Genomic DNA, 115,343 nt, shown 5'->3' on the forward strand with positions numbered 1-115,343 from the left:
TAGTTTATCAAAAGTGGGCGCTAGATGGGATGTTCATTGGCGATTTCAAAATTTAGAGCATTAACGCGTTTGGTGCTGTATTAGCGTTTGTTGAAGTGACTCTAGAATTCTGGTGAAAAGAGCATCGTGCTACTGATATTATTGGCAGCAAAGTCTGATATTTGTTTAGTATATCGTTATTAAGAGCTTACAATTGCCAGCGTAAATTCGTCAGCGCAATTCATGTTGAACTGGCTCTGGAGTATCAGCAGTAAATGAAATTAAAACATAAGTCTGTATTTGTGTTGGTTGTGATGACACTGATTGTCGTACAGCTTTACCACGCCTATGGCGACGCCAAAACTAAGGTGATATTGCCAACTCAATACAGCTTTTTGGCAACTAATGATCAGGTGAGTAAGGGCAACTCAACCTCTGAGCTTTACCAAAGAAGCGGTAAGGCTGTGATGGTTTGCGATTTAAAACACAGTGATGATTACCCTTGGCCATACTGTGGTGTCTCCATTCACATCAACCCAAATCCAGAAGTCGGCTTGGATTTGTCTCAATATCATACTGTTCGCCTAGATATAGACTTTAAAGCTCTGGATGACGGCGATGATCCACGTATGCGCTTTTACCTGCGCAACTACAACCCTGAATACTCGACACCGGATAACGAATATACCCATAAATACAATGGCATCGAATACTTGCCACAAGATGGTAAAGGTACGGTCGAAATCCCACTTGCGAGCCTACAGGTGATGACATGGTGGTTAGCGGATAACGATATAGGCATTAAACACTCGGCTCCAGAGTTTAGCAATATCAATAAGATTGAATTCGCGACAGGTTCAGCAACAGAAGTCGGGCGCTATCAGATGTCGATTAATCGTATTGAGTTTATCGGCGACTATATCAAAGGCGAAGACCTCTTTATGGGGCTTTTGTTCATTTGGGTGACGATTGGCAGCCTTTTGACCTTTGGTGAAATTCGACGTAATCGAAGAATGATTCACCAAGCGAACTTAAGGCAAGCCCACTTAAAGAATATTAACCGCTCATTGCGCGCGCAGAACTTCGAGTTTGCCGAGCTCGCTAGTCGAGATGCACTAACGGGGGCGATGAACCGCCATGCAGCCCGTGAGTGGATAAAAAATTATGGGACAAGAAATGTCCCAAGTCATCGTCAATTGTCAGTTCTGTACCTAGACATTGATTACTTCAAAAACATCAACGACAAATTTGGTCACGCGTTAGGTGATGACATTTTGCGTGAGTTCGTGATGGTGATCCTAAGTGTAGTGAGAAAACAGGACAGGTTAGTTCGTTGGGGGGGAGAAGAGTTTATCGTTTTCTGCCCTGATACTGGATTAGAAGAAGCCGCTAAATTGGCGGAGCGTATCCGAACCTACGTCGAAAATCATATCTGGGTTCATGGTGAGGTGCTCACCTGTAGTATTGGTGTTGCTGAGCTTGGGGCAGGGAAGGCAACAGAGGCAATCGCGAGAGCGGATGAAGCGCTCTATATCGCCAAGCACAACGGTCGAAACCAAGTTCACGTCAGTGAGTAGCTGCGGTAATTCGCACTGCTCACTTTTCGGTTTCAGCGTCACTTGCACTTGAAGTGCTGACATTCTGGTCGATACCTTCAAGGTTCAAAGTCGTTTCAGCATGTGATATGGAAAAATCGGGCTCGGTTAAGTTCGATTTGGCGATAGGTTCTTTGGGACCTAAAAATCGTGGCTGCGTATTGATGATGAACAAGTCTAAAAACGCTTTGCTTCGAGCAAACACTTCTCGCAATCGTATTTTCAATCCTGAATGATTGATAGGTCCGGGCACGGCTAAGCACTGAGCGTTGATGTCGTGGTACTTGGCGATAAATAAGGCACGTTCACAATGAAAGCGTTGTGTAATGATAAGGAAGTCATCAGTGTCGAAAATTTCTTTCGCTCGTACGACGGAATCGAGGGTTCGGAACCCCGCGTAATCTAGGTAGATATTTTGTTCGGGGATATCGGCTTTGAGTAAGTCGCGTTTCATCGTCCAAGGCTCATTGTACGAGCGGTGAGCGTTGTCGCCACTAAGCAGTAGATTATTGACTTTACCTTGATGAAATAACTCAATGGCCGCGTCCATTCGATGTGAATAGTATTCGTTAAGAACTCGACCTAGATACTTGCTCGTTCCTAGTACCACCGCCACATCGTAATTATCTATCTCGCTGGTGTTAGTCGTGATGGAGTCAGAAGTCCCCCAACTTACCCAACGGTCAATGAGCACTACGAAGACCGCCATCAACAGCAATGCTGCTAAGCAAATTTTGAGTCCTTTCTTGAGTGCAGTAAAAGAGACGAGTTGAGTGACTCGAATTGCAACTCGCTGTATTAGATTTGTCTGTTCTTCTGAGCCCATATTCCAATAACAATGAAGCTACTTATAATAATGCTAAACATGATGCCCCGCTCCAAATCGAGCAGTGTCCGAGCAAGGTAAGGTGTTGCTTTTACAATGATTAAGCCGTAACCAAATGCGTTTATCAAGATAAATACAGAAGTGCGGATCAGAAAATGCTGCATGCGAAGAGCATTTCTTAGCATTCGATTAATTTCGCCGCCAAACATGACCAATGCACATGCAATCAAAGCGGTTGATATTTCTGAAAGGTACGGGACGAAATAGCCACCTAGAGTATTTAAGAAATTTGGCATGTCATCAGAAGTGTCATTCAAAGAGAGCTAAGAGATTATCACGAAGCCTGCTGGCCATAAAAGATGCCGAATAAGAAAAAACCTCGCACTAGGCGAGGTTTTTGTATCAACTTCAAAGATTAGAACGCAGTACGCTTATAACGGCGGTAAACTGGTTGCCAGAAGTGTTGATCGATAGCAGATTCTAGCGCTTCGTCAGTGATCTCTAATGCCACACCTTGCTCAATCGCTTTCTTCGCTACGGCAAATGCGATCTTCTTTGATACCGAGTGAATTGCTTCTAGTGGCGGTAGCAGTGCACCTTGACCGTTGATGGCTAGTGGTGAACAAGTTGCAAGTGCGCGGCTAGACTCCATTAACATTTCGTCTGTGACACGTTTTGCGTTCACTGCTAATACACCTAGGCCAATGCCAGGGAAGATGTAGCTGTTGTTACACTGTGCGATTGGGTACGTTTTACCATCATGAACCACAGGCTCAAATGGGCTTCCTGTTGCAACGAGTGCCTCGCCGTTAGTCCAACGGATAATATCGTTAGGTGTTGCCTCTACGCGGCTCGTTGGGTTAGAAAGAGGGAATACAATTGGGCGTTCACAGTGTTTATGCATCTCTTGGATGATTTCTTTGCTAAATAGACCCGGAGCACCCGAAACACCAATAAGTACAGTTGGTTTTGCATTGTGCATAACATCAAACAAAGAGAAACCATTGGCTTCACATTCCCAATCTTTAGTGTCTGCGGTTTTCTGTACCAAACGCTGCTGGAAGTCGAGTAAGTTCGGCATACCTTCTTGCAGCAAGCCCCAACGGTCAACCATGTAAACTTGAGAACGTGCTTGCGCATCGCTGATCCCTTCAGACACCATTTGCGCAATGATCGCTTCCGCAATACCACAACCAGCAGAGCCAGCACCTAAGAAGGTGATGCGTTGCTCTGATAGCTTGCTGCCAGCAGCCTGACAAGCGGCAAGTAGTGAGCCAACTGTAACTGCAGCAGTACCTTGGATGTCATCGTTAAAACAGCAGATGCGATCTTTGTAGCGCTCTAGAAGTGGCATCGCGTTTTTCTGCGCAAAATCTTCAAACTGAATGAGTGCATCAGGCCAGCGGCGTTGAACAGCTTGGATGAACTCTTCAACAAAGGCATCGTAATCAGCGCCTGTGATACGAGGATGACGCCAGCCCATGTACATTGGGTCAGCAAGACGTTGAGGGTTGTTTGTACCGACATCAAGCACGATTGGCAGTGTATACGCTGGACTGATACCGCCACACGCTGTGTATAGAGCCAGCTTACCAATTGGAATCCCCATTCCGCCGATACCTTGGTCACCAAGACCTAAGATACGCTCACCATCGGTAACAACGATGACCTTAACATTGTGGCTCGATGCGTTGTTTAAGATGTCATCGATACGGTCGCGGTTAGCGTATGACACGAATAAGCCACGTCCACGACGGTAAATATTAGAAAAGTTCTCACACGCTGCACCCACAGTTGGCGTGTAAATGATAGGCATCATCTCAGAAATATGATTCTGAACTAAGCGATAGAACAACGTTTCGTTGGTATCTTGAATATTACGTAGGTAGATGTGCTTATCCATATCGCTTTCGAAGTTACGATATTGTTGATATGCACGTTCAACTTGCTCTTGAATGGTCTCTGTGGTTTCTGGAAGAAGCCCTTCAAGGTTGAAAGAACTGCGTTCTTCGGCAGAGAATGCACTGCCTTTGTTCAGAAGAGGGGTGCTCAATAGCGCAGGTCCAGCGTACTGGATATATAGAGGGCGTTTATCGTTGTTCATTGTTGGCCTATTGTAGGGTGGAAGGGAACCCGAAAATGATAGGGATTCGTCACCGTATTGTAAACAGAAATGAGGTTTTTGTGGATTGATATCTTTCGCTCAAACAAGCGGATAAGAGTATAATAGTCACAATTTACAAAATTGTTAAAAAAAGCCATGTCCCGCCTTCCTATCGACACCCTCAAAGAATCGTTTTTGCAGCGATTACCGCAGACTCATTTAATTGTAGAAGCCGAAACAGGATCGGGGAAATCAACTCGATTACCAATGTGGGCCAGTGAGCAAGGAAGAGTGCTGGTTATTGAGCCACGAAGAATAGCTTGTACGTCTCTTGCCCAGTTTCTTAGCCAAGAGCGCGGCGAAAAACTCGGCGAGTCAGTAGGCTATGCGATCAAGTTAGAGAATGTGTACTCTGAACAGAGCCAAGTGGTGTTTGTGACTCCAGGTGTGGCACTGAAATGGTTTGCTGAGAACAAACTAAAAGCATTCGATATCGTCTTGGTTGATGAGTTTCATGAACGGCGTTGGGATACTGACCTGCTGGTAGCGATGCTCAAAGCGAGCAAATCACATCGTCTAGTGATTACTTCTGCTACGATCGAAGGTGAAAAACTTGCTCGTTATGTGGGCGCAGATAGGCTGCAAGCGTCAGGGCGGAACTTCGATGTTACGGTTGAACATCGAGCGGTCGACTCCCACCATTTGCCTCAACTCAAAAATATTGAGCAACGCGTTCATCAAGAAGTCGCAAGCCAACTGCTCACTGATGGGGCTGATATACTGGTCTTCCTGCCTGGAAGAAAAGAAATCGCCCAGTGTGCAGCTACACTCAAGTCGTTCCCACAATTACTGATTGTGCCTCTACATGCGTCCGTGTCTGATGAACAGCGACTCCTTGCTCTAACTAAGCAGCCCCAACGTAAGGTTGTGCTCGCGACCAATGTGGCGGAAACCTCTCTCACTATACCGAATATTTCGACCGTGATAGATAGTGGCTTAGAAAGGCGCACCGTCCAACGTAACGGCCGGTCTACCTTAATGTTGTCGCATATCTCCAAGGCCGGTGCTAAACAAAGAATGGGCCGCGCGGGCCGTGTTATGCAGGGAGAGTGTATCCGATTGTATGGAAAGCATGCAGCCCTTGAAGCCGTAACACCTCCGGAGTTTCAGCGAGAGGGGCTAACAGAACCAATGCTAGCAGCCGCGACATGCGGTTATAAACTTCAAGATTTGGATTGGTTAGACACGATTCCTGAAAAGTCTCTTGAAGCGGCATGCTTGGTGTTAAGAGATATGGGGGCGATTGACGAAGATGGCACAGTTACAGAGCATGGTACAAAACTCTACCCATTGCCTATCGATGCACTGTATGCCGATCTGGTTACTCGCTCAGAGCCAAAAGCGGTGAAAGAGGCAATGGTAGATTTGGCAGCAGCTCTGGCAGTACCAGCCTCTCTTTATACTCTGAGCAGTAATGCCGATAGTGTAGAGGCATTACTTCGTGAAGAACCGTTTGGTTGCGATGCAAGTTTACTTATTCGACTAGTGCGCGGAGACGATCTTCCTGGTGTTAGTGTTGATCAAGAAGCAGTAAAAGAAGCCCGAGGTTTGGCTGCACAAATGCGTGAGTTGTTTGAACTACCAAGCTTGTGTGTCGCTTCGCGATTCGAAAGGCATACCTTAGCGGAAGAGATTGCACGACTACATCCAGAACTATTGTTTGTGCGCAGGGTGAAACGTCGAGAGGCATTCGGTAATGGTGTCATGGAAGTGTTACCAGCAAGAAATAGCCGTGTGACAGACGAGCACGAAGCGATGTTGGTGTTGGACACTCATAGTTTACCAGGCCGAGGTGTAAAGCAGACCCTAAATTTGGCGACTGTTGCGATGCCCGTACCCCTGAGCCTATTCGCGGCATTGGAGATAGGAGAGTGGATTCAGGGTGAAAGTACTGTCGAGAATGGAACTGCTTACAGTGCACTAGAGCTGGTTTATGCTGGCCGCTCAGTGATGAGTAAGCGAGTAGAGGCTCAGGGTGAACTGGCCCTAAAACCTATCCTAGATTCGGTACTCAGCGGGGAAATATTCCCAGGCTTTGCCGAAAAATTGCAGCAACAAATACAGCACTGGCGGCTTTATGTAGAGCTAGGGCTCGCCGACGTTGAGTGTCATCAAGATTCGGATTTTGAACGTTGGTTTTGCGAACAGCTTACTATGCTTGAGCTAGAATCGATCGACGACCTTGCGCTGTTCAGTGAAGAAGATTTTCAGTTTGAAGGCATTCCATACTGGGAGTATCAAGAGTTCGCTGAAAAATACCCTCTACGTTTGGCATTGGGGGATCTCAACGTCAGTGTGGAGTATATGCCGAAACGCAAACTCGTTTATGTGGTATACGAAAGTGGCCTGCGCAAGAAAGACCCAAAACGTTGGGAGCTACCAGTGTGGAAAGGTTGGAGAATTCAGTATAAGAAAGCCAGTCGAATCGTAGACATTAAGTAGAAAATCTTGCTAAGTAGGGTTATTTGTTTGTTCTTCGAAATATTAATCTTTCCGACAAAGATTTAGAAAACGTGTACACACTTTGTTACTAAACTGGTTTTTATATACCATTTCATCCTTTATTTTAGTCATAAAAGACTAATGTTTTATATCCTATTGCTATAACAACTTGGTTGGATGATATTAAGTACATTGTATTGCTAGTTATCGAGGGTAACGATATGGAACATCAGGAAGCACAATGTGTAGAGTTTGATTACACATCATTTCTTGGCGCCTCGTGTAGTAAGAAATGGACGTTTTTAGAGGCAATGAGTACGTTTGCGCCAATCTTTAGTTTGATGTGGCGAGACAATATAAAAGAACTAAGCACGCCCCAAGACCGATTGTGGGAAGCGGCTTTGAAGTCTTTATCGGCAAGCCGTAGCGACGAGTCAAACTTAGTGACACTGTGCGAACTTGCTAAGTACGAAGGGATCAGCCAGTTAAAATTGGTGATGCCTTATACACTGGATTCAGACCAAATCGAAATGATTAAATCGAAAAGCAGTGTTCAAATTTCCCCAACTTCCCACGAAGAGTTCCTGATCGAACTCAATCTTCACTAACTGATATTACTGGCAGGCTACCTATTGGTGGGCTGCCGCTAATCTATTCATTTTTCGCACTTTTTGTGCTCAAAATCTCATCAGAAAATACGAGTTAGTCTATTATAAATAAAGGCTAGTTACGGCAGCGTTTGTCTATTTGTTCCCCCGTTAATGTATAGAAAGAGTTTCTATTCTCTGGTTAAACGGAGTAGCCCGCTTGGGTTTCTCAGGAGCAATGCTGCTAAAGGGCGATCAAATCGGAAGAGGTGAGTAATGGAATGGAGTCTAGTCGGTCGCAAGCGACGTATGTGTTCGTGTCTAATCTCAGTAGCAGGCATACTGCTTTCAACGACAAGTGCTGCAATGGTTCAGACCGCAGTCAATGCCGGAAAATACGACTATGTGTACGTTGATCTAAGCTCCGGCTCTTATGATAAGAGTTTAGGGGGAAACAACAATGTTACCGCGATGGGGATTGGTGCAAGCAGCTTATACGATGACCAGTGGCTGTTAGTACTTGACTATTCCGCACGCTTTTTCCACCCAGATAACATCACAGAAGAAACTTACACATTGCGCGCAGGGGCGGGTTATCGATATGCAATTAACGAGCAATGGGATATTTCCACTCGAGCGAAAGTGGGTTCGCTATGGAATAAAGTCACACAGGATAACCCAGAGGTGAAACTCTTTAGTGACAGTAAGTTTGTATACAGCATAGATGCCAGCGTGAATTACTTTGTGACTAAACAGTTGGAGTTAGCTGCTATTGGCGAGTTGAGCCGTTCAAACCTAGTTGATGAAGATAAACTGCAACTTAGAGCCGACTATCATTTTGAAGATAATTTCGCGATTGGTGTGCTCTATACTCATCGAGACTTTGGAGAGGATACCACCAATGAAGGTGGTTTATCTTTACGCTACAGATTTTAAAACTAAAAAGAGCCAGCATTGTGCTGGCTCTTCTATTTTTATGGTTGTGTTCGGCCGTTATAGAACTGCAGCGATGCCTTTACATAGTGGGCCCATGTTTGATTTAGTCATACCAGCAACACTGATACGGCCAGAACCAACGATGTAGATACCAAACTCTTCTTTCAAACGAGTTACTTGCTCTTTGCTTAGACCTGAGAAAGAGAACATGCCGTTTTGACGTTCGATGAAGCTGAAGTCTGCAGAAACACCTTCTTGTTTCAGTGTAGAAACGAACAGTTCACGCATTTCTTGAATACGGTCACGCATTTCTGCCACTTCAGATTCCCACTCTGCACGTAGGTCGGCGTTGTTTAGGATATGAGTAACAACTGCACTACCGTGAGCCGGTGGGTTAGAGTAGATTGAACGGATAATACCTTTCACTTGCGAGAACGCGGTTGTAGCAACTTCTGTGTTATCCGCTACCAGTGTAAATGCACCAACGCGCTCATTGTATAGACCGAAGTTTTTAGAGAAAGAGCTCGCAACTAAAATTTCTTTGTTGTACTTCGCAAACGTGCGCAGGCCTGCGGCGTCGTCTTCAACACCTTTAGCAAAACCTTGGTAAGCAAAGTCGAATAGTGGAAGTAGACCTTTTTCTGCAACGAGTTTAGCCAGAGTTTCCCACTCTTCTGCCGTTGGATCGATTCCCGTCGGGTTGTGACAGCAGCCGTGAAGCAGCACGATGTCGCCTGCGTTTGCTTTTTCAAGGTCTGCAACCATACCTGCGAAATCTTTGTCTTTTGTTTCCGCGTTGTAGTAGCTGTATTGTGCTGTTTCGATGCCAGCTGCAGAGAAAACGCCGTTGTGGTTTGCCCATGTTGGGTTGCTGATCCAGATCTTCACATCACCTAGTTGGCGTTTAATAAATTCGCCAGCGACACGAAGTGCACCTGTACCACCTGGTGCTTGAGCTGTTTTTGCACGTTTTTGGCTAACAACTTCTGAATCTGCGCCAAACAACAGTTTTTGTACAGCTAATGCGTACTCAGCTGTCCCTTCAATCGTTAGGTAAGATTTAGTTTTCTCGTTTTCTAGCAGCGCTGCTTCTGCCTTTTTAACAGTTTTAAGAACAGGTGTTTCACCGTCTTCGTTTTTGTAGATACCAACACCTAGGTTGATTTTTTCAGCGCGAGTATCTTTTTTAAACTCTTCAGTTAAACCAAGGATAGGGTCAGCTGGAGCCGCAACAACTTTTTCAAACATAATCTTCATCCGTGTGAATTGAAAGGAGGATATAACCTATTAGGGTATTTATACCTTTCTGTGATCTAAGTGACAACAGCTAACAGACAGAAAACGCAATTCTTATGAAAAAGAGGTCTCTGAAGCCGAATTTTTAGCGAGTATGCGGAAATGTATAACTCCCCAAGTGATTTTAGCGTCATTGAGAGCGGGTTTAGTGTGCTAGATAGGAAAGGATGTCTGGCAATGAATAAATAGTGCTATTACACTAATGGCTATTGTGGCAATAGTTAAAAATCGAGGCTGATTCCTTATTCGATATTTTTAACCAAAAATTGACTTAAATTGTTATTCATTGGTTTAAATTCCGCCGCTCAGAGCAGCGTACGGTTATCAAGCTGCTAACAAGTCGGTCAACATTACGCTTATCTTTCTATGCTAATCAATCACAACAACATTGCACTAACCTCAGAGAACCTGGGGAGTACCACGGTTAGTCGGCAAGACTACGATGTGCTTGCTGCAAGTTATCATGCGCTATTAAAGTTAAATCAACTCTCACACGATTGCGATAATCTCGAGTTCTTCTTTCGCCGTGTTCATGAGGTGATAGCGGGCTTGATGGATGCGAAAAATCACTTCGTCATTCTATTTGATGGTCAGAAGCAAGAGCTAGAGGTGATTTATCATGTGGATGAGTTAGACCAACAGCTAGAAGGTAAGATTCCTTACAAGGATTTTGAAGGTACGCTCAGTCATATCGTTATCGAGTCGAAAAAACCGCTTCTGCTTTCCCCACGCGATTTAGAGCAATTGTCTCCGACCAACGAACTCTCTAAAAACACCGGTGTGTATTGGATGGGGTGTCCATTATTGCGTAATGGTGAAGTCATAGGTGTGGTGACCGTTCAAAGTTACACCCTTGAAACGCAATACACTAAAGATGATCTAGAGCTACTGACCTTTGCTAGTGACCATATCGTTACAGCGCTTTATCGCTTTAAAGAGATGGATGAACTGCAAAAGAAGTTTAGTGAAAAAAGCCAGCAGTTTGCCCTGCAGCTCGAAAAGCTAAACAGTGCGAAAAAACTGCAGGAAAGTTTGTTCAAGATTTCTCAATTGTTTAGTGATTCTGGCTCTTGTCAAAAGAGTGTCTATGCCCAAGTTCATGAGATTATCTCCCAACTGATCAGCGCTAATAATTTCTATATCGCATTGAAAAGCCCTAAGGTTGAAGCAAATGGGGCACTCGAGTTCGTCTATATGTCTGATGAGTATTTGGGTGTTCGCACCAGTATCCGACAGATTGAGTCTAATCGAGAGCCTGGTTTTACCGAACTTGTCATGAAGTTGGGTAAGCCTCTGCTGTTATCCAAAGCAGAGCTCGACAGGTACCATCAAGAGGGATTAGCAAGTAAACCTGACGACACTACTTATTCTTGGTTAGGTGTACCGCTTATCGTTGAAAGCGAAGTTCGTGGGGTCATGACGGTACAAAGCTACCAGCCAAATCCCGTTGATTATCAACAAAAAGACGTCGATCTACTGACTTTTGTCGCTCAGCACGTGGCCAATGCGGTCGTACGCCACGAAATGGCGGAGTTTATGCGCGATTCTAACAGCCGATTGGAAGAGCAGGTTGCACATCGAACCGCGGCGTTAAGAGCCCAAATCAACGAAACACGAGAAGTGCAGAAAAAACTCAAGATAACCGCTTCTCATGATGCGTTAACTGGCTTAATCAACCGTGGTGAGTTCATCTATCGGCTCAATCAGCTCATCACTAAAGCTGACACTGAGGTCTCTAGTAAATTTGCGGTTCTGTTTGTTGATATAGACCGATTCAAGATGGTGAACGATAGTTTAGGTCATGCTGCAGGCGATACCTTGCTGTGTACTATCGCGGATGAACTAAAGGGTCTGCTAAGAACTCAAGACACAGTTGCACGTTTGGGTGGCGATGAATTTGTCATATTGATTGAAGAGATCGAAGTCGAGCAGCATGCCTACGATATTGCACAACGTATCAATGACACATTGAAAAAGCCGTTTATTATCGAAAATCAGCCCGTGTTCATTGGTGGTAGTGTTGGAGTATTGTTTAGTGATCCTGCATACGGCGATGCTGATGAAATGCTGTGCGATGCCGATGCTGCTATGTACCACGCGAAACGCAGTGGTCCTGGTCGCTATGCGGTTTTTGATAAGAGTATGCAAAGTGACAAGCAAGACGCAATCAGTTTGGAGGCCGATCTACGTTATGGCATCGAAAATGGTGAGATTCATGCCTACTGGCATCCAATTTTAGATCTCAAAACAGGTCAAATCGTTGGATTTGAGTCGTTAGCTCGCTGGCAATCTCCCGCTAGAGGAATCGTACCGCCGTTGGACTTTATTCCGTTTGCGGAATCGGCTGGGTTGGTTAAGGACATCGATCTTCTGGTGTTAGAAGAGTCATGTCGAAACCTGAAGCAAATCCAAACTCTTTTCCCTGAACAAAAGCTTTACGTCAGCAGTAATTTGTACTGCGAGCATTTTTTCCAAGATGATTTAGTCGACACGATCGCTAACATTCTAGACAAAACGGGTTTAGCCCCTGAATGCCTATGTATTAAGTTAACGGAGCGTGCATTGTTGGAATACACCGAACAAGTGCTGCTCAATATGGAAAAACTGAAAAAGCTCGGCGTGAGCTTGGCGCTAGATGACTTTGGGATCGGTTATTCGAGTTTGAGTTACTTGTACCAGTTTCCGATTGATACGCTAAAAATCGACAAAAGCTTCGTAGAGAACTTAAATCAAAAAGCCAGCAATAACACGATTCTTAAAGCTGTTATTGACCTGGCACATAACCTGGATATGACGGCAGTTTGTGAAGGCATTGAAACTCAAGCTGACATGAATCAGGTATTAGCGATGGGGTGCAACTTTGGTCAAGGTTACTTATTTGCCAAGCCGCTGCCATTTGAAGATATCAAACAACAATACCAAGACAACCGCAGTTTTTGCTCTATCAACTGCCATTGTCGAAACGAAACCCAGCTAGAGCTGTGTGTCTAATGCCAACAGCTTGTTAGCTGTTGGCGACATGCTTCTGAGGAGGAGTGTGAAGAGGGGAGTTAGACTCTTCACTTAGTTGCTCAGCATCCTTATACCGCGCCGCTATAGTCACGAACTTTTCCTCAATTGCTAAGAAAGCATCAACAACTGTTGGGTCGAAGTGACTGCCAACGCCTTCTAAAATAATCGCCTTGGCTTTGTCGTGGCTAAAGGCTGGCTTGTAGACGCGCTTGGATATCAGAGCATCATAAACATCCGCTAGTGCCATCAATCGTCCTGACAGTGGAATAGCATCCCCGGACAGTTGATTCGGATAACCGCTTCCGTCCCATTTCTCATGGTGTGTTAAGGCAATCTCTTTTGCCACACTCAAAAACGAGCTACTACCCAACTGTTTCTCGGCAATTGAAAGGGCTTCAGCTCCGATTTGCGGGTGAGTTTTCATTATCTCGAATTCTTCGTTGGTCAGTTTATCTGGTTTGAGTAGCACGTTATCTGGAATACCCACTTTACCCACGTCATGCAAAGGAGCCGATTTATAGAGTAGCTCGATGTATTGTGGTGTCAGCAGAGATTGATACTGCTCAAGATGGCTTAATTCCTCGGCGAGAGCTTTGACGTACTCTTGAGTCCGCAATATGTGCGCGCCAGTCTCATTGTCACGGGACTCTGCTAATGCCGACAAGCTGACAATCGCTACGTCGCGAGTGGTCTTGACTTCATCTTGAGTAGACTGGAGGCTATCTAGCATTGTATTGGTTAATGAGGCCATTGAACCCAACTCGTTGTGTTCGAATACTGGTAGGCGTCTGTCAACGTGGCCTTGAGCGACTTCTATCAAGGTACACTCTTGGCTTAGCAATACTTTCTTCATTAACTTGGACCAAAGAATGAGTATGGTGAGGGCATACCCTCCAAGTACTAATGAAATATAGATAAATTCTTTAATAACGCTCACGGTTCCAGTGCCATCTAACACTCGCTCTGGATTGTGCTCTAGCCAGAAGATATCTTTCACCGCGACCATGGCCAACATGGTGGTCAGTGTGGCCAGCAGCAGCACCACCATCCAAATCATTTGTTTAACAATGGATTGGCGTTCGCCCGAAAGGTCGAATTGAGGGGAAGTATTGATGTGGTGTTCGAATCGTTCCAGTTTTGACGTTAGCTGTAATAGGCTTCCAGTGAAAAAGCCAAACAGCGTCATACCAAACAGCACTTTCAAATTGCTGTCGAGGGGGAAGCTATAAAATACGTTGTAGTATAAGGCGAGTGGAACGCTTGCCATGAAAAATAGAGTGCTATCCAACTGTGCCATTTTTTGTTCCTGCATCAGCGAGTGGTTGTGCAAGACGAAATGGCGTAGAACGAACATCACCACAAACGTAATCGAAACATGAGTCATGATCTCACTGGCGCTGAGTGTTTCGAGCATAGGGCAGACACGGCCACCGTAAGTACCGAACAAGAGTGCCGCTAAAGCATAGAGTTTGAATGTTAGCCTTGCGTTGTAATGAGAATTAGTCATAGCTAAAACCTTATTATATTGCTTGTGTATCCATACAACTTTAGTTTAGCGTTCGACATAGAGAACACGAATTTATCCCCCCCAGCGTCGCCAATTCATAAAGACCGTGCCGCAAGCTCATTCCTTTCAAACATTATGAAACTATGCCCAAATGACTCCAAGTTGACAGGTTGAGAGCAATGTCACCGGTTCAACTGCGTGCGTAACGATCTAATTGAACAATAAGCGCTTTCCAAGTTGTTTAACGTTAGGACTATGGGTTCATAAATAAGAATATAAAAACTCCCTCACTAGAAAGTAAGGGAGTGACAAGAAAACAGATTGAAGGTGCTATTTTTTAGCTTCATTTCAGATTCAATAGCGTCTGTTTCGATATCCGGGTTTGAAGCAAATTTTTCTTTTGCCCACGTGTTTACGTGTTTCAATATTGCAGTAATAGCATGTTTTTGGGTCGCGGCTTCACCGTCGGCCATTTCTAATGGTTGTTTAGGGTGAGAGCCTGTCGCATCTTCTGCGATGTGTAGCCAGTCTGGGTGCCAGTAATAAGGTTGCCCATGTGGTGCAATCCAGCTATGAACGCCGTTACTTTCGCCTTTATATTCAATATTTGTTTCGTCGTATTTTTTCATCGTTATTCTCACTCTGTATAGAACCTAGATCTGGCTCTCTTATTACGTTATCAATTTAACAAAGGTTTAAAGAATAAAAGTGACATCTATCACGATGTTAGACATGGGGACGCTGAGTTTCAATGAAAACTGACAAAAATGAGAAGTATGAATTCAATAAAGATGGTCAATTTATTTGGGTGCTGAATTCTGCCGTTAAGTTACTGATTTAACAGAATATCGTCGGGAAAGATAAAACCAAACATTTGTGGTATGGTTCAGGTGGAACGTGAAAGCGAGGGAAGTATGAGCCGCTACCAACAGGTTGCTGAGCAGATCAAGCAACAAATCATTGCACAGACATGGCGTGCTGGGGAGAAAATCCCTTCAGTCAGAGTCAACAGTCGTAACTTTTCGGTCGCACCAAGCACGATACTACAGGCATACCAGTTACTAGAGTCGGAAGGTTGGGTTATTGCTAAGCCCCAAGCGGGCTATTTTGTGGCGCCTCAGCTAGGTCGAGAACAGTTAGCGTCGAAACCAGCTGAAAGTAAGCTAATTAAAATCAATGACGAGCTGTTTGAGTTTCTGAAAAGTGGTTCAAATAAAGATGTTGTCCCGTTAGGCTCTGCGTTCCCCGATCCTTCTCTATTTCCGATCCAGACACTGAACCGAAACTTGGCCAGTGCAGGCAGAAAAATGTCTGCTAATGATTTAGTGTCAGTGATGCCGCCCGGTGACGACTCGCTTCGTCGGTGTATCGCTCAGAGGTATCAACAGCAGGGTATCTCAGTATCTCCTCAAGATATTGTAGTGACTTCTGGCGCTCTAGAAGCGCTCAATATTAGCCTACAATCGGTTACCAAACCTGGTGATACAGTGGTGATTGAGTCCCCCGCGTTTTACGGAGCACTGCAGGCCATCGAGCGGCTAAATCTAAGAGCGATAGAAGTACCTGTCTCGCCACAAAGTGGTCTGTGCTTAGAGACGTTAGAGCATGTGCTATCAACCGAAGCAGTAGCAGCTTGCTGGTTTATGGCCAACTTCCATAACCCCACCACGTATACGCAAACAGATACGCAGAAAACCAAAATCACCGCGTTAGCTGAACAATATCAAGTCCCCATTATTGAGGACGACGTATATGGTGAGTTGTATTTTGAAACCAGCAAACCAAAACCGTTAAAAGCATTCGATGATGTGGGTAATGTGCTGCTGTGCGGTTCGTTTTCTAAAAGCCTTTGTCCGGGGTATCGTGTGGGTTGGGTAGTCAGTGATAAGTACAATGAGCACATCCAGCGCTTGCAACTGATGTCGACTTTATCGGGAAGTGCGCCGATTCAAAATGGCATCGCACACTTTCTGCAACATGACAGCTTCGATAGTCATTTGCGTAAGCTAAGAAAAACGTTGCAAGAGCGGCGAGACAACATGTTAACGCTGATTCACAGCTGCTTTCCTGCTGAGACCAAAGTGAGTTGTCCTACAGGAGGTTATTTCTTGTGGCTTGAGCTCTCTGAACACATCAATGCCCGGCATGTGTATGAATGTGCAGTAGAGCAGGGGGCCACTGTTGCCTATGGCAAGTTATTTTCTACGTCTGAACATCATCAGTCATGTTTACGTCTTAACTACTCTTATCCGTTAGACAATAGAGCCAAGCAGGTCATTGAAAAAATGGCTGATTTAGTCCGTAAATATAACTGATTGTCTGTTTTTCGATAGAACTGTATTGCGTGTAACTATACTGCCTGTGATGAAATAGCCTGTAGTGTTAGTAGCCATTGCGGGAGCGGAAAATGGAGAAACAGGAATCTAAACATGAAGTTCGTCTGATTGTTGTCGCGATCAGTATCGCTTTTTTATTGGTCTTTGCTCATCTCATCTTAGCCAAATCATTTGCTGAACTGGCGTGGACGGAATACACCGCTGCGGCCATTCCCTTTGTTATGTTGTGTCTGTGTTGGTTTGGTATTCGATATGCGGAAAAAGCAGGATAGGGGTTCCAAGCGTTTAGCCCAAAAAAAGCCTCCGATTATCGGAGGCTTTTTCGTCAATGCTTAGTATCTAAACTAATTTAGATTAGAAGTTTGCTGAACGTGGGGTACGTGGGAATGGGATTACGTCACGAACGTTACCCATGCCTGTTACGTAAGACACTAGACGTTCGAAACCTAGGCCAAAGCCAGCGTGAGGTACTGTGCCGTAACGGCGTAGGTCGCGATACCAGCTCATGTGCTCTGGATCGATACCCATCTCAACCATACGTGCATCTAGGATATCTAGGCGCTCTTCACGTTGAGAACCACCGATGATCTCACCGATACCTGGTGCTAGAACATCCATTGCTGCAACCGTTTTGCCATCATCGTTTAGACGCATGTAGAAAGCTTTGATGTCTTTCGGGTAGTTCTTAACGATTACTGGTGCTTTAAAGTGTTCTTCTGCTAGGAAACGCTCGTGCTCAGAAGACATGTCGATACCCCATTCAACTGGGAATTCGAATTCTTTACCAGAATCCAACAGGATTTGGATAGCATCGGTGTAATCTACCTGAGCGAAGTCAGAATCAACGAACTGCTCTAGACGAGAGATCGCTTGCTTGTCGATGCGTTGCGCGAAGAATTCTAAGTCGTCACGACGCTCTTCAAGAACAGCTTTGAACACATACTTAAGCATGTCTTCAGCAAGTTTCGCGACATCATCAAGTTCTGCAAAAGCAACTTCTGGTTCAACCATCCAGAACTCAGCCAAGTGGCGGCTTGTATTTGAGTTCTCTGCACGGAAAGTCGGGCCAAAGGTGTAAACTTTGCTCAGTGCACAAGCGTATGCTTCTGCGTTTAGCTGGCCAGATACAGTAAGGAAAGTTTCTTTGCCGAAGAAGTCTTCGTTGTAGTCCACTTCACCTTTATCTGTCAGTGGCAAGTTCGCGTGGTCCAGTGTCGAAACACGGAACATCTCACCCGCACCTTCTGCATCTGAAGCCGTAATTAGTGGCGCAGACATCCAGAAGTAACCTTGTTCGTGGTAGAAACGGTGAATTGCTTGAGATAAACAGTTACGTACACGAGCTACTGCACCGATCACGTTAGTACGTGGACGAAGGTGCGCAACTTCACGAAGGTACTCGATTGAGTGACGAGTTTTCGCCATTGGGTATGTGTCTGCATCTTCAACTAGGCCTACCACTTTTACGTTAGTAGCGGCTAGTTCAAAATCTTGCCCTTTAGCAGGAGACTCAACAATCTTACCTGTTACTTCAACAGAGCAGCCAGTTGTTAGCTTTAGCACTTCGTCTTCGTAATTATTAAGATTATTAGGGACCACGGCCTGAATCGGGTCGAAACAAGAGCCGTCGTAAATGGCAAGGAAAGAGATTCCAGCTTTGGAATCACGACGTGAACGGATCCAGCCGCGAACAGTTACTTCACTGTCTACCGCTAGCTTACCGCTAAGTACGTCTGTTACAGGCGCGTAAGTCATGTTGGTTTCATTCTCCATTGAGGGACAAATTCAACCCAACAATATCGGTGATAAGAAGGCTAAAATGCGCAAAAAATCATCGAATTGTTGGGTTGTATAAATTTTTTAAGTCAATGGAACATATTACCTGGCAAATCGTGAGCTTCAACCTTTTATTGCGCACGAAGCAGGGAATTTTACTTGTTTCAACTCGATTTCCGATGAGATAGCTTAAATTGGTTCAATAGCGACTCTAATCGTTCCGACAACTGCTCCAAATCTAGGCTGATATCACGAGTTTGAGAGGCGGAGTTTGAGGTTTCGTCTGCATGCCCAGTAATGATGCCCATTTTAGCTTGAACGGTGTGGCTCACCTCAGTTGAAGTCTGCGTCTGTTGCTGAATGTTCTGCGCGTGGCTGAGGGCTTCTTGCATCTCTGTTACTACTTCAGACATTGCCGCTGAAAGCTGTTCGATGTCGGCAGAGCGCTGGTGTGCCTGCTCGCAGACCTTATCCACGGAATCGACCGAGCTTTCACTGTCTTGTTTAAACTGAGCGATGATGTCTTCAATGCTGGTCGTCGCTTCTGCTGTGCGACTGGCGAGCTGCCTGACTTCATCGGCAACGACTGCAAATCCGCGACCTTGTTCACCCGCACGTGCTGCCTCAATGGCTGCGTTTAACGCCAAAAGGTTAGTTTGCTCAGCGACGCCACGAATGACACCTAAAATAGACGTTACTTCTGCAGTTTGGCCATTCAGCTCTTCAATATTGGTTTTAACGGATTCAATGTCTCCGACTAAACCTTTAATGTCTTCACTGGCTAAGTGGGCTTGTTCTGCACTGCGCTGAATATTGCTGGTGGTATGGTTTATCAGGTTAGAAGCCTCGATAGTTGCTTGCTCAACATTAAGTTGTTGGGACTGCATCTGCTCAATGTTAGCCCGAACATCAGCGGTTTCTTGTTGCTGTTGGCTGACGGCATCATCGGTTATTTGCGCAACACTTGTCAGCTGAGACGATGAGTGAGCGAGTGTGTGGGAGGTCTGCTGAACTTTTTCTAAGCTGTCGCTAACGGTACCCACGAAGGAGTTGATGGCAACGGAAAGCTGACCGACTTCATCTTTATTCATCTTGGTAAGACGCATAGATAAATCTTTGGTCTGACTTACTTCCTGCATGAAACGGGATGTTCTCTGGATAGGCTTAATGATGATCTTTTTGATGAGCCCCAATGTCAGTAAGAAGCCGACAAAGGCGATGCTTCCCATGATAGCAATGGCAATCATGGTGCGTTTGCTGATCATCTGATTGACATGGTTCATGTTGTACTCGAGGCGAATTGCGCCTAGCACTTCGCCTTCTGGTGCCATATGGCAAGCAACACAGTTGGTGCCACGATAGTTTTCACTGGACTTCATCGGCAGAGCGACCACCAGTCCTTTGCCCCAATCTGCGCTGATTGGTTCAATCACCAGTTCTCCATTAAGAGCGCGTTGATCGATACTGTCGGTGGGTTGTTGGTTTTCTTGGCCTGGGCCATAAATTTTACTGACAGCATCAGCTCGAAGCACCTTTACTTGTTCAATGCCTTCTTGAGCTAAAGCCTTTTGTCTAAGGGTTTCTTTCTGACTCATTGTGCCGGTTAGCATCATCATGTTTAGGCTATCGAAATAGTTGCTGGCCTTGTCATGTAACTGTTCACTGAGTACAGAATTGAGTAGATCACGTTGTTGTAAATATTGGTATGCGGTCGATACTGTCACGACTAAGGCAAACACAAACACCAGAGTCAGCAGCAGCTTTTTGGTTATAGTTAGATTCATGTTGAGCGATTATAATATTTGGAATAAACCTCTCGATTGTACAAGTTTGGCTTGCTTACCAATAAAGTAGTAGTTCGTTAGTGTGACCACAAACATAGTGGGGTTTTGTAAATGTGATGTAAATTGCATGTAATCAATATTTTGACGCATAGACATTTTTACAGCGCATATGACACTCGATTGTTAAACAGCAAGTCTAGATGATAGAGATAAGCACTTTTCCCTTGCTGTAGCAGGTTTGATAGCTTGTCAGTTGTAGCTAATTTCCTTAGTATTGCGTCTCTTTTGAAATGCCCGAGATTTAAGATGAAAACAGAATTGTACAAAGAGTTTATGTTCGAAGCCGCACACCATCTGCCGAATGTGCCAGAAGGTCATAAATGTGGTCGTTTACATGGGCACTCTTTTCTTGTTCGTCTTTATGTTGAAGGTGAAGTTGACCCGCATACAGGTTGGGTGGTGGACTTTGCAGAAATCAAAGCGGCCTTTAAGCCAATTTATGATCGTTTAGACCACTACTACCTAAACGATATTGAAGGGTTAGAGAATCCAACCAGTGAAGTGCTAGCTCGATGGATTTGGCGTGAGCTGAAACCTGAATTGCCTTTATTGAGCAAAATCGAGATAAAAGAGACCTGTACCGCAGGCTGCATTTACAAAGGCGAATAGAACCCCAATGAAAGCGAAGTTTTACTTCGCTTTTTTATTAGGTCGGTTAGGATATCAATAGGCCAGAACTTCAAGGAGTAGATAATGGCGTCCAAAATCTCTTCTGCGATCCAATTGCTTTTAGCCCTCTCTATCTTTTATCTCGGTTACACGATCCATGGCATGACCAGTAAAGTAGGGGAGGTGATCGATACATACCCAAAGATCCTCGAGGACGTGAGCACGTTGTCAAAGCATCTTCAGATTGAAGAGTGGCTTGAGGTTGCTGACACGCTAGAAGATTTACTTCCAGACATCATTCGTAGTGTAGAGGGAGTAACGGTTGCAGTATCAGACACCAACAAAACTGCTGCTTCTATCGACGCAAAAATACCTATGATAGTTGGCGAAGTCACACAGTATCGAGAAGTGTTGGTGCCAGCGGTGTTGGCGGAAGCGCAGCAGTATCGTGTAGATGTGATACCACCTGTGCTGGTAGAGAGCAAAGGTTACCGTAATGAAACCATTCCTTTAGTGGTGAAAGAGTCCGAAGCGCTGCGGCAAGACATCCCGCCAATTTTGCTCAAGGCGGATGAAGTGGCACTGAAAGCCGATCAAATCGTTGAAAAAAGCCAAGACATTGCTCAGCAAGCGACGCAAGGGGCAGTGAAAGGCGTGATTCTGTCACCACTCGATCTGATTCGAGATGCGGGCAATGAACTGAAAGGGCGTGTGACTCCAACAGAGGGTACAGAACCGTAAGTCACTCTTTTGCATCAAAGCTTCCCGCAGTCGTCGGTATAATAAGCCGCGTGATTGCGGGATATTTGAGCACTTGGTTGAATGACCATTGAAATCATAAGCTGAACGGATAAGATGGATGAACCTCAACATCGAGGTTCGTAGTGAAGGAGTCACTGCTTTTTACTAAAAGGACTGTCTTACTATTGGACACCTAAATGATTTTCAAAATTACTTCCCCAATTCTTGAGCCCACTGAAGGGTCGCCACACCAGGTTACTTCCCATAACACCCTGTCACGTACTCTCTTTACCCCCTTCTTTACCCATCGAAGTAACGCCACGTTACGCCCTAATTCATTTTCTTATTTTAGCTTTTCGTATTGATCCTAATCTGACACGAAGCTTATTTGGCGCCTCTGTGCGCGCATGATTTACACACATTAAAAACGGTTTTTAGAAAATGAATTCAAAATTACTTGGTAGTTCCCTCATCATTGCAGGGACAGCTCTTGGCGCCGGCATGTTGGCGATTCCGATGGTTCTTGCGCAGTTCGGCCTGTTTTACGGCACGTTACTGATGGTATTGATTTGGTTTGGTACTACTCACTCTGCACTGCTTTTGCTCGAGGCCACTATCAAATCTGAAGGTGGTCTGGGCCTTAACTCGATTGCAAGCAAAACACTTGGCAAAGGTGGTCAGCTGATCACTAACGGCTTGTTGTACGCGCTCTTGATCTGCTTACTTATGGCGTACATTCTCGGCGCGGCGGATTTATTGGTGAAAGCAATGGCCTCAATTGGAGTAGAGCTCAGCTTCGTTAAAGCCCAAGTCATCTTTACTTTACTGGCTGGTGCCATCGTTACGTGCGGTACAGGGGTGATCGATAAACTCAATCGTCTACTGTTTTTCGTAATGATCGCCAGTTTGCTACTTACGTTGACCGTACTACTGCCAACGTTTTCTGCAGAAAACTTGGGCCAAGTGACTAACCACAGCCATGTTGAGCTGATCACCACCAGTGCGGTGCTGTTTACGAGTTTCGGTTTTATGGTAGTGATCCCAAGCTTAGTGTCTTACAACCAAGAAGCAACAGATAAACAGCTACGCAATATGGTGATTGTAGGCTCGTTGATCCCACTGTTTTGCTACCTTTGTTGGTTGTTTGCCGTCGTCGGGAATTTACCAGCTGAACAGCTTAAACAGTTCTCGAGTGTTTCACAATTAATGGAAGGGTTTGAGCACGATAAGCCCTGGATTGGCGCTGTGTTGTCGCTGTTTACTGGCTTGGCTTTGTTGACTTCTTTCTTCGGTGTTGCGATGTCGTTGTTTCACCAGAACCGAGACACTTTCAAGCAGAATAAAATCATTACTTATGTACTGACGTTTGTATTGCCCTTGATTGGCGCGATTGTCGCAGCGGACCAGTTCTTATCGGTACTCAGTTACGCAGGCATTATTTTGGTGTTCTTAGCGGTTTTTGTGCCGATGGCCATGGTGTACAAACTTAGGAAGTCAGCTACCTTAGCAGAGCGATACGCAGCTGAAGGCGGCACTGCGATGCTGATATTTGGTGGTGCATTTGGTGGCTTTCTACTGCTGTCACAATTGATTTAATCAGTATGAGAAAGGCGGGATTCCCCGCCTTTTTTACACCTTAACACTCCCACTGTTACGTGAGCGCGTAGTAAAAACCTTGATGAATGCTGGCACCCAATGTGGTGAGTAGGTGAGCACTGTCTGCAGTTTCAACCCCTTCCACAATGATTGTACAGTGATAGGCTTTGCCCATAGCGATGAGCTGCCTGAGCGTTTCTGCTTTCTTATCGTCTTGACGAAGCCCTGTGACAAAGGCTCGGTCGATTTTTAAATAATCTGGGTGAATTTTTCCAATCAGTTCTACGTTGTTATTTCCTGTTCCAAAGTCATCAATACTGATCTTGCAGCCCAGAGATTTAATCTTGTCGATATTGGCGTAGATTTCCTCGGTGTAATACATGGAGGCGTTTTCAGTAATCTCGACCGTGAGGTAACTGCAATCCTTCTTTGATAATGCTTCATACAGCTGAGAAAAGTTTTTTCCTTGCAGCAGAGAAGGGCACACGTTGATACTCAACGGCGCGATCAATGACTTAGAATTACCAAAAATCGTACGAATGACCAACAAGGTGTGGGTGAGCAACAAGTCATTGGCAATTAATGTCTCGATGAATCTTTGGGTGTTTTTTGTTTGGAATCGTGACAATGCTTCGTAGTGAATGTTTTGGTTCGAACTGGTATCAAAAATTGGCTCGAGCTTCATCTTGAAGCGTCGTATAGCCCAAAAATATTGCAGCAAGGCGCAAATGCGCTTAAAGCGGTAAAGTACGATCATCAAAGCCGCAACAAACAACGTATTGCGAATCAGCGGTGCTGGATAGAACGATTTCTGGTATCCATCTGCAGTGGTTTTGGTCAATATTGAACGACCATCGGTTTCCCCGACATCGATTGATGTCCCCGTGTTCGTGCAAACCTTAATCCCTGCGAGAAAGTAGTTCGATACGTAGTTATTCATATTGTGTGCGAGGTTGACGCTTTTAACTCGAACCACCAAAGACACGTCTTCTTTGTCGAATGATTGAGTGGTGTAGCTGTCATTATTAAGCCAAGTTTTCATTTCTTTCTTGTTCATTGGCGTGACAGCTTCAGGTGTGATTAAGCAGCGCGTTTTGAAACGATCAACCATGACGATCGATTCAATTAACTCAACGTCATCAATCTTGGACTGAAGCTCGGCTGAGTCGGAATAGCATGAGTACTGATTGAAGGCATCTGTAAAATCGCCCACTTTATGGAAGTAGCTCTGTTTTAACGCGCCATCGATGGCGTAATAGGTCACCGAAAAAAACACTACGCTAGATACTACGATCGCGATGCTGATATCGAGATACAAACGTTTGTCAGCCAGGCACGACGACAGCGCGTTTTTAATCGCATCTTTTGCATCGTGGTTAATGCGCTTTTGTTGCGCCATTCCGTTCGCCTGGTTGTTAAAGCTTTTAAACGGAACGAAGTAACCCACCCGATGAATGTTCTCAATGACACTTTTTTTGGAAGTAATGTGGTGTTTTGTAAGCTTTTTAAACTTTTTTCTGATGGATGCGATTATATTTTTAAATCCGTTCTCCGGCAGAGCAATATTGTATTTTTGAGCGATTTTACTTTCTATGCTTCTTTGGCTGATTGGAACATTCAAAGAGCCGTAACAAGAAATCACACTTAAGATCAGATATTCGTTTTGAGTAATAGGCAGCGTAGCGTGTGGAAGATTGTTTAATTCTAGTGAAAGGGTGCTTTCCGACATGCAAATGCAAACTTGGTCTCCGAGTTCAAACCTAATCATTCGTTTAGGAGCTCCTAGGGTTAAATGTAAAGGGAAGTTATCAATAATGGTGGCAGTTAGATGTGATGAGTTTCCAGCATATCCAAGGTGTATGGATATAGTGTCACCTTTAGTTTTTTTTATAAATTAAAAAATCTTGTAGTAACAGGCTGTTACGGTGAGGTTTTAACACGTTGTTGGTGCAGAAACAAAAAGCCCGGGCAATTACTTGCCCGGGCTTTTTAGATTAATAAGGGAGGGATTAACAGATAACTTTAACAGCAAGACCGCCTTGAGAAGTCTCACGGTATTTCGCGTTCATATCTTTACCCGTTTCTAGCATGGTTTCGATAACCTTATCTAGAGAAACTGTTGGAGCTGATGAACGACGCAGTGCCATACGAGTCGAGTTGATCGCTTTTACTGCCGCGATACCGTTACGTTCAATACATGGAACTTGTACCTGGCCTGCAACTGGGTCACAGGTTAGACCTAGGTTGTGCTCCATAGCAATTTCAGCAGCCATACATACTTGCTCTGGGCTACCACCCATAAGCTCAGCAAGACCTGCCGCAGCCATTGAACATGCCACGCCAACTTCACCCTGACAGCCAACCTCTGCACCAGAGATAGACGCGTTACGTTTGTATAGACCACCGATTGCGCCAGAAGCTGCAAAGTAACGGATGTAGTCTTTTTCAGTAACGGTTTGGATGAATTTATCGTAGTAAGCCAGTACCGCAGGAATGATGCCACACGCACCATTTGTCGGTGCTGTTACAACACGACCACCCGCAGCGTTCTCTTCGTTTACTGCGAAAGCGAACATGTTTACCCAGTCAACAACCGACATTGGATCGTTGGTTGTTTTCTCTGAGGTAAGCAGTTGCTGGCGCAGTGCAGCAGCACGGCGAGGTACACGCAGTGGACCAGGAAGAATACCCTCTGTATTCATACCGCGATCCATACACTCACGCATGGTTTTCCAAATGTTAGCGAAGTAAGTACGAGACTCTTCATCTGAATGAAGTGCCGCCTGGTTTTTCATTACCAGAGTACTGATAGAAAGACCGCTTTCCTTACATTGGTTCACGAGTTCTTCCGCTGTGGTGAACTCGTAAGGCGCTTTAACTGGGTTTTCTTCTTCTTTACCGAAGTTCTCTTCGTCAACGATAAAACCGCCGCCGATAGAGTAGTAAGTCTTTGAGTACACTTTTTCGTCATTGATCCAAGCGTGGATCTGCATGCCGTTCTCGTGAAGCTCAAGGTTGGTCGTATGGAAGTTCATACCACCGTCTTTCGGGAACGATACTGTATGACAGTGCATGCCAACAGGAAGGCGCTCAGTTTCTTCTACGCGAGCGATGAAGCCCGGGATAGAGTCGATATCTACTTTCTCAGGAGTATTGCCAGCAAGACCCATGATAATAGCGATATCTGTGTGGTGACCTTTCCCTGTCAGTGATAGTGATCCATAGACGTCAACGGTGATTTTAGTGATGTCGCGCAATTTTCCCATTGAGCGTAAATCATCAATAAACTCTTTACCCGCTTTCATTGGACCAACAGTGTGTGAGCTTGAAGGACCAACGCCGATCTTATAGATGTCAAAAACACTAATCATATCGATTACCTCAGAAGTAAGCCTCCCAACGAGGAGTAGGGAGGCTTTTTATTATCGTTATATTCTTTTGTTCAATTCCAGCCTAATAGGGGAGGAATTAAAGAGCGCCGTAGATTACAGAACTAATCGCTGCAAGACCACAGATTGCTGTGAAGATTTGCACAGGTGCTGAAGTTTTGTACTTCGCCATTGCTGGTACTTTGTGCATAGCGAATACAGGCATTAGGAATAGGATAGCTGCAATCATTGGAGCACCCATTGTTTCAATCATGCCTAGGATGCTTGGGTTTACTACCGCAACAATCCAAGTAGTGATAACGATGAACGCTAGAGAGATTTTCTCGATCTTGCTCTTAGGAGACTCTGAGCGAGATTTGATTAGGCCAACTAGACCTTCGTGAGCACCTAGGAAGTGACCAAAGTAGCTAGAAGTAATTGCCGCGAATGCAACCAGTGGACCCATGTAAGAAATCAGTGGTGATTCGTGAACGTTCGCTAGGTAAGAAAGAACAGAGATGTTTTGCTCTTGTGCAGACGCTAGTTGCTCTGGAGATAGTGAAAGTACTACAGAGAATACGAAGAACATAACGAAGCCCATTAGCATCATTGCTGCGCCACCAGTGGTAGCGTCAGTTTTCTTCACTGCGTTGTCACCGTGTACACGACGTTGCTCTTTAGAGAACTGTGAAATGATTGGGCTGTGGTTGAAAGAGAAAACAATGATTGGGATTGCTAGCCATACGATAGAAGGCATTGCTGACCACTCTGGAGAAACTTCCATCATAGAAGTGTTCCAGTCTGGGATTAGGTAGAACGACAATGCTAGTAGGATGAATACCAGTGGGTAAACCATCGCTGACGTTGCTTTTAGCATTAGCTCTTTACCAAATACTACACCGGCAGTCATCGCTGCGATAAGTGCACCAGAAAGTAACCAGCGAGGGATGGATTCCATACCCATTTGGTTAACTAGGAAAGAGTCAACTGTGTTTGTGATACCAACACCGTAAATCAGAACGATTGGGTAGATAGCGAAGAAGTAAGCGAAAGTAATAAGGTTTGCGCCAGTCTTACCGAAGTGCTCTTCTACAGTGTCAGTGATGTCTGCTTCAGGGTTCTTAGCAGAAAGAACGAAACGTGCTAGAGATTTGTGTGCGAACCAAGTCATTGGTGCTGCAATTAGCGCAAGTATAACTAATGGCCAAAAGCCGCCAGCACCCGCTTTGATTGGTAGGAAAAGTACGCCAGCACCAACCGCTGTACCAAATAGTGATAGACACCAAGTGAAATCTTTATAAGTCCACTTGCTAGACGATTGTGCGGTATTAGCCGCAGAAGTTGTTGTGTTCATTTTGGGTTACTCATTTTTGGGAACAGGAAATAAGTCGAGAGCAATTTTGCATTGTTTTCTTGCCCAAAAAATAGATCTAAATCATGTATTGTTTGAGCTTATTGAATGATATGTCAAAAACCTGTTTTTAATCACGAAAATCACGTGCTACGCGTGATTATTGTTAATGTATCGGATTAGTTTAACTAATGTTAGTGGGGGCGTGCGGAACGCGCTACGCAAGTAAACGATTGCGCTATGAGGGGTGAATTAAATTAATGTAAAACGGAGTGGAAGAATTGTTAACGGCAATCAATTAGTTTTCATGATGTGTTGCTGCATGGCTTGGATTATTTGTGCTGTCATCCCCCAAATGAAGTGACGCTTGTAAGGGATGCCAAATACACGATGATTAGCATTATTGATGGTAAACGTGTGGCTAAATAACTTACTAGAGTCAAGTAGGTGGTCGACGGGTACTTCGAATGCTTCATCGACTTCGTTCTCATCGATCACCATATTGAAATTAGCATCGATAAACGCAATTACGGGCGTAACCGAAAAGTGGCTGACCGTGATGAGTTCAGGCATTTGGCCAATAATGTGGATGTGCTTGGGATCGATGCCGATTTCTTCATTTGCTTCTCGAATCGCTGTATCCAGCAGTGAAGCATCACTTTCTTCGTATTTACCGCCTGGGAAACTGATTTGGCCTGGGTGGTGCTTTAAGTGAGATGCTCGGCGGGTAAGTACCACGCTTAACTCTCCCTTCCGCTCCACAAAACCGATCAGCACTGAGGCTTTTCGCAGAGGCTTATTGGCTAGGTGGGAAACTCGTCGTGTCGATTCTTGGTGATACTCGACAGGTTGATGAAACTGAAATTTTTGAATCAAGTCTGATTTACTTAGCTCAAACAACACGTTACTCCTAGCTAGTATTTGAAATACATCCACTTATGGATCATGCTTTAACTTTACTCACTTCTATATTAAGGGTAGCTCATAAAGATGAAAGGGATTATTTTTACTGAGTTTATGGAGCTAGTTGAACAAGAGTTCGGCCTAGAAGTTTTAGAGAACATGCTCGATGAATCAGGGAGTGAAGGTATATTCACTGCGGTTGGCAGTTATGACCACAAAGAGTTGGTCAAAATGATCGTCAGTCTGAGCAAGCTCACCGATGTACCTATCGAGGCTCTTCAGGAAGTGTTTGGTAAAAGTGTATTTAATAACTTGCTGAATACTTTGCCCAATTCTGCAGGTTTGAAGAAGTGTGCGAATACGTTCCAGTTTATTCGTCACGTTGAAGAATACATCCATTTGGAAGTGAAGAAGCTTTATCCAGATGCTAAACCACCAAGTTTTGTGTTCATTTCTGAAACTCAAACGGAAATGGTGTTTGACTATCACAGCGCTCGCTGTTTATCTCATGTCTGCTTAGGATTGATCCAAGGTTGTGCTCAGCACTTCAATGAAGCGGTTGATGTAGAGATGGCGCCAAACGATGGTGATCTCAGCGATGTACGGTTTCACTTGGCGCTAGGGTAAGTTGAATGGCAGAGAAATCTCCGTTAGAGAGAAAAGTGCAGCGAGAAATCGCCGCGAGAAAAGAAGCAGAGCGTCTGTTGGAACAAAAAGCCTTGGAACTGTATGAAGCCAACCAACAATTACAGGTAGCGTTGCGTCAGCTTGAAAAACAATCTCAGCACGATTTGAGAAAGTTCGAATTTGAAGAGCAGGTCGACTCGACCATGATTCAATTCGGCCGCGCGTTTTTAACCAACAGTGTTGATGATGCGATCCTCTCAAACTTTCTTGATCAACTGACCAACAGCGATGTTATTGAAACCGCATTTTTAAACTTAACACCTAACCTAATTAAAACTCTCAATCGTACGCAATTTGGTCATGAAGAACATGCCCGCTCTCAGCAAACCACGACTTACATTCAGTGGGTCGACAGCAAGCTGCATATGCCGGTGGAGATAAGCCGTGAACGGGTCGGAGAGCTGATTTTTTCTGTGCGAGTAGGTGATGTAGACAAAGACTTCATCGTGAATCAAATGACCTTAGTGTTGGAGCTCCTTTGTAGCGCGCTTAGCCGCCAAATAATTCTTGATTCGGCATTAGATGCTCGACTACGAGCCGAGGAGTCAGAGCGCTCGACCAAGGAGTTCGTGGCAATGATCAATCATGAACTCCGAACGCCACTTAATGGACTGCTCGGTAGTGCGGAACTGCTATCGGATACGTCGCTGGACGATAATCAGCAGATATACCTTAATAACTTGACCCATTCGGGCGATTTACTTCGAACCATCATTAATGACCTGTTGGACTTCAGTAAGATAAGCGCGGGAATGATGGAACTCATTCCTACTCGCTTTGTTTGGTCGGAAATTGAGAACACCTTAGTTGGTATTTTCGACTCCAAAGCAAAAGAAAAGTGCATCACATTTGAAGTGGACACTCAGCAAGGCTTTCCTAAGTGTTTCATTGGCGACGCCGAACGCGTCAGCCAAGTGTTGGTAAATTTGGTTGGTAACGCGATCAAGTTTACCGCCGAAGGGGAGGTGATATTAAGGTGTCAGCAATCAACGGATGGAATTCAGTTTGATGTTATCGACACAGGGCGAGGAATCGCGGAGTCGGCGCAGCAATCTTTGTTCGATCCTTTTGTTCAAGCCGACGCCATTTTGAAGGCACAGGGCTAGGTCTGGCGATATGTAAAAAACTGGTTGAGTTAATGAATGGAGAGATCAGCTTTACGAGTGAAGTTGGCAAGGGGACTCACTTTACCCTTGTGCTGCCTCTGAAAGCAGCGAAAGAGGTTGAACTCAATGAGCGAGATAGTGCGGATAAAGTCGATAGGAAGTCGATACAAGAGCTTTCGATTTTAGTCGTGGATGACATTCGGATGAATCTTATGATCATCAATCAAATGCTGAAGAAACTTAAGGTGACACCTGATACTCAGGGCAACGGAGTCGAAGCGCTGAAAGCAGCAGAGGCAAAGCAGTATGACTTGATTTTTATGGACTGTCGGATGCCAGAAATGGATGGTTTTGAGGCGACTCAGAGGTTAAGAGAGCAAGGTTGGAAAATACCGATAATCGCTTTGACAGCGGGAACGACCCTTGAAGAGCGTGAGAAGTGTATTGAGTGTGGCATGGACGATATTCTCACCAAACCTTACACTGCTGCCGACTTAGAAGCCATGATCACAAAATGGACGTAAACGCATTCTGCAAGCTTCAATATCGAGTTGCCGAATGCGCTTATTTGCGTTTCTCGTCGATGTTTCTAAAGTCGATGTTTCTAAAAAAGACCCGTTAGTGTTCTTGTAATACAGGCAGGATTTTACTGAGTTTATCGAGGGTCTCTTGGTATTCAGAATCACATTGGCTATCAGCAACAACACCACCACCTGCCCAAGCGTAGATTCTGTTTTGCTCGGCCACTAGCGTGCGTATAGTAATACTGGTATCCATGCGGCCATGACGGCTGATGTAGCCAATGCTGCCGCAATAAGCACTTCGGCGATGAGGCTCTAACTCTTCGATAATTTCCATCGCTCTTACTTTCGGCGCGCCAGTAATTGAGCCGCCAGGGAAGCTTGCCCTTAGTAAATCCGCGGGTGAATACTGAACATCAAGTTCTGCTCGAATGGTACTCACAAGGTGATGTACTGCGGGAAAGCTTTCAATATCGAACAACTTAGGCACATGGACGCTGCCTGGTTTTGCCACTCTGCCAACGTCATTGCGTAGCAGGTCGACAATCATTAAGTTCTCAGCTTGGTCTTTTTCTGCGTGTGCTAAATCATTGGCATACCGAGCATCGATGGTTGGATCGTCTGAGCGAGGTCGAGTTCCCTTAATAGGTTTAGTCTCAATCTTATTGTCGTGTACCTGCAAAAAGCGTTCTGGCGATACGCTTAAAATCGCTGCGTTTTCTGTGCGGATGAATGCCGAGAATGGGGCTAGGTTGACCTGTTCTAACTTCTTATATGCGTCCCATTCACTACCTTGGTAATCAGCACTAAAGCGCTGCGCAAGGTTGATCTGGTAGCAATCGCCAGATAACAAATATTCTTGTACCTGCGCAAACTTTTCTGCATAACTTTGCTGGCTCATATTGGATCGCCAGTTGCCTTGGAGCTGGAACGATTGGCTTTTAGAGGAAAGCGTCTTTTCTAGATGTGTGCTTAGCCATTGCCAACGAGCCTCTAACTCTACTCCAACGAGCCATGCGGCTTTGTTGTGATGATCGGCAATGACTGCCCAGTCATAAATACCCACCGCCATATCTGGTGCGTTGATGTCGGACTCAGCAACGCTAGGTAGAGTCTCAACATGTCTGCCTAAATCGTAAGCAAAATAACCGACCGCTCCGCCAATAAACGGTAAGTCTTGCTGAAATTCCACGTCCGGTAAGAGTTGTTGCTGCAACTGAGTGATGAGTTCAAATGGATCTTGGTTGCTCTGGTAGGTTCTGTCACCAACAACCACATCTGTGATGGCGTCGTGAGTTGTTAAATGTGCGATCGGCTCAGCGACCAAAATATCGAATCTGCTATCAACATGGTCTTGAGAAGCGGAGCGAAGTAGCATCGCCCACGGTTGATTTTCGATATGGGAAAACAGGTGCTTAGTGATTTCTGGATAGTAATCGAGCGGTCTTACCTGAATGGGTTGTAGGTCGTTGTTATTCATTTGTTTAATTTGTGACAAAGAGATCGATCGCTGCATGGCGTGTTGAGGAAAGCAAGAGTATCATAAAACGCAAATTAAAAGCTGCTACTTGACGTTAAAACCAATAATCGCCGAAAGCCACATGTTTTGAACGGAATGGTTTTGAAAGCACATGTTGTGAAATCAATAGTTTGAAAGCATACGTCTTCAAAAGCAATTGCCTCCGGAGCTAAGTCTTCGGTGCTAAGGCCTTCGGTACACTGCACTATAATTTACATAAAGTGCACTATGCTCAACAGGTCGACAAAAAGTAGTAGCGCAAAGGAAGCATAACAATAACGAGGCATGCAATGACGGTAATTCGCAAGCAGGACGTGATCAGCAGTGTTGCTGACGCACTTCAATATATTTCTTACTACCACCCATTAGACTTTGTTCAAGCCCTAGATAAAGCCTATCAAAAAGAAGAAAGCCAGGCGGCAAAAGACGCAATGGCGCAGATTCTAATTAACTCGCGCATGTCTGCAGAAGGTCATCGCCCGATCTGTCAAGATACTGGTATCGTCACTTGTTTTGTTAACATCGGTATGGGTGTGAAATGGGACTCGACTGACATGACGGTTCAGCAGATGGTTGATGAGGGTGTTCGTCAAGCGTACAACAACCCAGATAACCCACTGCGTGCATCTGTCCTGATGGATCCTGCTGGTAAGCGTATTAACACTAAAGACAATACGCCAGCAGTTGTACACATCAATATGGTACCAGGTGATACTGTTGAAATTCAGATCGCTGCAAAAGGCGGCGGTTCAGAGAACAAAACTAAGATGGTGATGCTCAACCCTTCTGATGATATTGCAGAGTGGGTAGAGAAGACGCTACCAACAATGGGTGCAGGTTGGTGTCCGCCGGGTATGCTAGGCATAGGTATCGGTGGTACGGCTGAAAAAGCAGCGGTACTAGCGAAAGAATCTTTGATGGAACACATCGATATCCAAGAGCTTATCGAAAAAGGTCCTGAGAATGCAGAAGAAGAGCTACGTCTAGACATCTTCAACCGTGTAAACAAACTAGGTATTGGTGCACAAGGTCTTGGTGGTCTAACTACCGTTGTTGATGTGAAGATCAAAACTGCACCAACACACGCAGCGTCTAAGCCTGTGTGTTTAATCCCTAACTGTGCGGCAACGCGTCACGTGCACTTCACACTTGATGGCAGTGGCCCTGCAGAGCTAACGCCACCTAAGCTAGAAGAGTGGCCAGACATCACTTGGGAAGCGGGCGCAAATACACGCCGTGTTAACCTTGATGAAGTGACTAAGGAAGACGTTCAAGAATGGAAGACTGGTGAAACGGTTCTTCTATCAGGCAAAATCCTAACGGGCCGTGATGCAGCGCATAAGCGTATTCAAGGTATGCTTGAAAGCGGTGAAGGCCTGCCTAAAGGTGTCGACTTTAAAGGCAAGTTTATCTATTACGTAGGTCCTGTGGATGCAGTAGGCGATGAAGCGGTAGGTCCTGCGGGTCCAACAACGTCAACGCGTATGGATAAGTTCACCGACATGATGCTAAACGAAACTGGCATCATGGGTATGATCGGTAAAGCGGAACGTGGTCCTGCTACGGTTGAATCAATCAAAGAGCACAAAGCGGTTTACCTGATGGCTGTAGGTGGCGCAGCTTACCTAGTAGCAAAAGCAATCAAGAAAGCACGTGTTGTTGCGTTTGAAGATCTTGGTATGGAAGCAATTTACGAGTTTGAAGTTGAAGACATGCCAGTAACGGTTGCGGTTGATTCAACGGGTGCAAACGCACACCAAATCGGCCCTGACACGTGGAAAGTGAAAATTGCCGAAGCAGAGCAGTAATTACTTCTGAGCCTCTATGTAAAGACTGTGAGAAAAGCCTGATTTTATTATCTAATCATTGACATAAGTGCAGCGAAAGCTGCACTTTGTATACTGGACTAATAATTACAACGCTAGGAGCTAAAATGCCAAGGTTTATTCAAATCTTACAGATCATCATTGCAGTGGTGATTGGTGCTTTTGTTGGCTATGACTTGATTCTTCATGGTATCAGTATCTTTAATGAAAAGTATGTCACCATCACTTGTGCACTATTCGTTTTAATCGAGATTGCTCTATTTGTTATCTACAAGTTGATTGAAGACGATTAAAGTGAGCCTACCGCTCAATCGTAGAAATTACCGCAAGCCTCTGATTTTTATCAGGGGCTTTTTCGTTCATCTAGTATTAATATTGATTCAGTTAGTTTGTAGGCTCTGAAAGATATGAGAGAGACTTAATGAAGAAGATCACCAAAGAAGTTAATGACTTTATCCACCGTAGCTTAGATTCGCATGTGCGAATTGCCGTTACCGGCTTGTCTCGCGCGGGTAAAACGGCTTACATCACTTCTATGGTTAATCAGTTACTTCATACTTCAACCCACGACAGCTTGCCGTTACTTTCTGCTGCACGAGACAAGCGTATTGTTGGTGCTAAACGTGTGCCTCAACTTAATATGATGGTGCCAAGGTTTGCTTACGATGAAGCCATGGGGCAAATCCATGACTTTCCAGCGCAATGGCCTGAACCAACACGTGATGTGAGCGAAATTCGCCTCGCGATTAAATACAAACCGAAGAAACGTACCAAAAAGCTGTTGGGCAGTGATTCAACTCTTTACGTCGATATCATCGATTACCCGGGTGAGTGGCTCCTAGATCTTCCTTTGCTTGATATGGACTTTCATACTTGGTCAGAAAGCCAGTTTAAAGCTCTAGAGGGTGAAAGGTCGCAATTGGCTAAAGAATGGCTGACCGAGTTAGACAAGTTAGATCTTAACTCATCACTTGATGAGAAAAAGCTCGAACAAATATCGGGCTTGTACACCGAATACTTACACCGTTGCAAAGACAAAGGTTTGCATTGGGTCCAGCCTGGTCGATTCGTGTTGCCGGGAGATTTAGCTGGAGCGCCGGTTTTACAATTCTTCCCATGTCGATTAGATAGTAATGATAAGTTCGAGAAAAGCAGCAACATTGCTATGCTCAAAGCGCGTTATCAGGAATACCAACAAAAGGTGGTAAAAGCGTTTTATAAACATCACTTTTCAACTTTTGATCGCCAGATTGTGCTAGTGGATTGTTTGCAACCTCTGAATGCAGGGTATGACTCATTTCATGATATGCGCACTGCGCTAGAACAAATTATGCACAGCTTTAGTTATGGGCGAAGCAGTGTGTTGCGTCGTTTATTTGCGCCAAAAATCGACAAGGTATTGTTTGCCGCCACTAAAGCTGATCACGTGACGCCGGAGCAACATCCAAACTTGGTCAGTTTGCTACAGCAGATGGTTCATCCTGCTTGGCAAACAGCAGCATTCGAGAATATCGACATGAGCTGCATTAGTATGGCTTCTATCCAAGCCACTCAAGCCGGTTTCATTTCTACTGGTGATAACACTGTCCCTGCGCTGCAAGGCGAAACTTTAACTGGGGATGCACTCACGGTTTTTCCTGGGGAAGTCCCTAGTAAACTACCGAGCAAAGAATATTGGCAAAACAATGGGTTTGAGTTCACTGCATTTCGGCCAATGCCAGGCTCCATTGATGAGCCGATGAAACATATACGAGTAGATAAAGCACTAGAGTATTTGATTGGAGATAAGTTGAAATGAGTGAGTTCAAAACCAAACAAGTATTCGAACAACCGCTAGAACAATCACCGCAAAAAAGCGATAAAGAGCTCACCGCGCAGATGCAGTTTGAACAGTCTTCGACATTTGTTCCCGTCGAAGTTGAAGTAACTGCCGAAGACTCCCAACCAGAACAAACGCTGGAAAACGTAATACGACCTAGCAAAGGAAAGAAGTGGCTTGCGACGGGGTTGGTGACTGCTTTTGCAGGTTTAGTTGGTTGGCAGGCGATTGATACAGTCATTACTTCAGTTCAAACTGGAGATTGGCTGGCACTCGGGTGGGCTGGTTTTATTAGTGTATTGGCTTCCTTGGGTATCGGGGCCATTGGTAAAGAACTGTGGAAACTTCGAACCCTACGTAATCACTTTAGTGTTCAGGAGCACAGCGAAAAGCTACTGAAAAGTGATAGCGTTGGCAAAGGTGAAGCATTCTGCATCGAAATAGCTAAGCAGAGTGGTGTCAAAGAAGAATCAGCCTACTTCGACCGTTGGAAAAATAGCATCAACTCATCTCATAGTGATGCTGAAATTTTAGAAATGTACGATGCCATGGTGTTAGCAGAGCAAGATGAGCGGGCAACCAAAATCGTGTCTAGGCATGCAACGGAATCTGCGGCACTGGTGGCGATTAGCCCATTAGCAACGGCGGACATGTTGCTGGTGGCATGGCGAAACTTCAAGATGATCGATTCGTTGGCGGATATTTACGGTATTGAGCTCGGTTATTGGTCGCGATTAAAGCTATTTAAAGCGGTACTTATCAATATGGCCGCTGCAGGGGCTAGCGAGCTAGCTGTTGATGCCAGTATGGATTTGATGTCGATGGACTTGGCTGGCAAGGTGTCTGCTCGTGCCGGACAAGGGCTCGGCGTGGGTATCTTGACAGCTAGATTAGGGCTAAAAGCTATGTCCCTGTTGAGGCCGATTCCATGGAACCAAGAGCGCGCGGTAAGGTTGGGTGCGATTCGTAAGCAGATCTTAGCCAAGGTTGCGGCAATTACAGCGAAGTGAAGGACTTAAGCGCAAAATAACACCATTTGTGAATGACATAGCATTTGATTTCTTGACGCACTAGGGGGCATGAGCGAAACTAGTGTCAACTTTTCCTGACACTTTCAAATTAGGGATTTTAAGTGCGTCTAGAAGTTTTTTGTGAAGATAGACTGGGCCTGACTCGAGAGCTCCTCGACATCCTAGCTTCAAAAAGTATCGATCTAAGAGGTATCGAGATCGATGTAACGGGCATAATTTATCTCAATTGTCCTGATATTGATTTCGATACTTTCAGTGAGTTGATGGCCGAGATCCGCAGAATCTCTGGTGTTAAAGACGTTCGGAAGATTCAATTTATGCCTATGGAAAGGCATAACACCGAGCTAATCTCACTGTTAAACAACCTTCCAGACCCTGTGTTAGCTATTGATTTGAAAGGCGGGGTCGACCTCGCGAACCACGCGGCTCTAGACCTGTTCAATATGTCTAACGAGGACATCATTGGACAACCAATCTCATCATTACTGCCGAGCTTCAACTTCACCAAATGGGATGAAGGCAACACCATTCGTCAACGTGAAAACATTGTGATAGATGGGCTGGACTACGCAATGGAGTTGATGCCAGTTTATATTACTGGCGAATCTAAAGAATCGACCCTAGCAAGTACGGTAATGATCATTCGCTCTGGTAGTAGCAATAACGTGTTCGATGACAGCTTACCGATCAATAATGATTTGGGCTTTGAGCACTTTGTGGGTGTGTCAAATAGGCATAAGGCCCTGATAAGCCAAGCGAAAAAGCTTGCAATGCTCGACCAACCTTTACTTATCGAAGGGGAAACGGGAACGGGTAAGGAAATGCTAGCGAAGGCTTGTCATAATCGTTCAGGCCGTGCGGCAAATCCATTCTTGGTACTCAGCTGCGCATCTATGCCAGATGATGTGGCGGAAACAGAGTTGTTTGGCCATGCGCCTGGCTCATTCAATCATGAGCAAGGGCATAAGGGTATTTTCGAACAAGCGGATGGCGGCACCGTGTTTCTCGATGAGATCGGTGAAATGAGTGCCCACCTGCAGATTAAGCTACTGCGCTTTTTGCAAGATGGTACATTTAGACGCGTGGGCGAAGAACATGAAATGCATGTCGATGTACGTGTGATTGCTTCTACTCGTCATAAACTGGCTGAGCTATCTGAATCTGGTGCTTTCCGCGAAGACTTATTCTATCGCTTGAATGTGTTAACGCTGCGTATCCCTCCTTTGCGCGAGCGAACGAATGATCTAGTGCCTTTACTTGACTTATTCATTGCAAAATACGCAAATCAGCTAGGTATGGACAAGCCTCGTTTTTCAGAAGAATTGATTGATCAGCTTGGGAACTACCCGTGGCCGGGCAATATGCGCCAGTTAGACAACATGGTGCTTAGAGCATTAACAGAGCTTCAGGGCAGTGAGCTCGACGTTTCTCTGTTCCATTTACCTCAGTTGGAAAGTGTGGGTTCGGGAATGGCGAACCTGAATTTAGATGGTTCGCTTGATGAGATCATGAAAGATTATGAATCTCAGGTTCTTGAAAAGCTATACCAGTCGTTCCCTTCAAGTCGTAAACTTGCTAAGCGTTTGAACGTTTCTCATACCTCGATTGCTAATAAACTGCGTGATTACAACATACGCAAAAATTAATGCGTAAAGGTTTACGCATAAACAGGCACGTTATCCGAGAACGTCGAGTTGAGTAAACAGTAGGTAAGAGCAAACATGGAAAAGGTGAGCACACCTAGACAGGTGTACGAAGTAGATGGTGACGTTTTGCTTCGTACTGCAGAAGTGACAGATGCAGATTTGATCGCAGGTTACTTCAATCGGAACAAAGAACACCTAAAAGTTTGGGAACCTAGGCGAGAGGCCGCATTTTATAGCGTATCCGGTTGGGCGCAGAAACTGATTAAACTGCACGAGCTTCATGGGTTAGGGCTTGGTTACTATTTGCTGATTATCGATTCAAGCAGCAAGCAGATGTTAGGTACAATTTCCTTTAGCAATTTAACCCGCTTTCCGTTGCATTCATGTAATGTCGGGTATTCTCTTGACGCAGAGGCGCAAGGTAGGGGAGTGATGACCAGAGCTCTGAAACTTGCTGTGAACTATATGTTTTCTATTCAGAACATGCATCGAATATCGGCAGGGTACATGCCTAATAATGAGCGTAGTGCGTCGGTATTGAAAAAGGTCGGTTTCAGCAAAGAAGGATTTGCTAAGGACTACTTGTTGATCAATGGAGCTTGGCAAGATCACGTTCTAACTTCCATGATTAACCCTAACTGGAAAGAGGCTGTAAGATGAACGATCGCCTAGAGCAACAACTATCTTTAGTCATCGAGCTTGATCAACTGAAATCAGTACTGCGTCGAACACGGGTTAAGAGTGCCGATAAGCGATTAGAAAATAGTGCTGAGCACAGCTGGCATGTAGCATTGATGGCAGTGTTAATGTCAGAACACGCCAATCAACCAGTCGATGTGTCTCGAGTGGTAAAAATGCTACTTCTGCATGACATTGTTGAGATAGATGCAGGAGATACGTTTGTATACGATACTGTTGCTTCCGAGCAGCAAGAAGAGAAAGAACTGGCTGCGGCGAAACGCTTGTTTGGGCTGCTACCACACGACCAAGCTGAAGAGCTAAAAGCGCTATGGTTGGAATTTGAGTCTGCTAAAACCAATGATGCGAAATTTGCCAAAGCTCTAGATAGAATTATCCCAATGCTATTGAACTACCATAACCAGGGCCAGAGTTGGCAAGAGCATGGCGTCACTCGTCAACAGGCTATTTCAGTGAATAGTCGTATCGGTGACGGATCTACAGCGTTATGGGAAAAAGCACAACAAATGATAGAAGAGGCGACCTTGAAAGGTTGGCTTAAAGCTTAATGAGGAAAATGAATGTCGTATTTGCCTTTGGATGAATACCAAAGAAAATGGATTTTTACTCACCAATCTATGCCTATTCCTGAGCACGACCTCGCTCAGATAAAACCGATGAGTGAGGCAAGAGCTGCACAGCTATGGAAAGAGAACATTAGTGCACAAAGCCCTGACAGCGAAAGATTCAGTTCGTCTGATTGGCCGAGTAAAGAAAGTAATTGGCCAGACAGTGTCGATTGGATGGCAAACTGGGAAGATGATGAGTTAGGCCTCCCAGAAGAAGTACTCAACCATTTGGATTGGCAAGATGATGTGACTGTGTACTTCTGCTATGAAAAATACAATGTCATAGAAACAAAGTGGTCGATCTTTAGAAAGCATTGGAAAAACTTTTTGTTTTACGATGATGGGCCTATCCTCATTGCGAGACGCAGAAAGCAGGCGCTATGGTTTGACTCTGAAGGCCTAGTGCAATTGGGCTACCGAAGTTAACTTAGGAAAAAGCAGCGAATTGAGCTGCTTTTTCTGTTTTTAGCATATTACGCAAGTATTAGCTGAGAAGGGCAGCATGATAGCGCTCAGAAATAATGTGAGTTTTCAACAAGTTTTAAGTCAAAAATACGCTTTGGTGTGTGATAACCATTCCACAACCTGATGCTTGAGGTGAAGCAAGTATCTAATGTGTTATTCTTGCAAAAAAGAATGCTTAAACATTGAACGTTATAGGAAAAAGTAGTGGAATCCTTAATTTCTCAGTTAAAGAAGGACTTCTATGCGAGGCTTAACTTGCTACAAAGAAACGCTTTGCCACATACAAAGCCAACATTGTCGTTCTTAACTGAAGAAGAGTTAAGGGAGCTTGAAACCGTTTGGGTTGAACTCTCCGTATGGAAAGTTAATCAGAAGCATTGATTTATAAAGAAAACGTGGAACCTTAGCTGGCTGAATCAGTTAAGGTTTTTTTATGCCTGAAGAATGTATTGTTATAATATAACAATTTGCTATTATGACTAAAACGTTGAAAAACGGTGTAGTTGCCCCAATAGTAACTATCAGCAAGTATTAGCGTGTATATTATCAATATAAGAGGATGCTACCACTCAGACGTTGAGTGTCTCATGGGTGAAGAGTAGTTAGCCTCGATAAGTCAGAATTCAAGTGAGTATTTAATATGGCGGAAGTTCGAGCCAGAGTGGATCTAAAAGTCGGTGCAAAGAGTAACATTGACGCCGAAATCCTTTCTTTTAGCGATTTAAAAACCGACAAAGAACACGTTGCGGTCATTTTCAAGCAAGCTGATCTTCAAGGGGACGCCCCTTTAGTCCGTATGCACTCAGAGTGCCTAACTGGTGATGTTTTCCATTCCTCTCGTTGTGATTGCGGCGAGCAATTAGAAGAAACCATCAATAAGATGGGCGAGCACGGCGGTATTATTTTGTACTTACGTCAAGAAGGGCGTGGCATTGGCCTTTACAATAAAATTGACGCTTACAGGCTACAAAGTGAAGGGATGAATACCTATGAAGCGAACAACCATTTGGGCTTTGGTGATGATCTTCGAGACTTCACTGAAGCAGCACAAATGCTTGATGCGTTGGGTGTTAAGCAAATCCGTTTAGTAACCAATAACCCTAAAAAGGTCAAAGAACTGAAAGAGAACGGCATTGAGATTGTTGAAGTGGTGAATACTTCTGCTCATATTAAGCATGGCAACGAAAGTTACCTGCAAGCAAAAGTCTCTCACGGGAAGCATAACCTGAAGTTATAGAAATATTTCGTCCTATTGTTGATAAAAACCTCACTTCTGTGAGGTTTTTTTGTTTGTGGCTTGCAAAAAAATTGTAAATTTGTATTATCTCGAACAAATAGTGCAAATGATAATAATTAGCACTAGCAATAAAGTAAGTGGTATTTAAGCTCAACAAGGACGCTTTTCATGAATGTAAAAACTTTGCTCGTTCGCTCTATAGCTGCCTCCGCAGTAGTTGTCAGTGGTGCATCATTCTCTGCAACTGTTACTCAGGATCAGGTAGTCGAGCATTACGCAGACCTCGCTCACGCCGTTTTTGCGGATGCTCTGACAACAGCAAAAACGCTTGACAAATCAATCGATGCTTTCCTTTCAAACCCATCAGAGAAGAGCCTAGCGGAAGTGAAACAAGCTTGGCTAGACTCTCGCGTACCGTACCAACAATCTGAAGTTTTCCGTTTTGGTAACGCAGTGGTTGATGACTGGGAAGGGCAGCTGAATGCTTGGCCTCTGGACGAAGGTTTGATCGATTACGTAGCGGCTGACTATCAATATGAATTGGGTAACGAAGGTGCAAGTGCGAACATTGTTGCAAACGAAAAAATCACTATCGGTGCGACGACTCTTGATACAGCAAAAATTACGCCTGAGCTAATTGCAGACCTGAATGAAGTTGGTGGTTCAGAAGCGAACGTTGCTTCAGGTTATCACGCGATTGAGTTCCTTCTTTGGGGACAAGATCTAAATGGCACTAATGCTGGTGCTGGCGAACGTGCGTACACAGATTTTGTCGTCGGCAAAGGCTGTACCAACGGTAACTGTGAACGTCGTGGTGAATACCTACAAGCAGCCGCGGATCTACTTGTTCAAGACTTGGAATGGATGGAAAAGCAATGGTCTGCCTCTGAAGCAGGAAACTACCGCCAAGAGCTTCTTAACGACAGCGCGGAAAATGGCCTACGTAAAATGCTATTTGGCATGGGTTCATTGTCTTTAGGTGAGCTTGCTGGTGAGCGCATGAAAGTTGCGCTGGAAGCAAACTCAACAGAAGATGAGCACGATTGTTTCTCGGATAACACACACAATTCTCATTACTACAACGAGCAGGGAATCTACAACGTTTACACTGGCCTATACGTGCGTGAAAACGGAGAGCTGCTGTCTGGTCCAAGTATCCACGATCTCGTTGCTCAGAAAGACAAGCAAGCGGCAAAAGAGATCCAGAAACAGTTTGATGTGACTCGTACGCAAGTTGGTCAGCTAGTGACGTCTGCAGAGAAAAACAATCAGCATTTTGATCAACTGATCGCTGCTGGCAATGCGCAAGGTAATGCGCTGGTGAATGAGACCATCATGTCGCTTGTGGCTCAAACGTCATCAATTGAGCGCGCGGCTTCAATTATTGGTATCGACAGCTTGAACCCAGATACAGCTGATCACGAATTTTAAAAAATAATACCCATATAAATAAAGGGCTCATTGAGCCCTTTTGCTGTTTGTAGGCGTTTTGCCCGCAACAACCATATTTGTTTTGCCAATATACACATTACCAAGAAGAGCAGTGGTATGAAGTCCCAAATCGCAGTTACCTTATTAGCAATCCTATCTACAAGTCTCCACGCCAACGATATCAAATCTGGTGGTGGTACAAGCGTTAAGAAAAATGGCCCGAACGCATACTCTTTATCTGCGGCCAACTTGCCGATGAGCAAGAGGCTGGACTTCAGTGTAGGCAACAGCTTTTTCCGAAATCCTTGGGTTCAGGCCCCTGCTTCAACGGATGCACGTGATGGATTAGGGCCTCTTTTCAATACTAATGGTTGTCAGAACTGCCACATCAAAGATGGTAGAGGACACCCTCCAGAAGCGAATGACATTCACGCAGTTTCTATGCTAGTGAGGCTGAGCATCCCAGCGATGACGGATGAGCAGAAGAAAGCCTATATTAAAGATGGCGTTATCCCTGAGCCAACGTATGGTGGACAGTTACAGGATTTCTCATTACCGGATGAGACGCCAGAAGGAAAAATCAATATTACCTATACCGATGTGCCTGTGGAGTTTGCCGATGGGACCACAGTCGTATTGCGTAAACCTCATTTAGCTATTACCGATCTGGGCTATGGTGAAATGCATCCAGACACGCAATTTTCGGCACGAGTAGCGCCCCCTATGATAGGTCTTGGACTGCTAGAAAGTGTCCCAGAGGAAACCATTCTTAGATGGGAGAAAGAGCAAGCCGCAGAAGGTGGTGCAGTTTCGGGTAAGGCTAATAAAGTCTGGGATGTTCAAGCGAACCAATTCGCACTGGGTCGGTTCGGATGGAAAGCGGGGCAACCTAATCTTATGCAGCAAAACGCCGCCGCATTTAATGGCGATGTTGGCCTAACAAGCCGTTTGTTTCCGAAGGAAAACTGCACATCTAAACAATCGATTTGTGCTGACCTTCCAAATGGTGGTACGCCTGAAGTAAGCGATAATATTTTAGACTTTGTTGAGTTTTACTCACAGCATCTTGCGGTGCCTATTCGCCGAAATACTGAAGACCCAGCGGTGCAACTAGGTAAGACGTTGTTTACTAAAGTGGGTTGCGATAGCTGTCATAAGACCAATATTAAAACGGCAAAAAGACCTGAACTTCCCGCGCTGTCTGAACAGTTGATTCACCCATATACCGATCTGCTATTGCATGATATGGGGGAAGGCTTAGCCGACAACAGGCCAGAATACTTAGCAAATGGTCGTGAATGGAGAACGGCTCCATTGTGGGGGATTGGCTACACAGAGGAAGTGAATGGTCATACTTACTTCTTGCACGATGGCCGCGCTAGAAACTTGCTTGAGGCAGTGCTTTGGCATGGAGGAGAAGCTGAATCTGCTAAACAAGGTGTGCTTCAGTTTAGTGTGAATGAGCGAGATGCTCTGATTGCATTCCTCAACTCTTTATAGTGCTGATTCTATTAGGCTGTTATTACACATTGAAACCTTAAACAATTTTGGCTTAAGCGGTTACCACCTTTAAGCAACTTAGGAAAGGAAGTGGAATGAATATTTATAAACTGTCTGTCGCAGTCGCTAGCGTACTTTCTCTGGCTGCTTGCCAAACAGCGAGTGAGGCGAAAGCGGTAGAGAGTGTCGCTCAGCAAACCAATCACATTAGCCAAGCGGTATATCAAGTCGAATTTGTGGCGGCAGCTAATTTTGATACTAAAGCAGAGGAACTTAGCCAAACATTCCAATCTTACTGTAATGGAGAAGTTGAACTTGCTCAGTTAAAAACCGACTGGCACGCTGCAATGACGATGTGGATGGCGCTTCAGGGACAAGAGCGAGGCCCTTCGAAGGCGCTTGAACAAAGTTGGAATGTGCAGTTTTGGCCGGACAAGAAGAACACGACAGGCAGAAAAATGCAGGCCTTGACCTCATCGACTCAACCTTGGTCGCCGAGTGATATCGCTGAGCAAAGCGTCACAGTTCAGGGGCTTGGAGCGATTGAGTGGTTGTTGTATGACGAGCAGTCATCTTTAGCCAACAGTAAACAGGTATGTCAGACTGGGTATGCAATTTCACAAAATCTTGCCAATAATGCCCATTCCATATCAGCAGCGTGGAACTCGAACCCTTGGGTGGGGCTAGACCAAAAAGCGTGGGATAGCGAGTATATTGCTTTGTTGACCAATCAACTTGATTACAGCATGAAGAAGTTGAGTCGACCAATGGCGAAAATTGGTCAGCCGCGGCCTTATTTTGCAGAGTCTTGGCGTTCACGTTCTTCCATGAGCAATTTACTAAACAACGTGAAAGCAATGGAAGCTTTGTATTTAGCCGATGGGAAAGGGCTGGACGCACGATTAAGGCAAAGAGGGAAAGTTGTTTTAGCTGATAGTATTCAGAACCAGTTTTCCTTGATCAAAGATACATGGCCGACAGACTCGAGTTTATTCGATTTGCTGCAAACGAAAGACGGTTATAGAACTGTGATGTCTCAGTACAACAAGCTTGAACAGCTACAGTACTTCATTCATGAAGAAGTGGCTATCGAGCTTGGCGTTGTTATAGGGTTTAATGCAACTGATGGTGACTGATAAAGCAAGGCGTAAACTACTAAAAGCTGCCCTTTTCGGAGCAGCGAGTCCGATACTTCCTTTTGGATGTGCGTCGACCGAACGCTCTCAAGTACCCGCGCTGATCGGTTGTTCCATTTCTGGTCGTGACCAATACAGTGCAGTTGTCGCAGACGACTACGGTTTACCAATTAGAAAATTGCCATTACCCGAACGTGGTCACGGTGTGGCAACCAATACTCGTTTCAATCACGCTGTTGTGTTTGCTAGGCGGCCAGGTACCTTCTTTATGGTATTTGATTATACCTCTGGTGAGATAGTAAAACTGTCTTCGGCAATACCAACGCGTCACTTCTATGGACATGGTGTCTACTCGAATGATGGCAATTGGTTATACGCGACAGAAGGTGAACGAGGAACCAGTAAAGGTATTATCGGGGTTTACGATGTCCTATCTGGCTACGAAAAGGTTGCTGAATTCAGTGGCTTTGGCTTAGGCCCACATGAAGTGATTGTGATGCCAGATGATTCATTGGCGACAGGGGTAGGAGGAGTTCATACCAAAGGTAGGAGGCCACTTAACTTAGATTCGATGTCGCCAAGCTTGAGTTACCTGTCTTCAGAGGGAGAGCTTATCGACCAAGTTGGGCTTACAGACCATCAATTGAGTATTCGTCACTTAGCTCACGACGGCAGTGAGACGGTGCTCTGTGGTCAACAATATCGTGGTGAACCGGAAGAATCCCCTTCGTTATTGGCGATGCATACTCGCGGAAGCAAAATGCTTGAGTTAGAGGCCGACCCAGAACAGTGGGCACGTTTTAATCATTATATTGCGAGTATTGCCGCGACCGATGAGTGGATTTTAGCCACTTCTCCGAGAGGGAACTGTTATGGCATCTGGTCTAAACAAACAAGAAAGCTTGTAGAACTGTCTTCTTTATCAGATGCATCAGGAGTGGTGGTTAGCAATAACCACTTTCTTGTGAGTTCGGGCTCCGGAAACGTAATTACCGATAAGTATCCCTCTGAAAATACGTCAATTAACAGCAATATCCAGTGGGACAATCACTGGTCTGCTATCTAGCTCTGAACTACTTTCTCGCGTTGATTAGTCCGACGAAAACTCATTTCTCTGCCATACTTTATTTTACAGTGAAGCAGGGAAATGAGTGTGTAGATGAAAGCGTGGCGATTGCTCTTAATTTCAACATTAATCTTACCGATCTCCATCTTATCGACCAAGGTATGGGCGTTAGAGCGATTTGAGCAACTGACTTGGCTTGAATCGGACTCTGAAGTCGTTTCGCTTATTCAATACCCAGAGCTTGTTTCTCGTGTTTACCAAGAAAATGACGACCAACTGATTTGGTTCGATTTAGAACAAAGCCAACAGTTGGAGCTGAAACTAGAGATGATTCAGAGAGCTGGCTTTAGCCCTTTGTTTGTTAGGCAGCTTAAACATCTACGTCAGTTTCGACAGCAGAACCGCTGGTTTGAATACGACTTGTTGGCCACAGATACGACCTTGCTTTACATGAGTTATGCACAGCAAGCCCCTAGCTTAGGAGAAGCTTGGTTTTTTCAAGGTCAGTCACTTAACTATCTTCCAGAGCCAAGCCGAGATTCGGTGCTGTCGCTGTTTGTCGCGATTGAGTTGCAGCAGTTAGACGAGTTACTCGACACTTTTACCCCTACGACCCAAGGTTACATTCAGCTCACGAAATCCTATCAACATCTTCGCTCTGTCCATCGAGAAGAGATACCAGCTTATCGTCAACGCGGGCTGGCCAAGACAGGGGATAAGCTCAGTGATCGAGACACTCTGGTTAAACGCTTAGCACTCGTCGATATTGATATAAGCAAAGTGCGCAGTGATGTGTCTTGGTTCGATGCGAGTTTGACTGAGCCTGTAAAAGCCTTTCAGCGGTTACATGGCCTAACGGTAGATGGAATTATTGGGCCCGCGACGATCAAGTGGCTAAACCTCAGTGCGGAGGATCGTTTATCGATGTTGGCGCTTAATGCTGAGCGCTCGCGAATCTGGCCAATTCAGAGAGAGACGATCATTCTCGTCAATGTTCCTAGCTTCGATATGAAGTATTGGTATTCGGGGGAAGCCGTGTTTGAGTCGAAAGTTGTGGTAGGTAAGACGTCACGCAAAACACCTCTTATGGCCACCAAGCTCGATTCTCTTATATTGAACCCCACTTGGAATGTGCCGCGTAAGATTATGGTCGAAGACATTCTTCCACAGGTTAAGCTCGACAATAATTACTTAACTAAGAACAAGATAGATATTGTGAAACGCTGGAATGCCGACAGCCCTGTAAGTGCTGAAGAAATTGATTGGTCCAGTGTTAATCCCAAAACATTCCCATACAAAATGCGACAACAATCGGGTACAAGCAATGCATTGGGACTGTATAAATTTAATACCCCAAATCGACGAGCAATTTTCTTGCACGATACTCCCAGCAAACATCTGTTTGATGAAGAAACGCGAGCGTTTAGCTCAGGGTGTGTTCGCGTAGAAAAGGCAGATCAATTTGCTACTGTACTGCTAGAAAACCAAGGGCTTGATGAGTTAGTCATTGCTGAAAGTAGCCAAGACACCAACAAAGCCATTCCTCTTAAGCGACGTATCCCAGTCCATATTATTTATCAAACCGTATGGTTTGAGTCGGGAGAAATTCACTACCGTGATGATGTTTACCGCTACGACAACGTAGCGCACAACAACGGTAAGAGTTAGCCGATTGTTTGATATTTGCACAATTCTGACATTTTTACTGACAAATTTATTTTTCTTTTCTGCTCAATAATTAAGCGCCAGTCACTGGTGTATTTGCCGCTTTGAGCACACTTTATGCATTTGAACTTGTCAAAATAGTCCGGTAGTGTCCGCTTCCGGTCCATAAATCAACGTTCAAAGGTCAGTAGAGTGCAGGTATCTCGTCGTCATTTCATTAAGTTAGCGGGTAGCGGTTTAGTTGTAGCGTCAGGTCTTCCTCGTCTTGCTCAAGCAGGCTATCCAGATAAGCCTCGTGAGCTTGCAATGAATAACCTACATACTGGCGAGACATTAGAGACTCAATATTTTAACGGTCACCAATATCTTGAAGCCGAGTTAGCTAGACTGGACCACATTTGCCGAGATTTTCGCCGCAATGAAGTTCATCCAATGGACAAGCGCTTATTCGACAACATTAGCCAAATACAATCAATGATTGGCACATCTAATGAAGTTCAAATCATTTCGGGGTACCGTTCTCCAGCAACCAATGAAGCGCTACGTAGCCAGTCAAATGGCGTGGCAAAAAAGAGCTTCCACATGTTGGGACAAGCCATTGACTTTCGAGTAGAAGGCGTTGACCTAAAGCAACTGCGTGATGCTGCTATCGAGCTGAAAGCGGGTGGAGTGGGTTACTATCCAGGGAGTAACTTTATCCATATCGATACTGGACCGGTACGAAACTGGGCATAACCACTTGCTAAGATTGTAATCACTGCGCGGTGGTGTCATAGTTCACCCTAGTTTCGATAAGGCTTAAGGTTAAGATATGTCTCTAAAGTATCAAGTTGTTCCAGTGACGTCGTTTTCTCAAAATTGCTCTATTGTTTGGTGTGATGAAACCATGGAAGGCGTTGTCGTTGATCCTGGTGGTGACGTAAAGCAACTTGCAATGTTGATTAAAGAGCTTGGAGTTAAGGTAGTTAACTTAGTTCTGACTCATGGCCACCTTGATCATGTAGGTGGAACAGAGCCTTTGGCTGAAACTTTGGGTGGCGTAAATATTGTTGGCCCACACAAAGCGGACAACTTCTGGCTTCAAGGCCTTGAAAGTCAAAGCCAAATGTTTGGTTTCCCATTAACTGAAGCTTTTGAGCCAAATCAGTGGCTAAACGATGGCGATCAAGTTTCATTTGGTCATCAAGTTTTAGATGTACTTCATACTCCAGGCCATACCCCTGGTCATGTGGTACTGTTCAGTAAAGAAGCGCAATTAGCTTTTGTCGGTGATGTGCTATTTAACGGTAGTGTTGGTCGTACTGATTTCCCTCAGGGCGACTTTGATACCCTGATTAATTCAATCAAAACTAAGTTATGGCCATTAGGCAACGATGTACGTTTTGTACCAGGGCATGGGCCAGAATCAACGTTTGGCCGCGAACGTGCTTCTAATCCTTTTGTCGCTGATGAAATGCCGCTTTACTAACCTTTCATCTGCTCTTGTGATTCTGGCTCGGCAGCTGCAAGGTAGCGTCGAGCTAGTCCAACAAATTCCTCAGCACTCCTATCCAAATCATTCGCTGATATAAACACATCGTAATCGTAACTTTGCCGTTGGTGTCTCATCCGGTTGGCCAGCATTGCCAATAGCCCGGAGTAACGAAAGCCATCACGGCTAGTGTAGGGGTGTGAATCGAGCACCACGTCTTCAAATTGCGTTTCTCGGTGCTGTTGTTTGAGGCCCAAATACAGTAAGGCACGTTGGCTGAGCAATACTTCGGTGGCGATACGAGGACAAATGCCATCCAAGTATGGTTCGTAGTGTTTTAGCTTAATTCCAATCCAAGGCAAAGGCTGCTGCCAACCCTCTGAATCACAGCAACATATTCCGATTTTGCTGATGTTGCTCCACTTAACGACCCAGCCACCTTTGTAAAGGTGCTGCTGAAAATGCGTTGAGGTCAATGTGTAGCTGACGGTGCTTTTCAAGATAAGGATATGACACAGGGTGATAATGAATGCTCCACACCCAATGATCATCAACGCGAGGGGAAGATCTGGAGATAGAAATACTACGGTAGAAATGAGCAGAATGGCAGCAAAAAGTACGAACTTATTGGAGAAAGGATTAACTTTAATCAGCTGATTGGAAAGGTGTAGAGTTTGCATTTTTTGCTACGGCTATATTCAACCGAGACCTCTGTTTATTTATTCAGTACAAATATCACTTACTGTATAAATTGTAGACTCTAGCCGCCGTTGTGCGCATTTTTGCCCCATAAAGTTGCCGATACTCTACAAATCTATACAAATTTTTGGTATAAAACGCGCTTCAAATTTTCACCACTGCAGTGATTGCAGTGAAATGGAGACATACTCGATGAGACTTGCTCATAAGCGTAACGTGCAGATGAAACTGCAAAAGCGCATTAAAGCGACAGTTGCAAACACTGCAGCTCCAAAAAAAGCAAAACCAGCAGTAAAGAAGACTGTGGCTGCAAAAACAACAGCAGAAAAGCCGGCAGTGGCAAAAGCTGTGGCTAAAAGCACTGACGTAGCGCTAACGCCTAAACAGCAACAAGTTCTAGACATTGTCGCGAGCAACGCTGAAGGTATTAACCCTAAAGGTATCGGCCTAGCTGCTGGTCAAGAAGAAGCTAAGGCTGCATCTTGGGCAACTGGCGCACTGAAAAAACTACTAGAAGAAAACCTAGTAGCTAAAGAGCAACTTGCAGGCAACAAAGTTATCTACAAAGCCGTTTAAACTGCAAAGTTATGCCCTTTAGAAATGAGCCTCGCATTTGCGGGGCTTTTTGTTATCAGAACCAACCCCTTCGAAATAGAAATCATGCGTGAGTTTGTGATTATTGCTCTCACAAAAAAAAAGCCTCCGGTAGGAGGCACATAGACAGTGAATAGCGTCGAACTTATTAATGATACTGTTTACCTCTGCCTTCGACGAAAAATACTTCACAGTGATGCTCAAGAGCTAAATCTTGCAATAAAGATTGGTTAACTAGGTCGATACTGGTGGACGCGACGACAGCGCTCGCATTTCCAGATTTAATCGCTTTTATAACGATTTCAACTTCAGACATGGTTTGAGATGGTTTCATCTGAATGATTTTGTTGCAGCTTACGTTGTATGAAGCGAACTGAGAAAGATCAGGACGAGGACATTCAGAAGTAAACAAAATCCACTGCTGGCTACCGGATAACCTCGCTAGGCGTCCTAATACCGACTCATCAATATTCATTGGGTAAGTAGGCTGAGCTAGAATGTTTGCTTTTGAGTAGTTGTGCTGCTGAGTGTTTACCTGAAACATAAATACTGTCCTTTCATACATGCTGTATGTGTATACAGTAGTTTATCTCAAAGTACTGATCAAGAAAAAATTGATGACTTTCTCATCATGTTAATATTGAAGGTATCGTAACTGGTTGATATTAAATGCATTAATTGTAATTTGAGATTATTTAAAGTATGAGTAACTGTGATCGAGATCTATACAGTAGTTGATGAAAACCACTGTATACAGGTAATAAGTACTGTATGAGAAACACGTAGTAGGAGCTGTGGGAACTTTAAAATACTCAGTCATAGAAATGAACTTAGGGAAAAGCAGTTAAGGGTAGAGGGACTAATAGTAGAGCTTATTCAAGCGGTGTTCTGAATAGTGCAGGGGAGCAGAAACAAAAAACGCCCATTTGAAATAGGCGTTTAGGGTAAAGCGAAGTTTTTGACTAACGACGTAGTTCTTACCTAACGACGAAGCTCTAGTCGCTCTCGTTGCTGGATCTCTGCAATATTGAATTGGCGTACATCTAACGTCGCTAAATCATTACACTCTTTGCAGGAATGGTTGGACTTTCCATCAACATAATCATGTTTTACTAATAAACTTGGCTTTTTGCACCAATCACAGATGCCTTCGATTGTGAACATTTTCTCTCCCCACCTAGTTATGTAGGTGTCATATTACGCGCAAATTATGACACATTTTACGTGCTCTAGTTAAGTAATTGTTACCGATAGTGGGAGGGCGATCGATTGCGCAGCCTTGTGAAACCTAAAATCTAACAATCTTGGTACGTGGAAATATGTCTAAATGTAACTACTTATTAACATGTGTGAGGATTATTTTTAATGCACTGTTGAGGCGCTTCATATCGTCGTCGCTGCCCCCTAAATCCGGATGATAGATTTTCGAAAGTTTTTTAAACCTTAGTTTAATTTGCTTTGCGTCTGGGATCTGATTTTGTTTAAAACCGAACATGGCACAAGCGAGTGCAACCCGCTGATCGGTCGCTGGTTGCTTTGGTGGCTGAGACTGTAGTTTTTTGAGCTGTCGAAACAGCGTTTCTAGCTGGCGCTTCTGCTGTTTAATTATTCCTTTCTGCTGTTCTATTGTTTCGGTCTGTTTCTGTTGGTTTTGGACGTGTGAAAGCTTTTTCTTGCTTTGAGCCCGTTTAAACAGCACAAAAGACGCCACCACCAGTAGTAATATGAGTATGACGGTAAGGTAACTGCTATTTGTATTGCCAGTTTCAAGTGGAGGGGAAGCACTAGTGTGGGTCTGAGTCGGTTCATCAAAGGCGATATCTAATTGATCCAGTGAAGAGACCTGCTTGGCTTTTCGTTCATTGAATTTTCGCTCTAGAATCCGCCCATAAGCGTCTTCGCCTTTTGCATCATGTTGTGCCGCGACGTGGTACCAGACTTCTGCCATATCGAGCGGCTTTGGCGTATATGACATGCTTTCATACACAGTACCCAGCGCAATTTGAGCCTGCACATCGCCTGATACAGCAAGGCCAGTTAGCCAATAGAGTGCCTGTGTGACGTTTTGGTTGGTGATTTGTCCCTTGAGTAGGATATTTGCGAGAGCAAACTTAGCTTCGCGATGGCCGTTTTCCGCGGCCTGTTGATACCAATAGAATGCGGTATCTTGCTGCTCTTGAGTCGCTTGTTCTGTATTAAGTAGCTTAGCCAGTTGGTATTGAGCCGAAGCATCTTTTTGCTCGGCTCTAACTGTAAGCTCTTCGATGGTAGAAGCGTTGGTAAAGAAAGGAATCAGGAGAGTGAATATTAAAACAAGTTTAGCGGCCATTCCTTTCCAATTCCTAATGATCTCTACACATTGATGAAGACTATTTTAGCATCTTTGGCGCTTGTGCTCCGTCAATAGGACGGTTCACTGATACCTTTCTGCCTTTTTTAAGCCCAACTTCATAGTCTGCTGTGAGGTTTTTCATCGCTTCCCTTAGTTGTTGCTTGAAGGTTTCACGATCAATATTTTTAAACTCTTTATCAATGTAGTCGTTGATTTTATTTGCAGATTCTTCGTCTGGACTGATTATAGGAAGTTTTTCGAGTGCACCTTCTACCCAGCCTGAAACAAATGAGTTTACTCGACGTGTGACCTCTTGATTTGAAGTACCGCTGCCAGAGAAACTATTACGGAATTGACCTGTGTGCTCGTTCATTTCACGGTAAATGATGTCGAAAGCAAATGCCGCGAAGATTGCTCGGTCGGCTTCACCAATGAATTCAACACGTTTGAGTCCTTTATGATTTAGGAGCACCGCTTCAACGCCAAACTTGGTATTAATTCCACGGATCACTTTTAGGATGGTGGAACCAATATTGGCCGGCAATAAATGACTCGATTGAGTTTTACCCATCTTGATAAATTCGATGTCGTCTTTATCAAGGCCGTATTTCAGCATCAAGCGGTGCGCCATTTTTATTGCGTTGGCTGCTTCGTTTACGTTTGCTGAATTACCTAACTCTAGGCATTTGGCGATTTTCTTTAGGGCTTTCTGTTTACTCATCGACTACAAATTTTGTGCACATAAAATTTAAAGAGTCGGATATATTACTCTTTTTGAGCAAAAAACTGAATATTAGAGTGGTTGCGTAGCACACTTTTAGGTTAACAAATGAAACAAAAACGCCACCGATAATGGTGACGTTCTCTAGAGGACCTGTGTGAACTTATCTCAATCAGATGCCCAGCTCGTCAAGCAAGTCGTTAGCGATGTCATTGTTGTCGCCCGCTGTCTTGTCGTCTTTTTTCTTCTTCATGTTGTTTTGTTGAGCTTCCAAGATTGAATCTGGACTTTCATCTTCTGCCACTTCAAATTCTTCTAATTGAATGAACTCTGTTTTATCCATTGCCAGCTCAAGGTAGAAAATGTTGTTGTTTTCAGTAGAGAACGTCACTCGACGGGCTTGTGGGCGGTCAAGGTTAGTATCAACAGACAAAATAACTTGTTTGTTCAATGACAGCATTTTGGGTTGGTTTTGAGTAATGTTCGTTTGTAGCTCTTTACGGATTTTATTTGTAAAGTCGCCGACCAACTGGTTCATTAATTCCCCCAGGACATCACCCACTTCATCAGACGTGTGTAAGACCGCGAGTTCTTCTTCCGGCATGCCCATATTGCGCATGTAGTTGGTGTAGACCTCTAATGCTGCTTTAGCAGTAAAGTTGATTACAACCAAACCAGAGAAACCACCATCAAACAGTACAAAGCAACCAAAGTCGGGCTTCAAGCTAGTTTTGTTGATCTTTTGGACCATTGCCGAATAGCTAACTTGAGAGTCGGTGGCAGAAGTTAGGACACCAGAAACCGATTGGCAAAGTTTTAATAGAATATCTTCTGTAGTCACGATTTTATTTTTTTTCATTGTTATTTCACTCTTGAATGCTGCCAGTCGTCGATATTGTGGGTGTTATCTGGCGTATATATGATGAAAAGAAAGCTCATGTTCCATTTTGTCATTGAGATTCTGTTTTGATCACCTTTTTAAATGTTGTAAAGTGACGAAATTCAAAGAATATATTCAAATTACACTTTACCCATAGCTGATTGGATCAGCGATTTAGGGGCAGGAAGCATATGTTACCAAGACTTCAATCTCAATCTGATGTCGATCCTATCGTACTCAAATTCCTCAAAGAACTCGCCGAGCGCGGTTTTACGGGCGATATCGAATCTCAATATTCAAGCCGATTAGCGGTTGCGACGGACAACAGTGTCTATCAGCAACTCCCCCAAGCTGTCGTACATCCGAGAACCACTCAAGATGTTTCTCTCATAGGTAAGATTAGCTCAAAACCGGAATTCGAGCGTGTGACATTTTCTCCTCGAGGCGGTGGTACCGGCACCAATGGCCAGTCACTGACAAAAGGCGTTGTAGTTGACTTATCTCGACATATGAACAAGGTGCTCGAGATCAACGAGAAAGAAGGTTGGGTGCGAGTCCAAACGGGTGTAGTAAAAGACCAACTTAACGATGCTGTAAGACCTTATGGCTACTTCTTCTCCCCAGATCTTTCTACCAGTAACCGCGCGACACTTGGTGGTATGATCAATACCGATGCTTCTGGGCAAGGCTCTCTGAAGTATGGCAAGACTTCCGACCACGTACTTTCCTTAGAAGCCGTTTTTGCTGATGGCTCGGTCCTTGAGTCAGACTTATCTAGAGGTTTACCTGAAGAGGGAGAGTTTTCTGCAAAAGCGTTAGAAGTCACCGAGCAGGTGTGCCGAACTAAGCGGAAACAAATCGTAGATAAGTTCCCACCGTTGAACCGTTTTCTCACCGGTTACGATTTAAAGAATGCGCTTGATGAAACGACAGATACCTTTGACCTAACGCGCGTACTATGTGGTGCGGAAGGCTCACTAGCATTCATCACTGAAGCCAAGTTAAACCTTACTCCTATTCCTAAAGCTCGTACTTTAGTTAACGTTAAGTACAACAGCTTTGACGCTGCACTTCGCAATGCGCCGTTCATGGTTGAAGCGAAGGCGCTATCGGTAGAAACCATTGACTCGAAAGTGCTGAACCTAGCAAAACAAGACATTGTTTGGCACACAGTAAGCGATTTGCTTACCGATGTACCAAATCAAGAGCTACTTGGAATCAATATGGTTGAGTATGCAGGGCAAGATGAGGCAGAGGTTGCTGAGCAAGTGGCCGCGTTAACTGCCAAGCTTGAAGAAATGGTCGAGACCAATCAATCCGGCATCATCGGCTATCAGGTATGTAGCGACCTTGCGAGTATTGGCCGTATTTACAATATGCGTAAAAAAGCGGTTGGATTGTTAGGCGCGGCAAAAGGGCGCGCGAAACCTGTGGCGTTTGCTGAAGACACTTGTGTGCCACCAGAGAACTTGGCGGACTTCATTGCTGAATTTAGAGAGCTGCTAGATGGAAAGCAGCTCAATTATGGCATGTTTGGACACGTGGACGCTGGGGTGCTTCATGTTCGTCCTGCGCTGGACCTATGCGATCCGCAACAAGAAGCATTGATGCATGAAGTATCAGATGAAGTGGTCAAATTGGTCGCCAAGTATGGTGGATTAATGTGGGGTGAGCATGGTAAAGGCTTCCGCTCAGAGTATGGCCCCGAGTTTTTTGGTGAGGAGCTGTTTACCGAGTTGAGAAGGGTGAAAGCCGCGTTCGACCCGCATAACAAGATGAATCCAGGTAAGATTTGTACTCCGCTGGATAGTGATGCTCAACTGGTCAAAGTAACTGACACTAAGCGTGGTTACTATGATAGACAGATTGATGTTGAAGTTCGCGACAGCTTTAAACAAGCGATGGAGTGTAACGGTAACGGTTTGTGTTTTAACTATGATACATCGTCGCCTATGTGTCCTTCTATGAAGGTGACGGCAGATCGTAGGCATTCTCCAAAAGGGCGAGCTGGCATAGTAAGAGAGTGGTTAAGGCAGTTAACCGACCAAGGCGTCGACATTCTCGACCTAGAAAAGCAGACACTCGATAACTCCTCATCAATAAAAACGATGGTGGAGCGAGTACGCAACAGCCTTAACAAGAGGCATGAGTATGACTTCTCTCATGAGGTCTACGAGGCGATGAATGGCTGTTTGGCATGTAAAGCCTGTGCGAGTCAATGTCCGATCAAGGTCGATGTCCCGAGTTTTCGTTCTCGCTTCTTAAACATCTACTATTCACGCTATCAAAGGCCGGCTAAGGACTACCTCGTTGCGAACATTGAGACAATGTTGCCATTGATGGCCAAAGCACCTAAAGCGGTGAATATGGTGGTGAAACAACCTTGGGCTCAACGTCTGACAGAAAAAACCGTCGGTTATGTCGACACGCCTCTGATGTCTGTACCAACCCTGACTAATCGTCTTACCGGCCTTAAACAGTTTGATCTTCAAGCGCTGGCGGGAATATCTCAAGCGGATAGAGCCAATCATGTATTAATCGTGCAGGACCCGTTTACCAGCTTCTATGATGCAGAAGTGGTTGAAGATTTTGCACATTTAGTCTCTAAGCTTGGAAAAACACCAGTACTACTGCCGTTTAAGCCAAATGGTAAAGCGCAGCATGTTAAAGGTTTCTTAAAAAGGTTCGCAAGTAATGCGGCCAGTACCGCGGCCTTTTTGAGTAAAGTGGCTGATCTTGAAATTCCTCTAGTTGGTGTCGATCCTGCATTGGTGCTGTGCTATCGCGATGAATATGCGGAAACACTAGGTGAAAAGCGTGGTGATTTTAATGTCCATACGGTGCACGAATGGCTAATGCCAAGGCTTACGGAGTTTGAAGGCAAAGCCGATCAGAAGGAGTCACCTTGGTATCTATTCGCCCACTGTACTGAAAAGACCAAGATGCCAAACGCAGAGAAGGAGTGGGGCACTATTTTTTCTCACTTTGGCGCGAGTCTAAATACAGTAGCTGTAGGCTGTTGTGGTATGGCGGGGACGTTTGGTCATGAGGTCGACAAGCTAGATATGTCGAAAGATATTTATGGCTTGAGCTGGAAACTAAGCTTGGAGTCGATCCCGAAAGATCGAGCGCTTGTCACTGGTTACTCATGTCGTAGTCAAGTGAAGCGATTTGATGGCGTGAAAACTCGCCACCCTCTACAAGCTTTGCTTGAAATCTTATAGACTTAGATATGTTGATGGCTCGAAGTCACGAGTACCAATAATAAGTTGCATGGTAACCCGGTCTTTCAAACCGGGTTACTTGTAATCACGCTGATGGAAACTGTTGCTTATGGAAAAGCTGGAACTAAAAGTCCCACCTGTTTTGCTGTTCTTCATTTTTGCAGGCTTGATGTACCTACTGAATCAACATGTTCATCATTCGCTCTTCAATCTGCCATATCCGATATTTGTTTTATCTATTTCTATAGTGGTTGCAACTGTGATCGGCATGTTAGGTGTGTATGAGTTTCGAAAAGCGAAAACGACCGTCAACCCAGTGAAGCCAGAAACAGCGTCTGCTGTGGTGGACAGTGGCATTTTTTCTATTACTCGTAATCCGATGTACCTAGGTATGTTCCTTGTGTTGTTTGGGATTGGTTATTGGCAGCAAAACATCTTGTGTTTGTTGCTTAGTTTTGGCTTTGTGATTTATATGAATCGCTTTCAAATCGAACCAGAGGAAAGAGCGTTAGAGAAGCTTTTTGGCGCAGAATATGTTGACTATAAACAGAGGGTTAGACGTTGGATCTAGCAATCGATAGCTGAATTCTTGACACTAAGTTATGCGTCGCATTTTTGACGATTATAGCTCTGAACCTTTTCATTACGCTTATCACTATAAATTATCATACGTTCTGAACAAATATATAAATATAAGGAATGTACGATATGAAAGCCCTTCGGCTAGGTTTGCTAGCAGCGAGCGTTGTGACGTTCGCATCACCGCTATCCGCTTCTCCTGAAGCTCGAATTATTGATGGGACAACCGCCAACCAGAGCGATTGGCCTTATATGGTTGCGCTCGTGACTAAAGGTAGCGACGCATATGATGGACAATTCTGTGGCGGAAGCTTAATTGACGAGCGCTATGTACTCACTGCCGCCCATTGTGTGGACTCATTTACGATAAATGATCTCGATGTTGTCGTTGGAATTCATGACTTGACGGAAGAAGGCAGCCAAGGAGTAAGGTTTGCCGTCGACAAGATATATGTTCACGAGAACTACGATTCATACTACCTCTATAATGACATCGCGGTATTAGAGTTAGAGCGTGATGTAGCCAGTAATGAAGCGACACCAGTGACGATTGCTACGAGTTCAACACGTACAACTACCGCTAATGGAACCAATCTTACTGTCGCGGGGTGGGGAACGACCACACCGACCGGCAACGCTGTTGTCCCTGAGCAGTTACAGCAGGTCGAAGTTCAGCTGATTGACCAGCAAACTTGTTTGAATACTTATGGAATAGGAATTTCAAGCAATGAAGACAGTGAAAATTTTTGTGCGGGTGTTGAGCAAGAAGGTTACGACTCATGCCGAGGAGACAGTGGTGGCCCGATCGTAGTTAGCGGAACGGGCGTGCAGTTAGGTATTGTTAGCTGGGGGGCTAATGAGTGTGGTGCTCAAGGTACCTATGGCGTATATACCAATATTAGCTATTACGCAGAATGGATAGAACAACATACATCTGGTTTTAGCTACCCTTCGAAGGAGACGACTGCAGTACAATCGCTGGGAAGTCACACCTATGATTTTGTTTATGCGAATAACTCTGACTCTGACGTCGACTTTTCAGGCTCTTATATTAGTTTCAATGGTAGTGATTTTTACGCATCCATTTCGAGCAATGAATGTACTGATGCTGGAACGTTATCACCGGGCAACACATGTACGATTACCGTGTCTTATTCAAATGATACCTATGGTTCGAAAAGTTATTCTCTTTACCTGAGTTATCAACACAATGGCTCTACCTATAGCACAGAGAGTTATTTAGACTTTGAAGCTGCAACCGCAGCTAGCTCGGCTTTAAGCAACGCGATACCGTGGACCAATACTGGGGTTTATAGCAACGAATATGAATGGCAAGTATCTTCTAACGGTATTCGCTCAGCAGAAATTGGTGACAGTCAAGAAACCTTTCTTTATATCGAAGGTATTCCTGCTGGTGATGTGTCTTTTGATATTGTCGTGTCGACAGAAATCTACGCAGATGAACTCGCTGTTCATATCAACGGTGAGTATATTGATTCAGTGTCGGGAGATGGCTCAGTACCTGTGACTCTTTCTCTTTACGGTGCCTCCAATAGCTTGAAGTTCACCTACCAAAAGGACGGCTCTCTTGATTATGGTGAAGATGTTGTTTATATCAACAATATGCGAAATGGTTCAGCGAGTACGAGTTCTTCTAGCAGCAGCGGTGGAGGTGGTGGCTCTATGGGCTGGTGGAGTATGGTCGCAATCATGGCTCTGATTGTAAGGCGCCGATTAAGCATCGGTTAGTGAAACAAAAAGCCCCGCTGATTGAGCGGGGCTTTTTTTAAATCTTTATATCCGGCCAGTTAAGCTGCTACTTTGGCGAGAAATAAGTCTTTGCGAGCATTAAAGCGATTCACTAGGTCGTCGACAGATTCCTGGTCGTATGGTTTAAGACCACTGGCAACCATGCGCTTGACGCCTTTACCGACAACTTCATCACCTTCTTTAAATGCAAAGTTAAGCGTTACAACGCCGCGTTTACCTTCAACATCGAAAGTCGCACCAAGAAAATCGACTTCTGGATGAGTAAGGTCTAAACGGTCAAACTCAACTTCCATGCTTTCGTAGATAACTAATGGGCGCTGGCAGTTAATCATCATTTGTTGCTCTTCCATTAGAGGAACCATGATGTGTGGGAAGTTCATGCCGGAGAATTGAACGTAATTAGTCACTACGTGTTCAATAAACGCTGCATTGTGGCTAGTTTCCCCTTCGCGTGACATGTGAAGGTATTCTTTACCGTTTGCGTCTACTACCGAGCTTTCCTTTTCACATTTGTTTTCGATGCTCAGAGCAATGCCATCATTAACCATGCCAGAGAAATCGAAACGCATTTTTTGGCTGATGCCTTCTTTTTGCAGTAGTACGGCAAATAGTAGGTCGCCAGGGACACAAAAGCGCTTGTTGTCTTCATCGTGGATTGGGTTGTAATCACCAGCAACTTTCTTTGCAAAGTGGCTTGCTTGTTCACGAGTGAATTGGAACTGATTGTCTTGAGTAGAAAAATAAGGTGTTAAGAACATAATTTACGGTATATAGCCAAAACTGCCGTGAATTATATATGACAATCCTATTTGAATGGTCCATCCAGTGAATTTGAATGACAGAGTTTTGTAAGAATTCGCCCACCTGTTTATGAAGGTGGGCGATATGGGTTACAGACTGGTTAGTATGGATTCTGGCATGAGGTGGTTATGAACTGCCAGTTTGAGTAGAGCGTTAGCCTGCTCAATATCAGGGGCGAAGTAGCGGTCTTTGTCGTAGAACGGCACTTTTTCGCGCAGGATATGTTTGGCTTCTTCAACACGAGCTGATGACTTGTTTGGTGCTCTGAAATCAAGGCCTTGAGCTGCGGCAAGATATTCCACGGCCAAAATACCTCGAGTGTTTTCACCCATTTCACGTAGTCTTCTGCCAGCAAACGTTGCCATGGAAACATGATCTTCTTGGTTCGCTGAAGTTGGTAAGCTGTCTACAGAAGCTGGGTGTGCCAGCGTTTTGTTTTCGCTAGCCAATGCAGCTGAAGTGACCTGAGCGATCATAAAGCCTGAGTTCACACCACCATTGTCGACAAGGAATGGAGGAAGCTTGCTCAATGCGCTATCAATAAGCAATGCCATTCTTCTTTCCGACAAGCTACCAATTTCCGCGATAGCCAGAGCAAGGTTATCCGCAGCCATAGCGACGGGCTCCGCGTGGAAGTTACCACCTGAGATAATGTCGCCATCATCTGCGAATACCAGTGGGTTATCCGACACAGAATTTGCTTCTACTTCAAGCGTTGCCGCTGCATTGCGAATTTGCTGTAAGCACGCGCCCATTACTTGCGGTTGGCAGCGAAGTGAATAAGGGTCTTGGACTTTTTCACAAACAGTGTGTGAGTCGCCAATTTCGCTGTTTACATCGAGTAGGTGGCGGTAAGCAGTCGCTGCATCCATTTGTCCTCGGTGGCCACGCACGCGGTGGATCCTTGGGTCGAATGGACGTCGGCTACCAAGTGCTGCCTCAACGGACATAGCACCACAGACAGTAGCAGAGGCAAATAAATCCTCCGCGACAAACAACCCTTCAAGCGCGAATGCCGTCGATGCTTGAGTCCCGTTTAGCAGTGCTAATCCTTCTTTTGGCGCAAGCGTAATTGACTCAAGCCCTGCAATTTTTAAGGCTTCTAAGCCTGAAATGATTTTTCCGTTGTGGCGCGCTTGGCCTTCACCAAGCAGAACCGTACTCATGTGTGCGAGTGGTGCTAAATCGCCAGATGCACCAACAGAACCCTTTTGTGGAACACAAGGGTAGACCTGAGAGTTCACCAACTCGATAAGCGCATTGATGACCGATAATCGGATACCGGAATAGCCGCGCGACAAGCTGTTAATTTTGAGTACCATCATCAGACGAACTGTTTCATCTGACATGAATTTTCCAATACCTGCAGCGTGAGAAAGGACGATGCTCTTTTGCAAGGTCTCTAGGTCTTCTGGTGCAATACGTGTATTAGCAAGCAACCCGAAACCAGTATTAATACCATAAACGGTGCGATCTTCTGCGATGACTTGGTCAACGACCTGAGTGCTTGCCTCGATATCTGGAATGGCTTCCGGATCAAGAGATAAGTTAACAGGGGAGCGACTTACCTGTCGCAGTTCCTTTAAGCTAATATGGCCTGGCTTTAGCATTAAATTTAACATGTTCATTTTTCCTTAATACTCGGCTTATTTCAGCTTGCGCAGTTCTTCGTTCAGCATTGGCAAGTCTAAGCCTTGCTCTGCAGCACACTTCTTAGCGATGTCGTAACCAGCATCGGCGTGACGCATGACACCTGTTGCAGGGTCGTTATGTAGAACACGTGCAATACGCTCTGATGCATCGTCACTACCATCACAACAAATCACCATGCCTGAGTGTTGTGAGAAGCCCATGCCTACACCGCCACCGTGATGTAGAGATACCCATGTTGCTCCGCCTGCGGTGTTAAGCAGGGCATTCATTAATGGCCAATCTGATACTGCATCAGAACCATCCATCATGCCTTCTGTCTCTCTGTTCGGGCTTGCAACAGAGCCGGAGTCTAGATGGTCTCGCCCGATAACGACTGGCGCTTTAAGTTCGCCATTTTTGACCATTTCATTGAATGCCTGACCTAGTCGTTCACGATCTTTCAAACCAACCCAACAGATGCGAGCAGGCAGACCTTGGAACTGGATACGTTCACGGGCCATGTCTAGCCAGTTGTGCAAGTGCGGGTTATCAGGGATGAGCTCTTTGACTTTTTGGTCTGTCTTGTAGATATCTTCAGGGTCGCCAGATAATGCAGCCCAGCGGAATGGGCCAATACCCTCACAGAATAATGGGCGGATGTATGCAGGAACAAAACCTGGGAAGTCGAACGCATCTTCAACGCCTTTTTCCAACGCCATTTGGCGAATGTTGTTGCCGTAGTCGAGCGTTGCAGCGCCTCTCTCTTGCAGAGCGAGCATTGCTTTTACTTGGATGGCCATTGACTCTTTAGCAGCGTCGACGACACCCGCTTCGTCTTTCAATCGCATGTCCGCAGCATGTGCCATCGACCAGCCAATAGGTAGGTAGCCATTGAGTGGGTCGTGAGCCGAGGTTTGGTCTGTGACAACATCTGGTGTGATATTGCGTTCAACTAGCTCTGGGAAAACATCGGCAGCGTTGCCAAGTAAACCGACTGAAATAGGCGTGTCAGACTCGTAAATCATGGAAAGTGCTTCGTCGACGCTGGTGGCTTTTTTGTCTACATAGCCTGTTCTTAGACGGTAGTCGATGCGTGTTTCATCGCATTCTACAGCGATCATAGAAAACCCAGCCATTGTTGCTGCAAGTGGTTGTGCTCCACCCATGCCGCCTAGGCCACCGGTCAGGATCCAGCGGCCTTTTGCTTCGCCGTCGAAATGCTTTTTGGCTACAGATACGAATGTTTCATAAGTACCTTGAACGATGCCCTGAGAGCCGATGTAGATCCAGCTACCGGCTGTCATTTGGCCATACATCATCAAGCCTTGCTTATCGAGTTCATTGAAGTGCTCCCAGTTCGCCCAGTGAGGAACAAGGTTGGAGTTGGCAATTAATACGCGAGGAGCATTTTTATGAGTTGGGAATACACCGACTGGTTTACCAGATTGAACCAGCAATGTTTGGTCGTCTTCCAGTCGCTCTAGTACTTCTACGATCTTGTCGTAGCACTCCCAGTTGCGAGCTGCGCGGCCGATTCCACCATAAACCACCAAAGAGTGAGGGTGCTCTGCGACATCAGGATCTAAGTTATTCATCAGCATACGCAGTGGTGCTTCTGTTAACCAAGATTTTGCTCGTAACTCACTGCCATGAGGGGCACGAATAGTACGAGTAGTGTCGAGACGCTTATCTTCAGTATGGCGTTCCGTCATGTTGAGACTCCTTCAGTTTCACGTTTACGTTTTACGTTTTACGTTAATTTATATAGGGTTTGTAGGTTATGTAGGTTATGTAGGTTATGTAGGGTTATACGGCGAATGTGGTGAAGCCACGTCCGCCTAATTGGTTAAATACGCTGGGCGTTTATAGTTGTATTTGTGTCATTAACATTGATTACTTACTCAGATTGCCGGCTGGTAACTTTTTCCGCCATTGCATTGGCGATGTCCCAGCAAAGCCGAGCAGCCAGCCGAGCGGTTTGGCTATCGACGTCGTAAGTTGGGTTGTATTCGGCGATGTCTGCCAGCATCAACTTGTTTTTGTAATGCAGAACTCTGTCTAGGAATAAGGCGAGAGTTTCGTAACTCACCCCACGAGCGGCAGGGGCACTGACCCCCGGAGCGGTTGCAGCAGGAAATACGTCCAAGTCGATAGTGAGATAAAGGTAATCGCAGTTATCAATAAAGTGTTGTAGCTGAGTGAGGTGATAAATATGGTTGATATGAGACAGCTGGCTATCTTCGACGTACCAAACACCAAGTTCGTCGGCACGGTTAAATAGCGCTTCGGTGTTACTCGCTCGACTCACACCTAAGCACGCATAATGAAAGTCCCATCCATTGTTCTGGCAGAATTGGTGGATTTGGTTGAATGGTGTTCCTGAGCTTGGCTTAACATCTGCGTGCGGGCTATCAAATGCCCTCAAGTCAAAATGAGCATCAAAGTTAATGATGCCAATTTTGGGGATTTGGTTGTGACATCTTTCCTGTGTTTGCTCTGCTTGGTGTTTTTGTAAATAGTGCGCAAGACCTTGAAAAGACGCCCAAGCTACTTCATGGCCACCACCTAAAGTGATTACAGGGGTAAAAGGTAGCGCAGTGGAAATGACGTGAGCGCAACTTGCTTGGCTTGACTCGAGCAAATCATCTTCACAGACAACATTGCCTAAATCGATTAAAGGGACTTGCTGATGCCAAGCCATGTTAGCTAAGGCGCGGCGAATCAGATCAGGTGATTTTTTAGCGCCGATACGGCCTTTGTTACGAGCAACACCTGCATCACAAGCGAATCCAAGCAGACTGATAGCATGCGTATGCTCATTTAACTCGTCGGCTTGTTTTTGCTTAATCACATGATGGATGCGTTTTCCTTGATCACCGTCTTCCGCATCGTGACGACCTTGCCAGTGAAATTGTTGATTCGTTGGCGTTAACAGTTGTTCAGTCATTGCCGTGCCCTCCATTCAAACACAGCTCGCCCTGTACGATGCGTGCAGATAGGCGAGGGATCCCTACCTGATAACTGAGATCTGCCGGATGGCTAATATCCCAAATCGCGAGGTCGGCATCGAAACCAGCTTTGATTTGTCCACGAGTTGCACCGTAGCCAAGCGCTTTTGCCGCGTGACAGGTCACGCCGCGAAGCGTTTCTTCTGGGGTGAGACCAAACAGGGTGCAACCCATATTCATCATCATAGTCAAATCTGCGAAAGGTGATGTCCCTGGGTTGAAATCCGTTGCGAGCGCTATTGGCACATTGTGTTTACGCAGCATTTCAATAGGGGGCTGCTGGGTTTCTTTTAGGAAATAGAATGCGCCAGGAAGTAATGTCGCGACCGTTCCTGATTCGGCTAAAGCAACGACGCCTTGCTCGTCAAGATACTCAATGTGGTCAGCCGATAGCCCCTGATATTGGGCTGTAAGCGCGGTACCGCCTAGATTAGACAGTTGTTCGGTATGGCCTTTAATTGTTAACCCATGTTGATGGGCCGCTTGGAAGACTTTTTCAGTCTGCTCAACAGAGAATCCTATTGATTCGCAGAACACGTCGACTGAGGTTGCAAGTTTTTCTTCTGCGACCAATGGGATGATCTCTTGGCAAACGTGCTCAATGTACTGGTCGGCTTTTCCTGTAAATTCTGGAGGAACGGCATGAGCGGCCAAAAGAGTAGGAGTAACGCGAATTCTGCGATGATTTTCTAGCGCTTTTGCTGCACGTAGCATTTTGACCTCATCGTCCAGCGTCAGGCCATAACCTGATTTGATTTCAACCGAGGTAACACCCGTTCGGATTAATCCTTCGAGTCGAGGTAAGGCTAATTCTACCAGCTGCTCTACTGACGCTTCGCGAGTCGCTTTCACGGTGGAAAGAATCCCTCCACCTTGTTTCGCAATCTCTTGGTAAGGGACGCCGGTTAAACGCATTTCAAATTCATTAGCTCGATTCCCTGCAAACACAAGATGAGTGTGGCAATCGATAAGCCCTGGGGTGACTAACCTACCTTTGCAATCATAAATCGCAGAAGGGTGGCTTGAAGCAACCTGAGTACCCACTGATGTAATGCTGCCTGCATGGATATTGACTGTGGTAGGTTCGGTTACGGTGTAACCTGTAGTGCCTTGTTCCATTGTTACGAGTCGGGCATTGATAAGCGTTAAATCCATGCAGCATCCAGTGATTAGTTTAAATGTATATACAAATTAATAGTGCATTATTTAGAATTGAGCAAGATGAATGTTGTGGAAATGTGATCAATAAATAGGACGAAATGCTCTAATCCAATATGATTTTAGAGCTTAATTTGTACTTAGAGCCTGGGTGATAAAGCAATGCAGAGCTGACTAAGTTATCTTTGCTCCAAGTACGTCTGTTGAGCAACAAGCAAGGCTCAGATTGCTTAAGCACTAGTGATTCTTGTACATGTTGATCTGGCAGAACGGCTTCGACGGTATGTTCAATCGCACTGAGTGGACAGTTATTCGACAGGTATTCGTTTGGAGTCATTTCAGAGAAGTTCTGAGACAAGTAGTCAGGCGCGTGGGAAGGGTTGACCCAGCGAACTTCGAGTTGTATCGGAGTGTCGTTTTCAAAGTGAATGATTTCACTATAGAAAATTTCTTTACCCAGCATGACACCTAGCTTAGTTGCGATGGTGTCATCAGCGGTGACTGCGAGTTGTTTCTTGACTTCACTGCGGTAGTGTTTTCCGCGTTGGTTGACTTCATCGGCAATATTTCGAATGTCGAGTAGTGGTGATTCTGCTTTCTCTTCTGGTGCGCACACAAAGGTTCCGGCTCGCGGTTTTCTTTGTAGTTTTCCCTCACTCACAAGATCTCGAATTGCCTTGTTGACGGTCATACGACTCACACCAAATTGTTTGGTGAGCTCGAGCTCTGTGGTTATCCGATGTCCGACAGGCCAGCGTCCTGATTCGATGTTATCTGCTATGAACTGTTTAATTTGAATATAGAGAGGAGAATCAGACATAAAAACACTCGAATTAATTGACTATACAAATAGTGTGGCAATTTACCGAAAATTGCAACTCTGGTGCTTGTTTTCATGATTGCCAAGCTGAAAGTAATGGATCTACAATCTGCTCGTCTTAAATAAACAGGGGCAGGTATGGCTCATCCAACGGAAATGACCTTTTTTGAAAGGTTCGAAAGCGACATTTTATCTGGCAAGAAAACCATCACAATTCGCGATGAAAGTGAACGTGACTATAAAGTAGGCTCAGTTGTCGATGTTAATACGTTAGAAGAAGGGCGTTGGTTCTGTAAGTTAGAAATCCTTTCAGTAGAGCCTATTCTATTTGGTGAACTGAACGACTTCCATGCTCAGCAAGAGAATATGACGCTAGACGTGTTGAAAGGTGTGATCCAAGATATTTATCCCGGCGTCGAGCAGTTGTATGTCGTGAGTTATCGATTAGTCGATTAGTCGATTAGTCGATTAAGCTCACCAGATAAACAAAACGCCAGCTAAATAAGCTGGCGTTAGTAAAGATGGGGTTTAATCACGCTTCCAAAGCATATGACAGAACTTATGATCTGGGTCGCGGCTAATCAGCATGCGAGCGAACACGTCATCAAGAACGTCATCTTCTTCGTTCACTAAGCCAATGCGTACTTCAGCATAGACTTCTTTATCGATTTCAAACCCTACGTGACCCACCCAGTCATCGCCAGTTTCCACTAATTCTGCTGCACCGCGATCTTCAAATTGTGCCGTGAACAAAATCACATCGGCAGGCTCTAAGTTATCTGGCGCCATCTCAAGAAAGATGTCGTATGCGGCATCAATGGCGTCGTCGTAAGAGATTAGGTTGGTATCAGACATAGATTAAGCTCGGTTCATGTATTTACGTTCAGCTGTGTTTACAACTACGCGATCACCGGTAGCAATGTACTCAGGTACTTGAACAGTTAAGCCAGTTGAAAGGCGAGCAGGTTTAGTACGAGCAGAAGCTGAAGCGCCTTTAATCGAAGGATCGGTTTCTTCAATGACAAGCTCAACCGCTGCAGGGAGTTCTAGCGCTACGGCAGTACCATCAACCAATACTAGGTGTAGGCCTTTGATTTCTTCAGTGATAAATTGCAGCTCGTCTTCGATGTCTGCTTGCTTGAATGTGAACTGAGAGTAGTCTTCGTTATCCATGAAGATGTGCTCATCGCCATCTACGTAAGAAAATGAAGCAGCACGCTTGTTCATTTCTACCGTACCAAGTACGTCATCTGACTTGTAACGTTCGTCTACACGTGCACCTGTATTTAGGTCAGTACAACGTAGTTTGTAGATTTTTGCACCGCCACGGCCACCTGGAGTCGTTACTTCGATGTCTTTGATAAGAAGCGTTTTGCCATTTGACTCAATCGCAAAGCCTTTTTTAAGTTCACTTGCCTTTGGCATGGAAATTTATCCTTTATGTTTGGTTTCGACGCATTATAGCAAGGAGAAGGAAAGAAGGAATATCTTGATTGATACTCTTGTCTGAGCGAACATTAAAGAATGTTCCAATTCGCTGAAAACAGACCAATCTCGCATGACCTTACCTGTGATTGACCCCTCGCAACCTTTTCAACCTGAGTATCAACCTGCAATCGATGATCTATTGAAGTTCTTGAAAGGCGGACTTGGTTCTAACCTACATAGTGTTTACTTGTATGGCAGTGTCGCGCGGAAACAAGCGAAGTTAGGCGAATCGAACCTTGATGTTGTGGTCGTCACTCATCGTTCTTTCTCTGATACACGTACGACTTTACTCAACACCATAAAGTGGCGTTTTCAACAGAGCTTCCCGTTCATTACCGAGATTTCTATTAAAACCGCACTGGTCAGTGACGTGGCTAGCTTAGACAGTTTGTTCTCATGGGGCTTTATGCTTAAGCATTGTTCAGTGTGTATTTACGGTGAGGATCTGTCGGAGTGTTTTGGTGAATATGAACCAAGCTGGGAAATAGCCAAGCACTGGAATATGGATACTGAAGATTGGGTAGCGGTGTATCGCAATCGCATTGCTCGCAGTGCTAAGCCAGAAGAGCAGATCAAAGCGCAAAAAATCATTGCGAAAAAATTGCTTCGAGCCAGTTACTCTTTGGTGATGCATAAAGACAAGCGATGGTTTGATTCACCAATAGAATGCGGCCAGCAGTTTCTCAAATTCTATCCAGAGAAACAGGTCGAAGTCGATCGCCTAGGTATTTTACTTACCAATCGGGCGATACCTAAACGCTCAGTCGTTGGGATATTAGATAGCTTCGGTGACTGGTTAGTTGAACAATATAAAAAGACCGAGTTTCGCATTGGATAACAGAGGCCAAAAGTATTGCAGGTGTTAAAACAGCCCTAGTTGAGGCTCACTCAGGCGAGCAAAGTCTAAGCCGATAAAAGGCAGGATCGCATCTGCAATCGGCTTTAACTGTTTATCTATGTAATGCTGGTAGTCAATTGCGCTCTTCAAATACTCTTTGGGTTCTGGGCCATTTACCGTAATAAGGTACTCAACCCGTCCGCGATTTTGATACTGCAGCGGCCTACCTAGCTGCGCATTAATTTCATCGGCCATTCTTGCCGCTCGGACCTGGGGTGGAATGTTTTTCTGATATTCGTGCAGCTTTCGACGTAGCCGCTTTTGGTAACTCAGTTCGTTATCAAATTTGCCTGCCAATGTATCCTCAACAAACTCTCTTACGTACTGCTCGACAGGCTGATCGTGAAATACCAAGTGGTATAGATGCTGCTGAAATCGTTGAGAAAGCGGTGTCCAGTCGGTGCGAACGCTTTCTAGGCCTTTAAATACGATACGTTCTTGGTCGCCTGTACCGATAAGACCCGCATAACGTTTCTTGGAACCGGTTTCTGAACCACGAATAGTTGGCATTAAGAATTTGTGGTAATGGGTCTCATACTCGAGCTCTAGAATCGAGGTTAGCTGGTATTCGTCTTGTAGGTGTTGGCTCCACCACTGACTAATGTGTTCGACTAATTCGTTGCCAATTTTGTCAGCTTGCTCCTGAGGATAGCGCCCATTTAGCGACACAAATGTAGAATCGGTATCACCATAAATCACTTGGTAACCTTTAGCCTCAATGAGCTTTTTGGTTTGCTTCATGATTTCGTGGCCGCGCATCGTGATGCTAGAAGCGAGGCGGGTGTCGAAAAAGCGACAGCCAGACGAACCAAGCACGCCATAAAATGAATTCATGATGATTTTAATCGCCTGAGAAAAGGCTTTCTCATTGTTCTTCTTCGCGACGTCTCGAGCGGCCCAGAGTTCTTCGATCATATGTGGCAGGAAATGTTTAGAGCGGTGGAATTGTCCACCTCGGAATCCTTGCACAGCTTGGTTACGCTCTTTACCTACTTCAAGCTTTAGCCCTTCAATGAGGCCCATTGGGTCAATCAAAAAAGAACGAATAATAGAAGGGTAGAGGCTTTTGAAATCCAACACTAATACTGAATCGTATAGATCTGGAATCGAGTCCATGACATAGCCACCCGGACTAGCAATCCAGTTTTCAGAATGTAAGTTAGGAGCAGCATATCCCGCTCGGTGAATCTGAGGCAGGTACAAGTTGGTGAAAGCGGCGACGGAGCCCCCAACTCGATCGAGTTCTAATCCAGTTAGCCTTGATCGTTCTATCGCAAAGTCGAGTAGGTGAGTGTGTTCAAAGATCTTATTGACCAGTACGCAATCTTGAAGATTATATTTGGCCAATGAAGGCTTATCATTACGGAACATTCGATTGATTTCGTCCATTCTGTCATGAACATTATGAATGTCTTTTCCTTCCCCAAGTAACTCTTGCGATACTGATTCTAAAGACCAAGAACGGAAATTGTAGGTCGCAGTTTTGAGTGTATCTATACCGTCTAGAACCACGCGGCCAGGGATAGTAATAAACCCTTGCTGACTTTGATTCGAATTTCGGAAGAAGCTCGCCTGACCGCCACGCCCTATATTTAGCTTTAGCTTGTGCCATTCTGCGCGCTTGTGCAGAAGTCGAAAATCAAAATCGATGACACTCCAACCGATCACCACATCAGGGTCGAAGCGCTGAAACCAGTCAACCATTGCAACCAGTAAGGCATGCTCGTCCTTGACCCACTGAATAGGAGTTTCAGATTCTTCTGGCTCACCGATCATAATGACTCGGCTGTCCATTGGGCTATCAAGTCCGATGGAATACAGAATCCCTTTCTCTGAGCATTCGATATCTAGGGAAACCATTTGCAACTGTGGGATATAGTTGCCTTTACGGCACTTTACAGAGCGAACCTTACTGTGACCTTTATGAGTTTGGGGATTGCCGCTGAACTCAATACTGCCTTTAATAAACCGCTCCATCAGAAACCGGTCGGCAAGCCTAACATCGGACTCTAAAGTGAGAATATCGTGGTTAGTCAGTAAGGCGGCTATGGTTTGAGATTCACGAATCGTAGCGGTATAGCAAGCCATTAGAGGCTCTTGGTCAAAGCTGGAGAGCGGGACAGGCTTTAACTCCGCTTTTAAAGCGTTCTGTTCAATCAGAGCAATAACTTCTTTGGCATCAGCAGCTCGAACGAAAAAAACTGGCTTTTCTGCTTCAATGATTAACTGCATTGGGCCAGTTGCAGTGGTCACCCATAGATCGATCTGCGTTTGGCCGGAAAAATCGCGAGATTGGCGGGTGAGTACGAAGCCTTGCTGGATGTTCAAGTCGATATCTCGGTTAATTGATTGCCGTTATGACGGTAAGGTCGGGAATGATAGCAAATCCTAGATATAGAAGAAATTCTTGGTTGTTTGATTAGGATTTGGCCAGTGAACAAAGGATATTAGAACATCTAAAACTGCCTATAATTTTATCAATGTCACTTTAGACTTCTTAACCTTATCGTTGATAAGTGATTGATTTAGTGATCTATTGATGATTCTGATCACGTGAGAACAATTAGTGCTTGCTAAAGTTAACGTTTAGGCACATATTCAGTGTAAGCAAATTTTCAAAAATGAGTTAAACTAGGCAGCAATGCTGCTATCCACTTCCTGAAGTGGGTGCAGAGCCAAGTAAAAAGTGTGGAGATACAAGTTTGATAAATGTTTTCCTTGTAGATGATCACGAGCTGGTTCGCACAGGGATACGACGTATTATTGAAGACGTCCGTGGAATGAACGTAGCAGGGGAAGCTGAAAGCGGTGAAGATGCAGTAAAATGGTGTCGCAATAATCATGTTGATGTCATTTTAATGGATATGAATATGCCAGGTATTGGTGGCCTAGAGGCCACTAAGAAGATCTTGCGTTTTAATCCAGATGTGAAAATCATCGTTTTAACTGTTCATACGGAGAATCCGTTTCCAACTAAAGTGATGCAAGCAGGCGCAGCTGGGTACCTAACTAAAGGTGCTGGCCCTGATGAAATGGTTAATGCAATTCGAGTAGTGAATAGCGGTCAGCGTTATATCTCTCCAGAAATTGCACAGCAAATGGCCCTAAGCCAGTTTTCACCGGCTTCAGAAAACCCATTCGCAGACTTGTCCGAACGTGAACTTCAGATAATGATGATGATCACTAAAGGGCAGAAAGTTACCGATATTTCAGAGCAGCTAAACCTAAGCCCAAAGACGGTGAACAGCTATCGTTACCGTTTGTTCAGCAAACTCGATATTAGCGGAGATGTGGAGCTTACCCATCTGGCTATCCGACATGGAATGTTAGACACCGAGACCCTATAGTGACCACCCCATTTGACTCGGTTACCTTTCTAAAAACTGTTACCAATCAGCCCGGCGTTTATCGAATGTATAACGCCGAGGCTGTTGTTATTTATGTAGGCAAAGCCAAAGATTTAAAGAAACGTTTGTCGAGCTACTTTCGTAAGAAGGTAGACAGCGAGAAGACGCGAGCTTTGGTTAGCAATATCGATAAAATCGATGTCACTGTTACGCACACTGAAACCGAAGCGCTCATTCTTGAGCACAACTACATAAAACAGTACTTACCAAAATACAACGTACTCCTTCGTGACGATAAATCTTACCCTTACATTTTCCTAAGTGGGCATAAGCATCCTAGGTTGTCGATGCATCGCGGGGCAAAAAAACGCAAGGGCGAATATTTTGGACCTTATCCAGATTCGGGAGCAGTACGCGAAAGCCTACATCTAATTCAGAAGATCTTCCCAGTTAGACAGTGTGAAGACACGGTATACAGTAACCGAACTCGTCCGTGTTTGATGTACCAAATCGGCCGATGCGCCGGCCCCTGTGTCAGTTCAATCATTTCGGATGAAGAGTATGCAGAGTTAGTGAACTACGTTCGCCTATTCCTGCAAGGTAAAGACAAACAGGTATTAGAAACGCTTATTGAGAAAATGGAGCAAGCTAGTCAGGCGCTTCGATTTGAAGATGCTGCTAAGTTCCGCGACCAAATACAAGCGATTCGCCGAGTACAAGAGCAACAGTTTGTCTCTGAAGACACCATGGATGACATGGATGTATTGGGCTTCTCGCAAGAGAACGGGATTGCGTGTATTCATATTCTAATGATACGGCAAGGTAAGGTACTCGGTAGCCGCAGTCACTTCCCCAAGATTCCAAACGATACTACGCAGCAAGAAGTCTTTTATAGCTTCTTGAGTCAGTACTATTTTAGTCAGAGCGAAGCGCGAACCGTGCCGACTCGAATCATCCTGAATGAAGGGTTATTGGAAGAGTCTGCATCGTTACAGCAGGCGTTAACCGAGTTGGCTGGAAGGAAAGTGACGTTCCATGTTAACCCAACGGGTACTCGTGGCCGTTACCTCAAGCTTGCCAACACCAATGCCTTGACGGCGATTACCACTAAGATTAATCACAAGATGACGATCTCTCAGCGCTTCAAAGAATTGAGAGAAGTGCTCGCGATGGATTCCATCTCCCGAATGGAATGTTTCGATATTTCCCATACTATGGGCGAAAGTACGATTGCTTCTTGTGTCGTGTTTAATCATGAGGGGCCAGTAAAGCAAGAATATCGCCGCTACAATATTAGCGGAATTACAGGCGGCGATGACTATGCCGCGATGGGGCAAGCGTTAGAGCGTCGTTATTCAAAACAACTTGATGTGGAAAAAATTCCTGACATCATCTTCATTGATGGTGGTAAGGGCCAATTGAACCGCGCATTTGAGATTATCTCAAAACACTGGGATGACTGGCCAAAACGGCCGAGGATGATTGGTATCGCAAAGGGCGTGACGCGTAAACCGGGTTTGGAAACGTTAATTACAACCGATGGCGAAGAATTCAATTTACCAAGTGATGCTCCTGCACTTCATCTTATCCAGCATATACGGGATGAAAGCCATAATCATGCGATTGCGGGACACAGAGCTAAACGAGGTAAAACTCGCCGTACCAGTGCCTTAGAAGGTATTGAAGGGGTAGGGCCGAAGCGTCGTCAAGCATTGCTAAAATACATGGGGGGCTTGCAAGAATTGAAACGAGCAAGCGTTGAAGAAATCGCCAAAGTACCGGGGATTAGCCATTCTTTGGCAGAAAACATCTTTCAAGCATTGAAACAATAGCAAAAATCCCGCACCATAAACGCGCAATAAATAAGAGCAAATAAATATGCGTTTTAATATTCCCAACATTTTGTCTTTATTACGACTTTTTCTGATCCCAGTTTTCGTCGTTATCTTCTATCTCCCTTATAGTTGGTCTCCTTTCGCTGCGGCAATGGTCTTCTGGGTAGCAGGTTTCACAGATTGGCTAGACGGCATGTTGGCACGAAAACTCGGTCAAACCTCTCGTTTTGGTGCATTTATCGACCCAGTTGCCGATAAAGTGTTGGTTGCGACGGCGCTTATTCTTATTACTGAGCACTACCATAGTATTTGGGTCACCATTCCAGCGGTGACGATGATTGCTCGAGAAATCATTATTTCAGCACTACGTGAGTGGATGGCAGAGATCGGCAAACGAGCGAGTGTTGCCGTCTCTTGGGTTGGTAAGGTTAAGACGCTAACTCAAATGTTCGCTCTATGGGTGCTGATTTGGCGTTATGATGACTGGATGGTTTGGGTGGGCTATGTAGCACTATACGTAGCAACCGCACTGACATACTGGTCGATGGCACAGTACCTTATGGCAGCTAAAGACGATTTACTAAGTGAAGAACATCAATAAAAGAACGGGCGAAAGCCCGTTTTTTTATGCTTGCGATATAGTGACGTTGAATTGAGCTACTGAATGAGTAAGCTGGGTAGGGGGATATACAGTTAACTAGTGGAAATTCTGGGAAAATTTGCTAGAAAAATAATCAATTTAGGCCGTTTTGACTGTAAATTAGACAAACGATTCAAAAAATAAAAAATAGTGTTGACTCATCTGAGTGAATCCGTAGAATGCATCCCGTACCCAAGAGGAACGCAACAAAACAGCGAATCACTTGGAGTTACGAAGGCGTGTTGGCAGAGTGGCTATGCAGCGGATTGCAAATCCGTGGACCTCGGTTCGACTCCGGGACGCGCCTCCATTTGCGACACTAGCTCAGTTGGTAGAGCGCAACCTTGCCAAGGTTGAGGTCACGAGTTCGAACCTCGTGTGTCGCTCCAAATTTTGGAGTGTAGAACGCCTTATAGGAAGTTCGATGCTAAAGATGGTGTCTTACCCATCGCAATAAAGAATTGCGTGCCCTGGTGGTGGAATTGGTAGACACAAGGGATTTAAAATCCCTCGGCGTTCGCGCTGTGCCGGTTCAAGTCCGGCCCGGGGCACCATCGATTAAGCCTACGTCTGACGTAGCAATGCGACACTAGCTCAGTTGGTAGAGCGCAACCTTGCCAAGGTTGAGGTCACGAGTTCGAACCTCGTGTGTCGCTCCAAATTGGAAACCCAGCCTTATGGCTGGGTTTTTTCATTTTCTGCTCCTAAACATATGAAATGAAAGGGAGCTATTGCCCCCAAACCTCCACATGCCTAAAGTTGTTCCACTGAGCTAGTGAAGCGTTTGTATCACTATTTCCTTGGCATACGAAACGAATATATTTTGCTTGGTAAGAGCCTGTTGGGTACTCGACCATTTGGTCACTTTGTCCGGCTGTATCAATACTGGTGGCATCCTCAAACGTGATGCCATCCTGACTCACTTCGATATCTAAGTAATAACGTCGCTCATCTCCTTTGGCTTGGGCAAACTTTAGCATTGTCACTGTAGACACGCTCTCTAGTTCAACGGTGTATTCAATGTTTCTGCCATTTGCTGACCACTTGGTGTTTAGGTCTCCATCGATACCATGAGCAATTTTGTCTATGCCATTTGGGTTTTCTTCGCTGGCAGAGGCTCCAATGATATTTAACTTGTTCACAGGGGATTGGCCACAGCTTTTAAAAATGGGTATCGCTTCGGGATCGTATCCAACCAAGGTTGGAAACATGGCTTCGATGCCATCGTTTTTCACGCCTACCCAGCTTAATAGTGTGGCATGGAACAGATCGACACTCATTGTAGGAACAACGCGTCCACGGCTGAGTAAGTCAGCACTACTGGAGGACAGGTCAGGCCAAATCCCATGAACTTGATTACCGTTAAGGTCGCCTCCTAACACCATCTGACAATTGCCCCAGCCATGGTCCGTACCTGAACCATTTGGAATTAACGTGCGTCCAAACTCTGAGAAGGTAAAAGTGGTCACTGAGTCTGTAAGCCCTTCTTGGTCCAAGTTTCGGTAGAACACAGAAAGCTGAGAGGCGAGTAGACGAAGTAGCTCACCTTGGTCGCGTGTTTGATTACTGTGAGTATCAAATCCTCCCAATGTTACAGAGAAAAACTGAGCCGGATGCTGGAAAGCATCGCGAGCGAGCAGCAGCAATAGTACGACTCGGAGCTGCTTTCCGAGTGATGTGTCTAAGTTAAACCCGTAAGGACAATTCTCTTCATCGACCAATATTTTTTCAAACTCATCAAACTTTTCTCTAGCATCAATACATAGCTCGGAGTAGTACTGCTTGAAAATAGATTGGCTGGTGATCTTTCTATCACGAAAGGCCTCGAACAATTGTTGGCCTTGATTGTGGAGCGACATTTTAGGCGGCATTGATGTTCCAATGCGGTTAGCCGTTTTCTCTTTGCTGTTCGTCCATACTGATTGGGAACCGACCTCAAAAATGGGTTCAAGCTCATTTAAGTTGTAGCCGGTTTCGAGCAAATATGCAGAACGTCCTCCCCAGCCTTCGTTACTAATGCTATTCCCTGTGTAGGTTTGGGTGATAGCGCTTTGATGATTGTGAGAGTAAAGATGAATTGGCTTTAGTTTATCAATGTCGTGAGCACGTTCTTTTGGTTGCATCCGCGGGCCAACATTGACAATAGGTACGGCTTTATTGTCATCAAATAGCCACTTCATTGCTTCAAGTTCTGGAGAAAGCGCTAGCTTTAAGCCGTCGTGTGCAAAGTTGAGATCGAGTAGCTGGTCTTTTTCAAACGCTAGGTTGGAACGAAGTGCTCGGTACAGCGCGTATTCTTTGTCTGCTTTGGGGACAAAGCAGTTAAATCCGTCGTTACCGCCTCCAAGATTGATTCCAACAAGGGCTTTATGTTGAGCTGGGGTATCACAAGTGGGGGAGAGGGCGTGTGCGAGTGGTGAGCTTAGGTTAAATGCAGTCACGCCGACACCAGAAAGGCTACCTTTAAGAAACGTTCGTCTTGATACTGTCATGGTTATTCTCCCTGAGTCATAAAGTCTGGCGATAGGATTAGCTGAACAATGAGTGCTCTAAGGCCATTAATGTTGTTGCGATTTACGGTTGATAGGTAATCTCTGACGATACTTATCATCGGTTGGCTCATCGTATTAGAGAATAGGTACTGGTCGAGCAGCTCAATTAGGCGCTCTAGGCTATTTGGATTATCGACATTTCGGTACTGAGTCTCGATTGCGTCGTAGCCAACGTACACATGGGGTTGTGTTTCAGACTCAAATCGCACAGCGAGATCCGTCACTTGTGCATAGTAATGGTGAATGTCGTCCCAGTTATACAGTTTGAATTCCGGTGCAGCTAAGCCGTCAAATCGTTCATCATTGGGTGCTTCTTCAGGTTGGTAGTGATAGAAGACACTAGGCCCGTCCATCAGTGTTCTACGGTTCTTCCAAGAAAAACCATCAGGAAGCATTTTGTATTGAGGTTTGAGCTTAAGATTTAGCGCTCTCATTGCATGTTGCAAAACAATCAATGGATCGCGAATTAGACCATCCTCAGTCACCTCACGTGAATAGGTCGCTTCAACGTCTGTCACAATCGAAGTGATTAGGGTCACCATGTCTAAGTTACTCGCATGAAAATCCTTTGCGACTCGGGCAACATACTCTCGGCTTGGATTAGACGTCACCATTTTCTGGATAAAGAATTTGCTGACAAAAGGGGCGGTATTTGGGTGCTTACAGAGCAAACTAATAAACGCATCCAGGTCTTGTTCACCGTTCAGACCCGCAGGAATGGTATCCCCTAGTATAGTTTTGGATTGGGTATTATGAGCAGACTCATTCATGGTCATTGGCCTGAGCCAGTCATCGTTATTGAGCGACCACCCTGTCATCACTTTTGCTGCTTGTTCTATATCTTGCTGAGTGTATGAAGGTATCGGTCGGTCGTTTGAGTCCTCAATTATTGAGCCGTCCATGCGCAGCAGATTTGGCCCGATGGAAAACAACTGCATGACTTCGCGGGCAAAGTTCTCATCAGGAGCAATCCCTTCGACATGATCGTTTCCAAGATAGGTCAGGTATTGGCCCATGACTGGTGAGGTCGACATGACCTTGAGTAATGTGGGGAAGTCACTGAAGCAGTGCTCTGACAACCCATCGTAGTATTTAGAGAATGCCAGTCGCCGGTCTTTCTTCTTCAGCTCAGGGTTATTGTTACTGACGACAAACAACTGGGTGAGTATGTAGCTTATGCGGTGGCGAAGAATATCATTTCGGTTAAGCAACATATCTGTGTATGCAATGTTGAAGTGTACATCAGTCCAATTTTCATTGTGATGTTGTTCTTGCATAAGATTCTGGCGGTTAACTAAGCTTGTTCGAAAAACATCGTGAACTTGCTCGTCAATCCAATTTTCAATGCTGCCTGCCTCCTGTACGTTTTTGATGTCGTGATATTTAAATCCCATCGTTGCTTGCAATAACAACTGCCTAGCGCGTTTATCGCTAATAGTGTTCATACCATCTGCCTTTTCTTTTATTAGATTCGAGTAAAAGATAGCGGCGGATTTTTAGAGCTTTATTGCTGGTATGTAAGCGCTTTGTCTGGCATTTCATTTCTTGAATCAAGGTAAATGAAAAAGGGAGCTTGTTGTTGCTGTTAGCAAAGTAAAATGAATAAAAATCATAAAGTTACCAATGGTAACAATAAAGTTTGATTAGGAAGGTCTGCGATAGTTGTAGCTAAAATCACCTGAGACAATACCTTTGATTAGTGGAGTGTCTCAGGCGAATAAGTGGAACTATGATTGGTGATTATTGCTAGCGGGTAAGTTATGTAAACCCAGAAGTTGCTCTATGTTGATTAGCTCAAAATTGTGCTGCTCTAGAAAGGTTTTAAACTCCAGTGAGCTGACAATATCTAAATCAGTCTGACGACACTGAGCTGCCCAGCATGATACAGGCTCTTCGGGTAACGCTAGGGCATTTTGCTCTTCGTTATCTAGGGCGCAGTGGCAAATGACATGGTATATCTCTTCTTCGTAGCGAGAGAGTCTGCCTGTAATCTCTTCATAAGAAAGGTGGGTCATAGTGAAACTGTCATCAAAGTACTTCAATTTTCCATTTTCGACCGCGTAGGTGTAGATCAAACCGTATTCATTGGCGACTTGCTCGACTGCGTCGGCAAGAGATTGGTATACCTCTGAACCTTCGAACAATAGCTCTGGCAACATATGCGTTTCAACGTGAGTGGGCTGAACGCCACTCTTAATGACTCTATCGATTTGCGCTCGATACTCTCGTTTTACATCCTCGATGTTGAGTGTATCTAGCAGTTCTTCGTAACTGGCGTAAAAATACCCTAGCTCATTACTTAAAGAGGGCGCTGCGGTTATTGGACCACACGACATGTTGGTCCACTCACAAGTGAGCGTTAAGTGCACCCCAATAGGTAGGTTATGTTGTTTGGTCAGGCGAATGGCTTCAGGTAACCACGGGCCAGACGCCATGAAATTGGAACTATGCAGTAACCCTTTCTGAAAACCTTGCAAGATACCTTGGTTAACACTGTGGCTGATTGCAAAATCATCGCTGGTGATAAGTAAATATTTTTTGGTCATAAAACGGCCGAATAGTGATTCGTAGTGAGTAAAAAAGGCAGTGGTTGATCTGAGTTATTTAGTCAGTCGATACACATTGCCATTGTCGGTGCTAAAGAAAATATTGCCGTCAGGAGCGACTTCGATGTCGCGAATTCGTTCACCTAGGTCTTCTAGTAGTCTTTGCTCATCAACGGCATTGCCATCGGCGTCAAGAGTGACGACATTGATGTGAGTGAGTTTAAGTGCGCCAGAAAGGAGCTTTCCTTTTAGGCTGGGAAACTTGTCGCCTTGGTAAATGACTAGGCTGCCAGGAGCTATGGATGGAACGTATACTTTTACCGGGGACTCTATCCCGTCTTTTTCTTTGGCTTCTCCGACGTTAATTGGCCCCCAGTATTCTTTACCGTGAGACGTTATGGGCCAACCGTAGTTGGCGCCTTTCTTAATTAGATTGATTTCATCTCCACCTCTTGGTCCATGTTCAATTGACCAAAGTCGTTGGGTTTTAGCGTCGTAGGCAATTCCTTGAGGGTTTCGATGACCAAAGCTCCATATTTCATCCAGTGCGTTACTGTCTTTGATAAAAGGGTTGTCTGTCGGAGTGCTGCCATCTGGGTTGAGTCGAACAATTGTGCCAGAGTGGGTTTGTCGATCTTGCCCGTTGTCACGCTCGCCTCTGTCGCCAATAGTGAAGTAGAGGTATTTCTCGTCGAATGCGATTCGGCTACCAAAGTGCCGTCCGCCATCGGATTGTGATTGAGTAATGAGGATATCCTGCCAATCTGAAAGTGTTCCGTTTTTGTACTGGGCTGTCGCGAGCGTTGTGGCAGCATCGCCATCAATATCCTTACTGTAAGTAAAATAAACGGTATTTTCATCGAAGGGGGAAAGTGCAACATCGAGTAAACCACCTTGTCCCTTTGCCCAAACATCACTGACCTGAAGAATCGGTGTGTGCTCTCCACTGGCGATATTAAGCTGTTTAATCACGCCATTCCGCTCTGTGACCAGCATGGTATTTTGGACAACATAAGCAAGCCCCCAGGGGATAATAAGGCCACTTGAAACCTTTTCGGCTTGCCAAGCAAAAGCGTTAAAAGACGCACATATCGAAAGGGTTAGAGCACTTAAGCGTTTGATGTATCTCATGGGGCAAAGATCCTCTGGCGACTTCATCGCCGCGGTAATTACGTCTTATGGGGTATAAACGGGTATGAAATACTAGAGAAGAAGCCTGTTCCTTCGACTTCCTCATCTAGCCTAACTGAATGTTGTTATTATAGTTTGTTGTATCTTCCTTGAAGGGATTTGTCACTAGGACTTTACTTTGCAGGGAGTTGTCTAGTTAACCTAGGCCTGATTCGCCGATCAAGACATTGGTTCTAGCGATTTATTCTCCTCTGGGTATGGGTGGTCAGCGAGTGTATCTAGATAGAGTTGATAGGCATCGTAAGTGCAATCACCAATGGCGTGTCGTGGACAAATATGAACATTGGCTCTATCTACCAGTTCCGTGTGGCAGTTTGGGCAGTACTTTTCCATCATTACCTCCAGATTTGCTAACGTTTCTCCAAGTCGGGATTAACTTGGTGATTAAACTTTAGTCAAGGATTTCGATCTGGAACAGCGAGAAAACGGGTTATTAATCTTTGTTTACACTTTGTGTGAACTTGAGCCCAATACGACCGTTTTATACTCTTGTTTTATTTAGATGATGAATGATTTAAGTTGTTGAAAATATTTAGCTATTTGGTGAGGGGCTTGTAAGGGTTGAGAACTAATAAGCCCCGAAAATATCGGGGCTTATTCATTGTATTAAGTGTTATTGAGCAACGACAAACCGCTTGGCAGCGCATCGCCAAAGATGCGTTTTGATTCATTCGCGGACAGCTCTTTGACTTGCTCGACAAGATCAACCCATGCATCAGGAACTTTGCTCTGCTTGAGCTTATCAAGTACCTGTTGACGGTAATCGTCGGAGATATCAAACAAACGATCGCCTGTGCGGCGGCAAATCATGACGGCAGCAAATGCGATCATCGGTTCTTTTTGCCAATTTTGTTCCAACAACTTAGGCAACCACTGCTCTGCCTGTTCCCTTGGAATAACACTGTGTTGGCTTCCATAGAGAGGGGTGCGCGACGCAAGTCTGCCTAGTGCCCACCAATGTGCTTGCTCAAATTGATTGTGGTTGATGGCTTTGCTTAAGCACCAAGTAGAGAGCAGTACTTTATCTTCTACTTCTAAATGCTCAAGGGAGGCGGCGAGTCGAACCATAGATTCATAGCCCATGTCCTGAGCTACTTTAGCTGATTGCGGGTTTTTCATTGCCCCTGGGTGCAAGTATTTAGCAATGTCGGCAAGGATGGTTTCTTGCTGCTCTTGGCTCAGCCCACCTGCAATACGGCGCCAGAAGACCCACCAGTCAGTCCATCCTTGGTGGTTCTTAAATTGAATACCTTGCTGGTACAGCCCCCATACTTGTTCGATGCGCCACGAGTCGGTGGCATCGCCAAACCCTGGGCGAAGTGCGAAGCCTGCAAGGCGTAACCAGTTTTTCTCGTGCGCTTCGGATCGGCGTCGACGTTTGCGCCCCAATGCAAAGGTATCAAAAAGCTGACGTAGTGTCGTAAAGTCCCATTCATCACGCTTACCGAGTTTCTTCTCGAGCTCTTTGGTGAGCGTTTTAATCTCTTTTGAGTCGGCGCTTTTTTTATTGCCACTGTAGATACGCGCAATCAGTTCCTTACACTCAGGCAAACGAGGGTGAAGGCTTTCTTGTTCGTTATCTTCTGATTTCTGGTTTCGTACTTCGAACTCTAGTGCCCAGCGTTTGCTGTCATCGTCGACATGTACACACTCCATTTTGAGCGTACCGACTTCTGTCAGTTGGCATGCAAGCTGAACTTCAACACGCTCTTTTTGGTTGGCTTGAAGCTCAACACCTTCTCCTTCTAGGGTTGAAATATAAGGAGGAAGCGGTGCGAATAAGTCTGGGTCAACATCCACCATAACGCCGTTTTGTACCGCAGTGTTATTGGAGAGTACATCGTGTGTGGTTGTCAGAAGATTAAAGCGAACGGGCTCTCCCAAGGTTAGGGAAAAGCGTCGACCACTCAAACGGATCTCTTGGCCTTCTTCTGTCCCTTTTGATAGTAGGCACAACGCCTTGCCCATCTTGTTTTTTTCTTGGAGATGTAGGAAGTATGAGCGGGCTGCGCCGCCACCAATCTTCAACTGCGCTCCGCGTCGAGCTTTGCCAAATGCGACGGCACCTAACGCCACCGACCAATCAGGGTGTGGGTTATCTAGCACTGTCACCGGCTCGCCGCGCCATTTCTCTAGCAACTGAGTGACCCGCGCTGTTACGAGTTCACTGTTGAACACACCGCCGTTGAGTAGCAAGCCGACAGGGATTGCTGGTTTGCTGGTGTCTTCTTGGCCAAGCGCAGAGTAGGACACTTGCTGGTGTTGATTCAGGAACTCAGCAACGTGCTTACTTACTGCTGGGTCGGCGACATAAGGCAATCCAAATTCAACAACCGCGCTGCGCCTTTTGTCTGGAGTCTGGCTAAAATCGGTGGTCGGGAAAAAACCATCTAGCGCAATTTGATGCACTTCTTGTTTGGTTAATCCAATGCTCTTTGTTCCGCCAAGTAATTTCGAACCACTACCCAGCATGGTGATTTTTACTTCATTGGGTGCATTGGCCGAAAGCAAGTTTTCCTTTGCTTTACGAGTCTGTTGGATCAGCTTGGTTAAGCTGGCAGCATTAAGCTTTTTGCTTTGACTAAAGCGCTGCTCAGCCAAATGAGCCAGTGCTAAATCGAGGTTGTCACCACCAAGCATTAAGTGTTCACCAACACCAATACGATCGAGTGATAGCTCTTCTTGCTGGTACTTGGCCTCGATCAAACTCAAGTCCGTAGTACCACCGCCGACATCGCAGACTAAAATGAGCGGCAGTTCTTTGAGTTCATCTGCGGCGGTTTGCTGGTGGCGTGCATACCAGTCGTAACAGACCGCTTGTGGCTCTTCGAGCAGAACGATTTTGTTTAACCCTGCGAGCTGCGCCGCCTCTAAAGTGAGTTTACGTGCGGTTTCGTCGAAGGACGCCGGAACGGTGACCACCACGTCTTGGTCTTCCAGTTTGTTGCTAGGGTTACGATAATTCCAAGCGAGGCGAATATGATTTAAGTAACTGGCGCTGGCGATAACAGGGGAGACTTTCTCGACATCCGCTGCGCCTGCCCATGGAAGAATCTCGGAACTTCGGTCTACGGCTTGGTGAGACAGCCAACTCTTAGCACTGGAGACTTGTCGGCCTTCAACTTTAGCACCCAGTTCACGTGCCCATTCACCGACGATAACGTGTTCGATATCACCAGTAACAGGTTTGTCGTCCCATGGTAGCGTGAGGTCAGAAGGGGATATTTGCCCTTGTGCTGGGTGATAACGGAATGAAGGTAGCAAGGGCTTGCGAACCACTTCACCAGGGCCGATTAATTGATCGATTTCAAATAGTGAAACAGGTGACTTCTGCAGTTGGTCGGTGATTTCACAGAATGCGACAACCGTATTGGTTGTACCTAAATCTATACCGACTAAAAAACGAGGAGATGCCATATAACAAAACCTTATTTATCATGGAAAAACGGCACCGATAGGTGCCGCAGGATTTTCCGTATTTAAATTACTGTACTTGCTCTGAGCTAGAGTTTGCGTCTTCTCGCACATCAAACTCAACATGCCATTTTTGACCGTTGTCTGAGGCAATCGCTTCCAAGTAAAGAGTCCCTAACTCTGTTACTCGTGACGCTAAAGTAACTGGAACGACTTCGCCTTCACGTCGGCCTTCAGAAACGGGCAGGGTCACTTGAATTTCTGGTAGTTCTTCAAGTTCTTCTGGTGCCCAATGATCTAGGTGAGTACCAGCAAGATCTTCTCGGCGAACGGTAGAGCCAAAGAATTGGAAGTTAACCGGTTGACCAATGATTAGGCCAAACTCTTGGCTAGGAACATCAACACTCGATCCTTCTTCCATTCCAAATGGTGCAACACATAGCGCTTCCATCGGTGGCGCCATGCCTGGGATTGCCGGCATAGCACTTTCAATCCCAACGTAGTAGCTAGAGGCGATACCGCCACGAATTCGTACGCCCTGTCCACGGCGAACTGCGCCGTAGTAGGAGGCGCCACTTGCAACGGCAAGGTCAAGATCAACCCCAGTTAGACGTTGTGCCATTTCGTTGTCGGCATCAATCAGCCACTCGTTTATGGTTTCTTCTAATCGGTTCGCGAGCAGGGTAGATTTCAGTACGCCGCCGTTAAATAAAATAGCAGTAGGTTTGATGAAATCGGCACTCGCCGTTTCTCCGCCCATCCCCGGCATGTTGGCAAACGGGTTGAAGCCTTGCTCTGGTTCGTTGAGAGCTGATGAAGTGCTTGAAAGTGCATTGGCTTGCTTGGTCAAGAAAGCCGCGATATGGCGAGTGATGCCTGCATCTTGAGCGTAAGGTAGGCCCATTTGAGTCAGTGCACCACGATTACGTTGAACTGGATGTTCAGATACGGCAACTTTCGGGAAGAAACCGTCTACCAACGTTTGCTGCACCTCTTGTTGAGTCAGCTCAGTCTTTAGAGTTGCCCCAAGTAGTTTAGAACCTCGGCTTGGAACTACAATCGGCACAGACTGAAGTTCGCTATCGTTCAGAAGTGCTTCTTTAGCATCACGACAAGCGTGAGTCATCGCCTGAACTTGCCATGGCTGAAGTTCTTTACCTTCTTGCGCGAGTTTCATTTTCAAGCGGTAAGCTAGGGCGAGATCCATATTGTCGCCGCCCAGCAAGATGTGTTCGCCGACCGCAATACGATTGAGGGTTAGGTTACCTTCATCTTCAGTTACTTCTACAAGAGAAAGGTCAGTTGTACCACCACCAATATCGACCACGAGAACAATATCACCAACAGCGACTTCATCGCGCCACTTGTCGTTGCTGTTATCAATCCAGTTGTAAAGAGCGGCTTGTGGTTCTTCTAGCAGAGTTAGGTGCGCAAAGCCGACATTTCGAGCCGCTTCAGCGGTTAAATCTCGCGCTGCAGGATCGAAAGAGGCTGGCACTGTGATTGTCACATCTTGCTCTGATAGAGGCGTTGACGGGTTTGCGTGATCCCATGCTTGCTTTAAGTGCTCTAAATACAATTCGGTCGCGCGAAGTGGAGATACTTTTTCCACCTCTTCAGGGCTACCAGCAGGTAGAAAGGCATCGCGACGATTGACGCCACCATGGCACAACCAAGACTTTGCACTGGCAATCAGGCGAATTGGCGTTTTCGCACCAAGGTTACGAGCAATCGCACCCACAAGAGCCGTTGGCTCAGAAGACCAAGGTAGTACGCGAGATGCTGGATTCATTTCGTGCTCATGTGGTTGATACAAGAATGAACCCAGTTGGTTACGAGTTTCTACCGTGCCCGGAGCTGTTAGCTGCGGGATTGCCATCACTTCTACTCGGGCATCTTCACTGGTGGCATCTACGTAAGACAGCACACAGTGAGTGGTTCCTAAGTCGATACCAACACTGAATTTTGGTGATTGAGACTCGTGACTGGCGGTGTTGTGGTTTTCCATTACAGCTCAACCTCTGCTGGTGCAATGATTGATGCGTCGTAGTTCTCTGCAAGTTTTGGCAGGTTCATTGAACTTGCTTTCCAACCTTTGTGAACCAAAGTACCGTTAAATGGCGCGTTACCCGTGACATTACCCGTTAGGCGAATTTCTTGTGGGTTGAAGCCTTCTTCGACGGTAATACGTGTTTCTTCGTCTTCATTACGAACGTGCTCTAACGAAACGTAGTCTGCCAATACTTTTTGGCCGCCAGTGTGAATAACGCGAGCCGCTGCGCCGACTTCTTCGTCTGAGAATGACGTTAGGTCTTCTTTCAGGAAGTCAATCAGGCGAGCTTCTTGCTGCATGATAGACAGAAGCTGCATGGCTGAGTCAGTCGATGCAGTTGCAAGTTTAGATTCTACTTCAACCACTTTCTCGATGACTTTTTCTACTTCGACGACTTTCTCTACTTCGACGATCTTCTCAACGGGTTTTTCTACTTCAACAATTTTCTCTACTGGCTTCTCAACCACTTTTTCAATCACTTTGGATTTGCGAGACACAGCAATGAGCAGAAGTAACACGCTAGACGCGGTTAAACCAGCATGCAGCATATCGAATGTTTGAGGGATCATTTGTAAATCGAAGTTCATATCGAATTCTCTTTAGGTCGTAATATTCAAAAAGAATAGATTGTTTGTGGCGCAAGTGAGATTTCCCTTACACAGGAACGCGCCATTCTTGTTCGTTAAATTGGGGCGAATAGTACCACATTCAAGGGATAAGGCTCGTAGAAAACGAGTATTCACGGGTGTTCAACGGTTTGAGTGGCGGCTTTTTAGTCAGCATTCGTGACGAATGGAGAGTATTTCCTGAACCTTACGGAAAATCGGTGGATTTAGCCTGAAACGTCAGTCGAGTTTTGTGCTTAACTGAGGTAGAATCTGGCGCTTTCAACGGGTTCACTCAATATTTAGCGGGTAACAAAGGCAAGAAATGAATTATAACCGAGTAGTTTGCTTCGATCTGGAAATGTGTTGTTGGAACGTCGATGGCGTTGGCACTACGGGTGAGATTATTGAAGTAGGACTGGCTGAAATTGATTTAGCGTCTGGTGAAATCGTTAAACGTGCTCAATACTACGTTAAGCCGGAGCACGACGAAGTGTCTCTATTTTGTGCGGAGCTCACTGGTATTACGCCTCGTAAGGTAGAGAAACAAGGCCGCCCGCTGGCGTCAGTCATTCAATCGATAGTGAAGAACTTTGGTGGCGCGAATAAGATTTTTGCATCGTGGGGCAGAGATGACCTGATTTTGCTCAACGAATGCCAAGAGAAAGGCATTGATGCACCTTTCAAAGAGTTTCTTAACCTAGCAACGTTGTATCGCATTCAAAATCGCCTGAAAGATAAGCGTATCGGACATCGAGCTGCGCAAGAAGAAAAGGGCATTGAATGGGAAGGTCGTCAGCACTCTGGTTATGTGGACGCCTACAACTTAGCAAAGTTGGCGCTGACAATGCTATAGGGCGCTAAATGAACAGCGTGATATCTGACATGGTTGGATAAAACGAACTGGGCTGTAAATAATGCAATAAATAAGGGTACGCAATGCGTACCCTTATTTGTTTAGTGTCGTTGATGGCCTCGCCTCAACTTACTCTCCTGTCACCGACAACTTCGCTCTAATGAACTCACTGTGGTCGACATAAAGCAATTCTGCGGCTTTACGAATGACGGCATCCTCTAGAGGGTCTATGTCTCCGTCTGCATGTGCAACTTCCCACATGGCTTTGATAAGTTCAAAACGCGTTTCTTGCGAAAGCTCCCTCAGTTGAGACGTAAAGTCGTAGAGAGACGCGGATTCTTTTACTTTCTCTTCCGCGTTACTTAAAAGCGCCTTTGATTCTTGCTCTGAAATACCTAATAAGCGAACTAATAGATCTTTTTTGGCGGTTTTCTCTGCATCCCCGATTTGGTGATCTGCACCGGCGACCTCGCACAGCAGGGAAGCAATCGCCAAATTTGGATTACTGGTTGGGTGTTTTCCTAGGTCTTGTCCGTCAAGCAACTGCTTGAATAAAGATGTAATGGCGTTGAACATAATTTGCTACCTAATGCGTGGGGCTATAGTTCTTATTTAGTGGTGCTCCCGCAAAATAACAAGTCAATATTATGTAAAACATTAATACCAATGTTGGTCAGGATGGTCGCTAGTCGCTGTCTGTCGGTAAGAAACCAATGACTTTTCCTGACGCGGTTAAGATAGAAATCTCACTTGGTTTACCATGATCGTCGAGCTTCAGTTCTCCGATTGCACTTTGGTTAACTAAACGTTTAGCGCCTGCAAATTCAGGCTCGCGCTTGGTGATTCTTAAGCGCTTACGCTTGGTAAATAGGTTTAAGAACGAACGGGGAGAGTAAAGCATGCGATCCATGATATCGCAGATACTAATAAGCGGTTCAGGGAACTGGTTTTTGAAGCCACTACAGGTAATTTGGTAGATATTTGGGCTGTTGCGTCTAAAACGAAGTTTTATGTCATAGGCGAAAGAGTAATGGACGTCTCCCGACAAGATGACGAAGTTTGTTGGCGTTTTTGTATGCGTAAAAATGCTCAGTAAGGTGTTAGCACTGCCGGGGTGCGCCATCCAGTTTTCGGCGTCAATCAAAAGCGGTTGTCCTGCCCAAGTCATGCCTCTTTGCAGTGCTTCGATAAACTTGACCCCAAACATCGGCGCCGCTGACACCACAATCACTTTATCTTGATGCATCAGTTCTTGCTGAAACTCAATCAAGGCTTCCCAATCCATCAGACCAGATGGTTTGTTCATCTTTGACTCAGAGCGCCACCTGCGGGTTCGAGTATCTAACACAACGACTTTCGGTGAAGTATGAATGGTGTAGTGCCATTGTTCGAACTTGTACAAGTGTTGCACAAAATCATCTTGAGCTTTGGGTTCGAGCGTCGTAATCGAGTTGTATGCTAAGTCCAAAAACTCTTGGTTAAAGTTGTCTGGTTCATTACCCCAACCTTGGCACAGCCAGTAAGACATCAAGCCATTACCAATAATTCGGTGAGCAAAAGGGTTCCCATATGCGGCTTTTTCCCAACCGATGGTGAGGTTCCAGTCGTCGGTGACATCGTGATCATCAAACACCATGTAGGTGGGAACATGAGCCATCAAACGTTGCACATTGCCCAAGCCTTGAACAAAGTTATCGATGATAGGCGCTTCTTTTTGCCATTGCTGTTGCCATTTTAATGGAAGAGTGGTCCCTGCAATTTGATAGCTTTGATTTGGAATGCGTTTAGCATCAATGTAGCGCCATAAAGTGGGTGACCACACCAGCAAGTACATGACAAAAAACTCGGCGAAACTTATTAGGTGATTTTCACTTTCGCGAGAGCTGAAGATTGGTCTTCTACGACTCGGTAGCCACTTTCCAAGCAGGGACTCATTGCTTGCATCGTGTGGAAGAATCTTATCTCGACCAAAATAACAATCAGGGTGAGCATACAGCGAAGCGCTATCTGGAACAGGCGCATTAGGAAGAACTTCGTTAGGCATTCCCAATAGCTCAATAGCTTGCTCAATGGCGTCTAGCGTGGGGCCAGCAACGTGATCGGCGTAGATTTGGTCACCGCTCATCATCAATAAGTCGGGTCTTTCTAATATACTCTGTGCCTCGACTTTTCTGTCTGCTGTGACTAGCGCATCTTCGCTAAAGTGGTGTGGATTTCGACATGAGCCGTGAAGAATGTAATCGGCTTTGGTCGAGATTTTAAATGTTGGGCGTTGTTCGTCTTGGTAGGTTAAATCAGGCACTAATTCAGACAAACCGCCGTGGGGCGTTACGAAGTCATAGCTTAGTGCTTGGTCTTGCGGGAACTCACTTTTGAATTGAGCAAGGACGACATAAGCATGTTCACCCACTTTTATTTGTTGGCACTTGGCGAGCGGTGCTTGGTAGATAGGCATTGAGTTGGTGTCGTCGTATAAGTGAAACTCACCCTGTAGCGGCTTGCTGGTGGTTAGCCAAAATACAATCTCGTTTGGAGTAGTTTTTCTTAACAGGGGGCCCGCCAAAATGAGCGGTAGTTCATTAGACAACTCAACTTTCCTCTACAACAGTGCCGTTAAAGCATGGGGCTATCAATCATCTGGTTGTGATGGCTCGTCTGGTACTTCTGGGTCTTCAAGCACTTCAATAATATCTGAGCTTGAACATTCGTGGCCCATCAAGAACAGTGCCAGCATAGCATCGGCTTTAGTTTTTGTATCTGTGGCATCATCTAGGATTTGCTCAAAGCGGTGACGAATCATCTCGATTTCGTGCTCGACAAATCCACGGCCTTCTTCATCACCTTGAGTTTCCTCTGGCGCATTATCAAATTCTAGAAACAAATACTCACCATCTAAACGCGCATTTGTTAGGCGTTCAGGCAACCATTCTTCTCCCATTACGACATCAATATCGCTATCATCAGGGAGTGAGTTTAGAATTTTTTTTAAATCAGATACTTTCACAATTTGTATACTTAAGCGATCATATATTCTTATTGTAACGGCGAAATACCTTTAAACATAAGAAATCCTTACTGGTAATCGAAAATAACAGCGATATCAAGTAGGAACAAAGAGAATTAACAGAATGATGAACAAAGCAGTTTGGTTAGCAGGTATCGCATGTACGGCGACGGTTTCCTATCCGGCGTTTTCCTCCGCGCAAGAAAGTGAACCTGTGACAGAAGTAGAGCAGACCGTCACAACGAAGAAAGTGTCTGAGCAAAAATGGGGGCTAGCAGCCGTATCTCGGACGGCGAGCATTCCTTTTGAAAATGAAATTGGTGACGATTCAGTTACGACTTTCATCCCGATGATGTTTTTCGAGAACGATTACTTCTTCCTAGATGGGATTGAAGGTGGTGGTTTTCTGTACAAAGAAAAAGGCTCTCCTTATGAGCTAAGTGTCCTTACGCGTATGCGCTTTGTCGATATACCGGCGTCTATTCAAAATGAGTATGAAGGTGATACGGCGGACATCGGTATGCGCCTTCGCTACCATATTGATGAAACCTGGCAGGCAGACTTAGAGTTCATGTCTGACAGCAACTTCGATTGGCACAGTAACGCTAGAATTGAAGCAAATTATGAGTTTGGTGATTGGGAATTGAGCCCACACGCCAACTTACGCTATAAGAGCTCTGACTTTAACAGCACCTATTACGCGTTCGAGCAGTACACCAACGATCGAATCGGTGCAGGTTTCGATGCGACAGTCGGTTTAGGAGCACGTTATCACGTATTCTCTAACCTTTACTTACTTGGCTCGGCGAATGTGACACGATTGGATGATAATGCCTACGATTATGAAGGTGTTAAAGAGCGCTACCAAGGCGAGTTATACCTAGGCTTCGGTTTCTTCAACGACAAAGCCAAAGCGCCTAAATCTGAGTTGTCGAACCCTCGTTACATTCGAATTGCCCATGGTTGGGCGACACCATCCAATATTGGTGACATCTTTAAGCTCAACTCAGAGAAAGACGAATTTAATAACCAATTGACGTCATTCTTCTATGGTCACCCTCTAACGGATGAACTGTTTGGTTGGCCAATTGATATCTACTTAACTCCGGGTGTCGTACACCACTGGTCGTCTGACGTTCAATCGTCAAGTACCGAATACGTGGCTGCGATTAAGGCTTACTACACCTTTAACTGGCCAACTAAGTGGCGCTTTGGTGTGGCAGAAGGTTTATCTTACATCGATAAAGTCACCTATATTGAAGCCACTGAGATGGAAGAGAAGAATAAAGTACCAAGCAACCTGCTTAATTACTTAGACTTCTCATTCGATGTGAATGTGGGTGATTTGTTCAATCAAAACGATCTTAACAACATGTGGGTGGGTTACTCGCTACACCACCGTAGTGCGATTTTCGAGAAAGCCTCTCAGTACGGCCGTATCAAAGGTGGCAGTAACTACAACACTATTTACGTTCAGTTCGATTTCTAGATTTAGATTCTAAAACAAAAGGCCACAGGTAAACATTTACCTGCGGCCTTTTTCGTTTTTGAAGACGCTTTAGAAGTGGAATTCTGCGCTTAGCGCGTAGCTGTTTTCAACGACTTTTGCTTCATATTGAGTGTACTCTAGGGCCACTCGCGCAGGGCCAATTTTAACGCCAGCACCCACACCATAGTATAGGTCGTTGGTATCTTTAACATTGTTTTGGAAGTGACCCACACCCACTCGGCCATATAGGTCGAAGATAGTGATTGGCAGTGAAACTTTCGCACTCGCTAACCAAGCGTTTGAGTAAACGTGCTCGAAATCTTTGTGAGTATCGACGAAATCAGCGTATCCACCTTCAATAGAAAGCAGAGAATTAAACGCGTAACCCGCGTATAGGTTGTATCCGCTGTTCGTGTCGCTTAGGTCAAGCGAGTCACTTTTGACTTGATAATCGGAATATAAATAGCTAGCACCGATGTACGGGTTAGCTAACGTTTGAGTGGCGAAAAGGATGGCTGCAATAGGTAGTAATTTAGTTAGTTTCATCATGTTTTTCAAAGTAGTGGTTAATGTTTGTATCAAAGAGTTTTAGTTGAATAGGAACAGAGGTTTCCCTTGTTCGATACGCATCATGTTGAGCTTGAACTTCGTATCTTCTATTCGTTTGCGTTGCTCCCTGCTGGCCGCCAAATTCCTTTTCTTTCTTATCCGGCCCTGAAGTGAAGAGATGCTTTCCAAAATATCTCTTGTTTCATCATCTGTCATAACTGACTCTGCTTTAGGGGTGTTACTTGTTAACGTGCAGTGAGAAGAGGACTTATTTCCTTCCCAAGCGGACGGCGCTTATAGTCGTTTGTGATGTGGCGATAGACATAAAATGAGAATCAAATAAATATAAAGAAGAGATAAATTGCATAACAAACAGATAAATGTCCCCTATTATCAATTGGTTATTTGTTTTCTGATTTTTGTGTGAGATTCGAGCCATCAAGCTTGTTTTTATTCTACAAGGCTGAAATTAATGTGAACTTTACCGTACGCCACAGTTTTGGAGAGGTAGTTGAGTGGGTAAACAACTGTTCTAACCGATTTTATTGTGAGGTGTGATACAATCCGCGCAGTTTTGTAGACAGTAAAAATAGGTAATGCTTTGACTTCGTCACAGCCAGAAAATAATAAGCCGCAAGCCGATAATCATGGCCAAGTTGCACAAGCCAATAACGCAGCTTCGCTTCGCAAAGCGCTTAGCGAGTGTATGTTGCGAGATAGATTTCGCCTGAGTAAGCGTATTAGCGGTGCAAGCAAAATTAAAAAAGAAGCATCCAGAAATGCCGTGTTCGATGAAATCGCACTAGATATCGCCAAATCAATGATGGAAGTCGAGCAGCGCAGTAATGCTCAGCCAACCATTGAATACCCAGACATTCTGCCGGTTAGCCAAAAAAGAGACGACATCGCTCAAGCGATTGAGCAGCATCAAGTGGTGATCGTTGCTGGTGAAACAGGCTCAGGTAAAACGACTCAATTACCCAAAATATGTGCAGAGTTGGGTCGTGGTAAATACGGCTTAATCGGGCACACGCAACCGCGTCGATTGGCTGCACGCTCTGTTGCTAATCGAATTGCCGAAGAAATGGAAACCAAACTGGGAGAGTTCGTCGGCTACAAGGTTCGTTTTAACGACCAGATTTCTGAGAATACTCAGGTTAAGTTGATGACAGACGGTATCTTGTTGGCTGAAATTCAACACGACCGTTTCTTAAACCAATATGACACCATCATCATCGATGAAGCGCACGAGCGCAGCTTAAACATCGATTTTATTTTGGGATACCTGAAAGAGCTGTTGCCACGTCGCCCTGATTTAAAAGTGATTATTACCTCGGCGACGATTGACCCAGAAAGATTCTCTAAGCATTTCAGCAATGCCCCGATTATTGAAGTCTCTGGTCGAACTTACCCTGTAGAAACGCGCTATCGTCCACTTCGTGGTGACGATGACGTGGATCGCGATCAACTTGAAGGTATATTCGAAGCGGTAGATGAGCTCTGCGATGAAGGTTTAGGCGATATCTTGATCTTCATGAATGGTGAGCGAGAAATTCGAGATACAGCGGATGCGTTGGGTAAACGTAATCTACGAGATACTGAAATTGTCCCGTTGTACGCGCGCCTTTCAGCGAGTGAGCAAAATCGTATTTTCCAACCTCATGCGGGAAGACGAATCGTTTTGGCAACCAACGTTGCTGAAACGTCTTTGACGGTTCCGGGCATCAAGTATGTTATTGACCCTGGTACCGCGCGCATTAGTCGTTACAGTTACCGTACTAAGGTACAGCGTCTGCCTATCGAGCCTGTATCTCAAGCGAGTGCAAACCAGCGTAAAGGCCGTTGTGGTCGTGTGGAGGAGGGGATCTGTATCCGCCTCTATTCTGAGGAGGACTTTGATTCTCGCCCAGAATTTACTGACCCAGAGATCCTAAGAACCAACTTGGCCTCGGTTATTCTTCAGATGACCGCGCTAGGGCTGGGAGACATTGAAGCGTTTCCTTTCGTGGAAGCTCCGGACAAGCGCAATATTCAAGATGGTGTTCGACTACTCGAAGAGTTGGGAGCGATTAACGAAAAGGCCAAAGATCCTAAGAAGCCTTTAACTGCAATTGGCCGACAGCTAGCACGTTTGCCAATCGACCCTCGACTGGCACGTATGGTGTTAGAAGCACCTAAAAACGGTTGTTTGAAAGAGTTGATGATTATTGCGTCGGCGCTATCGATTCAAGACCCGCGAGAGAGACCTTCTGACAAGCAGCAATCTTCTGATGATAAACACCGTAGATTCTTCCATGAAGAGTCGGACTTCCTCACATTTGTGAATCTATGGGACTACATTCAGAAGCAGCAAAAAGCATTGACAGGAAACCAGTTCCGTAAGCAGTGTAAGCAGGATTACCTCAACTACCTGCGCGTTCGTGAGTGGCAAGATGTCTATTTCCAAATTCATCAAGCCATGCGAGAGATGGACTTTAAGCTGAATGATGAAGCTGGCAGTTATGAAAAAGTACACAGCTCAATACTGGTTGGTTTGTTATCGCACATTGGCGTGAAGGACCAAGAAAAAAATGAGTATCAAGGTGCTCGTAACGCGCGTTTCCATATTTTCCCTGCATCTGGTTTGTTTAAAAAACAACCGAAGTGGATTATGTCGGCTGAGTTGGTTGAAACATCGAAGCTATGGGGACGGATTATTGCCAAAATTCAGCCTGAATGGGTTGAACCGATTGCTAAACATTTAATCAAGCGAAGCTACAGTGAACCTCACTGGTCGAAAAAACGTGCTGCTGTCATGGCTTATGAAAAAGTCATGATTTACGGTGTGCCTATCGTGCCAAAGCGCCTAGTGAATTACAGTAATATCGATTCGACATTAAGCCGAGAAATCTTCATTCGTAGTGCATTAGTTGAAGGGGAGTGGGAAACCAAGCACGCATTCTTCAAGCAGAATAGAAAGTTGCTACAAGAAGTTGAGGAACTGGAGCATAAGTCTCGTCGTCGTGACATTTTGGTTGACGACGACGAACTGTTCGATTTTTACGATCAGCGCGTGAGTACTGAGGTCGTCTCTGGTCGACACTTTGATACATGGTGGAAAAAAGCCTCGAAAGACAACAGTGAACTGCTGAACTTTGAAAAAGAGATGCTGTTCAAGGGCGATGCAAGCCATGTAACAGACTTGGATTACCCTAACTTTTGGCATCAAAGTGGGCTGAAGTTAAAACTGAGCTACCAGTTCGAGCCCGGTGAAGACAGCGATGGTGTAACCGTTCATGTCCCTCTGCCAATTTTGAACCAAATCGACCCTGTTGGGTTTGACTGGCAGATCCCTGGGTTAAGACATGAGTTAGTGGTGAGCTTGATTAAAGCACTGCCAAAAACATTGCGTAAAAACTTTGTGCCAGCCCCGAATTATGCTGATGCGTTTCTAGCGCGCGTGACACCAATGGAAATGCCTTTGCTGGATGCACTTGAAAAAGAGTTGCGTCGAATGACTGGTGTTGAAGTGCTCCGCGAAGATTGGAACCTAGATCAAGTGGCGGAACACTTAAAAGTGACATTCCGCGCGATTGATCATAGAAAACGCAAACTGAAAGAAAACAAAGATCTGCATGAGCTTAAAGAGAGCTTGAAAGGTAAAGTTCAAGAAACACTCTCGAAAGTGGCAGACGATGACATTGAACAGCAAGGTCTGCATACGTGGAGCTTTGGCGAGTTACCTAAAGTGTACCAGCAGAAGCGTGGTGGTTTTGATGTTAAAGCATATCCAGCGCTGGTGGACGGTAAAGACAGCGTCGAGATCAAGTTGTTTGAAACCGAGCAAGAGCAAACGACAGCAATGAAAGCGGGTCAGCGCCGCTTGATCTTGTTGAATGTGCCTTCTCCAATCAAGTATCTGCATTCGAATTTGCCAAACAAATCGAAGCTAGGTTTGTACTTCAACCCGTATGGCAAAGTGCTGGATCTGATCGATGACTGTATCGCATGTGGCATCGATAAATTGATCGAAGAGAAGGGTGGTCTTGTTTGGGATTCAGATAACTTTGAATCTTTGAAAGAGCATGTGAGAGCAGAACTTGGAGACACCGTTGTCGATATTGCACAACAAGTGGAAACGATTCTGACAACGGCGTTTAACATCAACAAAAAGCTTAAAGGTAAGATCGACTTTACCATGGCTTTTGCGCTGTCTGATATCAAAGCGCAGATCGAAAGTTTGATATTTAAAGGGTTTGCCACCGAGTGTGGTTGGAAGCGCTTGCCAGATATACTGCGTTACATGAAAGCGATCGAACGTCGTATGGAGAAGTTACCGATTGACCCGAATAAAGATCGCTTACATATGCTGAAAATTGAATCAGTTACAAACGATTACAAAGAGCTGCTTAACAAAATTCCGAGAGGAATGGCAGTTCCAGAGAACGTCAAGGAAGTCCGTTGGATGCTAGAGGAATTGCGAGTGAGTTACTTTGCTCAGCAGCTAGGGACACCTTATCCGGTTTCGGATAAACGAGTTAAAAACGCTATTGATGCGTGTTAGTTGTAGGCACAGTGCTTGCATACTGTAAAAGCATCTTTATAATTTTGTCACAATACGGCAACAGTGTGCCTTGTAGCGCTGTTGTGGGATAACACTTAGAAGGTTTAACATGAAAAAGACATTACTGGCACTAGCGTTAATTGGTGCATCTGCTACAGCTTCTGCGGACTCTTGGATTTATGGTGGTGCATCAGTTGGTCAATCTGATCTGAACTCGGAAGATGCAACAACATTCTCAATTCATGCTGGTACTGGTATTCTCCCGTTCATTGGCGTTGAAGCGGGTTACAACAACTTTGGTGAGTTCGACTTCGGTAACGGTACAGTAGAAGCTTCTTCGTTTTACGGTGCGATCAAGCCAAGCATCAACTTTGGCCCGCTACAGGTATACGCTAAAGGTGGTCTGCACTTCTGGGATCAAAAAGCAAATGCGAACGGTTACCAAGATGAAGACGATCTTGATTTAATGTGGGGCTTCGGTGCGGATTACGCAGTATTCGGCCCACTTTCACTAGGTGCCAACTACATGAACTACACCATTGGTGACAACGATATCGGCACAGTATCTCTAACAGCTTCACTGAACTTCCTATAAGTTGATAAGCTAATGTTTAAAGGCCAGCTCATTGAGCTGGCCTTTTATTATTGACTTAAGGTTATCCCCGCAGTATCCAATCGAGCAGAAGTAGGCTGCTGTTCGGACTGATACCATTCTTTAGGCATGGATTTTTCAAGGCCAAGTTTCTTTAGCGTGCCAAGTTCAGAACGGGTGATGACGACATAGTGCAGTTGACGTTCTAGTAATTCGCTCAATGCTTCAACTGTTAACTCACCATCTCTTTCTAACGCTTTGATTTGGCCAACTAACACTTCTTCTGGAAGCATAGGGACTAACACACCATCCTTTCGCCGAGCAAGATTGCTAGAGGCTGAGCAACGTTCGCGTGCGACTTCCCAACTTGGTTTGCCTTGTGAAGTGACAAAACCACTCTGATAACAGTAATAGGGCAGAAAAAATCGCGAGATAGAATGCCAGCGCTGAAAGTTCGCTTCTAAGTAAATGTGTTGGAGTTCGAGTTGGTTATCGTTCATAAAAGGCCTACTGCCCATCGGAATGAATACCAAACAAAGATACCTTAGGAGTGTTTACAAGGCGAATGGATCCGCTATGGTAAATGATTACATTTTCGCCAATTGGATGAGTTTTGCTGATTATGGATAATCTTGCTCCTATTCTTTATCACCTATCAACCAGTAATATCCCTGAGCAGCGGGAAAAAGGTGGATACCTCGTTACGACCGCGCCGTTTATCTTCAAACATTGGAAAGAAAGCAACTCTACTTTTCGTGTATTTGAAAACTGGAAGGAGGGGCCAGTATATTTACACCAAGTGACGTGCGGCGGTAGGTGTCTCGAATTTCACGAAGATAGTCATAACGATATTGTTTCGAGCATAACGTTTGACGAATACGGGATTGAAGAAAGTGTAGATAGCGTACAGAGTTGGAACCTGTCTGATCTTAACGAAGTAGAGCAGCTTTTTGACTCTGACTTTGATGGACGATCAGGCCGAGCGTTGTTTTCAGACTCTACAGACTTTTTGGTGACGGTCATTTTAGCTTTACCCCAATCTGATATCGTTCCATGGGGAGAACAAAGCGAAATCGCTGAAACACGTAAACTCTCTTCCATCAAATTTGCTTCGGAGCGAGCCTTTATTAAGGTGGTCTCGGTTATCGATGTCGACCCCACAGTGTTGTATCAGTTAATTAAAGTTGATACGGAATGGTCGTCCTTAGTGGGACTCAGTGATTCCGATTTAGCTAAGGCGTTTGATAACAAATCCAGATACTCTGTGCTATCTGAGTCGCGACATGTCGTAGATTGGTGCCTCAGCGATTCGTTTACGTCGAGATTGGCGAGATATCCGTTACTCACACAGCGACTATTTGATTGGCAACTGGTCGTCGACCCAGAATCAGCAACGAGGCCGACTCTAGATAATGTGGAGCTATTTGTAACGTCAGAGTTATTGATGTGCATGCTCAGGCTTGGTCGAACCGCGCAAATCATCGATTGCTTGGAGCGAAACCCGAATTTATCGATACCGTCTTGCTCTGGTGAGCTCATCGCAGCGTGCGTGATATATCAAGATCATGTGATGCTTGAGTATCTGGTTAAGCAAGGCTTCCTAAAGCAAAAGGAATTCGCTTATCAGATCGCTAGTATCTGTTTGTCGGCGCATGGGAGCTATTTCGCTGATTCCGCTGTTCCACTCCCTTCTGTAACAGACTTAATGAGTTGGCAGAGTGAGCAGAGCATAGGTGACTTAAAGCAAGCTGTGAGCAAAGGGTTGTCTTTACGTTGCCACGCGCTATTGGAATCTGGCGGAATCGACCAAAGAGAGTTAGATGCAGCCATTGTTTTAGCAGCAGAAAATGGCTTCACAGAACTGCTAAAACTACTCTACGATTATGGGGCTTCGTTAAGTGCTGGTGGATATTGGCCAATAAAATACGCGAACAAATTTGGACACTTAGCCATGCGAGACTTCTTGCTTTCGAAAGGGCAGCCTAATAAAAGCTTTAACTAGCTCGCTTTACCACTTGGGCAAGGAATTTGCTGATGATATTGGCCCTCAAGGGCGAAATGGAAGCCAATTTGGGAAACAGCATCGAGGCCGCAATACTGCTGAGAAAGTATGTGCACCGACGGATTTTCGTTGTTCTCTATTAATGCTTGTGCTTTAAAGCTACCGCTCATAAAAAGTGAGGCCATAAAAATCGTGATAAACGTGGCTAACCCTGCAACCAAAATTCTAACATCTCCGGTTTGGGGTGTTGTTTTGGGTAATTTTAAAGCTTTAGACATGACAAATACTCAAGTGGTCACTCTGGATTGAGTGCATACGTTAATTGTACAAATTGGCCACAATCCATTGCTACCTAGTTACGCCTTACTAAAACGTTGGGACGTGATGAGCGCTGTAGTATGAAGTGCAATTGTTGTGATATCAATCACGATTTGCGATTTTGTTCATAAAAATTACGCTTACTAATGAGTTATTTATAAGTATTTGTTTGGCAGATAAAAAGATCTCAATTAATTTTCTTGGGTTATTTATTCTTGTTGGTGGTTGATAACTAACCGCTAAATTAATGGTTGCTAATTTACTGTTTGTTAAAGAATTGTTACGTGTCAACTATCCTTACTTCCGAACAGCGGCCCTACGGTTTACTAATTTGCCTCTGTTAGTTCCTATCTCTATCTTTCTGATGCATTTGTATTACATGTTCAAGGATAGAAAAGATGAATAAAACTCTATTAAGCGTCTTGCTAGGTGGCTCGGTTGTATTGGCTGGTTGTGGGGGAGACTCTTCGAGTTCTTCAGATTCTTCCGGTTCTGGTTCATCAGGATCTTCAACAACTGCGCAGACTGGTCAGTTTATTGATGCCGCGGTTGCCAATATCAATTATGAAACAGAAACGTTGTCTGGTGTGACTGACGAAAATGGTAACTACCAATACGAAGAAGGCGAAACAGTCACTTTTTCTATTGGTTCAGTGACTTTTCCTCCTGTATTAGCTTCAGGTGTTGTCACACCGCTCGATATTGCTGATAGTAACGACACCGAGGATGATCAGGTTGTAAACATCATTCGTTTCTTGCAAACTCTCGATACGGATGGCGACCCGAGCAACGGCATTACGATTTCCGATGATGTGAAAACAGCGGCAACAGAAGATATCGACTTTGATGTCAGCAAAACTGATTTTGAAAGTGATAGTGAAGTATTAGCGGTTATTGCTCAAGGTGGGCAAGAAAGTACGATCAGTACGTTGATCGATGAATCTGATGCACTTTCCCACTTTGAAGGATCGTTGAACAGTTTTGATATCACTTTTGGTAAGTTCGTAGGCACTTGGCTCATCAGTGGTGACAACGAGAATGAATTATTGTTATTTACTTTCTTTGAAGATGGCACTTACCTCCATGCTGAAATCGATACTGATCTAGAAAATGCCGAAAACCCTGATGAAATCAATGGTATGGAGTGGGGGGAATACGAAGTTAATGACCTAGAAGAATTCTTTAGTGAAACAACTTACTTCGATGAAAATGGCGATACAGGCCTGACTGATATCATTACCTCTGACTTAACTGACTCTCAAGATGGTGCAACAGTCGTATTTTCTTTCAGTGACGATGGTTTGACCCTAACATTCAACATCACTGAGTATGAAAATGAAGTAAACGTCGGTACTGAGACAATGACATTCACTAAGCTAACCAGCAATGGCATCGTGGGCACTTGGTTGATTGCGGGTGAGAATGAAAATGAATTGCTGATGTTTACTTTCCTTGATGATGGAACCTATGTTCATGCTGAGGTTGATACGGACTTAAGCACTGCAGATAACCCAAGTGAAGACAACGGCTTAGAGTGGGGTAGCTATGAGCTTAACTCACAAACTAATGAAATGATTATTTCGTTTGATTCTCTGGGAACAGACTTGAATGGTGATACTGGTCTATCTGATTTTGCAGACAGTTCAGACAATCAACTGTTCGTTACAGTATCTGGCGATGTAATGACGGTTCGAGTCGTTGAGGGAAGCGATGAAGAGACGCTAACTTTCTATCGTCATTAAACATAGTGAGTTAACTGCATAGCAAAACGGCCACGCAATGCGTGGCCGTTGTTTGTTTAAGCCGACATTTGTATCTCTTAAATAGGCACGACCAAAATATCGACTGGAGATTTATCGATTAGATGTTTTGAGTAGGACACAATACGACTCCAAAAGTCGTGGTGGTGACCACAAACCAGCAAGTCGACATCATTCTCAACGATGGTCGCTTGTAGCTTATCACTCAAGTCACCGGTACCTACCAAAAACTGCTTCAATGGATGGTCGGTATACGACATAAAGCCACGTAACTGCTCCATCGCTTCGTTGTTTAGTGGGCCATCATCTGTACTTTGCTGCAAATCGATGAGTTCAGGATAGATTTCGCCATGGGTTCCATCAATATGGACAAATGAGAGCTGGGCACCCAACTGCTTGGCGAGAAATACGGCTCTATCGATGACGACATGGCTATCTTCTGACAGCTCGAGTGCAACTAGTATATGGTTATATTTCATCACAATACCCTCATGGTTGATTCACTCAATTTAGGATAGCGATATAGACATTTAATAGTGTTGAACTGCTCCCATAAAATCAAAAATGCTAGATTGTGCTGGATATTATGGGATCTTGTTCTTATTTTGTCCTCATTAGTGGCCGCTGGTCGCTAAGGAATGCTCTTCAACTTGTTGTGATATCAATGTTTGAAGACGTTGTGGCTAGGTATAATACCAAGCATTCTATTTCTAATTAGGCTGTTATGGCTCAAATACCTATTCAAGACACGATTGCTAGCTTTACTTGTATCGAAGAAGCTTTGGACTACTTTGAGATTGGTTTTGACCGACAATTCATAGAAGAGTTTCGCGAGCCGCTTACCAAACGTTTCGTTGGCAATTTATTGTTAGCCAAACCTGATGATTGGTTTTCTGCTAGAAGAGCATTAAAGAATGCCTATTGTAAAATTCAGCGCGGGCGCCTCGATCGTCAAACACGCTCAGCATGCCGTGGTTGTACGACGTGCCAAAGGCGCTAACCGATCCGTGAACAATCATAATACCTTGTGGAGTAATGCTGGTTAGTACCTAAATCCAGTTGTAGATTTAGGTCATATTTCTATTTTAAATCAGCTTGTTACCTTGCAGATCCTCAAAGCCTGTACCAACCTTATTTCATAACGTTTTATAAGGACTGGGTATGCGCTCCAACACTCTTAAGAACAACCAAGTGGTGGCTAAGGTTTTACTGCCATCACTACTTATTAACCTCCTTTCCTTAGCTGTTCCACTTACCGTCTTGCAAATCTACGATCGTATACTGCCAAACCAAAGTTATGGGACGGCAACCTTGCTACTTATTGGGGCGGCTGTAGCGGTTGGTTTAGAAGCGCTGATCCGTTTTGTGCGAAGTTGGATACTGTCGGCAGCGGCTAACAATACTGAAAACATGACGTATCAGCGGTTGATAGAAAAAATTGGCTGCGCGGAACCATCACAACTTCGTCATGCTGGAGTTGGTGGTGTTGAAGAAGGGTTAGGGTCGGTAAGCCGCGTCAAAGAGTGGTATTCCGGTGGAATAATCGCAGGGTTTATTGATTTACCTTTTGCCATTATATTTTTGGCATTGGTGGCCTACATTGGTGGAGAGCTAGTGCTGGTTCCAGTGGCAGTATGGCTCGCGACATTAGCGATAGTATGGATTTCGTCCCTGAAAGCAAAATCGTTAGGGGAGCAGGCTTCCCGGTACGAACAAGATCGTAAAGGGTTTCTATTGCTACTTAGTCAAACCTTGCAAGGTATCAAAAGACAAGCGGTAGAGTCGAGAATATTCAGTCAATTCAAACATTTGAACTATTCTCGCTCACTATCGAAAGCGAGAGAACAAGAGCAAGTTTGCCGTCAAAAAGGGACTAAGTTTTGTGGAAAAGTTCGTAAGGCGTTTTTGTCGGTTGAGAAAAACGTTAGATATTCACTAAATCTATTGAATATAAATCCTCTGTACCAGAAATGAATATTGTCCTTCTCCAGATTTGACTAAATAGAGCATAAACTCAAAACTCACTCTTGATGAGATTCGATCTCATATAAAAAAGACAATAATCAATAAAGAAGAGTGAACTATGAACAAAGCAATAACGTCAGTTGGGGCTATTCTATTGCCGATCAGTTTAGCGGTTGCAGCCGAAACTCAACCTATGCAGGGGCTATCTCCTGAAATGGTGACCGCTGCTCAGGTACGAAGCGTCCAGTCAAAACAGACCTATACCTACGTCCGATGCTGGTATCGAACGAGCTATTCCACAGACGATTCGGCGACTGACTGGGAATGGGCAGAAAACTCCGATGGCAGTTATTTCACTATCGATGGATATTGGTGGAGTGCAGTGTCATTCAAAAATATGTTTTACACCAATACCTCGCAAAGTGAGATACGAAAGCGCTGTGAAGAAACGTTAGATCTAGCCAATGATAATGCTGATATCACTTACTTTGCTGCTGATAATCGTTGGTCTTACAACCATACGATTTGGAGCAATGACTCCGAAACACAACCAGAAAAGATCAATAAAGTGGTCGCGTTCGGCGACAGCCTGTCGGATACCGGAAACATCTTTAATGCATCGCAATGGAAATTTCCGAACCCTAACAGCTGGTTTTTAGGCCACTTTTCTAATGGGTTGGTTTGGACTGAGTACATCGCAAAAGAGAAGCAGTTACCAGTCTACAACTGGGCGGTTGGTGGAGCTGCGGGTGAAAATCAATACATCGCCCTCACAGGTGTAGGGGAGCAAGTATCGTCTTATCTCACTTATATGAAAATGGCGAAAAACTACTTACCAGCTAATACCTTGTTTACTTTAGAATTTGGCTTGAATGATTTTATGAATTACGGACGCAGTGTTGCCGAGGTGAAATCAGATTATTCGGAAGCCATGACTCGATTGACTGATGCAGGAGCCGAAAACTTATTATTGATGACGTTGCCTGATGCAACTCGCGCCCCGCAGTTAAAATATTCTTCGCAAGAGGAAATCGACAAGATTCGAGCGAAGATTTTAGAGATGAATGCTTTCATCGAATCACAAGCGCAGTACTACATCATGCAGGGGTACAAGATCACCTTGTACGATACTTATACCTTGTTTGAGTCGCTTACTTCAGCCCCTCAGCAGCATGGATTTGCAAATGCCAGTGAAGCCTGTTTGGACATTAATCGTTCATCGGCAATCGACTACTTGTATCGTCATGGATTGCGAAATGAGTGTGCGAATCAGGGGGCCGACAAGTTTGTATTTTGGGATGTCACACACCCAACAACCGCGACACATCGTTATGTTGCTGAGCAAATGCTTGAATCAAGTAAGCAGCTGATGCGACATCCATTCTAACCAGTTCGAACTGCAAAGGTCCTCCATATGTGAGGGCCTTTTTAGTCCCTTCAATTAATTAATCACTAGGTTAATTTTGTATGAATTAAGTTTCTATTATTAAGCATATTGAAAGCGCTATTCTATAAATTCATTGCAATACAATAGTGTGATCGGCTCGCGCCTTACCTGATAAACTGAGGTCTATATGAAACGGCTTTTGATTTGCTCGGCATTTCTCGTCTTACTTACTGCGTGTTCTCCAAATGACTCTTCACAAGCGCTAGGTACTCTTGAACGAGACCGAGTGACTTTCACTGCGACAGCAAATGAAATTATTCGTGAGTTGCCAGCGATAGAAGGGTCTGCGGTCCAGAAAGGTGATGTATTGGTAAGGCTCGACACGACAAGTCAAGAAGCGGTGCTTGCACACGCTGTTGCCGAGCAAAGTAAAGCCGAAGCCTATCTACTGAAGCTAACCAATGGTGAGCGCCCAGAAGACATCGCAGCCGCGCAAGCAAGTGTGAATCGTGCCGCTGCACAACTAACCGAAGCGCAAAAAAACTATACTCGTAAAGCCGAATTGGTTGAGAAAAAGCTGATTAGCCAATCTGAAAAAGACACGGCTTTGGCGTCTCGAGACTCAGCGAAAGCCGAATTAGAATCTGCGAATGAAGAATTTAGCAAACTGACGGCGGGTTCGCGCCCTGAAGACATTGAACAAGCCAAGGCTCAGCTAGATGCCGCGCTAGCGGATGTTGCATTGCAGAAGCAAAAACTAAGCGAACTCACCATAGTAGCTACTCGTGATGGCATCTTAGATAACTTGCCATACAACCTAGGTGAGCGAGTCCCTGTTAATGGTGTGGTTGCGGTGATCCAAGCCAGTCGAGTTCCTTATGCTCGAGTCTATGTTCCAGCAAGTCATCGGATTGATTTCGTGCCTGGAAAATCCGTGCTAGTTAATGTCGATGGGCTTGATGCGCCAGTCGCTGGAAAAGTACGTTGGGTAGCAACGGAACCCTCATTTACCCCTTACTATGCATTAACTGAAGATGAGCGTTCTCGCCTTATGTATTTAGCTGAAGTCGACTTGGAGCCTTCGGCGCAAAATCTTCCTTCTGGTGTACCAACCCAAATTGACTTAGCGGGAGAATAATAACGATGGAGTACGCAATTAAAGCGCACAATGTCGTTAAAAAATTTGGTGACTTCACCGCTATTGACGACATTACGCTCAACGTGCCAAAAGGCAGCATCTATGGTTTCCTCGGGCCAAATGGCTGTGGAAAATCCACGACGATTCGCGTGTTGACTGGGCTTTTGAGCCCGTCAGAAGGGGAAGTCGATGTATTAGGGCTAGAGATACCTAAACAATCTGAATTACTTCGTCTGAAAATTGGTTACATGACACAAAAGTTCTCGCTTTATGATGATCTCACCGTTGAAGAAAACTTGGAGTTTATTGGCCAGATATTTGGCATGGACAACCGGTCATTGAAGCAACGTATTCAAGAGCAGCTTGAGACATATGGTTTAGATCAGCGCCGTAAGCAGCGAGTCGGTGGAATGAGTGGAGGGCAAAAACAACGTTTGTCCCTCGCGGCAGCCACGATGCATAAACCCGAACTTCTTTTTTTGGATGAACCGACATCAGCGGTGGATCCTGAAAACCGTCGAGACTTTTGGGAGCAGTTGTTTGACTTGTCTGATCAAGGCACAACTATTCTGGTGACAACTCACTATATGGATGAAGCAGAGCGGTGCCACCGTTTAGCCATTATGGAAGCCGGGCGCATACGAGCGGATGGTGAACCAGAACAGTTGATGGCGGACATGGGAGTGAAGATTGTTGAAGTTAAGGCCGATAACTTAAGGGCATTAAAAGAGAAATTACTTCAGAGCCAAGAAGTTCGGTCTGCTGCTCAACTTGGTATTCGCCTAAGAGTGCTTATCCATCAGCATATCGAAGACCCGATTGGTTGGTTGCGTGAAAGCTATCCTGAGTTAGTCGATGCGGAGATGAATCTTGCGAGACCAAGTCTTGAAGACGTGTTCGTCACTGTGACAGGGGAGGGACGTCAATGATTCAGTCATTTGCTCGTATGAAAGCTATCATGATAAAGGAAATTCGCCAGCTCTCCCGTGACAGGATCACGTTTGGCATGGTGGTGATGATTCCTCTGATTCAGTTGCTCCTATTTGGCTTTGCCATCAATACCGACGTACGTGACATCCCTATCGGGGTGGTAGACCAAAGCCAAAGTACCGCGGGGCGAGTGATTACTGAGTCGGTTAAGGTTACGCAGGTTGTAGATGTAAAAGCCACGTACTCGACCGCTGAAGAAGCAGAAGTCGCGATTCAAAATGGTGAGGTTCGCGCCGCCTTAATTCTGCCTTCCGATCTCACACAACGTATGACGCAAGGTCGAGTACTAGGGCAGTGGATAGTGGATGGTTCAGATACCATGATCAGCTCTTCGATCTTGGCGTTGCAGAATATGCCGTTGACGGATTTCGATTTTGATATCCGTCCGGCACAAGCTAAGACGTTTGAAGTCGCACTATTTTATAACCCAAGTCGCCGCTCAGCTGTAAACATCGTACCGGGTTTGCTTGGAGTTATTCTTACTATGACAATGATTCTGTTTACCAGCGCGGCAATTGTACGTGAGAGAGAACGTGGCAATTTAGAGCTGCTGATTACTACGCCGATTCACTCGTTTGAGTTAATGGTGGCGAAGATAGTCCCGTATATCTTTGTCGGTTTGATACAGGTGTTCATCATCCTGGGCTTAGGTAACGTGATATTTGGTGTGCCAATTAATGGAGCCATAAGCCAGATATTGTTCGGCACCTTGCTGTTTATTTCTGCCAGCCTAACTTTGGGCTTGGTGATCTCAACCATTGCTTCTACCCAGCTACAAGCGATGCAGATGACGGTGTTTATTTTGCTTCCTTCTATTTTACTGTCTGGGTTCATGTTCCCTTATGAAGCTATGCCAAATGCGGCTCAATGGATATCGGAGGCATTGCCAGCGACACACTTCATGCGCTTGATCCGTGGCATCGTATTAAGAGGTGCTGATCTAAGTGGGATGTGGCATGACACGCTCCGGCTCGCATGCTTCACTGTAGTTGGATTGGTTGTCGCTTCCGCGCGATTCAAGAAGTCCCTCGATTAACCCGCTTATCTTATTGAAGATATTCAACGAACGCCTCACATCACACTGCCGATTTGGGGCGTTTTTTTGATAGAGAGCCCAGTTGAACAAACTCTGACAATTCTTAGCTGGTGTGCAAAGCGCACTCGTTATAAATCAAACAGAGTATTGGATTAACAACAAGTTAAGGTGAGTACCATGTTGGGCTTAGACTATTTGAGCAATAAGAACGTATTGGTGACAGGTGCGACATCAGGAATCGGTAAAGCTCTAGTAATCAAGTTGATTAATGCTGGGGCGAACGTCGCGTTTTGCGGACGTTCGGCCAGCAAGCTAGACGACCTAGTGAGTTTGATCTCAGAGGAAAATAATCAACTGGTTTATGAAGCGTTTGATATTACCGAATATCAAAAAGTCAGCGACTTTATTGCGCGATCTAACACTCAGCTTGGTGGGATCGATTATCTGGTCAACTGTGCAGGTGTAAACTCTGCAAGAGCTGCAGTGAACGAGATTGAATTGGGCGACCTAGAGTGGATGGTCAAAGTTAACATGCTTGCTCCATTTGCGTGTATGAAAGAAGTGTTCAATCAGGCTATGCTGCCACAGGGAGCCGGCTCAATCATCAACGTGATGTCTACGGTATGCCTGTTCTCGAATCAAGGAATTGGGGCGTACACTGCTTCTAAATCAGGATTCGATGCATTAACAAAGGTGTTTCGTAAAGAAGCAAGGCAGCATGGTGTTAAGGTATGCAACATTTATCCTGGTGGAGTTGATACACCATTTCGTGAAGCGGATAGGCCAGAATACTTAGCCGCTGATGATGTTGTCAGCGCAATTCTCACGATGATGCTACAATCGTCGTCCAGCTGCGTTGATGAATTTGTAATTAGACCAATGGTGGAAAGCAATTTTAGTTAGTGGCTGTAATCCATTTATGCCGTAACTGAGAGTGAGCTATGCACGAACAATTTATGCTTAAAGCTTTAGAAATATCAAAGCGAGCGTTACCTGAATGCCAGCCTAATCCGCCAATAGGGTGTGTGTTAGTCAAAAATGGAAAGGTTGTGTCAGAAGGTCATACTCAAGCTATTGGCGGTAATCACGCTGAAGTGGAAGCACTGAATAGTTACAAAGGCTCACTAGAAGGTGTGTCGGCCTATGTCACGTTAGAACCATGCTCATTTGTTGGTAGAACGCCAGCGTGTGCGAGCACATTAGCGAATGCTGGTGTCAGGCGTGTGGTGGTTGCAATGCTTGACCCTGATCCACGTAACAATGGTGCAGGCATCACTATGCTAAGGGGAGCCGGTGTTGAAGTTGAAGTCGGCTTGTGTGGTGAGCAAGTGGCAGCTTTTCTGAGACCTTACTTAGGAAAGTCCTAGAGCCAAAAAGTAATGAGCTCCAATAGGAGCTCATTAACGTTACGCTTTAATGATGATGTCTTCGTTTTCTGTCGTAAATAGTACGGCTTTGTTCTGTTCGATGAGCTGAGAAGCGGATGATGGCGTGACGGCATGAATTTCTCCTTTCGCCCGAATGCTCAACGATTCCCAAGCTCTATCCCTGTATTTACCTGTTTTTGTGTATTGAATTAGCACTTTCATGGTTTTCTCACTCTTAACATCTGCTAAATGTACTTCTAACATTAATCGCTTGATTTAGGTTGCGCACCTGTTAAAAATGAAACGTTAGATTAACCAAATCGTTGTAGAGACTGACTCTGCGTGCAGAGCTAATTGATTTAAAAGGTAATAAATGGAAGTTGAAATCTACCAAGTAGACGCTTTTACTAGTGAACTATTCAAAGGCAACCCTGCCGGCGTGTGTATCACCAAAGAGCCATTATCTGAACCTTTGATGTTATCGATCGCCAGTGAAATGGCATTATCTGAAACGGCTTTCCTGACGTTAAGTGATATGCGCTTGCGTTGGTTCACACCAGAAGTGGAAGTGAAACTTTGTGGCCATGGTACCTTGTCTGTCGTTAACGTAATGAAGGAGCAAGGGCTGGTTCAAGTGGGAGACACCATCGCTTTTCAGACCTTATCTGGCGAGCTGATAGCTAAGGTAGGGGAGTCGAGCACTGAGCTGGATTTTCCAGCGCCCGAACTAGATTTTACACTACCGGTTAATGAGGACTTATTGAGCAACTTGGGCCTTAGTCGGGATGATGTTGTAGCGTACTGTGGGTTTACATCGAAGGTGTTAATTCAAGTGAAATGTGAGCAGGTAGTACACGACATAAAACCGAATTTTAGTGGGCTAAAGAGCATAGAAGGTAGGGGGGTTGTGGTTACTGCGTCATCAGAGCAATCTAGTTTAGATTTTGTTTCTCGTTACTTTGCACCTTGGGTGGGAATTGATGAAGATCCAGTGACTGGGTCTGCGCATTGTAGGTTAACCCAGTTTTGGGCTCAGGCGACGAGTCGAACTCAGTTTTCTGCGTACCAAGCGTCTGCTCGAGGTGGTTACTTATCTACTGAACTTACGCCAAATGGTAGGGTTAAGCTGGTGGGTGATTGCCGGACAATACTACGCGGCACGATGATCGTTGCGTAACTTAGAGATTTAAGGCGAGCCAAGTGGCTCGCCATTTTTATGAAGCTTAGCCATCATGCTTGTCGGCGTCTTCTTTCTTAAGCACCTTGTGCCCGTCTTCGGTAACGCCTTTTTTCCAGTAACTACTTAGGTAGATGTTTTCACGTTCTACCGACTTTTCATTACGGAAGTATGTTCGCATTGCACGCATTGAATCAAATTCACATGCTGCCCATACCGATACGCTACCGTCTAGCCATGGCTGGTTACGAACTGTCTCAATCAAAGAATCCTGCTCGGTGACCCAGGTAACAGTCAGGCTGCTCGGTACCTGTAGGTTCTGAATATCGTCAAGGCTAGTCACCTGAATGACAGCATAGCCTTTAGCATCGCTGGGTAGAGCACATACTTTTGCAGACAGTGCAGGTAATGCAGTCATATCGGCAACCATAAAGAACCAATCAACATCGGTATTAATGTCTGTGATTGCTCCTGGCCCAGCAATATTGATGGTATCGCCTACCTTTGCATTGATTGCCCAGCGAGCCGCAAACCCACATTGCAAATCTTGCGTTAAGTGGCGAACGAAATCGACAGTAATAGAGCGTTGCTGTTTGGAAAACTGTCGAATTGTGTAAGTGCGCATCGCAGGGCGAGCGCCTTCTTCTAGGCTTGCTAAGTTGGTTTCACCAGATTGGTTGAAAAGAAGTTTGATATAGCTGCCTTCGCAGTTTTCAGGGAATTCCGATAGGCCTTCACCGTGGAAAACAATGCGCTGCATATTTGGAGAGATTTGTTCGGTACTAGTGACAGTAAGCTGTCGAAATGTCGGCTTTTTCATAGTTACTTCATGATAATAGTTATCTTTTAGATCTAGATTAGCACCAAGTAAGCAGCGAAGATATTATCTTTAATAAATTTTACGTTTGTTACCGTCAAATTAGAAAAGCAGCCGGTGTCATGGCTGCTTTGTTTGATAGGAACTAGTTGATCAATAAAAGCCACCGTTTTTCATGTGCGCGAAGAGCAGTACTGAAGCAATAACCACTTCCAGTAGCAGTGGAGGGATTACAGCTTTATCGAATCCGTCTAAGGCTAAGCCGACGACTCTTCCTACCGCGACGGCGAGCATGATAATTGCGACGAAGAAGTAGCCCTCAGTATCGCCGGAAATTAACCCTAGCGCGAGCATCGTTACACTTGCTAGAAATAGGCCACCGATAACAGAACGAATGGTGTTGAGGCCTGCTTTACCCACGGGTTCTAACGCAAAGTTGGCAATCATCTTGTGCGGGGCAAACATCGACATGATGCCAAGTCCTGTTAACATTAGCGTTGCCAATCCAACTAAAATTTGAAGTGTCATATCCATCATTTTTCTCCTCTGGGTATCGAAATAAATCTAGGTAAATTGTTGAATTGCTTGGTGGGCATTGTCCTGCGCAAACGTATCGCCAAATGAAGGGTCGATAGTGATCTGATCCACAACGGGGCCAGTTGGAGAACCCGCATGGCTTGCATAGAAGTGACCGCTTTCAAAGCGAGGATCAAACAGGCCATCTAAATAGCGCTTTGCCCCTTTCTCCACGCTGTGCATCATGCCAAGCATGGGCATTACCAGCCCGCCAACGTATTTGAAAAAGACTTTCTTCAGGAAGGGTAGATCGTCCATTCCGTTAGTACCCGTTGTGCCGCCAGGGCTCATGGTCACGAAGCGAAGGTGTGGGTGTTGCCTCGCCATTGATGCCATCCATAACGTTCCCGTTAGCTTGATGGTTCCATAGATATCTAAAGGGTCGGCATTACTGTTGAACTTGCTGCCGTCGGCGATAGAGGCAAATTCGTCGACGGACGAAGATGTTAATTCAGGTTTAGCAACACCCATTTTAGGAATGCCTCGAGCAGTTTCTGACCCAGCATACAAGATGGTTGAAGTGACCAACTGATGCTTAATCAGCTCTTCTACTAGTACTACGTGTCCTAGCACATTTGCCGCAAAAATTGTCGTCACGCCATCGCTGGTGAGTTGGTGGGGTGTACGCCCGCCTGTGCCGCCTGCATTGAGAACCACTGCATCGAGAGGTGCGTTTAGAGTAGTGACTG

At 45.0% G+C, this 115,343-nt stretch carries 98 protein-coding genes, 4 tRNA genes and 2 pseudogenes (1 of these 104 only partly in view); 56 read left to right on the forward strand and 48 right to left on the reverse strand.

Translation table 11 applies throughout. The features are described 5' to 3' along the window. The first annotated feature begins 254 nt into the window (after window positions 1–254). Window positions 255–1,556: a GGDEF domain-containing protein gene (locus tag ACXABW_RS05970; protein WP_457524522.1), complete on the forward strand. Its 1,302-nt coding sequence runs from the start codon at window positions 255–257 to the stop codon at window positions 1,554–1,556. A gap of 19 nt (window positions 1,557–1,575) precedes the next feature. On the opposite strand, the gene ACXABW_RS05975 is transcribed toward ACXABW_RS05970, so the two are convergent. From ACXABW_RS05975 to ACXABW_RS05985, 3 genes are all read right to left on the reverse strand, one after another. Further along, window positions 1,576–2,400 carry a SanA/YdcF family protein gene (locus ACXABW_RS05975; RefSeq protein ID WP_457524524.1) on the reverse strand — a complete coding sequence of 275 codons (825 nt, stop codon included), beginning with the start codon at window positions 2,398–2,400 and terminating at the stop codon, window positions 1,576–1,578. Next, a complete protein-coding gene (locus ACXABW_RS05980) occupies window positions 2,373–2,696 on the reverse strand; it encodes a DUF3392 domain-containing protein (RefSeq protein ID WP_252030448.1) in 324 nt (107 codons plus the stop codon). The genes ACXABW_RS05975 and ACXABW_RS05980 overlap by 28 nt, the downstream gene beginning before the upstream one ends. 119 nt (window positions 2,697–2,815) lie before the next feature. Beyond that, window positions 2,816–4,504, reverse strand: a complete 1,689-nt coding sequence (locus ACXABW_RS05985; protein ID WP_252030449.1) for an NAD-dependent malic enzyme — start codon at window positions 4,502–4,504, stop codon at window positions 2,816–2,818. A 156-nt stretch (window positions 4,505–4,660) separates the two neighbouring features. On the opposite strand from ACXABW_RS05985, the gene ACXABW_RS05990 reads away from it, so the two are divergent. The 3 genes from ACXABW_RS05990 to ACXABW_RS06000 all read left to right on the forward strand — a co-directional run bounded on the left by ACXABW_RS05990 (window position 4,661) and on the right by ACXABW_RS06000 (window position 8,529). Continuing rightward, window positions 4,661–7,006, forward strand: a complete 2,346-nt coding sequence (locus tag ACXABW_RS05990) for a helicase-related protein (RefSeq protein WP_457524526.1) — start codon at window positions 4,661–4,663, stop codon at window positions 7,004–7,006. A gap of 221 nt (window positions 7,007–7,227) precedes the next feature. Continuing rightward, on the forward strand, window positions 7,228–7,614 hold the full coding sequence (locus ACXABW_RS05995; RefSeq protein ID WP_252030451.1) for a transporter: 387 nt from the start codon (window positions 7,228–7,230) through the stop codon (window positions 7,612–7,614). Window positions 7,615–7,869: 255 nt separating this feature from the next. Then, a complete protein-coding gene (locus ACXABW_RS06000) occupies window positions 7,870–8,529 on the forward strand; it encodes an outer membrane beta-barrel protein (protein ID WP_457524528.1) in 660 nt (219 codons plus the stop codon). Window positions 8,530–8,586: 57 nt separating this feature from the next. Here the strand turns inward: ACXABW_RS06000 and ACXABW_RS06005 are convergent, their stop codons facing one another. Further along, window positions 8,587–9,777: an amino acid aminotransferase gene (locus ACXABW_RS06005; protein WP_252030453.1), complete on the reverse strand. Its 1,191-nt coding sequence runs from the start codon at window positions 9,775–9,777 to the stop codon at window positions 8,587–8,589. A 414-nt stretch (window positions 9,778–10,191) separates the two neighbouring features. On the opposite strand from ACXABW_RS06005, the gene ACXABW_RS06010 reads away from it, so the two are divergent. Further along, on the forward strand, window positions 10,192–12,816 hold the full coding sequence (locus tag ACXABW_RS06010; RefSeq protein ID WP_457524531.1) for a sensor domain-containing phosphodiesterase: 2,625 nt from the start codon (window positions 10,192–10,194) through the stop codon (window positions 12,814–12,816). 13 nt (window positions 12,817–12,829) lie between these two features. Here ACXABW_RS06010 and ACXABW_RS06015 read toward each other — a convergent pair whose 3' ends face one another. Together ACXABW_RS06015 and ACXABW_RS06020 are read right to left on the reverse strand one after the other, a co-directional pair. Then, window positions 12,830–14,344 (reverse strand): HD-GYP domain-containing protein, encoded by a 1,515-nt coding sequence (locus tag ACXABW_RS06015; RefSeq protein WP_457524533.1) that lies wholly within the window; start codon window positions 14,342–14,344, stop codon window positions 12,830–12,832. Between the two features lie 290 nt (window positions 14,345–14,634). Beyond that, complete coding sequence (locus ACXABW_RS06020; protein ID WP_457524535.1) at window positions 14,635–14,973, reverse strand: hypothetical protein; 339 nt, start codon at window positions 14,971–14,973, stop codon at window positions 14,635–14,637. Between the two features lie 285 nt (window positions 14,974–15,258). On the opposite strand from ACXABW_RS06020, the gene ACXABW_RS06025 reads away from it, so the two are divergent. Continuing rightward, window positions 15,259–16,659: an aminotransferase-like domain-containing protein gene (locus ACXABW_RS06025; RefSeq protein WP_457524537.1), complete on the forward strand. Its 1,401-nt coding sequence runs from the start codon at window positions 15,259–15,261 to the stop codon at window positions 16,657–16,659. A gap of 92 nt (window positions 16,660–16,751) precedes the next feature. After that, the gene (locus ACXABW_RS06030; RefSeq protein ID WP_252030459.1) at window positions 16,752–16,952 is read left to right on the forward strand and encodes a hypothetical protein; all 201 of its coding nucleotides are present in this window, start codon (window positions 16,752–16,754) and stop codon (window positions 16,950–16,952) included. Window positions 16,953–17,034: 82 nt separating this feature from the next. On the opposite strand, the gene asnS is transcribed toward ACXABW_RS06030, so the two are convergent. Both asnS and ACXABW_RS06040 read right to left on the reverse strand, forming a co-directional pair. Beyond that, window positions 17,035–18,435, reverse strand: coding sequence for an asparagine--tRNA ligase (asnS, locus tag ACXABW_RS06035; RefSeq protein ID WP_252030460.1), 1,401 nt, complete (start codon window positions 18,433–18,435; stop codon window positions 17,035–17,037). A 185-nt stretch (window positions 18,436–18,620) separates the two neighbouring features. After that, complete coding sequence (locus ACXABW_RS06040) at window positions 18,621–20,240, reverse strand: methyl-accepting chemotaxis protein (RefSeq protein WP_457524539.1); 1,620 nt, start codon at window positions 20,238–20,240, stop codon at window positions 18,621–18,623. Between the two features lie 306 nt (window positions 20,241–20,546). Between ACXABW_RS06040 and queD the strand changes: the two genes are divergently transcribed. The 3 genes from queD (at window position 20,547) to ACXABW_RS06055 (ending at window position 23,246) form a co-directional block, all read left to right on the forward strand. Continuing rightward, on the forward strand, window positions 20,547–20,909 hold the full coding sequence (queD, locus tag ACXABW_RS06045; protein WP_252030462.1) for a 6-carboxytetrahydropterin synthase QueD: 363 nt from the start codon (window positions 20,547–20,549) through the stop codon (window positions 20,907–20,909). An 84-nt stretch (window positions 20,910–20,993) separates the two neighbouring features. Next, window positions 20,994–21,650 (forward strand): hypothetical protein, encoded by a 657-nt coding sequence (locus ACXABW_RS06050; protein WP_457524541.1) that lies wholly within the window; start codon window positions 20,994–20,996, stop codon window positions 21,648–21,650. 441 nt (window positions 21,651–22,091) lie between these two features. Further along, a complete protein-coding gene (locus ACXABW_RS06055) occupies window positions 22,092–23,246 on the forward strand; it encodes an amino acid permease (RefSeq protein ID WP_457524544.1) in 1,155 nt (384 codons plus the stop codon). Window positions 23,247–23,301: 55 nt separating this feature from the next. On the opposite strand, the gene ACXABW_RS06060 is transcribed toward ACXABW_RS06055, so the two are convergent. From ACXABW_RS06060 to ACXABW_RS06075, 4 genes are all read right to left on the reverse strand, one after another. Next, window positions 23,302–25,014, reverse strand: coding sequence for an EAL domain-containing protein (locus ACXABW_RS06060; protein WP_457524546.1), 1,713 nt, complete (start codon window positions 25,012–25,014; stop codon window positions 23,302–23,304). A 241-nt stretch (window positions 25,015–25,255) separates the two neighbouring features. Continuing rightward, complete coding sequence (locus tag ACXABW_RS06065; RefSeq protein ID WP_008076795.1) at window positions 25,256–26,617, reverse strand: L-serine ammonia-lyase; 1,362 nt, start codon at window positions 26,615–26,617, stop codon at window positions 25,256–25,258. A gap of 97 nt (window positions 26,618–26,714) precedes the next feature. Then, complete coding sequence (locus tag ACXABW_RS06070; protein WP_457524548.1) at window positions 26,715–27,968, reverse strand: aromatic amino acid transport family protein; 1,254 nt, start codon at window positions 27,966–27,968, stop codon at window positions 26,715–26,717. 291 nt (window positions 27,969–28,259) lie between these two features. Continuing rightward, a complete protein-coding gene (locus tag ACXABW_RS06075; RefSeq protein ID WP_457524958.1) occupies window positions 28,260–28,886 on the reverse strand; it encodes a CoA pyrophosphatase in 627 nt (208 codons plus the stop codon). Between the two features lie 69 nt (window positions 28,887–28,955). Between ACXABW_RS06075 and ACXABW_RS06080 the strand changes: the two genes are divergently transcribed. Both ACXABW_RS06080 and ACXABW_RS06085 read left to right on the forward strand, forming a co-directional pair. Beyond that, window positions 28,956–29,495, forward strand: coding sequence for a heme NO-binding domain-containing protein (locus ACXABW_RS06080; protein WP_457524550.1), 540 nt, complete (start codon window positions 28,956–28,958; stop codon window positions 29,493–29,495). A gap of 5 nt (window positions 29,496–29,500) precedes the next feature. Beyond that, a pseudogene (locus tag ACXABW_RS06085) lies at window positions 29,501–31,185 on the forward strand (ATP-binding protein). Between the two features lie 94 nt (window positions 31,186–31,279). Here the strand turns inward: ACXABW_RS06085 and pabB are convergent. Further along, on the reverse strand, window positions 31,280–32,680 hold the full coding sequence (pabB, locus tag ACXABW_RS06090) for an aminodeoxychorismate synthase component I (RefSeq protein ID WP_457524551.1): 1,401 nt from the start codon (window positions 32,678–32,680) through the stop codon (window positions 31,280–31,282). Between the two features lie 311 nt (window positions 32,681–32,991). Here pabB and ACXABW_RS06095 point away from each other — a divergent pair, with 311 nt between their 5' ends. The 16 genes from ACXABW_RS06095 (at window position 32,992) to ACXABW_RS06170 (ending at window position 50,298) form a co-directional block, all read left to right on the forward strand. Beyond that, entirely contained in the window at window positions 32,992–34,509 is a 1,518-nt protein-coding gene (locus ACXABW_RS06095; RefSeq protein ID WP_252030473.1) for a fumarate hydratase, read from the forward strand. Window positions 34,510–34,634: 125 nt separating this feature from the next. Continuing rightward, entirely contained in the window at window positions 34,635–34,820 is a 186-nt protein-coding gene (locus ACXABW_RS06100; protein WP_252030474.1) for a hypothetical protein, read from the forward strand. A 128-nt stretch (window positions 34,821–34,948) separates the two neighbouring features. Continuing rightward, complete coding sequence (locus ACXABW_RS06105) at window positions 34,949–36,325, forward strand: YcjX family protein (RefSeq protein WP_457524553.1); 1,377 nt, start codon at window positions 34,949–34,951, stop codon at window positions 36,323–36,325. Continuing rightward, the gene (locus tag ACXABW_RS06110) at window positions 36,322–37,356 is read left to right on the forward strand and encodes a YcjF family protein (RefSeq protein WP_252030476.1); all 1,035 of its coding nucleotides are present in this window, start codon (window positions 36,322–36,324) and stop codon (window positions 37,354–37,356) included. Before ACXABW_RS06105 ends, ACXABW_RS06110 begins: the two co-directional genes overlap by 4 nt. A 122-nt stretch (window positions 37,357–37,478) precedes the next feature. Beyond that, window positions 37,479–39,023 (forward strand): transcriptional regulator TyrR, encoded by a 1,545-nt coding sequence (tyrR, locus tag ACXABW_RS06115; RefSeq protein WP_252030477.1) that lies wholly within the window; start codon window positions 37,479–37,481, stop codon window positions 39,021–39,023. A 75-nt stretch (window positions 39,024–39,098) separates the two neighbouring features. After that, window positions 39,099–39,683, forward strand: a complete 585-nt coding sequence (locus tag ACXABW_RS06120) for a GNAT family N-acetyltransferase (protein ID WP_457524556.1) — start codon at window positions 39,099–39,101, stop codon at window positions 39,681–39,683. Next, window positions 39,680–40,270 carry an HD domain-containing protein gene (locus tag ACXABW_RS06125; protein WP_265686617.1) on the forward strand — a complete coding sequence of 197 codons (591 nt, stop codon included), beginning with the start codon at window positions 39,680–39,682 and terminating at the stop codon, window positions 40,268–40,270. Before ACXABW_RS06120 ends, ACXABW_RS06125 begins: the two co-directional genes overlap by 4 nt. Window positions 40,271–40,282: 12 nt before the next feature. After that, the gene (locus ACXABW_RS06130) at window positions 40,283–40,756 is read left to right on the forward strand and encodes a DUF2947 domain-containing protein (protein ID WP_252030480.1); all 474 of its coding nucleotides are present in this window, start codon (window positions 40,283–40,285) and stop codon (window positions 40,754–40,756) included. Between the two features lie 679 nt (window positions 40,757–41,435). Further along, a complete protein-coding gene (locus tag ACXABW_RS06135) occupies window positions 41,436–42,032 on the forward strand; it encodes a GTP cyclohydrolase II (RefSeq protein WP_252030481.1) in 597 nt (198 codons plus the stop codon). Window positions 42,033–42,200: 168 nt separating this feature from the next. After that, window positions 42,201–43,463, forward strand: coding sequence for an imelysin family protein (locus tag ACXABW_RS06140; RefSeq protein ID WP_457524558.1), 1,263 nt, complete (start codon window positions 42,201–42,203; stop codon window positions 43,461–43,463). A 117-nt stretch (window positions 43,464–43,580) separates the two neighbouring features. Next, complete coding sequence (locus tag ACXABW_RS06145) at window positions 43,581–44,963, forward strand: di-heme oxidoreductase family protein (protein ID WP_457524559.1); 1,383 nt, start codon at window positions 43,581–43,583, stop codon at window positions 44,961–44,963. A gap of 95 nt (window positions 44,964–45,058) precedes the next feature. Next, window positions 45,059–46,099 (forward strand): imelysin family protein, encoded by a 1,041-nt coding sequence (locus ACXABW_RS06150; RefSeq protein WP_457524560.1) that lies wholly within the window; start codon window positions 45,059–45,061, stop codon window positions 46,097–46,099. Continuing rightward, complete coding sequence (locus ACXABW_RS06155) at window positions 46,080–47,165, forward strand: DUF1513 domain-containing protein (RefSeq protein WP_457524562.1); 1,086 nt, start codon at window positions 46,080–46,082, stop codon at window positions 47,163–47,165. The genes ACXABW_RS06150 and ACXABW_RS06155 overlap by 20 nt, the downstream gene beginning before the upstream one ends. A 93-nt stretch (window positions 47,166–47,258) precedes the next feature. After that, entirely contained in the window at window positions 47,259–48,833 is a 1,575-nt protein-coding gene (locus ACXABW_RS06160) for a L,D-transpeptidase family protein (protein WP_457524563.1), read from the forward strand. Window positions 48,834–49,022: 189 nt separating this feature from the next. Further along, the gene (locus ACXABW_RS06165) at window positions 49,023–49,565 is read left to right on the forward strand and encodes a DUF882 domain-containing protein (protein WP_265686628.1); all 543 of its coding nucleotides are present in this window, start codon (window positions 49,023–49,025) and stop codon (window positions 49,563–49,565) included. Window positions 49,566–49,641: 76 nt separating this feature from the next. Continuing rightward, window positions 49,642–50,298, forward strand: coding sequence for an MBL fold metallo-hydrolase (locus tag ACXABW_RS06170; protein WP_457524565.1), 657 nt, complete (start codon window positions 49,642–49,644; stop codon window positions 50,296–50,298). Here ACXABW_RS06170 and ACXABW_RS06175 read toward each other — a convergent pair. Continuing rightward, entirely contained in the window at window positions 50,295–50,981 is a 687-nt protein-coding gene (locus ACXABW_RS06175; RefSeq protein ID WP_457524567.1) for a DUF2982 domain-containing protein, read from the reverse strand. The two genes, ACXABW_RS06170 and ACXABW_RS06175, sit on opposite strands and share 4 nt — an antisense overlap. 211 nt (window positions 50,982–51,192) lie before the next feature. Here ACXABW_RS06175 and ACXABW_RS06180 point away from each other — a divergent pair, with 211 nt between their 5' ends. Then, window positions 51,193–51,576: a MarR family transcriptional regulator gene (locus ACXABW_RS06180; protein WP_457524568.1), complete on the forward strand. Its 384-nt coding sequence runs from the start codon at window positions 51,193–51,195 to the stop codon at window positions 51,574–51,576. Window positions 51,577–51,742: 166 nt separating this feature from the next. Here the strand turns inward: ACXABW_RS06180 and ACXABW_RS06185 are convergent, their stop codons facing one another. The 5 genes from ACXABW_RS06185 to ACXABW_RS06205 form a co-directional block, all read right to left on the reverse strand. Continuing rightward, entirely contained in the window at window positions 51,743–52,138 is a 396-nt protein-coding gene (locus ACXABW_RS06185; RefSeq protein ID WP_457524570.1) for a hypothetical protein, read from the reverse strand. A gap of 437 nt (window positions 52,139–52,575) precedes the next feature. Further along, the gene (locus ACXABW_RS06190) at window positions 52,576–52,758 is read right to left on the reverse strand and encodes a hypothetical protein (protein ID WP_252030493.1); all 183 of its coding nucleotides are present in this window, start codon (window positions 52,756–52,758) and stop codon (window positions 52,576–52,578) included. A 169-nt stretch (window positions 52,759–52,927) separates the two neighbouring features. Then, window positions 52,928–53,923, reverse strand: a complete 996-nt coding sequence (locus tag ACXABW_RS06195) for a J domain-containing protein (RefSeq protein ID WP_457524572.1) — start codon at window positions 53,921–53,923, stop codon at window positions 52,928–52,930. 40 nt (window positions 53,924–53,963) lie between these two features. Next, a complete protein-coding gene (locus tag ACXABW_RS06200; protein ID WP_252030495.1) occupies window positions 53,964–54,647 on the reverse strand; it encodes a DUF2786 domain-containing protein in 684 nt (227 codons plus the stop codon). 172 nt (window positions 54,648–54,819) lie between these two features. After that, complete coding sequence (locus ACXABW_RS06205) at window positions 54,820–55,506, reverse strand: DUF3334 family protein (protein WP_252030496.1); 687 nt, start codon at window positions 55,504–55,506, stop codon at window positions 54,820–54,822. Window positions 55,507–55,718: 212 nt separating this feature from the next. Here ACXABW_RS06205 and ydiJ point away from each other — a divergent pair, with 212 nt between their 5' ends. From ydiJ to ACXABW_RS06220, 3 genes are all read left to right on the forward strand, one after another. After that, window positions 55,719–58,751, forward strand: a complete 3,033-nt coding sequence (gene ydiJ, locus ACXABW_RS06210; protein ID WP_457524574.1) for a D-2-hydroxyglutarate dehydrogenase YdiJ — start codon at window positions 55,719–55,721, stop codon at window positions 58,749–58,751. Between the two features lie 109 nt (window positions 58,752–58,860). Then, window positions 58,861–59,322 carry a methyltransferase family protein gene (locus tag ACXABW_RS06215; protein WP_457524576.1) on the forward strand — a complete coding sequence of 154 codons (462 nt, stop codon included), beginning with the start codon at window positions 58,861–58,863 and terminating at the stop codon, window positions 59,320–59,322. A 137-nt stretch (window positions 59,323–59,459) separates the two neighbouring features. Further along, a complete protein-coding gene (locus ACXABW_RS06220) occupies window positions 59,460–61,079 on the forward strand; it encodes a S1 family peptidase (RefSeq protein ID WP_457524578.1) in 1,620 nt (539 codons plus the stop codon). Window positions 61,080–61,138: 59 nt separating this feature from the next. Here the strand turns inward: ACXABW_RS06220 and ACXABW_RS06225 are convergent, their stop codons facing one another. From ACXABW_RS06225 to hutC, 6 genes are all read right to left on the reverse strand, one after another. Then, window positions 61,139–61,858, reverse strand: a complete 720-nt coding sequence (locus ACXABW_RS06225) for a DUF3581 domain-containing protein (protein ID WP_265686637.1) — start codon at window positions 61,856–61,858, stop codon at window positions 61,139–61,141. A gap of 132 nt (window positions 61,859–61,990) precedes the next feature. Beyond that, the gene (gene hutH, locus ACXABW_RS06230; RefSeq protein WP_457524580.1) at window positions 61,991–63,523 is read right to left on the reverse strand and encodes a histidine ammonia-lyase; all 1,533 of its coding nucleotides are present in this window, start codon (window positions 63,521–63,523) and stop codon (window positions 61,991–61,993) included. Window positions 63,524–63,547: 24 nt separating this feature from the next. Beyond that, complete coding sequence (gene hutU, locus ACXABW_RS06235; protein ID WP_457524582.1) at window positions 63,548–65,245, reverse strand: urocanate hydratase; 1,698 nt, start codon at window positions 65,243–65,245, stop codon at window positions 63,548–63,550. Between the two features lie 185 nt (window positions 65,246–65,430). Further along, on the reverse strand, window positions 65,431–66,480 hold the full coding sequence (hutG, locus tag ACXABW_RS06240; RefSeq protein ID WP_457524584.1) for a formimidoylglutamase: 1,050 nt from the start codon (window positions 66,478–66,480) through the stop codon (window positions 65,431–65,433). Then, a complete protein-coding gene (hutI, locus tag ACXABW_RS06245; RefSeq protein ID WP_457524586.1) occupies window positions 66,473–67,696 on the reverse strand; it encodes an imidazolonepropionase in 1,224 nt (407 codons plus the stop codon). Before hutI ends, hutG begins: the two co-directional genes overlap by 8 nt. Window positions 67,697–67,805: 109 nt before the next feature. Next, window positions 67,806–68,519, reverse strand: a complete 714-nt coding sequence (hutC, locus tag ACXABW_RS06250) for a histidine utilization repressor (RefSeq protein WP_457524588.1) — start codon at window positions 68,517–68,519, stop codon at window positions 67,806–67,808. A 138-nt stretch (window positions 68,520–68,657) separates the two neighbouring features. Here hutC and yqfB point away from each other — a divergent pair, with 138 nt between their 5' ends. Further along, window positions 68,658–68,975 (forward strand): N(4)-acetylcytidine aminohydrolase, encoded by a 318-nt coding sequence (gene yqfB / locus ACXABW_RS06255; RefSeq protein WP_252030507.1) that lies wholly within the window; start codon window positions 68,658–68,660, stop codon window positions 68,973–68,975. A 72-nt stretch (window positions 68,976–69,047) separates the two neighbouring features. On the opposite strand, the gene ACXABW_RS06260 is transcribed toward yqfB, so the two are convergent. After that, window positions 69,048–69,374, reverse strand: coding sequence for an HI1450 family dsDNA-mimic protein (locus tag ACXABW_RS06260; RefSeq protein ID WP_252030508.1), 327 nt, complete (start codon window positions 69,372–69,374; stop codon window positions 69,048–69,050). Between the two features lie 3 nt (window positions 69,375–69,377). Continuing rightward, window positions 69,378–69,944 (reverse strand): elongation factor P-like protein YeiP, encoded by a 567-nt coding sequence (gene yeiP, locus ACXABW_RS06265; protein WP_457524590.1) that lies wholly within the window; start codon window positions 69,942–69,944, stop codon window positions 69,378–69,380. A 133-nt stretch (window positions 69,945–70,077) separates the two neighbouring features. Between yeiP and ACXABW_RS06270 the strand changes: the two genes are divergently transcribed. Further along, window positions 70,078–70,845 carry a nucleotidyltransferase domain-containing protein gene (locus ACXABW_RS06270; protein WP_252030511.1) on the forward strand — a complete coding sequence of 256 codons (768 nt, stop codon included), beginning with the start codon at window positions 70,078–70,080 and terminating at the stop codon, window positions 70,843–70,845. A 24-nt stretch (window positions 70,846–70,869) separates the two neighbouring features. Here the strand turns inward: ACXABW_RS06270 and ACXABW_RS06275 are convergent, their stop codons facing one another. Next, window positions 70,870–73,233, reverse strand: coding sequence for a DNA polymerase II (locus ACXABW_RS06275; RefSeq protein WP_457524591.1), 2,364 nt, complete (start codon window positions 73,231–73,233; stop codon window positions 70,870–70,872). Between the two features lie 374 nt (window positions 73,234–73,607). Here ACXABW_RS06275 and uvrY point away from each other — a divergent pair, with 374 nt between their 5' ends. The 7 genes from uvrY (at window position 73,608) to ACXABW_RS06310 (ending at window position 77,386) form a co-directional block, all read left to right on the forward strand. After that, window positions 73,608–74,252: a UvrY/SirA/GacA family response regulator transcription factor gene (gene uvrY / locus ACXABW_RS06280; protein ID WP_252030513.1), complete on the forward strand. Its 645-nt coding sequence runs from the start codon at window positions 73,608–73,610 to the stop codon at window positions 74,250–74,252. Further along, complete coding sequence (uvrC, locus tag ACXABW_RS06285) at window positions 74,252–76,084, forward strand: excinuclease ABC subunit UvrC (RefSeq protein WP_457524593.1); 1,833 nt, start codon at window positions 74,252–74,254, stop codon at window positions 76,082–76,084. Before uvrY ends, uvrC begins: the two co-directional genes overlap by 1 nt. A gap of 46 nt (window positions 76,085–76,130) precedes the next feature. Then, window positions 76,131–76,688: a CDP-diacylglycerol--glycerol-3-phosphate 3-phosphatidyltransferase gene (pgsA, locus tag ACXABW_RS06290; RefSeq protein ID WP_252030515.1), complete on the forward strand. Its 558-nt coding sequence runs from the start codon at window positions 76,131–76,133 to the stop codon at window positions 76,686–76,688. A gap of 275 nt (window positions 76,689–76,963) precedes the next feature. Beyond that, window positions 76,964–77,037: transfer RNA gene (locus tag ACXABW_RS06295), tRNA-Cys, on the forward strand. A 3-nt stretch (window positions 77,038–77,040) separates the two neighbouring features. Further along, window positions 77,041–77,116 (forward strand) — tRNA-Gly (locus ACXABW_RS06300). Between the two features lie 78 nt (window positions 77,117–77,194). Further along, window positions 77,195–77,281: transfer RNA gene (locus ACXABW_RS06305), tRNA-Leu, on the forward strand. A gap of 29 nt (window positions 77,282–77,310) precedes the next feature. Next, a tRNA-Gly gene (locus tag ACXABW_RS06310) sits at window positions 77,311–77,386 on the forward strand. A gap of 69 nt (window positions 77,387–77,455) precedes the next feature. On the opposite strand, the gene ACXABW_RS06315 is transcribed toward ACXABW_RS06310, so the two are convergent. The 8 genes from ACXABW_RS06315 to ACXABW_RS06350 form a co-directional block, all read right to left on the reverse strand. Then, the gene (locus tag ACXABW_RS06315; RefSeq protein ID WP_457524595.1) at window positions 77,456–79,219 is read right to left on the reverse strand and encodes a DUF1501 domain-containing protein; all 1,764 of its coding nucleotides are present in this window, start codon (window positions 79,217–79,219) and stop codon (window positions 77,456–77,458) included. A 2-nt stretch (window positions 79,220–79,221) separates the two neighbouring features. Beyond that, complete coding sequence (locus tag ACXABW_RS06320; protein ID WP_457524596.1) at window positions 79,222–80,724, reverse strand: DUF1800 family protein; 1,503 nt, start codon at window positions 80,722–80,724, stop codon at window positions 79,222–79,224. Window positions 80,725–81,006: 282 nt separating this feature from the next. Beyond that, window positions 81,007–81,825 carry a carbohydrate deacetylase gene (locus tag ACXABW_RS06325; protein ID WP_457524597.1) on the reverse strand — a complete coding sequence of 273 codons (819 nt, stop codon included), beginning with the start codon at window positions 81,823–81,825 and terminating at the stop codon, window positions 81,007–81,009. A gap of 54 nt (window positions 81,826–81,879) precedes the next feature. Beyond that, window positions 81,880–82,956, reverse strand: coding sequence for a PQQ-dependent sugar dehydrogenase (locus tag ACXABW_RS06330; RefSeq protein WP_457524598.1), 1,077 nt, complete (start codon window positions 82,954–82,956; stop codon window positions 81,880–81,882). A 219-nt stretch (window positions 82,957–83,175) separates the two neighbouring features. Further along, window positions 83,176–83,349 (reverse strand): hypothetical protein, encoded by a 174-nt coding sequence (locus ACXABW_RS06335; protein ID WP_457524599.1) that lies wholly within the window; start codon window positions 83,347–83,349, stop codon window positions 83,176–83,178. Between the two features lie 273 nt (window positions 83,350–83,622). Further along, a complete protein-coding gene (locus tag ACXABW_RS06340; RefSeq protein WP_457524601.1) occupies window positions 83,623–86,433 on the reverse strand; it encodes an Hsp70 family protein in 2,811 nt (936 codons plus the stop codon). A gap of 67 nt (window positions 86,434–86,500) precedes the next feature. Further along, entirely contained in the window at window positions 86,501–88,438 is a 1,938-nt protein-coding gene (locus ACXABW_RS06345; protein WP_457524603.1) for an Hsp70 family protein, read from the reverse strand. Beyond that, window positions 88,438–89,070, reverse strand: a complete 633-nt coding sequence (locus ACXABW_RS06350) for a DUF2760 domain-containing protein (RefSeq protein WP_457524604.1) — start codon at window positions 89,068–89,070, stop codon at window positions 88,438–88,440. The genes ACXABW_RS06345 and ACXABW_RS06350 overlap by 1 nt, the downstream gene beginning before the upstream one ends. Window positions 89,071–89,413: 343 nt before the next feature. Here ACXABW_RS06350 and ACXABW_RS06355 point away from each other — a divergent pair, with 343 nt between their 5' ends. Continuing rightward, the gene (locus ACXABW_RS06355; protein WP_252030524.1) at window positions 89,414–89,944 is read left to right on the forward strand and encodes a 3'-5' exonuclease; all 531 of its coding nucleotides are present in this window, start codon (window positions 89,414–89,416) and stop codon (window positions 89,942–89,944) included. A 129-nt stretch (window positions 89,945–90,073) separates the two neighbouring features. On the opposite strand, the gene ACXABW_RS06360 is transcribed toward ACXABW_RS06355, so the two are convergent. The 3 genes from ACXABW_RS06360 to ACXABW_RS06370 form a co-directional block, all read right to left on the reverse strand. Further along, complete coding sequence (locus tag ACXABW_RS06360) at window positions 90,074–90,520, reverse strand: tellurite resistance TerB family protein (RefSeq protein ID WP_252030525.1); 447 nt, start codon at window positions 90,518–90,520, stop codon at window positions 90,074–90,076. Between the two features lie 109 nt (window positions 90,521–90,629). Continuing rightward, window positions 90,630–92,531: an alkaline phosphatase D family protein gene (locus tag ACXABW_RS06365; protein WP_457524606.1), complete on the reverse strand. Its 1,902-nt coding sequence runs from the start codon at window positions 92,529–92,531 to the stop codon at window positions 90,630–90,632. A 42-nt stretch (window positions 92,532–92,573) separates the two neighbouring features. Further along, a complete protein-coding gene (locus tag ACXABW_RS06370) occupies window positions 92,574–92,948 on the reverse strand; it encodes a VC1380 family protein (RefSeq protein WP_265688298.1) in 375 nt (124 codons plus the stop codon). A 127-nt stretch (window positions 92,949–93,075) separates the two neighbouring features. Here ACXABW_RS06370 and ACXABW_RS06375 point away from each other — a divergent pair, with 127 nt between their 5' ends. Then, window positions 93,076–94,437 (forward strand): MipA/OmpV family protein, encoded by a 1,362-nt coding sequence (locus ACXABW_RS06375; protein WP_457524960.1) that lies wholly within the window; start codon window positions 93,076–93,078, stop codon window positions 94,435–94,437. A gap of 69 nt (window positions 94,438–94,506) precedes the next feature. On the opposite strand, the gene ACXABW_RS06380 is transcribed toward ACXABW_RS06375, so the two are convergent. Both ACXABW_RS06380 and ACXABW_RS06385 read right to left on the reverse strand, forming a co-directional pair. Next, on the reverse strand, window positions 94,507–94,983 hold the full coding sequence (locus ACXABW_RS06380; protein WP_353505352.1) for a porin: 477 nt from the start codon (window positions 94,981–94,983) through the stop codon (window positions 94,507–94,509). Between the two features lie 42 nt (window positions 94,984–95,025). After that, window positions 95,026–95,202 (reverse strand): hypothetical protein, encoded by a 177-nt coding sequence (locus ACXABW_RS06385; protein ID WP_252030531.1) that lies wholly within the window; start codon window positions 95,200–95,202, stop codon window positions 95,026–95,028. Window positions 95,203–95,587: 385 nt separating this feature from the next. On the opposite strand from ACXABW_RS06385, the gene hrpA reads away from it, so the two are divergent. Both hrpA and ACXABW_RS06395 read left to right on the forward strand, forming a co-directional pair. Beyond that, on the forward strand, window positions 95,588–99,529 hold the full coding sequence (hrpA, locus tag ACXABW_RS06390; RefSeq protein ID WP_457524609.1) for an ATP-dependent RNA helicase HrpA: 3,942 nt from the start codon (window positions 95,588–95,590) through the stop codon (window positions 99,527–99,529). A 109-nt stretch (window positions 99,530–99,638) separates the two neighbouring features. Then, window positions 99,639–100,124, forward strand: coding sequence for an outer membrane beta-barrel protein (locus ACXABW_RS06395; RefSeq protein ID WP_252030533.1), 486 nt, complete (start codon window positions 99,639–99,641; stop codon window positions 100,122–100,124). Window positions 100,125–100,171: 47 nt separating this feature from the next. Here ACXABW_RS06395 and ACXABW_RS06400 read toward each other — a convergent pair whose 3' ends face one another. Continuing rightward, on the reverse strand, window positions 100,172–100,621 hold the full coding sequence (locus ACXABW_RS06400; protein ID WP_457524611.1) for a hypothetical protein: 450 nt from the start codon (window positions 100,619–100,621) through the stop codon (window positions 100,172–100,174). 122 nt (window positions 100,622–100,743) lie between these two features. On the opposite strand from ACXABW_RS06400, the gene ACXABW_RS06405 reads away from it, so the two are divergent. Next, complete coding sequence (locus ACXABW_RS06405; RefSeq protein ID WP_457524612.1) at window positions 100,744–102,123, forward strand: hypothetical protein; 1,380 nt, start codon at window positions 100,744–100,746, stop codon at window positions 102,121–102,123. Here the strand turns inward: ACXABW_RS06405 and ACXABW_RS06410 are convergent. Then, window positions 102,120–102,401 carry a hypothetical protein gene (locus ACXABW_RS06410; protein WP_457524614.1) on the reverse strand — a complete coding sequence of 94 codons (282 nt, stop codon included), beginning with the start codon at window positions 102,399–102,401 and terminating at the stop codon, window positions 102,120–102,122. The two genes, ACXABW_RS06405 and ACXABW_RS06410, sit on opposite strands and share 4 nt — an antisense overlap. Before the next feature lie 438 nt (window positions 102,402–102,839). On the opposite strand from ACXABW_RS06410, the gene ACXABW_RS06415 reads away from it, so the two are divergent. After that, the gene (locus tag ACXABW_RS06415; protein ID WP_457524616.1) at window positions 102,840–104,183 is read left to right on the forward strand and encodes a hypothetical protein; all 1,344 of its coding nucleotides are present in this window, start codon (window positions 102,840–102,842) and stop codon (window positions 104,181–104,183) included. A 77-nt stretch (window positions 104,184–104,260) separates the two neighbouring features. Here the strand turns inward: ACXABW_RS06415 and ACXABW_RS06420 are convergent, their stop codons facing one another. Then, entirely contained in the window at window positions 104,261–104,680 is a 420-nt protein-coding gene (locus tag ACXABW_RS06420; RefSeq protein WP_457524618.1) for a universal stress protein, read from the reverse strand. Between the two features lie 245 nt (window positions 104,681–104,925). Here ACXABW_RS06420 and ACXABW_RS06425 point away from each other — a divergent pair, with 245 nt between their 5' ends. The 8 genes and pseudogenes from ACXABW_RS06425 (at window position 104,926) to ACXABW_RS06460 (ending at window position 112,084) form a co-directional block, all read left to right on the forward strand. Beyond that, window positions 104,926–105,201 carry a nitrogen fixation protein NifW gene (locus tag ACXABW_RS06425; RefSeq protein WP_457524619.1) on the forward strand — a complete coding sequence of 92 codons (276 nt, stop codon included), beginning with the start codon at window positions 104,926–104,928 and terminating at the stop codon, window positions 105,199–105,201. Between the two features lie 161 nt (window positions 105,202–105,362). Next, a pseudogene (locus ACXABW_RS06430) lies at window positions 105,363–106,055 on the forward strand (ABC transporter); the annotation flags it as partial. A 229-nt stretch (window positions 106,056–106,284) separates the two neighbouring features. Beyond that, the gene (locus ACXABW_RS06435) at window positions 106,285–107,553 is read left to right on the forward strand and encodes an SGNH/GDSL hydrolase family protein (RefSeq protein WP_457524621.1); all 1,269 of its coding nucleotides are present in this window, start codon (window positions 106,285–106,287) and stop codon (window positions 107,551–107,553) included. A 187-nt stretch (window positions 107,554–107,740) separates the two neighbouring features. Continuing rightward, on the forward strand, window positions 107,741–108,691 hold the full coding sequence (locus tag ACXABW_RS06440; RefSeq protein WP_457524623.1) for an HlyD family secretion protein: 951 nt from the start codon (window positions 107,741–107,743) through the stop codon (window positions 108,689–108,691). Between the two features lie 5 nt (window positions 108,692–108,696). Continuing rightward, entirely contained in the window at window positions 108,697–109,620 is a 924-nt protein-coding gene (locus tag ACXABW_RS06445; RefSeq protein WP_252030547.1) for an ABC transporter ATP-binding protein, read from the forward strand. Beyond that, window positions 109,617–110,717 (forward strand): ABC transporter permease, encoded by a 1,101-nt coding sequence (locus ACXABW_RS06450; protein WP_457524624.1) that lies wholly within the window; start codon window positions 109,617–109,619, stop codon window positions 110,715–110,717. The genes ACXABW_RS06445 and ACXABW_RS06450 overlap by 4 nt, the downstream gene beginning before the upstream one ends. 177 nt (window positions 110,718–110,894) lie before the next feature. Next, window positions 110,895–111,620 (forward strand): SDR family oxidoreductase, encoded by a 726-nt coding sequence (locus tag ACXABW_RS06455; RefSeq protein ID WP_457524626.1) that lies wholly within the window; start codon window positions 110,895–110,897, stop codon window positions 111,618–111,620. A gap of 38 nt (window positions 111,621–111,658) precedes the next feature. Continuing rightward, a complete protein-coding gene (locus ACXABW_RS06460) occupies window positions 111,659–112,084 on the forward strand; it encodes a bifunctional diaminohydroxyphosphoribosylaminopyrimidine deaminase/5-amino-6-(5-phosphoribosylamino)uracil reductase RibD (protein ID WP_457524628.1) in 426 nt (141 codons plus the stop codon). A gap of 39 nt (window positions 112,085–112,123) precedes the next feature. On the opposite strand, the gene ACXABW_RS06465 is transcribed toward ACXABW_RS06460, so the two are convergent. Continuing rightward, window positions 112,124–112,306, reverse strand: a complete 183-nt coding sequence (locus ACXABW_RS06465) for a hypothetical protein (protein ID WP_252030553.1) — start codon at window positions 112,304–112,306, stop codon at window positions 112,124–112,126. 151 nt (window positions 112,307–112,457) lie between these two features. Here ACXABW_RS06465 and ACXABW_RS06470 point away from each other — a divergent pair, with 151 nt between their 5' ends. Continuing rightward, a complete protein-coding gene (locus ACXABW_RS06470) occupies window positions 112,458–113,261 on the forward strand; it encodes a PhzF family phenazine biosynthesis protein (RefSeq protein WP_457524630.1) in 804 nt (267 codons plus the stop codon). A gap of 46 nt (window positions 113,262–113,307) precedes the next feature. Here the strand turns inward: ACXABW_RS06470 and ACXABW_RS06475 are convergent, their stop codons facing one another. The 3 genes from ACXABW_RS06475 to ACXABW_RS06485 form a co-directional block, all read right to left on the reverse strand. Next, window positions 113,308–114,081 (reverse strand): siderophore-interacting protein, encoded by a 774-nt coding sequence (locus tag ACXABW_RS06475; RefSeq protein WP_457524631.1) that lies wholly within the window; start codon window positions 114,079–114,081, stop codon window positions 113,308–113,310. Between the two features lie 150 nt (window positions 114,082–114,231). Further along, window positions 114,232–114,606 carry a DUF4345 family protein gene (locus tag ACXABW_RS06480; RefSeq protein ID WP_265689590.1) on the reverse strand — a complete coding sequence of 125 codons (375 nt, stop codon included), beginning with the start codon at window positions 114,604–114,606 and terminating at the stop codon, window positions 114,232–114,234. A gap of 36 nt (window positions 114,607–114,642) precedes the next feature. Then, on the reverse strand, window positions 114,643–115,343 hold the 3' portion of the coding sequence (locus ACXABW_RS06485; RefSeq protein ID WP_457524633.1) for an SDR family NAD(P)-dependent oxidoreductase. 223 nt of this gene lie beyond the right edge of the window; 701 of the gene's 924 nt are visible here — the last part of the coding sequence; the start codon falls outside the window, past its right edge; its stop codon occupies window positions 114,643–114,645.

The organism is Vibrio paucivorans, assembly GCF_054053395.1.

Coding starts and splice junctions, on each gene's coding strand:
- ACXABW_RS05970 (WP_457524522.1), top strand. CDS start 255: ATGAAATTAAAACATAAGTCTGTATTTGTGTTGGTTGTGATGACACTG.
- ACXABW_RS05975 (WP_457524524.1), bottom strand. CDS start 2,400: ATGGGCTCAGAAGAACAGACAAATCTAATACAGCGAGTTGCAATTCGA.
- ACXABW_RS05980 (WP_252030448.1), bottom strand. CDS start 2,696: ATGCCAAATTTCTTAAATACTCTAGGTGGCTATTTCGTCCCGTACCTT.
- ACXABW_RS05985 (WP_252030449.1), bottom strand. CDS start 4,504: ATGAACAACGATAAACGCCCTCTATATATCCAGTACGCTGGACCTGCG.
- ACXABW_RS05990 (WP_457524526.1), top strand. CDS start 4,661: ATGTCCCGCCTTCCTATCGACACCCTCAAAGAATCGTTTTTGCAGCGA.
- ACXABW_RS05995 (WP_252030451.1), top strand. CDS start 7,228: ATGGAACATCAGGAAGCACAATGTGTAGAGTTTGATTACACATCATTT.
- ACXABW_RS06000 (WP_457524528.1), top strand. CDS start 7,870: ATGGAATGGAGTCTAGTCGGTCGCAAGCGACGTATGTGTTCGTGTCTA.
- ACXABW_RS06005 (WP_252030453.1), bottom strand. CDS start 9,777: ATGTTTGAAAAAGTTGTTGCGGCTCCAGCTGACCCTATCCTTGGTTTA.
- ACXABW_RS06010 (WP_457524531.1), top strand. CDS start 10,192: ATGCTAATCAATCACAACAACATTGCACTAACCTCAGAGAACCTGGGG.
- ACXABW_RS06015 (WP_457524533.1), bottom strand. CDS start 14,344: ATGACTAATTCTCATTACAACGCAAGGCTAACATTCAAACTCTATGCT.
- ACXABW_RS06020 (WP_457524535.1), bottom strand. CDS start 14,973: ATGAAAAAATACGACGAAACAAATATTGAATATAAAGGCGAAAGTAAC.
- ACXABW_RS06025 (WP_457524537.1), top strand. CDS start 15,259: ATGAGCCGCTACCAACAGGTTGCTGAGCAGATCAAGCAACAAATCATT.
- ACXABW_RS06030 (WP_252030459.1), top strand. CDS start 16,752: ATGGAGAAACAGGAATCTAAACATGAAGTTCGTCTGATTGTTGTCGCG.
- asnS (WP_252030460.1), bottom strand. CDS start 18,435: ATGACTTACGCGCCTGTAACAGACGTACTTAGCGGTAAGCTAGCGGTA.
- ACXABW_RS06040 (WP_457524539.1), bottom strand. CDS start 20,240: ATGAATCTAACTATAACCAAAAAGCTGCTGCTGACTCTGGTGTTTGTG.
- queD (WP_252030462.1), top strand. CDS start 20,547: ATGAAAACAGAATTGTACAAAGAGTTTATGTTCGAAGCCGCACACCAT.
- ACXABW_RS06050 (WP_457524541.1), top strand. CDS start 20,994: ATGGCGTCCAAAATCTCTTCTGCGATCCAATTGCTTTTAGCCCTCTCT.
- ACXABW_RS06055 (WP_457524544.1), top strand. CDS start 22,092: ATGAATTCAAAATTACTTGGTAGTTCCCTCATCATTGCAGGGACAGCT.
- ACXABW_RS06060 (WP_457524546.1), bottom strand. CDS start 25,014: ATGATTAGGTTTGAACTCGGAGACCAAGTTTGCATTTGCATGTCGGAA.
- ACXABW_RS06065 (WP_008076795.1), bottom strand. CDS start 26,617: ATGATTAGTGTTTTTGACATCTATAAGATCGGCGTTGGTCCTTCAAGC.
- ACXABW_RS06070 (WP_457524548.1), bottom strand. CDS start 27,968: ATGAACACAACAACTTCTGCGGCTAATACCGCACAATCGTCTAGCAAG.
- ACXABW_RS06080 (WP_457524550.1), top strand. CDS start 28,956: ATGAAAGGGATTATTTTTACTGAGTTTATGGAGCTAGTTGAACAAGAG.
- ACXABW_RS06095 (WP_252030473.1), top strand. CDS start 32,992: ATGACGGTAATTCGCAAGCAGGACGTGATCAGCAGTGTTGCTGACGCA.
- ACXABW_RS06100 (WP_252030474.1), top strand. CDS start 34,635: ATGCCAAGGTTTATTCAAATCTTACAGATCATCATTGCAGTGGTGATT.
- ACXABW_RS06105 (WP_457524553.1), top strand. CDS start 34,949: ATGAAGAAGATCACCAAAGAAGTTAATGACTTTATCCACCGTAGCTTA.
- ACXABW_RS06110 (WP_252030476.1), top strand. CDS start 36,322: ATGAGTGAGTTCAAAACCAAACAAGTATTCGAACAACCGCTAGAACAA.
- ACXABW_RS06120 (WP_457524556.1), top strand. CDS start 39,099: ATGGAAAAGGTGAGCACACCTAGACAGGTGTACGAAGTAGATGGTGAC.
- ACXABW_RS06125 (WP_265686617.1), top strand. CDS start 39,680: ATGAACGATCGCCTAGAGCAACAACTATCTTTAGTCATCGAGCTTGAT.
- ACXABW_RS06130 (WP_252030480.1), top strand. CDS start 40,283: ATGTCGTATTTGCCTTTGGATGAATACCAAAGAAAATGGATTTTTACT.
- ACXABW_RS06135 (WP_252030481.1), top strand. CDS start 41,436: ATGGCGGAAGTTCGAGCCAGAGTGGATCTAAAAGTCGGTGCAAAGAGT.
- ACXABW_RS06140 (WP_457524558.1), top strand. CDS start 42,201: ATGAATGTAAAAACTTTGCTCGTTCGCTCTATAGCTGCCTCCGCAGTA.
- ACXABW_RS06145 (WP_457524559.1), top strand. CDS start 43,581: ATGAAGTCCCAAATCGCAGTTACCTTATTAGCAATCCTATCTACAAGT.
- ACXABW_RS06150 (WP_457524560.1), top strand. CDS start 45,059: ATGAATATTTATAAACTGTCTGTCGCAGTCGCTAGCGTACTTTCTCTG.
- ACXABW_RS06155 (WP_457524562.1), top strand. CDS start 46,080: ATGCAACTGATGGTGACTGATAAAGCAAGGCGTAAACTACTAAAAGCT.
- ACXABW_RS06160 (WP_457524563.1), top strand. CDS start 47,259: ATGAAAGCGTGGCGATTGCTCTTAATTTCAACATTAATCTTACCGATC.
- ACXABW_RS06170 (WP_457524565.1), top strand. CDS start 49,642: ATGTCTCTAAAGTATCAAGTTGTTCCAGTGACGTCGTTTTCTCAAAAT.
- ACXABW_RS06175 (WP_457524567.1), bottom strand. CDS start 50,981: ATGCAAACTCTACACCTTTCCAATCAGCTGATTAAAGTTAATCCTTTC.
- ACXABW_RS06180 (WP_457524568.1), top strand. CDS start 51,193: ATGAGACTTGCTCATAAGCGTAACGTGCAGATGAAACTGCAAAAGCGC.
- ACXABW_RS06185 (WP_457524570.1), bottom strand. CDS start 52,138: ATGTTTCAGGTAAACACTCAGCAGCACAACTACTCAAAAGCAAACATT.
- ACXABW_RS06190 (WP_252030493.1), bottom strand. CDS start 52,758: ATGTTCACAATCGAAGGCATCTGTGATTGGTGCAAAAAGCCAAGTTTA.
- ACXABW_RS06195 (WP_457524572.1), bottom strand. CDS start 53,923: ATGGCCGCTAAACTTGTTTTAATATTCACTCTCCTGATTCCTTTCTTT.
- ACXABW_RS06200 (WP_252030495.1), bottom strand. CDS start 54,647: ATGAGTAAACAGAAAGCCCTAAAGAAAATCGCCAAATGCCTAGAGTTA.
- ACXABW_RS06205 (WP_252030496.1), bottom strand. CDS start 55,506: ATGAAAAAAAATAAAATCGTGACTACAGAAGATATTCTATTAAAACTT.
- ydiJ (WP_457524574.1), top strand. CDS start 55,719: ATGTTACCAAGACTTCAATCTCAATCTGATGTCGATCCTATCGTACTC.
- ACXABW_RS06215 (WP_457524576.1), top strand. CDS start 58,861: ATGGAAAAGCTGGAACTAAAAGTCCCACCTGTTTTGCTGTTCTTCATT.
- ACXABW_RS06220 (WP_457524578.1), top strand. CDS start 59,460: ATGAAAGCCCTTCGGCTAGGTTTGCTAGCAGCGAGCGTTGTGACGTTC.
- ACXABW_RS06225 (WP_265686637.1), bottom strand. CDS start 61,858: ATGTTCTTAACACCTTATTTTTCTACTCAAGACAATCAGTTCCAATTC.
- hutH (WP_457524580.1), bottom strand. CDS start 63,523: ATGTTAAATTTAATGCTAAAGCCAGGCCATATTAGCTTAAAGGAACTG.
- hutU (WP_457524582.1), bottom strand. CDS start 65,245: ATGACGGAACGCCATACTGAAGATAAGCGTCTCGACACTACTCGTACT.
- hutG (WP_457524584.1), bottom strand. CDS start 66,480: ATGACTGAACAACTGTTAACGCCAACGAATCAACAATTTCACTGGCAA.
- hutI (WP_457524586.1), bottom strand. CDS start 67,696: ATGGATTTAACGCTTATCAATGCCCGACTCGTAACAATGGAACAAGGC.
- hutC (WP_457524588.1), bottom strand. CDS start 68,519: ATGTCTGATTCTCCTCTCTATATTCAAATTAAACAGTTCATAGCAGAT.
- yqfB (WP_252030507.1), top strand. CDS start 68,658: ATGGCTCATCCAACGGAAATGACCTTTTTTGAAAGGTTCGAAAGCGAC.
- ACXABW_RS06260 (WP_252030508.1), bottom strand. CDS start 69,374: ATGTCTGATACCAACCTAATCTCTTACGACGACGCCATTGATGCCGCA.
- yeiP (WP_457524590.1), bottom strand. CDS start 69,944: ATGCCAAAGGCAAGTGAACTTAAAAAAGGCTTTGCGATTGAGTCAAAT.
- ACXABW_RS06270 (WP_252030511.1), top strand. CDS start 70,078: ATGACCTTACCTGTGATTGACCCCTCGCAACCTTTTCAACCTGAGTAT.
- pgsA (WP_252030515.1), top strand. CDS start 76,131: ATGCGTTTTAATATTCCCAACATTTTGTCTTTATTACGACTTTTTCTG.
- ACXABW_RS06315 (WP_457524595.1), bottom strand. CDS start 79,219: ATGACAGTATCAAGACGAACGTTTCTTAAAGGTAGCCTTTCTGGTGTC.
- ACXABW_RS06320 (WP_457524596.1), bottom strand. CDS start 80,724: ATGAACACTATTAGCGATAAACGCGCTAGGCAGTTGTTATTGCAAGCA.
- ACXABW_RS06325 (WP_457524597.1), bottom strand. CDS start 81,825: ATGACCAAAAAATATTTACTTATCACCAGCGATGATTTTGCAATCAGC.
- ACXABW_RS06330 (WP_457524598.1), bottom strand. CDS start 82,956: ATGAGATACATCAAACGCTTAAGTGCTCTAACCCTTTCGATATGTGCG.
- ACXABW_RS06335 (WP_457524599.1), bottom strand. CDS start 83,349: ATGGAAAAGTACTGCCCAAACTGCCACACGGAACTGGTAGATAGAGCC.
- ACXABW_RS06340 (WP_457524601.1), bottom strand. CDS start 86,433: ATGGCATCTCCTCGTTTTTTAGTCGGTATAGATTTAGGTACAACCAAT.
- ACXABW_RS06345 (WP_457524603.1), bottom strand. CDS start 88,438: ATGGAAAACCACAACACCGCCAGTCACGAGTCTCAATCACCAAAATTC.
- ACXABW_RS06350 (WP_457524604.1), bottom strand. CDS start 89,070: ATGAACTTCGATTTACAAATGATCCCTCAAACATTCGATATGCTGCAT.
- ACXABW_RS06355 (WP_252030524.1), top strand. CDS start 89,414: ATGAATTATAACCGAGTAGTTTGCTTCGATCTGGAAATGTGTTGTTGG.
- ACXABW_RS06360 (WP_252030525.1), bottom strand. CDS start 90,520: ATGTTCAACGCCATTACATCTTTATTCAAGCAGTTGCTTGACGGACAA.
- ACXABW_RS06375 (WP_457524960.1), top strand. CDS start 93,076: ATGAACAAAGCAGTTTGGTTAGCAGGTATCGCATGTACGGCGACGGTT.
- ACXABW_RS06380 (WP_353505352.1), bottom strand. CDS start 94,983: ATGAAACTAACTAAATTACTACCTATTGCAGCCATCCTTTTCGCCACT.
- ACXABW_RS06385 (WP_252030531.1), bottom strand. CDS start 95,202: ATGACAGATGATGAAACAAGAGATATTTTGGAAAGCATCTCTTCACTT.
- ACXABW_RS06395 (WP_252030533.1), top strand. CDS start 99,639: ATGAAAAAGACATTACTGGCACTAGCGTTAATTGGTGCATCTGCTACA.
- ACXABW_RS06400 (WP_457524611.1), bottom strand. CDS start 100,621: ATGAACGATAACCAACTCGAACTCCAACACATTTACTTAGAAGCGAAC.
- ACXABW_RS06405 (WP_457524612.1), top strand. CDS start 100,744: ATGGATAATCTTGCTCCTATTCTTTATCACCTATCAACCAGTAATATC.
- ACXABW_RS06410 (WP_457524614.1), bottom strand. CDS start 102,401: ATGTCTAAAGCTTTAAAATTACCCAAAACAACACCCCAAACCGGAGAT.
- ACXABW_RS06415 (WP_457524616.1), top strand. CDS start 102,840: ATGAATAAAACTCTATTAAGCGTCTTGCTAGGTGGCTCGGTTGTATTG.
- ACXABW_RS06420 (WP_457524618.1), bottom strand. CDS start 104,680: ATGAAATATAACCATATACTAGTTGCACTCGAGCTGTCAGAAGATAGC.
- ACXABW_RS06425 (WP_457524619.1), top strand. CDS start 104,926: ATGGCTCAAATACCTATTCAAGACACGATTGCTAGCTTTACTTGTATC.
- ACXABW_RS06435 (WP_457524621.1), top strand. CDS start 106,285: ATGAACAAAGCAATAACGTCAGTTGGGGCTATTCTATTGCCGATCAGT.
- ACXABW_RS06440 (WP_457524623.1), top strand. CDS start 107,741: ATGAAACGGCTTTTGATTTGCTCGGCATTTCTCGTCTTACTTACTGCG.
- ACXABW_RS06445 (WP_252030547.1), top strand. CDS start 108,697: ATGGAGTACGCAATTAAAGCGCACAATGTCGTTAAAAAATTTGGTGAC.
- ACXABW_RS06450 (WP_457524624.1), top strand. CDS start 109,617: ATGATTCAGTCATTTGCTCGTATGAAAGCTATCATGATAAAGGAAATT.
- ACXABW_RS06455 (WP_457524626.1), top strand. CDS start 110,895: ATGTTGGGCTTAGACTATTTGAGCAATAAGAACGTATTGGTGACAGGT.
- ACXABW_RS06460 (WP_457524628.1), top strand. CDS start 111,659: ATGCACGAACAATTTATGCTTAAAGCTTTAGAAATATCAAAGCGAGCG.
- ACXABW_RS06465 (WP_252030553.1), bottom strand. CDS start 112,306: ATGAAAGTGCTAATTCAATACACAAAAACAGGTAAATACAGGGATAGA.
- ACXABW_RS06470 (WP_457524630.1), top strand. CDS start 112,458: ATGGAAGTTGAAATCTACCAAGTAGACGCTTTTACTAGTGAACTATTC.
- ACXABW_RS06475 (WP_457524631.1), bottom strand. CDS start 114,081: ATGAAAAAGCCGACATTTCGACAGCTTACTGTCACTAGTACCGAACAA.
- ACXABW_RS06480 (WP_265689590.1), bottom strand. CDS start 114,606: ATGACACTTCAAATTTTAGTTGGATTGGCAACGCTAATGTTAACAGGA.